The sequence below is a fragment of the Pseudonocardia sulfidoxydans NBRC 16205 genome (genome assembly GCF_007989085.1).
GTDB classification, from domain to species: domain Bacteria; phylum Actinomycetota; class Actinomycetes; order Mycobacteriales; family Pseudonocardiaceae; genus Pseudonocardia; species Pseudonocardia sulfidoxydans.
In genome coordinates, this window is the sequence record NZ_BJVJ01000015.1 from 1 (window position 1) to 97,617 (window position 97,617).

The 97,617-nt window shown below is 71.9% G+C and carries 102 protein-coding genes and 1 riboswitch; of the genes, 56 read left to right on the forward strand and 46 right to left on the reverse strand.

Annotated elements, in window-relative coordinates:
• The coding region (locus PSU4_RS09905) for a hypothetical protein (RefSeq protein WP_246115036.1) at positions 1 to 432 on the forward strand (432 nt) is incomplete at its 5' end.
• 105 nt (positions 433 to 537) lie between these two features.
• Complete coding sequence (locus tag PSU4_RS09910) at positions 538 to 1,458, forward strand: ferritin-like domain-containing protein (protein ID WP_147105355.1); 921 nt, start codon at positions 538 to 540, stop codon at positions 1,456 to 1,458.
• A 351-nt stretch (positions 1,459 to 1,809) separates the two neighbouring features.
• On the opposite strand, the gene PSU4_RS09915 is transcribed toward PSU4_RS09910, so the two are convergent.
• From PSU4_RS09915 to PSU4_RS09940, 6 genes are all read right to left on the reverse strand, one after another.
• Positions 1,810 to 2,268 carry an OsmC family protein gene (locus PSU4_RS09915; protein ID WP_147105358.1) on the reverse strand — a complete coding sequence of 153 codons (459 nt, stop codon included), beginning with the start codon at positions 2,266 to 2,268 and terminating at the stop codon, positions 1,810 to 1,812.
• Positions 2,269 to 2,369: 101 nt separating this feature from the next.
• Positions 2,370 to 2,999: a uracil-DNA glycosylase family protein gene (locus PSU4_RS09920; RefSeq protein WP_147105361.1), complete on the reverse strand. Its 630-nt coding sequence runs from the start codon at positions 2,997 to 2,999 to the stop codon at positions 2,370 to 2,372.
• A gap of 12 nt (positions 3,000 to 3,011) precedes the next feature.
• Positions 3,012 to 3,551: a peptide-methionine (S)-S-oxide reductase MsrA gene (gene msrA, locus PSU4_RS09925; protein ID WP_147105364.1), complete on the reverse strand. Its 540-nt coding sequence runs from the start codon at positions 3,549 to 3,551 to the stop codon at positions 3,012 to 3,014.
• Positions 3,552 to 3,565: 14 nt separating this feature from the next.
• The gene (locus PSU4_RS09930) at positions 3,566 to 4,009 is read right to left on the reverse strand and encodes a DUF5709 domain-containing protein (protein ID WP_147105367.1); all 444 of its coding nucleotides are present in this window, start codon (positions 4,007 to 4,009) and stop codon (positions 3,566 to 3,568) included.
• Positions 4,010 to 4,051: 42 nt separating this feature from the next.
• Entirely contained in the window at positions 4,052 to 4,774 is a 723-nt protein-coding gene (locus tag PSU4_RS09935; protein ID WP_147105369.1) for an FAD-binding oxidoreductase, read from the reverse strand.
• Positions 4,774 to 5,382: a sulfite oxidase-like oxidoreductase gene (locus tag PSU4_RS09940; protein ID WP_147105373.1), complete on the reverse strand. Its 609-nt coding sequence runs from the start codon at positions 5,380 to 5,382 to the stop codon at positions 4,774 to 4,776. The genes PSU4_RS09935 and PSU4_RS09940 overlap by 1 nt, the downstream gene beginning before the upstream one ends.
• 501 nt (positions 5,383 to 5,883) lie before the next feature.
• On the opposite strand from PSU4_RS09940, the gene PSU4_RS09945 reads away from it, so the two are divergent.
• Both PSU4_RS09945 and PSU4_RS09950 read left to right on the forward strand, forming a co-directional pair.
• Positions 5,884 to 6,801, forward strand: coding sequence for an NADP-dependent oxidoreductase (locus PSU4_RS09945; protein WP_147105376.1), 918 nt, complete (start codon positions 5,884 to 5,886; stop codon positions 6,799 to 6,801).
• Positions 6,802 to 6,859: 58 nt separating this feature from the next.
• Positions 6,860 to 7,798, forward strand: coding sequence for an NADP-dependent oxidoreductase (locus tag PSU4_RS09950; protein WP_147105380.1), 939 nt, complete (start codon positions 6,860 to 6,862; stop codon positions 7,796 to 7,798).
• Between the two features lie 55 nt (positions 7,799 to 7,853).
• On the opposite strand, the gene PSU4_RS09955 is transcribed toward PSU4_RS09950, so the two are convergent.
• Positions 7,854 to 8,078 carry a hypothetical protein gene (locus PSU4_RS09955; protein WP_147105383.1) on the reverse strand — a complete coding sequence of 75 codons (225 nt, stop codon included), beginning with the start codon at positions 8,076 to 8,078 and terminating at the stop codon, positions 7,854 to 7,856.
• Between the two features lie 170 nt (positions 8,079 to 8,248).
• On the opposite strand from PSU4_RS09955, the gene PSU4_RS32745 reads away from it, so the two are divergent.
• From PSU4_RS32745 to PSU4_RS09975, 5 genes are all read left to right on the forward strand, one after another.
• The gene (locus tag PSU4_RS32745; RefSeq protein WP_281290668.1) at positions 8,249 to 8,374 is read left to right on the forward strand and encodes a hypothetical protein; all 126 of its coding nucleotides are present in this window, start codon (positions 8,249 to 8,251) and stop codon (positions 8,372 to 8,374) included.
• Between the two features lie 218 nt (positions 8,375 to 8,592).
• Positions 8,593 to 9,312, forward strand: a complete 720-nt coding sequence (locus tag PSU4_RS09960; protein ID WP_147105386.1) for a response regulator — start codon at positions 8,593 to 8,595, stop codon at positions 9,310 to 9,312.
• The gene (locus tag PSU4_RS09965) at positions 9,309 to 10,703 is read left to right on the forward strand and encodes a sensor histidine kinase (protein ID WP_147105388.1); all 1,395 of its coding nucleotides are present in this window, start codon (positions 9,309 to 9,311) and stop codon (positions 10,701 to 10,703) included. The genes PSU4_RS09960 and PSU4_RS09965 overlap by 4 nt, the downstream gene beginning before the upstream one ends.
• Positions 10,700 to 10,963: a hypothetical protein gene (locus PSU4_RS09970; RefSeq protein WP_147105392.1), complete on the forward strand. Its 264-nt coding sequence runs from the start codon at positions 10,700 to 10,702 to the stop codon at positions 10,961 to 10,963. Before PSU4_RS09965 ends, PSU4_RS09970 begins: the two co-directional genes overlap by 4 nt.
• A gap of 444 nt (positions 10,964 to 11,407) precedes the next feature.
• Positions 11,408 to 11,641, forward strand: coding sequence for a hypothetical protein (locus tag PSU4_RS09975; protein WP_147105395.1), 234 nt, complete (start codon positions 11,408 to 11,410; stop codon positions 11,639 to 11,641).
• 70 nt (positions 11,642 to 11,711) lie between these two features.
• Here the strand turns inward: PSU4_RS09975 and PSU4_RS09980 are convergent, their stop codons facing one another.
• Complete coding sequence (locus PSU4_RS09980) at positions 11,712 to 12,392, reverse strand: hypothetical protein (RefSeq protein ID WP_147105397.1); 681 nt, start codon at positions 12,390 to 12,392, stop codon at positions 11,712 to 11,714.
• A gap of 346 nt (positions 12,393 to 12,738) precedes the next feature.
• Between PSU4_RS09980 and PSU4_RS09985 the strand changes: the two genes are divergently transcribed.
• From PSU4_RS09985 to PSU4_RS09995, 3 genes are all read left to right on the forward strand, one after another.
• On the forward strand, positions 12,739 to 14,790 hold the full coding sequence (locus PSU4_RS09985) for a sensor histidine kinase (protein WP_147105400.1): 2,052 nt from the start codon (positions 12,739 to 12,741) through the stop codon (positions 14,788 to 14,790).
• Positions 14,787 to 15,431, forward strand: a complete 645-nt coding sequence (locus tag PSU4_RS09990; protein WP_147105403.1) for a response regulator — start codon at positions 14,787 to 14,789, stop codon at positions 15,429 to 15,431. The genes PSU4_RS09985 and PSU4_RS09990 overlap by 4 nt, the downstream gene beginning before the upstream one ends.
• A gap of 120 nt (positions 15,432 to 15,551) precedes the next feature.
• Positions 15,552 to 16,376: an alpha/beta hydrolase family protein gene (locus PSU4_RS09995; protein WP_186816852.1), complete on the forward strand. Its 825-nt coding sequence runs from the start codon at positions 15,552 to 15,554 to the stop codon at positions 16,374 to 16,376.
• A 17-nt stretch (positions 16,377 to 16,393) separates the two neighbouring features.
• Here the strand turns inward: PSU4_RS09995 and PSU4_RS10000 are convergent, their stop codons facing one another.
• Positions 16,394 to 17,629 (reverse strand): DUF2254 family protein, encoded by a 1,236-nt coding sequence (locus PSU4_RS10000; RefSeq protein WP_222596220.1) that lies wholly within the window; start codon positions 17,627 to 17,629, stop codon positions 16,394 to 16,396.
• A gap of 367 nt (positions 17,630 to 17,996) precedes the next feature.
• Here PSU4_RS10000 and PSU4_RS10005 point away from each other — a divergent pair, with 367 nt between their 5' ends.
• A complete protein-coding gene (locus PSU4_RS10005) occupies positions 17,997 to 19,292 on the forward strand; it encodes a chloride channel protein (protein WP_186816853.1) in 1,296 nt (431 codons plus the stop codon).
• Here PSU4_RS10005 and PSU4_RS10010 read toward each other — a convergent pair.
• The 4 genes from PSU4_RS10010 to PSU4_RS10025 are packed head-to-tail and all read right to left on the reverse strand — an operon-like array spanning position 19,289 to position 22,146.
• A complete protein-coding gene (locus PSU4_RS10010; RefSeq protein ID WP_147105412.1) occupies positions 19,289 to 20,227 on the reverse strand; it encodes a DUF5996 family protein in 939 nt (312 codons plus the stop codon). The two genes, PSU4_RS10005 and PSU4_RS10010, sit on opposite strands and share 4 nt — an antisense overlap.
• A 52-nt stretch (positions 20,228 to 20,279) precedes the next feature.
• The gene (locus PSU4_RS10015; protein ID WP_147105415.1) at positions 20,280 to 20,771 is read right to left on the reverse strand and encodes a VOC family protein; all 492 of its coding nucleotides are present in this window, start codon (positions 20,769 to 20,771) and stop codon (positions 20,280 to 20,282) included.
• A 14-nt stretch (positions 20,772 to 20,785) separates the two neighbouring features.
• Positions 20,786 to 21,550, reverse strand: a complete 765-nt coding sequence (locus PSU4_RS10020) for a pirin family protein (RefSeq protein WP_147105417.1) — start codon at positions 21,548 to 21,550, stop codon at positions 20,786 to 20,788.
• 41 nt (positions 21,551 to 21,591) lie between these two features.
• Positions 21,592 to 22,146: a YceI family protein gene (locus PSU4_RS10025; protein ID WP_147105420.1), complete on the reverse strand. Its 555-nt coding sequence runs from the start codon at positions 22,144 to 22,146 to the stop codon at positions 21,592 to 21,594.
• Between the two features lie 89 nt (positions 22,147 to 22,235).
• Between PSU4_RS10025 and PSU4_RS10030 the strand changes: the two genes are divergently transcribed.
• The 3 genes from PSU4_RS10030 to PSU4_RS10040 all read left to right on the forward strand — a co-directional run bounded on the left by PSU4_RS10030 (position 22,236) and on the right by PSU4_RS10040 (position 24,348).
• Positions 22,236 to 22,691, forward strand: a complete 456-nt coding sequence (locus PSU4_RS10030) for a MarR family winged helix-turn-helix transcriptional regulator (protein ID WP_147105422.1) — start codon at positions 22,236 to 22,238, stop codon at positions 22,689 to 22,691.
• A 118-nt stretch (positions 22,692 to 22,809) separates the two neighbouring features.
• Positions 22,810 to 23,976: a Fic family protein gene (locus PSU4_RS10035; RefSeq protein ID WP_147105425.1), complete on the forward strand. Its 1,167-nt coding sequence runs from the start codon at positions 22,810 to 22,812 to the stop codon at positions 23,974 to 23,976.
• A gap of 105 nt (positions 23,977 to 24,081) precedes the next feature.
• The gene (locus tag PSU4_RS10040; RefSeq protein ID WP_246115037.1) at positions 24,082 to 24,348 is read left to right on the forward strand and encodes a DUF2399 domain-containing protein; all 267 of its coding nucleotides are present in this window, start codon (positions 24,082 to 24,084) and stop codon (positions 24,346 to 24,348) included.
• A gap of 12 nt (positions 24,349 to 24,360) precedes the next feature.
• On the opposite strand, the gene PSU4_RS10045 is transcribed toward PSU4_RS10040, so the two are convergent.
• Both PSU4_RS10045 and PSU4_RS10050 read right to left on the reverse strand, forming a co-directional pair.
• Positions 24,361 to 25,824, reverse strand: a complete 1,464-nt coding sequence (locus PSU4_RS10045; RefSeq protein ID WP_147105428.1) for an APC family permease — start codon at positions 25,822 to 25,824, stop codon at positions 24,361 to 24,363.
• A complete protein-coding gene (locus tag PSU4_RS10050; RefSeq protein WP_147105431.1) occupies positions 25,821 to 27,833 on the reverse strand; it encodes a primary-amine oxidase in 2,013 nt (670 codons plus the stop codon). Before PSU4_RS10050 ends, PSU4_RS10045 begins: the two co-directional genes overlap by 4 nt.
• Positions 27,834 to 28,007: 174 nt before the next feature.
• Between PSU4_RS10050 and PSU4_RS10055 the strand changes: the two genes are divergently transcribed.
• Positions 28,008 to 29,102 carry a plasmid pRiA4b ORF-3 family protein gene (locus PSU4_RS10055; RefSeq protein WP_147105433.1) on the forward strand — a complete coding sequence of 365 codons (1,095 nt, stop codon included), beginning with the start codon at positions 28,008 to 28,010 and terminating at the stop codon, positions 29,100 to 29,102.
• Between the two features lie 26 nt (positions 29,103 to 29,128).
• Here PSU4_RS10055 and PSU4_RS10060 read toward each other — a convergent pair whose 3' ends face one another.
• Genes PSU4_RS10060 through PSU4_RS10085 form a run of 6 tightly spaced genes read right to left on the reverse strand, consistent with a single transcriptional unit; the run spans position 29,129 to position 36,111 of the window.
• Positions 29,129 to 30,145, reverse strand: coding sequence for an acyl-CoA dehydrogenase family protein (locus tag PSU4_RS10060; protein ID WP_147105436.1), 1,017 nt, complete (start codon positions 30,143 to 30,145; stop codon positions 29,129 to 29,131).
• Position 30,146: 1 nt separating this feature from the next.
• Entirely contained in the window at positions 30,147 to 31,343 is a 1,197-nt protein-coding gene (locus PSU4_RS10065) for an acyl-CoA dehydrogenase family protein (RefSeq protein ID WP_147105439.1), read from the reverse strand.
• Positions 31,340 to 32,089 carry an ABC transporter ATP-binding protein gene (locus PSU4_RS10070; protein ID WP_147105442.1) on the reverse strand — a complete coding sequence of 250 codons (750 nt, stop codon included), beginning with the start codon at positions 32,087 to 32,089 and terminating at the stop codon, positions 31,340 to 31,342. The genes PSU4_RS10065 and PSU4_RS10070 overlap by 4 nt, the downstream gene beginning before the upstream one ends.
• Positions 32,082 to 32,843, reverse strand: coding sequence for an ABC transporter ATP-binding protein (locus tag PSU4_RS10075; protein WP_147105445.1), 762 nt, complete (start codon positions 32,841 to 32,843; stop codon positions 32,082 to 32,084). The genes PSU4_RS10070 and PSU4_RS10075 overlap by 8 nt, the downstream gene beginning before the upstream one ends.
• Positions 32,836 to 34,827, reverse strand: coding sequence for an ABC transporter permease (locus tag PSU4_RS10080; protein ID WP_147105448.1), 1,992 nt, complete (start codon positions 34,825 to 34,827; stop codon positions 32,836 to 32,838). The genes PSU4_RS10075 and PSU4_RS10080 overlap by 8 nt, the downstream gene beginning before the upstream one ends.
• A 45-nt stretch (positions 34,828 to 34,872) precedes the next feature.
• Positions 34,873 to 36,111 carry an ABC transporter substrate-binding protein gene (locus PSU4_RS10085; RefSeq protein WP_147105451.1) on the reverse strand — a complete coding sequence of 413 codons (1,239 nt, stop codon included), beginning with the start codon at positions 36,109 to 36,111 and terminating at the stop codon, positions 34,873 to 34,875.
• Positions 36,112 to 36,648: 537 nt separating this feature from the next.
• Between PSU4_RS10085 and PSU4_RS10090 the strand changes: the two genes are divergently transcribed.
• The 9 genes from PSU4_RS10090 to PSU4_RS10130 all read left to right on the forward strand — a co-directional run bounded on the left by PSU4_RS10090 (position 36,649) and on the right by PSU4_RS10130 (position 43,940).
• Positions 36,649 to 37,383, forward strand: a complete 735-nt coding sequence (locus tag PSU4_RS10090; RefSeq protein ID WP_147105455.1) for a TetR/AcrR family transcriptional regulator — start codon at positions 36,649 to 36,651, stop codon at positions 37,381 to 37,383.
• Positions 37,384 to 37,538: 155 nt separating this feature from the next.
• Entirely contained in the window at positions 37,539 to 38,654 is a 1,116-nt protein-coding gene (locus PSU4_RS10095) for an LLM class flavin-dependent oxidoreductase (RefSeq protein WP_147105457.1), read from the forward strand.
• Positions 38,654 to 39,394 (forward strand): acetoacetate decarboxylase family protein, encoded by a 741-nt coding sequence (locus PSU4_RS10100; protein ID WP_147105460.1) that lies wholly within the window; start codon positions 38,654 to 38,656, stop codon positions 39,392 to 39,394. Before PSU4_RS10095 ends, PSU4_RS10100 begins: the two co-directional genes overlap by 1 nt.
• Before the next feature lie 19 nt (positions 39,395 to 39,413).
• On the forward strand, positions 39,414 to 39,830 hold the full coding sequence (locus PSU4_RS10105) for an SCP2 sterol-binding domain-containing protein (RefSeq protein ID WP_147105463.1): 417 nt from the start codon (positions 39,414 to 39,416) through the stop codon (positions 39,828 to 39,830).
• Positions 39,831 to 39,876: 46 nt separating this feature from the next.
• Complete coding sequence (locus tag PSU4_RS10110) at positions 39,877 to 41,397, forward strand: class I adenylate-forming enzyme family protein (RefSeq protein ID WP_147105466.1); 1,521 nt, start codon at positions 39,877 to 39,879, stop codon at positions 41,395 to 41,397.
• Entirely contained in the window at positions 41,394 to 42,149 is a 756-nt protein-coding gene (locus PSU4_RS10115) for an enoyl-CoA hydratase/isomerase family protein (protein WP_186816854.1), read from the forward strand. Before PSU4_RS10110 ends, PSU4_RS10115 begins: the two co-directional genes overlap by 4 nt.
• 23 nt (positions 42,150 to 42,172) lie before the next feature.
• On the forward strand, positions 42,173 to 43,183 hold the full coding sequence (locus PSU4_RS10120; protein WP_147105472.1) for an amidohydrolase family protein: 1,011 nt from the start codon (positions 42,173 to 42,175) through the stop codon (positions 43,181 to 43,183).
• Entirely contained in the window at positions 43,183 to 43,497 is a 315-nt protein-coding gene (locus tag PSU4_RS10125; protein WP_147105473.1) for a NifU family protein, read from the forward strand. The genes PSU4_RS10120 and PSU4_RS10125 overlap by 1 nt, the downstream gene beginning before the upstream one ends.
• A gap of 5 nt (positions 43,498 to 43,502) precedes the next feature.
• Positions 43,503 to 43,940, forward strand: a complete 438-nt coding sequence (locus PSU4_RS10130) for a GlcG/HbpS family heme-binding protein (protein ID WP_147105476.1) — start codon at positions 43,503 to 43,505, stop codon at positions 43,938 to 43,940.
• A 6-nt stretch (positions 43,941 to 43,946) separates the two neighbouring features.
• On the opposite strand, the gene PSU4_RS10135 is transcribed toward PSU4_RS10130, so the two are convergent.
• Together PSU4_RS10135 and PSU4_RS10140 are read right to left on the reverse strand one after the other, a co-directional pair.
• Positions 43,947 to 44,981 (reverse strand): ABC transporter substrate-binding protein, encoded by a 1,035-nt coding sequence (locus PSU4_RS10135; RefSeq protein WP_147105478.1) that lies wholly within the window; start codon positions 44,979 to 44,981, stop codon positions 43,947 to 43,949.
• A gap of 29 nt (positions 44,982 to 45,010) precedes the next feature.
• Positions 45,011 to 46,426 carry an MDR family MFS transporter gene (locus PSU4_RS10140; RefSeq protein ID WP_147105481.1) on the reverse strand — a complete coding sequence of 472 codons (1,416 nt, stop codon included), beginning with the start codon at positions 46,424 to 46,426 and terminating at the stop codon, positions 45,011 to 45,013.
• Between the two features lie 185 nt (positions 46,427 to 46,611).
• On the opposite strand from PSU4_RS10140, the gene PSU4_RS10145 reads away from it, so the two are divergent.
• The 3 genes from PSU4_RS10145 to PSU4_RS10155 all read left to right on the forward strand — a co-directional run bounded on the left by PSU4_RS10145 (position 46,612) and on the right by PSU4_RS10155 (position 49,654).
• Positions 46,612 to 47,418, forward strand: coding sequence for a helix-turn-helix transcriptional regulator (locus PSU4_RS10145; RefSeq protein ID WP_222596221.1), 807 nt, complete (start codon positions 46,612 to 46,614; stop codon positions 47,416 to 47,418).
• 115 nt (positions 47,419 to 47,533) lie between these two features.
• Complete coding sequence (locus tag PSU4_RS10150) at positions 47,534 to 48,394, forward strand: LLM class F420-dependent oxidoreductase (protein WP_147105484.1); 861 nt, start codon at positions 47,534 to 47,536, stop codon at positions 48,392 to 48,394.
• Positions 48,395 to 48,406: 12 nt separating this feature from the next.
• Entirely contained in the window at positions 48,407 to 49,654 is a 1,248-nt protein-coding gene (locus PSU4_RS10155) for an MFS transporter (protein ID WP_147105487.1), read from the forward strand.
• Positions 49,655 to 49,747: 93 nt separating this feature from the next.
• Here PSU4_RS10155 and PSU4_RS10160 read toward each other — a convergent pair whose 3' ends face one another.
• Genes PSU4_RS10160 through PSU4_RS10170 form a run of 3 tightly spaced genes read right to left on the reverse strand, consistent with a single transcriptional unit; the run spans position 49,748 to position 52,475 of the window.
• On the reverse strand, positions 49,748 to 50,524 hold the full coding sequence (locus PSU4_RS10160; protein WP_147105490.1) for a crotonase/enoyl-CoA hydratase family protein: 777 nt from the start codon (positions 50,522 to 50,524) through the stop codon (positions 49,748 to 49,750).
• Positions 50,521 to 51,279 carry an SDR family NAD(P)-dependent oxidoreductase gene (locus PSU4_RS10165; protein WP_147105493.1) on the reverse strand — a complete coding sequence of 253 codons (759 nt, stop codon included), beginning with the start codon at positions 51,277 to 51,279 and terminating at the stop codon, positions 50,521 to 50,523. The genes PSU4_RS10160 and PSU4_RS10165 overlap by 4 nt, the downstream gene beginning before the upstream one ends.
• A gap of 14 nt (positions 51,280 to 51,293) precedes the next feature.
• Positions 51,294 to 52,475 (reverse strand): thiolase family protein, encoded by a 1,182-nt coding sequence (locus PSU4_RS10170; RefSeq protein WP_147105496.1) that lies wholly within the window; start codon positions 52,473 to 52,475, stop codon positions 51,294 to 51,296.
• Between the two features lie 106 nt (positions 52,476 to 52,581).
• Between PSU4_RS10170 and PSU4_RS10175 the strand changes: the two genes are divergently transcribed.
• The 8 genes from PSU4_RS10175 to PSU4_RS10210 all read left to right on the forward strand — a co-directional run bounded on the left by PSU4_RS10175 (position 52,582) and on the right by PSU4_RS10210 (position 60,099).
• Entirely contained in the window at positions 52,582 to 53,793 is a 1,212-nt protein-coding gene (locus PSU4_RS10175; protein WP_147105499.1) for an amidohydrolase family protein, read from the forward strand.
• Positions 53,794 to 53,863: 70 nt separating this feature from the next.
• Positions 53,864 to 54,937, forward strand: a complete 1,074-nt coding sequence (locus tag PSU4_RS10180; RefSeq protein ID WP_147105638.1) for an HpcH/HpaI aldolase/citrate lyase family protein — start codon at positions 53,864 to 53,866, stop codon at positions 54,935 to 54,937.
• A 22-nt stretch (positions 54,938 to 54,959) separates the two neighbouring features.
• Entirely contained in the window at positions 54,960 to 55,700 is a 741-nt protein-coding gene (locus tag PSU4_RS10185; RefSeq protein ID WP_186816855.1) for an ABC transporter ATP-binding protein, read from the forward strand.
• Complete coding sequence (locus PSU4_RS10190) at positions 55,697 to 56,398, forward strand: ABC transporter ATP-binding protein (RefSeq protein WP_147105505.1); 702 nt, start codon at positions 55,697 to 55,699, stop codon at positions 56,396 to 56,398. Before PSU4_RS10185 ends, PSU4_RS10190 begins: the two co-directional genes overlap by 4 nt.
• 43 nt (positions 56,399 to 56,441) lie before the next feature.
• Complete coding sequence (locus tag PSU4_RS10195) at positions 56,442 to 57,236, forward strand: FadR/GntR family transcriptional regulator (protein WP_186816856.1); 795 nt, start codon at positions 56,442 to 56,444, stop codon at positions 57,234 to 57,236.
• Positions 57,237 to 57,545: 309 nt separating this feature from the next.
• Positions 57,546 to 58,583, forward strand: coding sequence for an ABC transporter substrate-binding protein (locus PSU4_RS10200; protein WP_147105511.1), 1,038 nt, complete (start codon positions 57,546 to 57,548; stop codon positions 58,581 to 58,583).
• Positions 58,584 to 58,660: 77 nt separating this feature from the next.
• Entirely contained in the window at positions 58,661 to 59,347 is a 687-nt protein-coding gene (locus tag PSU4_RS10205; RefSeq protein WP_246115038.1) for an ABC transporter ATP-binding protein, read from the forward strand.
• A 14-nt stretch (positions 59,348 to 59,361) separates the two neighbouring features.
• Positions 59,362 to 60,099, forward strand: coding sequence for an ABC transporter permease (locus PSU4_RS10210; protein ID WP_186816857.1), 738 nt, complete (start codon positions 59,362 to 59,364; stop codon positions 60,097 to 60,099).
• Between the two features lie 3 nt (positions 60,100 to 60,102).
• Here the strand turns inward: PSU4_RS10210 and PSU4_RS10215 are convergent, their stop codons facing one another.
• Complete coding sequence (locus PSU4_RS10215; RefSeq protein ID WP_147105517.1) at positions 60,103 to 62,808, reverse strand: helix-turn-helix transcriptional regulator; 2,706 nt, start codon at positions 62,806 to 62,808, stop codon at positions 60,103 to 60,105.
• 202 nt (positions 62,809 to 63,010) lie between these two features.
• Positions 63,011 to 63,112, forward strand: a riboswitch (guanidine-I (ykkC/yxkD leader).
• Between the two features lie 56 nt (positions 63,113 to 63,168).
• Between PSU4_RS10215 and atpB the strand changes: the two genes are divergently transcribed.
• Positions 63,169 to 63,906: a F0F1 ATP synthase subunit A gene (atpB, locus tag PSU4_RS10220; RefSeq protein ID WP_147105520.1), complete on the forward strand. Its 738-nt coding sequence runs from the start codon at positions 63,169 to 63,171 to the stop codon at positions 63,904 to 63,906.
• A 42-nt stretch (positions 63,907 to 63,948) separates the two neighbouring features.
• On the opposite strand, the gene PSU4_RS10225 is transcribed toward atpB, so the two are convergent.
• From PSU4_RS10225 to PSU4_RS10275, 11 genes are all read right to left on the reverse strand, one after another.
• Positions 63,949 to 64,584 carry a TetR/AcrR family transcriptional regulator gene (locus PSU4_RS10225; protein ID WP_186816858.1) on the reverse strand — a complete coding sequence of 212 codons (636 nt, stop codon included), beginning with the start codon at positions 64,582 to 64,584 and terminating at the stop codon, positions 63,949 to 63,951.
• A 9-nt stretch (positions 64,585 to 64,593) separates the two neighbouring features.
• Complete coding sequence (locus PSU4_RS10230; RefSeq protein WP_147105524.1) at positions 64,594 to 66,153, reverse strand: ABC transporter ATP-binding protein; 1,560 nt, start codon at positions 66,151 to 66,153, stop codon at positions 64,594 to 64,596.
• Positions 66,150 to 66,959: an ABC transporter permease gene (locus tag PSU4_RS10235; RefSeq protein WP_147105527.1), complete on the reverse strand. Its 810-nt coding sequence runs from the start codon at positions 66,957 to 66,959 to the stop codon at positions 66,150 to 66,152. Before PSU4_RS10235 ends, PSU4_RS10230 begins: the two co-directional genes overlap by 4 nt.
• On the reverse strand, positions 66,956 to 67,924 hold the full coding sequence (locus tag PSU4_RS10240) for an ABC transporter permease (RefSeq protein WP_147105530.1): 969 nt from the start codon (positions 67,922 to 67,924) through the stop codon (positions 66,956 to 66,958). The genes PSU4_RS10235 and PSU4_RS10240 overlap by 4 nt, the downstream gene beginning before the upstream one ends.
• The gene (locus tag PSU4_RS10245) at positions 67,921 to 69,423 is read right to left on the reverse strand and encodes an ABC transporter substrate-binding protein (protein WP_147105533.1); all 1,503 of its coding nucleotides are present in this window, start codon (positions 69,421 to 69,423) and stop codon (positions 67,921 to 67,923) included. The genes PSU4_RS10240 and PSU4_RS10245 overlap by 4 nt, the downstream gene beginning before the upstream one ends.
• Positions 69,424 to 69,578: 155 nt before the next feature.
• Entirely contained in the window at positions 69,579 to 70,001 is a 423-nt protein-coding gene (locus PSU4_RS10250) for an ester cyclase (RefSeq protein ID WP_147105536.1), read from the reverse strand.
• A gap of 103 nt (positions 70,002 to 70,104) precedes the next feature.
• On the reverse strand, positions 70,105 to 70,902 hold the full coding sequence (locus PSU4_RS10255) for an ABC transporter permease (RefSeq protein ID WP_147105539.1): 798 nt from the start codon (positions 70,900 to 70,902) through the stop codon (positions 70,105 to 70,107).
• Positions 70,899 to 71,870 (reverse strand): ATP-binding cassette domain-containing protein, encoded by a 972-nt coding sequence (locus PSU4_RS10260; protein ID WP_147105542.1) that lies wholly within the window; start codon positions 71,868 to 71,870, stop codon positions 70,899 to 70,901. Before PSU4_RS10260 ends, PSU4_RS10255 begins: the two co-directional genes overlap by 4 nt.
• 30 nt (positions 71,871 to 71,900) lie before the next feature.
• On the reverse strand, positions 71,901 to 72,749 hold the full coding sequence (locus PSU4_RS10265; RefSeq protein WP_147105545.1) for a DUF4097 family beta strand repeat-containing protein: 849 nt from the start codon (positions 72,747 to 72,749) through the stop codon (positions 71,901 to 71,903).
• A 4-nt stretch (positions 72,750 to 72,753) separates the two neighbouring features.
• The gene (locus PSU4_RS10270) at positions 72,754 to 73,269 is read right to left on the reverse strand and encodes a type II toxin-antitoxin system HicB family antitoxin (protein ID WP_147105548.1); all 516 of its coding nucleotides are present in this window, start codon (positions 73,267 to 73,269) and stop codon (positions 72,754 to 72,756) included.
• A 60-nt stretch (positions 73,270 to 73,329) separates the two neighbouring features.
• Complete coding sequence (locus PSU4_RS10275) at positions 73,330 to 74,865, reverse strand: FAD-dependent monooxygenase (protein WP_147105551.1); 1,536 nt, start codon at positions 74,863 to 74,865, stop codon at positions 73,330 to 73,332.
• A gap of 705 nt (positions 74,866 to 75,570) precedes the next feature.
• On the opposite strand from PSU4_RS10275, the gene PSU4_RS10280 reads away from it, so the two are divergent.
• Positions 75,571 to 75,900, forward strand: coding sequence for a superantigen-like protein SSL4 (locus PSU4_RS10280; protein ID WP_147105554.1), 330 nt, complete (start codon positions 75,571 to 75,573; stop codon positions 75,898 to 75,900).
• A gap of 10 nt (positions 75,901 to 75,910) precedes the next feature.
• Here PSU4_RS10280 and PSU4_RS10285 read toward each other — a convergent pair whose 3' ends face one another.
• Entirely contained in the window at positions 75,911 to 76,450 is a 540-nt protein-coding gene (locus PSU4_RS10285; protein ID WP_147105557.1) for a hypothetical protein, read from the reverse strand.
• A 219-nt stretch (positions 76,451 to 76,669) separates the two neighbouring features.
• On the opposite strand from PSU4_RS10285, the gene PSU4_RS10290 reads away from it, so the two are divergent.
• Complete coding sequence (locus PSU4_RS10290; protein ID WP_186816859.1) at positions 76,670 to 77,683, forward strand: lysylphosphatidylglycerol synthase transmembrane domain-containing protein; 1,014 nt, start codon at positions 76,670 to 76,672, stop codon at positions 77,681 to 77,683.
• Positions 77,684 to 77,746: 63 nt separating this feature from the next.
• Here PSU4_RS10290 and msrA (PSU4_RS10295) read toward each other — a convergent pair whose 3' ends face one another.
• The 3 genes from msrA (PSU4_RS10295) to PSU4_RS10305 all read right to left on the reverse strand — a co-directional run bounded on the left by msrA (PSU4_RS10295) (position 77,747) and on the right by PSU4_RS10305 (position 79,312).
• The gene (gene msrA / locus PSU4_RS10295) at positions 77,747 to 78,265 is read right to left on the reverse strand and encodes a peptide-methionine (S)-S-oxide reductase MsrA (RefSeq protein ID WP_147105562.1); all 519 of its coding nucleotides are present in this window, start codon (positions 78,263 to 78,265) and stop codon (positions 77,747 to 77,749) included.
• A gap of 149 nt (positions 78,266 to 78,414) precedes the next feature.
• Complete coding sequence (locus tag PSU4_RS10300; RefSeq protein WP_147105565.1) at positions 78,415 to 78,843, reverse strand: VOC family protein; 429 nt, start codon at positions 78,841 to 78,843, stop codon at positions 78,415 to 78,417.
• 10 nt (positions 78,844 to 78,853) lie between these two features.
• Positions 78,854 to 79,312, reverse strand: a complete 459-nt coding sequence (locus tag PSU4_RS10305) for a helix-turn-helix transcriptional regulator (RefSeq protein WP_147105568.1) — start codon at positions 79,310 to 79,312, stop codon at positions 78,854 to 78,856.
• A 139-nt stretch (positions 79,313 to 79,451) separates the two neighbouring features.
• Between PSU4_RS10305 and PSU4_RS10310 the strand changes: the two genes are divergently transcribed.
• The 5 genes from PSU4_RS10310 (at position 79,452) to PSU4_RS31215 (ending at position 83,418) form a co-directional block, all read left to right on the forward strand.
• Complete coding sequence (locus PSU4_RS10310) at positions 79,452 to 79,745, forward strand: hypothetical protein (protein ID WP_147105571.1); 294 nt, start codon at positions 79,452 to 79,454, stop codon at positions 79,743 to 79,745.
• A gap of 237 nt (positions 79,746 to 79,982) precedes the next feature.
• Positions 79,983 to 80,210 carry an alpha/beta hydrolase gene (locus tag PSU4_RS10315; protein ID WP_147105574.1) on the forward strand — a complete coding sequence of 76 codons (228 nt, stop codon included), beginning with the start codon at positions 79,983 to 79,985 and terminating at the stop codon, positions 80,208 to 80,210.
• A gap of 131 nt (positions 80,211 to 80,341) precedes the next feature.
• Positions 80,342 to 81,196: a hypothetical protein gene (locus tag PSU4_RS10320; RefSeq protein ID WP_147105577.1), complete on the forward strand. Its 855-nt coding sequence runs from the start codon at positions 80,342 to 80,344 to the stop codon at positions 81,194 to 81,196.
• Positions 81,197 to 81,313: 117 nt separating this feature from the next.
• Positions 81,314 to 82,330, forward strand: a complete 1,017-nt coding sequence (locus PSU4_RS10325) for an isopenicillin N synthase family dioxygenase (RefSeq protein ID WP_147105580.1) — start codon at positions 81,314 to 81,316, stop codon at positions 82,328 to 82,330.
• Between the two features lie 161 nt (positions 82,331 to 82,491).
• Positions 82,492 to 83,418, forward strand: a complete 927-nt coding sequence (locus tag PSU4_RS31215) for an SCO6745 family protein (protein WP_186816860.1) — start codon at positions 82,492 to 82,494, stop codon at positions 83,416 to 83,418.
• 54 nt (positions 83,419 to 83,472) lie between these two features.
• Here PSU4_RS31215 and PSU4_RS10335 read toward each other — a convergent pair whose 3' ends face one another.
• Positions 83,473 to 83,967: an SRPBCC family protein gene (locus tag PSU4_RS10335; protein ID WP_147105583.1), complete on the reverse strand. Its 495-nt coding sequence runs from the start codon at positions 83,965 to 83,967 to the stop codon at positions 83,473 to 83,475.
• A complete protein-coding gene (locus PSU4_RS10340; RefSeq protein WP_147105586.1) occupies positions 83,915 to 84,301 on the reverse strand; it encodes an ArsR/SmtB family transcription factor in 387 nt (128 codons plus the stop codon). The genes PSU4_RS10335 and PSU4_RS10340 overlap by 53 nt, the downstream gene beginning before the upstream one ends.
• Positions 84,302 to 84,405: 104 nt before the next feature.
• Between PSU4_RS10340 and PSU4_RS10345 the strand changes: the two genes are divergently transcribed.
• On the forward strand, positions 84,406 to 86,214 hold the full coding sequence (locus PSU4_RS10345) for an NAD(P)/FAD-dependent oxidoreductase (protein WP_147105589.1): 1,809 nt from the start codon (positions 84,406 to 84,408) through the stop codon (positions 86,212 to 86,214).
• 65 nt (positions 86,215 to 86,279) lie between these two features.
• Positions 86,280 to 86,636 (forward strand): DNA polymerase ligase N-terminal domain-containing protein, encoded by a 357-nt coding sequence (locus tag PSU4_RS10350; RefSeq protein WP_147105594.1) that lies wholly within the window; start codon positions 86,280 to 86,282, stop codon positions 86,634 to 86,636.
• Here the strand turns inward: PSU4_RS10350 and PSU4_RS10355 are convergent.
• Positions 86,626 to 87,363: a mycothiol-dependent nitroreductase Rv2466c family protein gene (locus PSU4_RS10355; protein ID WP_147105597.1), complete on the reverse strand. Its 738-nt coding sequence runs from the start codon at positions 87,361 to 87,363 to the stop codon at positions 86,626 to 86,628. The genes PSU4_RS10350 and PSU4_RS10355 overlap by 11 nt on opposite strands.
• A 196-nt stretch (positions 87,364 to 87,559) precedes the next feature.
• On the opposite strand from PSU4_RS10355, the gene PSU4_RS10360 reads away from it, so the two are divergent.
• From PSU4_RS10360 to PSU4_RS10370, 3 genes are all read left to right on the forward strand, one after another.
• Entirely contained in the window at positions 87,560 to 88,303 is a 744-nt protein-coding gene (locus PSU4_RS10360; protein WP_147105600.1) for a dienelactone hydrolase family protein, read from the forward strand.
• Positions 88,304 to 88,383: 80 nt separating this feature from the next.
• On the forward strand, positions 88,384 to 89,475 hold the full coding sequence (locus tag PSU4_RS10365; protein WP_147105606.1) for an NYN domain-containing protein: 1,092 nt from the start codon (positions 88,384 to 88,386) through the stop codon (positions 89,473 to 89,475).
• Entirely contained in the window at positions 89,472 to 90,197 is a 726-nt protein-coding gene (locus PSU4_RS10370; RefSeq protein ID WP_147105609.1) for a PIG-L deacetylase family protein, read from the forward strand. Before PSU4_RS10365 ends, PSU4_RS10370 begins: the two co-directional genes overlap by 4 nt.
• A gap of 92 nt (positions 90,198 to 90,289) precedes the next feature.
• On the opposite strand, the gene PSU4_RS10375 is transcribed toward PSU4_RS10370, so the two are convergent.
• A complete protein-coding gene (locus PSU4_RS10375; protein ID WP_246115040.1) occupies positions 90,290 to 91,273 on the reverse strand; it encodes an alcohol dehydrogenase catalytic domain-containing protein in 984 nt (327 codons plus the stop codon).
• A gap of 388 nt (positions 91,274 to 91,661) precedes the next feature.
• On the opposite strand from PSU4_RS10375, the gene PSU4_RS10380 reads away from it, so the two are divergent.
• The 6 genes from PSU4_RS10380 (at position 91,662) to PSU4_RS10405 (ending at position 97,520) form a co-directional block, all read left to right on the forward strand.
• Entirely contained in the window at positions 91,662 to 92,903 is a 1,242-nt protein-coding gene (locus PSU4_RS10380) for an acyl-CoA dehydrogenase family protein (RefSeq protein WP_147105612.1), read from the forward strand.
• Positions 92,900 to 93,418: an adenylyltransferase/cytidyltransferase family protein gene (locus PSU4_RS10385; RefSeq protein ID WP_147105615.1), complete on the forward strand. Its 519-nt coding sequence runs from the start codon at positions 92,900 to 92,902 to the stop codon at positions 93,416 to 93,418. Before PSU4_RS10380 ends, PSU4_RS10385 begins: the two co-directional genes overlap by 4 nt.
• Positions 93,415 to 94,773 carry a BPG-independent phosphoglycerate mutase family protein gene (locus PSU4_RS10390; protein ID WP_147105618.1) on the forward strand — a complete coding sequence of 453 codons (1,359 nt, stop codon included), beginning with the start codon at positions 93,415 to 93,417 and terminating at the stop codon, positions 94,771 to 94,773. The genes PSU4_RS10385 and PSU4_RS10390 overlap by 4 nt, the downstream gene beginning before the upstream one ends.
• Before the next feature lie 61 nt (positions 94,774 to 94,834).
• Positions 94,835 to 95,620 (forward strand): phosphosulfolactate synthase, encoded by a 786-nt coding sequence (locus PSU4_RS10395; protein WP_222596222.1) that lies wholly within the window; start codon positions 94,835 to 94,837, stop codon positions 95,618 to 95,620.
• A gap of 302 nt (positions 95,621 to 95,922) precedes the next feature.
• The gene (locus tag PSU4_RS10400; protein WP_281290670.1) at positions 95,923 to 97,254 is read left to right on the forward strand and encodes an FAD-dependent oxidoreductase; all 1,332 of its coding nucleotides are present in this window, start codon (positions 95,923 to 95,925) and stop codon (positions 97,252 to 97,254) included.
• Between the two features lie 2 nt (positions 97,255 to 97,256).
• On the forward strand, positions 97,257 to 97,520 hold the full coding sequence (locus PSU4_RS10405) for a hypothetical protein (RefSeq protein ID WP_147105627.1): 264 nt from the start codon (positions 97,257 to 97,259) through the stop codon (positions 97,518 to 97,520).
• Positions 97,521 to 97,617: the final 97 nt, after the last annotated feature.

Below are 97,617 nucleotides of genomic sequence, written 5' to 3' on the forward strand. Positions count from 1 at the left end.
GGTCGCGCGCCTGCGCGAGGAGGCCCACAGCGCGACAGCGACGGCGCGGAGCCGACCCCTCACGGACACGCGACCACCGGCCATCATCAGGAGGGACGAGCAATGACCACGTTGAACGACATCGGTGCCGCGGACGGCGCCGTCGTCGCCACCGAGCACATTCGTACAGCCCTGCTCGCGGGGACCTTCCTCTTCGAGGACGGTTCCGTGCAGACCTTCGAGCCGTCCGGTGCAACGACGTACGTCGAACGCGGCCGGCCGACCGAGGGGAAATGGAGCATCGACGGCGACGGCCGTTTCTGCTCGTTCTGGCCTCCGGATTTTCGTGCCTGCTACGACCTTTCCTGGATCGTCGACGACGGCGAGGTCATCGGAATCCGGTTCGTCGGCGACGGCGGTGGTCACGGCTTCGTCGGCCGTTACCGGAAATGACGTCCGAGCCGGACCTGTTCTTCTTCCGGAACAACGCCCGCGGAGCGCGCCGGACCTGACCGTTCTCGGCGGCGCGACCATCGAAAAAAACAGACAGGAGTTGGGATGTCCGACAGTCAGTTCATCGACGGAGCCATCGAGCGGAGCGCAGAACAACCGGAGGATCGCGCGGAGCTCCGCAGGATGGTCGCCGAGGCCCGCGACGGCGAGTCGACCGGGGCCGAGACGGGGCCGAGCGACGGTTCGATCCTGAACTTCGCGCTCAATCTCGAATACCTCGAAGCGGAGTTCTACCTGCGTGGTGCCACGGGTCAGGGGCTGCCCGACGACATGGTCGGCGGGACCGGAACACCCGGCCAGGTGTCCGGTGGCCGGCAGGTCGAGTTCCGCAGCCCGTTGGTCAGGAACATCGCGCGCGAGATCGCCATGGACGAGCAGGCCCACGTCGCGTTCCTCCGCGCCGCACTCGGTGACGCAGCTGTCGCCCGCCCGCGGATCTCGCTCGACAACAGCTTCACCGCCGCCGCCACGGCGGCTGGCCTGATCGAGCCCGGCCAGACCTTCGACCCCTACGCGGACGACCGCAGCTTCCTCTTCGCGGCCTTCCTCTTCGAGGACGTCGGCGTCACCGCCTTCAAGGGGGCAGCGCCCTTCATCTCGAACAAGACCTATCTGGATGCGGCGGCGGGTCTGCTGGCCACCGAGGCGTACCACGCCGGGATCGTGCGAGCCACCCTCTTCAGCGAGGGGCTGGCGGACGACTCGGTCTTCGACGCGGTGCGCAAGATCTCCGCGGTGCGCAACGCCGTCAGCGGCCCGGCCGACGACGACCAGGACCTCGGCACGAGGGACGAGGCGAACCTGATCCCGACGGACGAGTACGGCCGTACGTTCGGCAGGAGCCCGGCGGAGATCCTCAACATCGTCTATCTGGACGCCGATGCCGGGGCGTCCGGCGGCTTCTACCCGAACGGGCTCAACGGAGCCCTCACGGAGGGAACAGGGGCCGCGAGCCGGACCTCGTAGCGATGGTCGGCCGGACGGCCACCGGAGACGAACATCGGTAGGCGGTCCGCCGGGCCGGTCCGTGCCGGCGGACCGGCCCGGACCGGCGTCGGGCCCCGAGGGCCGGTCGCCGGCCGAGCGGTCCACGTCGTCGGATCCGCGGTCGTGGCCCGGCGAGATCGTCCGGCGGGTGCGGGGCGGGCGGCTGCGTCCTCACCTCGGCAGCGTCCTCACCTCGGCAGGGTCGGCGCGCTCGACGCCGCAGCAGCCGTGGTCGTCCCGACGAACGCGGACGGGCAGCAACACAGAACCTCCTGCCCGGGGCCGGACCCGGACGACCTGTGTGTGGCGCCGCTGCGCGGTCGGCCCGGATCAGCCGGTCGCCGGAGTGGCTGCGGTCTCGGGAGGTCCGTTCGTGATCTCGGTCCGGACACTCCAGGCGAACTGGAGCAGCAGGGTGACCGGTGACTTCTCCGCGATGTTGATCATCGACTGGAAGTCCTGCTCGGGGACCTCCTCCGACAGCCGGATGGTGCGCTGGAGATAGCGGGAGGCTCCCACGGTCGTCGGCTCGTGATAGCTGACGTCCACGGTGATGTCGCCGGCGTAGTCGTACTTGCGGTCGGCATAGCTCCGCAGCGTGATGGCCGTGCACGAGGCGAGCGCCATCATCAGGTACTCGGTCGGGGTCGGTCCCGCCGCCGGGGTCCCGAACGCCGGGTCGTCGGCCACCCCCACGAAGTCCCCGGCCCGGATCTCGGTCTCGAGCCGGCTCGTGGCCGCCAGCGTCGCCCGTGCGGTCGCGACGATCCGTTCGTTCGGCGTGCTCATGGCTTGTCCTCTCGCGTCCTGCGACGGCCGTCCGATCGGGACGGCATGCTCGGTGCCCGCACCGCCTCGGACCGCCGACGACCCGCGCCCTCGGTCCGTCGTCATCGCCCGTCCGGGGCGGAGCACGACCCGAGCACTGCCTGCACACGAGCGCGCAGGGCCGGGACGGCCTCCTCGGCGAACCACGGGTTCCGGCTCTGCCAGCGGAAGTTCAACGGTGAGGGGTGGACGAGGGTCATGCGGTCGGGAAGCTGGTCGCGGAAGGCCCGGACCGCGTCGGTGAGGGTCGTTCCGGCGGTGCCGGGAAGGTAGTACTTCTGCGCATAGCGGCCGATGAGGACGGTGAGCCTGATGTGCGGCAGCTCCGCGAGAAGCCGCGGATGCCAGCGTGGAGCGAACTCGGGGCGTGGCGGCAGGTCACCGTGTGCCGCCTTGCCCGGGTAGTAGAAGTCCATCGGCAGGATCGCGAACAGTGTCGGGTCGTAGAACTGGTCGTCGGTGACCCCGAGCCAGCTCCGCAGCGTCACCCCGCTCGGGTCGTTCCAGGGGATCCCGCTGCGCTGCGCGCGTGTGCCCGGGGCCTGCCCGATCAGCACGATCCGGGCCGACGGGTGCGCCGTGTAGAGCGGGAGCAGGCCCGCGGCCGTCGCGGCCCGGTTGGCCGGGTCCGCGATGATCTCCTCCCGGATCCGCTCCAGCGCGGCGCTCGTCCCCGTCGCCGATCCGTCCACGGTGGGCGACCGTCAGGTCGACCGGGACGACGGCTGCGTCGCGACGTCCGAGCGGCGTGGCAGCACCCAGTCCGGCCGCGGGAAATGGCAGGTGTAGCCGCGCGGGTAGCGCAGCAGGTAGTCCTGGTGTTCGGGCTCGGCCTCCCAGAAGGGACCGGCCTGCGTGACCTCGGTGACGACCTTGCCCGGCCACAGCTCCGACGCGTCGACGTCGGCGATCGTGTCCTCGGCGACCCTGCGCTGGTCGTCGTCGAGGTAGAAGATCGCCGACCGGTAGGACGTGCCGCGGTCGTTGCCCTGCCGGTTCGGGGTGCTGGGATCGTGGATCTGGAAGAAGAACTCCAGGAGGTCGCGATAGGTCGTCGCGGCCGGGTCGTAGGTGATCTCGATGGCCTCGGCGTGGGAGCCGTGGTTGCGGTAGGTGGCGTTCGGGGTGTCGCCGCCGGTGTAGCCCACGCGGGTGGACAGCACGCCGGGGCGGGAGCGGATGAGGTCCTGCATCCCCCAGAAGCAGCCTCCGGCGAGGATCGCTCGTTGCGGCTGGGTCGTCATCTCGGTTTCCCTTCTCACGCGTCGTCGGGGTCGCGCACGATGTGGACGGCGGCTTCCTCGGCGCTGGCCGCTCCGCCGTCCCGTCCGACATCGACGGCGTTGAGGTAGGCGAAATCGTCCCACTCACCGGCGGGCTCGACGTCGACCAGACGCCCGGAGCGGGCGACACCGACCTCGTCGTCGTACAGCTCGCCGTCGGTGCCGGCGCTGTCGCCGAGCCCGTCGCCGTCGTCGGTGTCCCGGATGTCGGGCAGCTCCCGGGCCAGGCGGCCGGCGAGACTCTCGTGGTCGTGCGCCTCCCGCGCCGTGACGCCGTAGTGGTCCCGCTCCCACGGCCGTTCGGGCACCGTGTAGCCCTCGTCGAGGAGGTCGACTCCGCGTCCGTCGAGGGTGTCGTCGTCCTCGAGCAGGCCGTTGTCGATGTCGACCCCGTCGACGCCGTCGCTGTCGTCAGCCATGTCGTTCTCCTGTCAGCGCCGCCGTTCCTGCCGGCGTTGCGGTCATCCCGTGACCCCGAACCGCTCGACCCTGATCCGTTCGGTGGGCACCCCCGCCGCCACCGCGAGCCGGGTGGCGGCGTCACAGAAGGCGGTCGAGCCGCACACGTAGAGCTCGCGGTCGGTGTCCAGCGCCGCGGCAAGGTCGGGCGCGGTCAGCCGGCCGGGGGGACGGGCGTACCCGTCGGGCACGGTGCGGGTGAACACGATCGACGTCTGCGGGCCCCCGACCTCGGTGGCGTAGTACAGGTCCTCGGGGCCGCGTACCGAGGCGACGAGCCGGAACAGGTCCGGTTCGCCGAGGGCCCGGGCGCGGCGCAGCATCGACATCAGCGGCACGATGCCCGAGCCGCCGGCCACGCCGAGCGCGGGCCGCAGGTCCCAGGCGAAGTGCCCGCCGATCGGGCCGCGCACGTCGAGGACGTCGCCCACCTCGACGGCGTCGTGGAGGAAGCTCGAGACCTCCCCGTCGGGCAGGAGCTCGACCGTCAGATCGAGCTCGGCCGATTCCGACGGCGCGCTGGCGATCGAGTAGGACCGCTGCGCGCGGTAGCCGTCGGGCGCGGTGAGCCGCACGATCATGTGCTGACCGGGCCAGAACGCTCGTGGCTCGGACAAGGTCAGGGTGAAGGACTTCGCTGTCGGGGTCTCCCGGCGGATGCCGGTCACCCGTGCGGTCTGCCAGGGCCCGGGGTGGGGCGCCGTGCCGCGGTCGACGGCGGTCATCAGTCTCCCTGGTAGCGCTGCTCGAGCCAGGGATCGCCGTGGTCGTGATAACCGTTGCGTTCCCAGAACCCTGGACGGTCCTCGGCGAGCAGGGTGAGACCCGACACCCATTTCGCGCTCTTCCAGAAGTACAGGTGCGGAACGAGCAGCCGGGCGGGGCCGCCGTGGATGTCGTCGAGGGGTTTGCCGTCCACGTCCCACACGACCCACGCCTTGCCGCCGGTGAGGTCGTCCAGCGGCAGGTTCGTGGTGTAACCGGTGTGCGATCTCGCCACTGCGAACGCCGCGTCGGCGCCGACTCCGGCGATGTCGAGGAGGGTGTCGACCGAGACACCGTCGAAGCGCATCCCGAACTTCGACCAGGTGGTCACGCAGTGGATCGCGCCTTCGTACCGGGAGGCGGGCAGTGCCCGGATCTCGTCCCAGGTCCACCGAGCCGGTGAGTCGACCAGACCGTCCACCTCGAACGTCCATCGCGCAGTGTCGATGCTCGGGGTCGACTCGACGTGCAGCACGGGCCAGTTCGCGCCGGCGTCGTACTGGCCGGGAGGCAACCGGGTGTCGTGCGTGCCCCGGCTGCGCCCGCTGAATCCCCTCGTCAGGGCCATCTGGAGTATCGCTTTCCGTCGTCGGCGCGCCGCACCGAGGGCGCACCTCGGCGTCCGGTCATCAGGCCGGAGCGCGGCTGTCGGGCTGAATATGGACACGCAGATCCAAACTGTCAAGTCCAGTTCATTGTGACATTTTCAGTCTGAATGGATCCGCAGCTTCCTTCCCATCCGTATCATGCCTTGGGTGACATGATTCCTGTTGACGCTGTTCAGAGGGTCATCGCGATGCGGGCGAGAGGTGGGGTCGCCCGCCCGTGGTCGCAGCTTCCCGCCCGTGCGCCGCGGAGTGAGGATGGACCAGACCGTACAGTGCACGCGGAAGTCGAGTCATCGACGACACGTCGGGCCGATCATCTGCAGCACAGAGTGATCATTTGGCGCACCTCTGGTGCGCCCACTTCGTTCGGAGGCCTGTGGCCTGACTCCGATTGTGGACGGTATCGTCCACAATCCTTCGAGGTGTGCGGCGGACGCAGACCGACTGAGAGAGGTGGCCGGATGAAGGCGATCGTGGTGACGGACCAGGCCGCGGGAACGGCCGGGATGGCGCTGGTGGAGCGAGATGTGCCGGAGCCGGCAGGCAACGACGTGCTCGTCGAGGTGCACGCGTCGGGCTTCACCCCGGGCGAGCTCACATGGCCCTCGAACTGGACCGATCGCCTCGGCCGCGACCGGACCCCGTCGGTACCCGGGCATGAGCTGGCCGGCGTGGTCAGTGCTCTCGGCTACGGCACGAGGGGACTGTCGGTGGGCCAGCGGGTCTTCGGCCTCACCGACTGGACCCGCGACGGCACCCTCGCGGAGTACACCGCGGTGGAAGCGCGCAACCTCGCACCGCTGCCGGGCGACGTGGACTTCACGGTCGGCGCGAGCCTGCCCATCTCGGGCCTCACGGCCTGGCAGGGCCTGTTCGACCACGGCCGGCTGCAGGCCGGGCAGAGCCTTCTCGTGCACGGCGCGGCGGGCGGCGTCGGCTCGATGGTGACGCAGCTCGCGCGCGAGGCCGGCGCCTACATCGTCGGCACCGGACGTGCCGCCGACCGCGAGGCGGCGCTCGACTACGGAGCGCACGAGTTCGTCGACCTCGACGCCGACACCCTCGAGGCCGTCGGCCATGTCGACCTGGTATTCGACGTCATCGGCGGCGACGTCCAGAAGCGCTCCGCCGCCCTGGTGCGAGCCGGCGGCACGCTGGTGACCATCGCCGGCCCGCCCGAGGCGCGGCCCGCCGACGGCGTCGCGATCGACTTCGTCGTCGAGTCCGACCGTGCGCAGCTCGGTGAGATCGCCCGGCGGGTCCGCGACGGGCGGCTGCGGACGAACATCGGCACCGTGGCGACGCTCGACGACGCCGTCGCCGCCTTCAACCCGACCGAGCGGGCGACAGGGAAGACGATCATCCGGGTTCGTCCGTGACCGCGCCGCAGCGCAGGCGCCCGGCAGCCCGGAGATCGACGACGGAGAGGCGTGCGACGTGAAGGCGATCGTGGTGACGGACCGGGCCGCCGGAACGGGCGGGATGCGTCTGGTGGAGCGTCCCGACCCGGACACGACGATGCTCGCCGGCCTCGAGGGCGCCAGCTACGGCGACGTCGTCGTCGAGGTCCACGCGTCGGGCTACACCGGCGACGAGCTGCAGTGGCCCTCGACCTGGATCGATCGGCTCGGTCACGACCGCACCCCATCGATCCCGGGGCACGAGCTGGCCGGGGTGGTCACCGCCCTGAGCTACGGGACGACCGGTCTGTCGGTGGGCCAGCGGGTCTTCGGCCTCACCGACTGGACCCGCGACGGCACCCTCGCGGAGTACACGGTCGTCGAGGCGCGCAACCTCGCGCCGTTGCCGGGCGACGTCGACTTCACGACCGGAGCGGGCGTTGCGATGACCGGGCTGACCGCCTGGCAGGGCCTGTTCGACCACGGCCGGCTCCAGGCCGGGCAGCGCGTCCTCGTGCACGGCGCGGCCGGCGCGGTCGGGTCCATGGCGACCCAGCTCGCGGCGCAGGCGGGCGCCCACGTCATCGGCACCGGTCGCGCCGCCGGGCGTGGGGCCGCGCTCGACTACGGTGCGCACGAGTTCGTCGACCTCGACTCCGACACCCTCGAGGACGTCGGTGGCGTCGACCTGGTCTTCGACGTCATCGGCGGCGACGTGCTGAAGCGCTCCGCGGACCTCGTGCGGGCCGGCGGCACGCTGGTGACCGTCACCGGGCCACCGCCGGCGCGGCCCGCCGACGGTCTGGCGATCGACTTCGTCGTCGTGTCCGACCGTGCGCAGCTGGGCGAGATCGCCCGGCGGGTCCGCGACGGGCGGCTACGGACGAACATCGGCGCCGTCGCCACCCTCGACGACGCCGTCGCCGCGCTCAACGAGCGGGCCAAGGGAAAGACGGTCATCCGCGTTCGTCGCTGAGAGGGCCCCGACCGTCCGGGAGGACGGACGGGGGGCTCGCGCGGTGGGCCTGGCGTCATCGTTGTCGGAGGATGCGGAACACCGTCCGCAGGGGGTAGCCCGTCAGCGTCGCGATCTCGCGGGCGGTGAGGTCGTGCCTGCGTCTGACGGCCTCGACGATCCGTGCCACGTCCTGCGGCCGCAGACGGTAGTGGTCGCTACGAAGGTCGCTGGCTGCCATCAGGATCTCGGAGTCGGTGAGGTTGTCCGGATGGGTGAACCGCAGCCTCAGCAGGTTCATCGTCCCCCTTCGGTCCCGTCCCGGTCGTCCCGGTCGCGGCTCGACGCTATCCGGGGACGGGCAGGCACCGACCCGTCCGCGCCTGACGATCCCCTGACGATGCGCCCCTGACGATGGACCCCTGACGATGTGCATCACCACGCGGTCGCGGGGCGGGGCAGACTCGGACCATGGCGATCGATCCACCGTTCTCGGACATGGTGCGCGACCCCGACCACCAGGCGGGCACCCACCTGCGCACCAGGGCGCTCGTCGAGGCCGTCCTCCAGTCGCTCGCCGACACGAGTCCGGCCTGAGCAGACGGAGCCGTCGAGACGCGCGGCCGCTGCTGCACATATCGTCGTAGTGCAACGGTCCGTGCCGGTGGTCCCACCGGGTCGGCGACGGGTCGTCCTGCCGGGAACGCGGGGCCGGTCGATCCGGGGCCGGCGAAAGCTGACGATTGTTTGACGATGTGGCCGTTGGTGCGGCGTGGAGGGCCGGGACCGGTTTCGATCGCGGCGGAGGAGAACACATGATCGAGACCGTGGATGCGGGCGTCGCGGCGGAGCGGACGAGCGTGCTGCTCATCGACGACGACGCACGCATCCGGCAGGCGCTCGGGCTGGCCCTCGACGACGAGGGTTTCACCGTCGAGGCCGCCGCGTCCGGTGAGCAGGCCTTGACGATGTTGCGCGACAACGACGTCGACGTGGTGCTGCTCGATCTGACACTGCCGGGGGTGGACGGCCTGGTGGTGTGCCGGACCCTGCGTGCGCGGAGCGACCTGCCGATCATCATCGTGTCGGCGCGATCGGACTCCGGCGACATCATCGAGGGGCTCGAGGCCGGCGCGGACGACTACGTCACCAAGCCGCTCGATGCGGGTGAGCTCGCGGCGCGGATCAGGGCGTTGCTGCGGCGCCGCCGTCCCGCCGTCGGCGAGGCCGGCCGCCGGTTCGTGCTCGGTGACGTCGAGGTCGTGCCGGACGAGGGGGTCGTCCGCAAGGCGGGGGTCGAGATCCACCTGACCCGCACGGAGTTCCGGCTGCTGGTCGAGCTGCTGTCGGCCGGCGGCAGGGTGGTCACCCGCGAGGCGCTGCTCCAACACGTCTGGGGCTACGACTACCTGGGCGACACCCGGCTGCTCGACGTGCACGTCCGACGCCTGCGCCGCAAGGTCGAGACGGACCCGGACGAGCCGTGCCTGGTCCTGACCGTCCGGGGGGCCGGGTACAAGGTCGCCCGCGGATGACGGTGCGGCCGAGGCCGTGGCGTGGCGCCTGGGCGAAGCTGACGCTGCGCAGGCGGGTGGCGGTCGCGTTCGCACTGGTGTCGATGGTCGTGACGGGTCTGTTGGCGGCCGCGACGTGGAACCTGGCATCGAACTATCTCGTGGCGCAACGCGAGCAGAGCGCGACGCGTCAGGCGTCGGTCAACGTCCTGCTCGTCGAGGAGGCGTTGCGGAGCGGGACGACGGAGTCGCTGGACGATCTGCTGACCGGCCTGGCGGGCGGCCCCGACACGACGATCGCCCTGCGCCGGGCCGGGACATGGACGACCAGCGGACGCCAGGTCGACCTCGCCGCGCTGCCGACGCAGCTGCGGCACCTTGCCAAGCAGGGTGTGCCGGTCCGGCAGCGGACGGTGTCCGCGGGGATCCCGGTGCTCGTCGTGGCACTGCCCGTGTACGAGGACGGGGCGGTCTACCTGGAGATGTTCCCGTTGTCGGAGCTGGACCGCACTCTGCGGTTCCTGAGTGCGGTGCTGCTGGCCGGGGTCGCGGTGAGCGCGGTGCTCGGGTTCACGCTCGGCTCCTGGGCCGGACGCCGCGCGTTGCGTCCGCTCGGGGAGCTGACCGACGCGGCGGCCCGGGTCGCCGCGGGTGATCTGGCTGCGCGGCTGCCGCAGGTCGACGACGCGGAGCTCGGGCCCCTGGTGGAGACGTTCAACGACACCGCGGACGCGCTGCAGCGGCGCGTGCAGCGCGACGTCCAGTTCGCGGGGAACGTCAGCCACGAGCTGCGGTCACCGCTGACGACGATGATCAACGCGGTGGCGGTGCTGCGCAGGCGCAGCGCGGACATGCCGTCCGCGGCGTCGCAGGCGGTGGCGCTGCTGGACGCCGACGTGCACCGTTTCCGCAGAATGGTGATCGACCTGCTCGAGATCTCGCGCGCCGACCGCGAGATCGACGAGCGCGACCTGGAGCGCTGCGACGTCCAGGAGGTCGTCGCGCACTCGGTCGCCGAGCGGGAGAGCTGCCCGCCGGCGGAGGTGGTCGGCGTCCCGCCGCTGGTGCTGGCCGACCGCCGCCGCCTGGACCGCGTCGTGTGCAACCTCCTCGACAACGCCGGCAACCACGGTGGTGGCGTCACCCGCGTCGCCGTGATCGGGCGTGACCAGTGGGTGCGCCTCGAGGTCGACGACGGCGGCCCGGGCGTACCACCCGCGCAACGGGAACAGATCTTCGAGAGGTTCACCCGCGGCGACCTCGCGGGCAGTCGCGGTGAGGACACCGGCACCGGGCTCGGGCTCGCCCTCGTCGCCCAACACGTGGCACGCCATCATGGGCGGGTGTGGGTCGAGGACAGGCCCGGTGGGGGAGCGAGGTTCGTCGTCGAGCTGCCCGGTATCGGGTCATGAACCGCGTCGGTCGGCGGGCGGTGCTGTGCGCGGCGATCGTCACCGCCGGGCTCTGCCTCGCGGGCTGCGGTGTGACCACGCAGCGGGAGCCGGAGAGGCTGGAGTCCTCGGTCCTCGCCCCACCCCCGACCCCGACGGTGACGGTCGTGCCGGAGGTCCCCGTGGCCCCGCCCGCCGTCACGTCGACCGCTCCTCCGACCCCCGCACCGGCGACGCTCCCGCGGAGCGCGTTGCCGACCGCGTCGGCGCCCGCCGGTTGACAGGGCGTCGACGCGATCACGCGCGGGCGTGGGGTCCTGACGAGTACCTGACGATGGTGACCGAAGGGTGTCGCGGCGACCCGGAACTGCGTAGAACGGACGTCAGGTGGTCGACAGGGCCGAGAGCACGTCCTCCGGGAACGGGTTCAGCGGTCACCGGTCTGACAGCACGGACGGCTGGGGAGCACGTCCGTGGCAGCACGCAGGCGTCGTCCCACAACGACACCTGCCGCACCAGATCGAGGCATCGTCCGCGGGTCCGTCGACCACCTACGTCCCGTCGACGCGGCGCCGACCCGATCGGTCCACGCCGTGCCTGCGCCGCCGGCGGGGCCCGTCCGCGGCCACTCCTGACGAGTGCCTGACGATCGAGGCGGGTGGGAGACCGCATCCGGGTCCTTGCGGTACAACGGGTCTTGGTGACCCCGATCTGAGAGGACGTCGATGGCGATCGCACCCCCGGCGGTGACTGGCCTGCAGCGTCTCATCACCGACCTCGCCGACGAGTTCGACGGCCGCGTCACCCGCACCGGCGTTCGCGCCGAGGTGCTCGGGGCCGTCCAGGACCTCGAGGGCCAGACCGCCCCCGGCGCGGTCGAGGAGTTGGCGCACAGGCTCGCCAGGTACCGGCTGCAGACGCAGCTCGGCGGCGACGTCGATCTCGACGCCCGATCCTGAGCCGAGCAGTCCGGTCGACGAGCCTGGCGGGCGTGCGATTGCCGGCCTGACGCGCGCGGCAACTCACAGATCACTGCGAGCGCACTGACGCCTTCCGAGTCCCCGCCGAGGTGGACAGGTCCGCCGGGCGGACCGCCAAGCGGATGCCCAGGGCCGCCGCGCTCACGAGCAGCCACACGGCGCTGACGACGACCGAGTCCTCGGGGTCGAGCAGGAGCTGCGCCACGGTGGAGACCGGGAACCACAGCCCGCAGAGCAGCGGCTGCCAGCGCAGCAGCCCCCGCAGCCTGCCGACCACGGCGACCGTCACTCCGACGGCCAGCACCATCAGCTGGCCCAGCGGCCAGCAGATGTCGAGGATCTGCAGCGCCGTCGGGAGGTCCTCGTAGCGTGCGTAGCCCAGCGACAGGAGATTGAGCAGGAGCGCGCCCAGCAGCACGGGGATCGTGGCCTGCGGGAGGATGCGCCCGACGCGCCGACCGCCGGCCCCGACGCCTGCCAGCAGGTACATCAGGCAGGCGAGGCCCGCGACGTAGGCGGCGCCGGTGATCGTGTCGAGGGTCTGGATGCCGTGCTGGACCTGGTCCCCGACGAGCAGGAGGCCCACCGCCCACGCCACGGCGCCGGAGGCGAGCGCCAGCCCACCCAGCCGGACGGTGGTGGCGGTGACGCGGCGCCCGGTCTTCGTGGGGTCGGGTGCGTCGGGGCGTCGCAGCGTCGTCGGGTCGCTCGGATGGTGCGGGTGGGTCACGGGGTCCTCCGTCGTGGTGTGCCGTCGTGGTGCCTGGCCGATGCCCGGTGAGCCTGCGGCGCCCGCGTCCCGGGCGGCCAGGGAGCGGAGTCCGCGACCGGCCCGGGTTCGGTGTCCCCGCTGAAGCGGCCCCGTCCCGGGGAGCGAGACGCCGTGTCCCGTGTTGTCCCGGGCCGGTGTCCCGGACACCCGGGAACCCACCGGACCGCGGCCCCGTGACGGCGCCCGTCCGGCACGCGATCATCAGGGGGTGCCAACGCCGTCCACCCGTCCGCCGGCTGCGCTCGGGACGAGCGCGTATCCCGGCGTCGCGCGCCCGGGCGCCGGCCCCCCTGCCGACGGTGACGTGCCGTCGACCGCGGCCGTGCTCGCCCTCGTCGTGGCGGCGGCGTGCGTCGCCGGCACGGTTCTCGTCGCCACGGCCGAGATCGCGCTCGTCGACGTCCCCCGTCCGCCGCTGCTCGACGTCGCGGCGTGGGCGTCGGCCGCTCCCGGCACGGCGTTGGTGATCGCGGGAGCGGTGCTGACCCTGCGGGTTCCGCGGCACCCGATGACCTGGCTGCTGCTCCTGGGGGGCGCGCTCACCGCCGCCAGCGGGTTCGCCACCGGCTACGCGCTGTGGTCCGTGGTGCGCCACGGCGGCGGCTGGCCCGGCACCGGGCTCGCCACCCAGCTGGGCGCCCGCACCGGGCCGCTGCTCAACCTCATCCCGCCGCTGGTGCTGCTGTGGTTCCCCGACGGCAGGCTCCCCTACCGGCGGTGGCGCCCGCTGGTGGCGCTGTCGCTGACAGCGTCGGCGTTCGCCGTGCTGGTCCTCGCGCTGGCGCCGTGGCGGCTCCTGGGTGTCGCGGCGCCGGGTGTCGCGGACGCCCCGATCCCGCTGCCGCTCACTGACGAGGTGTGGGCCGCGTGCCTGGGTGTCGTGCCGTGGCTCGTCGCCACCAGCCCACTCGTCCCCGCCGCGGTGTTCCTGAGCCGGTTCCGCGCCGCGGACCGGCAACGCCAGGCCCAGCTGCGGTGGATGCTGCTGGCGGCGGTGCTGAACCTGTTGCTCATGGCCGTGCCGGCGCTGGTCGGCCCGGGCTGGGCGACCGACCTGGCGTTCGTCCTGTCCATGGTGGCGCTGGCCGCCGCGGTCCTCGTCGCCGTCACCCGGTTCCGCCTCTACGACATCGACCGGCTCCTCGGCCGCCTGCTCGTCTACGGCCTGCTCGCCGCCGCGATCGTCGGCCTCGACCTCGCGGTGTTCGTCGGGACCAGCGCCGCGCTGGGCGACCCGGTCGCGGCGGTCGTCGGCGCCGGGGCGGTCGCGGTCGCCTACGCGCCCTTGCGGTCCCGCATCGAACGGCTGCGGGCACGGCTGTTGCCCGGGCACGCCGAGCCGTACGCCGTGATCTCGGACCTCGCCGACCGGCTCGAGCGCGCCGGCGACCAGGGGACCCAGCTGGAGGAGGTCGCGCGGACGGTGGCGACGGCCGTCGGCAGCCCCTATGTCCGCGTCGAGCTCGGTCAGCAGCACGCGGTGACCGCGGTGGCCGAGCACGGCACTCCCGCTGCGTCGGTCGTCGTGCTGCCGTTCGCCTACCGCGACGACGTGATCGGCAGGCTGGTGCTGGTACCGCCGACCACGGCGCCCCCGCGGGCCCGGCAACAGCTGCTCGCCGACGTCGTACGGCAGGCGGCGGCCGCCGTCCGGCTCACCGCCGTCTCCCGGGAGCTGCAACGCAGCCGCGAGGAGCTGGTCACCCGGGTGGCGGAGGAGCGGCGCCGGCTGCGCCGCGACCTGCACGACGGGTTGGGTCCGACGCTGGCGGCCGCGGCGCTGAAGGTGCAGGCCGCCGGGAACCTCGCCGGGCGCGACCTGCCCGCCGCGCGGGCCGCGCTGACCGAGGTCGCGGGCGATTTGGCGGGCGTGCTCTCCGACGTGCGCGTCCTCGTGCACGACCTGCGCCCCCCGGCGCTCGACCGGTTGGGCCTCGACGGCGCGGTGCGCCGCCTCGCGGCCCGGTTCGGGGGCGGGCTGGAGATCGAGGTCCGGGCGGTGGGCATCCCGGCCGTGCTGCCCGCGGCGGTGGAGGAAGCCGCCTACCACGTCGTGGGCGAGGCGCTGGCCAACGCCTCCCGCCACGCGCGGGCGTCCCGGGTGTGCGTCACGCTGAGCCATGACGGGGCCGTCGGGCACCTGCGGGTGGAGGTGGGCGACGACGGCAGGGGGATTCCGGCAGACGCTGCGGAGGGCGTCGGGCTCGTCACGATGCGGGAGCGGGCGGAGGAGCTGGGAGGGCGGTGCACCGTGGGACCCGCACCGGATGGTGGCACGGTGGTGTCCGCTCTGCTGCCGCTGCGTCCCGCGCCCCGGCCGACCGGGGACCTCGTGGGCGGGGGAACCGCCCGATGACCCCCCGCGTGGTGCTCGCCGACGACCACCCCGTCTACCGCGACGGCCTGCGGATGCTGCTCGAGTCCACGGGTGAGGTCGACGTGGTCGGCACGGCGGCCGACGGCGTCGAGGCCGTGCGGCTCGCCACGGAGCTGCGGCCCGACGTCGTCGTGATGGACCTGCAGATGCCCGGCCTCGACGGGGTGGAGGCGACCCGACGCGTGCTCGCCGCGGTGCCGGAGGCCGGCGTGCTCGCGCTGACGATGCACGACGACGAGGAGAACGTCCTCGCGGCCGTCCTCGCCGGGGCCCGCGGCTACCTCGTCAAGGGCGCCGACCAGACGGCGATCCTGCGGGCGATCACCGCGGTCGCCGCCGGCGAGGTGATCTTCGGGCCGGCGCTGGCCGCCATGGTCACCACCTACTTCGCGGGCCTGGCGCGATCCGGCTCGCCGTCGAACGCGTTCCCCGAGCTCACCACCCGTGAGCGGGAGGTCCTGCAGCTGATCGCCGCGGGGCTGTCCAACGGGCAGATCGCCCAACGGCTCGTGCTCGCGCCGAAGACGGTGCGCAACAACGTGTCCGCCGTGTTCGCCAAGCTGCAGGTCGCTGACCGGGCCCAGGCGATCGTGCGGGCCCGTGAGGCCGGGCTCGGCTGAGGCGTGCAACGGCCGGCCCGGTGGTTCGCGGTCGGTGAACAACTCCGCCGCCGGCGAAACCGTGGCCGGCGGCAGGTCCGTGGTGCCTACGGTCACCGGAGACGAGACCGAGGAGGTTCCGTGGAGACGATCACCGGTGTCGCGGCAGGGGTGCCGTTCACCGCTCTTCCACCGGCCAACCCTGTCGACGGTGCGGCGCCGCTGGTCGTGACCTGGCACATGGTGGACGCACCGCGAACCGACGCGGCGTTCGCCGCCGCGTTGCCGATGGCTGGGGTCCCGGCGTGGAGGGTGCACCTGGGTTTGCCGATGTGCGGGGCGCGGATGGTCGACGGCGGCCTCGACGCCGTTGTCGCGCTCGCCCGCGAGGACGCTCTGCTCGCGTTCCTGGCCCCGTTCGTGCGGCAGGCCGCCGAGGAGTTCCCGGCCGCGCTCGCCGCGTTGCGAGAACAGCTGCCCGTCGACCACGCACCGCCAGGCATCCTCGGTGGCTCGCTGGGTGGAGCCGTTGCGTTGCAGGTACTGGTGGCGTCGGTGGTTCCCGTCGGTGCGGTCGCGCTGGTCAACGCGGCGGTGCGGGTGGGGTCCGCCGTCGAGCTCGTCGAGGGGCTCGCCGGGCACCCCTACGCGTGGACCGCCGAGGCCGAGCGGGCAGCGGCGGAGCTCGACTTCGTCGCCCGGGTCGCCGACCTCGCCTCCCAGCCCCCGTTGCTGCTGGTGAGCGGGGAGCACGACCACGCCAGGTTCCGCGCGGACGCGGTGGAGCTGGTCGACGCACTGCGCGCGCGGTACGTGCATCCCGACGACATCGAGCTGGTCGCCGTGCCGGGTCTGGCGCATCCGTTGGCCGACGAACCCGGCCTCGAGCCGGCAGCGCAGCGGCCGACGGCTCGGGCGGTCGACGCGATCCTCACGGACTGGTTCCGCGCCCGTCTCACGAGCTGACCAGCGGTCGACCTGCATCAGACCGTCGGAGGGGGCGTGTCCGTCTCCAGGCGCAGGGCCCGGAGGTGTGCGTGCAGCCGCTGCAGTCGGCCGGCGACCTCGGGGAGACGATCGGGTGGCACCTGGTCGGCGAGCCGGGTCACGGTCGGCACCGCTCGTTCCAGGACCATCGGGGAGTGCCTGGAGGCGGCCAGGAGCTCGTCGAGGCCCTCGTCGACGTAGTCGGCCCATCCCGGGAGATCCAGATGGATCCGCGTCGCCGAGCCCGGCGCGGTGATCGCGCCGACCGTGAGGTCGCGCTGCGCGAGGTCGAGGAGCAGACCCACCACGGCGTCCAGGACCTGGACCGCGGTGGCGGGGTCGTTGACCGCGGGCGACATGGCGCGGATGCCGATGTCGGCCAGCAACCGGAAGGCGAGGAGCGGGTCCTGGTCGAAGGTCCGGTCCACACCGGTCACGCACGACGCCACCACCACGTCGTCGTCGAGGTCGCCCGAGACCTCGGCCACGGCGGCGCCCGGCCACAGCGTCCGACCCACGCCGACGCGGAACACTACCTCCGCGTCGGTGCGCCCGCCCGCGCGGAGCAGACGACGCAGCTCCAGTTGCTGGAGTGTGGTCTGGGGGCCTCGCCACAGCACCGGCCGCCCGTTCGTCGGAGCCGGCGCCGGCGGTTCGGTCCGTGAGGTCTCCGGTACCGGCCGCCGGGGGTACAGACCCTCGATGACCTCCCGGCCGGCCGCCTGCAGCCGGTCCAGTGTGGAGTTCATCCGCAGGGAGTCGAATGCCTTGGCCTGGATGCTCCACATCAGACCGAGCACGACGAGTGCGACCGCGAACCCCAGCAGCGGCACCACCACGGTGACGTCGCTCGCGCCTGCCATCACCAGGAACGCGGTCGTCGAGAAGGCGAACAGTCCCAGGGCGAGGGCGTACGTCCGCCAGATCCACGGGTCGTCCTGGAAGAGGTCGAGGCGTGGGGTGAAGGTCGTGTTGGAGGACTGCACGACCAGGAACAGCAGCGAGTAGATGACGGTGACCAGGCCCAGGATGCCGAAGCCGAGCGCGCCGAGCACCTCGGCGGCCCGTGCCGTCGGCACCGTGGCGCCGGCGTCGATGCGGGGCAGCAGGATCCCCAGGGCGATGCCGACGGCGGCCATGAGCAGCACGAGCAGCCGAGCCCGCCGATGACGGCGGGCGCGCACGAACCGGATCCGTACGGTGCGACCGGACCCGACGCCGACTCTGCTCACCCGGACAGCCCGCCTCCCCGCCGCTGCGCATCGCCCGACGCAGGCTGACAGGGGGTGTGCCGCGCGGCATCACCCGCCGAGCATGGGCGCCGCCCTGCCCATCGCCGTGGCGCGGTCACCCTCGGACCGGCCGGCAGTGGGTGAGGCCGTTCTCCGTCGCGGCCGCGCGCGGTCTGTCACCCGGGACGGACGATGTGTCGCGCGGACCGCGGTCACACGGTGTCGGTGACGGGCGGGCTCCGGCCGGCCCGCGGGGACCTTCGTCGGCAGAGAGTGGGTGACGCATGAGCGGGCGTTGTCCGGAACTCCGGCCGGGGGTGGGCCGCCCCCGCCCGGGCTCGGGTCCGGCTGTGCCGAGGTCGACGTCGTGACCGCCGCGCCGCTGCCGGAGGCCTCACCGGCCCTCCGGACGCGGGAGTTCTGGGCCCTGATCGGGTACGCGGTGGTGCTCGGGGTGTTCGGCGCGGTCGTCGCGCTGGTCTTCGTCGGAGCGATCACCTTCGGGGGCAGGTGGTACGACGACGCCGACCCGGGATGGCTCGGTGGGCACTGGTGGTGGGTGGCGGTCGCCGCCGCCTCGGGCGTCGCGGTCGGTCTCGCGCGTCGACTGACCCGCCTGCCGTGGACGACCCCCGGCTTGTTCGACGACCTGCAGACCGGGCACGTCGACACGAAGCTGGTGCCCGGGATCGCGGCCGTCTCGCTGGTGTCGCTGATCGGTGGAGCCAGCCTCGGCCCGGAGAAGGCTCTGGGCTCGATGGGTGGTGGCGCGGGCACCTGGCTCGCGCGGCGGCGCACACTGTCGACGGCCGACGCCCGGGCGAACACCCTCGCCGGATTCGCCGGCGCCTACGGCGGGTTGTTCTCCAGCACCGTGATCGTCGTGATGCTGATCATGGAGGTCGCGCGCCCGGGCGGGCAGCGGTTCACCAAGGCCCTCGCCACACAGATCGTGGCGTCCAGCGTCTCGTTCGGCGTGTACTTCGCCATTGCCGGTGCGGTGTTCCTGGGCGAGTACACGCTGCCCGCGTACGGGTTCGAGGACTGGCATCTGCTCGCCGCGATCCCACTCGGCCTGGTCGCGGCGGTGCTGGTGACGGTGCTGGCGGGCTTCGTCCGCGGGGCGACGATGCTGTTCGACCGGATGCAGGTCCCGGACATCGTCAAGTCCGTGCTGGGCGGGGTGATCTTCGGGGTCGTGGGCGTGGTCCTGCCACTGACGATGTTCAGCGGCGCCGACCAGCTCAAGACGATGCTCGGCGGCGTCGGGCTCGGGTCGGGCCTGCTCGTCGCGGTACTCGTCGCGAAGATGCTCACCTTCGCCGTCAGCCAGGCCGGCGGCTTCGTGGGCGGCCCCATCTTCCCGGCGCTCTTCATCGGCGGGACGGCCGGGCTCGTCGTCCACCAGGTGATTCCCGGCGTGCCCCTCGGGCTGGCGTTCAGCTGTCTGCTCGCCGCGGTTCCGGGGGCGATGGCGACCGCGCCGTTCGCGATGGTGCTGATGACCGCGTTCCTCACCCAGGTGGGAGCCCTGCAGACCGCGCCCGTCCTCATCGCCGTCGTCACGGCGTTCCTCGCCATGGAGAGCGTGAAGTTCCTCCTGGCCCGCCGCAGGCAGGCCGGCGCCGCGGCGACACCGGCCGACCCGCCGGACCAGAACTAGCGGAACTCCTGCCAGTGCTGCGGGTCGTCCTCCAGCGACGCGCGGTCCCAGTTGCCGTGCTCGGCCGCGGCCTCGTAGGTGGAGTGCAGGAACTCGGCGACGAGCTTCTCCGGGTCGGCGGAGGTGCGGACGGCCTCGTAGGGCAGCAGGAACTGCTGGAACTGCTCGCTGAAGAACGCCTGCTCGGGGCGGACCGGGTGGTCGCGGAAGCCGTCGGGCTCGGGGTAGGCGTAGGCGTAGAACGCGCCCTCCTCGCCGCCGCCGGGCCAGAACCCGCAGCTGGAGAGCTCGCGGGAGTAGCCCTCGACCATCACCCAGTCCCCGCAGTTCGGGGCGCCGCCGGGGTGTGTCGGGGCGGGGCGGCCGGAGAAGCGGGTGCAGGCCAGGTCCATCGCGCCCCAGAAGAAGTGGACGGGACTGACCTTGCCGACGAAGTGCGACCGGAACTCACCGATGACCCGGTCGGCCGCGACGAGCTGGCGCCAGAACAGGTGCGCGGCGTCGGGGTCGTAGGAGGCGTGTTCGTGGTCCTCGGCGAACGGGATGGCGGGGTCGACCTCGTTGGGACCGGCCGAGATGGCGGCCTCGATCCCCAGCTCGCCCAGTGCTGTGAGGGTCCGGTCGTGGAACTCGGCCACCGACATCGGGGCCAGCGCGATGTCCCGGGCCCCGCCGTCGCTGCTGCGGATCCGCAGGCGGTGGTCGACGAAGTCGAACTCGATGTCGAACGACCCCGACCGGTAGGGGATCGACGACGTGGTCAGCCCGCGGGGCGTCACGTAGAGGGTGACCTGCCACCAGTGGTTGACCAGCGGCGCGTGGGCCAACCGGATCTTGCCGACGATCTGGGTCCACATGTGCAGGGTGTCGCGGGTCGCGGTCCAGTCGGCCACCTTGAGCGCGGGCCAGGCGGTGGCGGCATCGGGGTTCGTCATCGGATCGTCTCCTCGGGCGTCGGTGAGGCGATGGTGCCGGAAGCCCGGCAGGTCACAGAACGTGCTCGCCGTACATCTCCCCGAGCGGGTCGGAGATCAGCTCGATCCGCGCGCCGTCGGGGTCGCGGAAGTAGACGGACACGTCGCTGTGTACGACGTGTTCGACGCCGGCATCGGTGAGGCGCCCGACGAGCTCGTCCCACCGGTCGGGTTCGACGCTGATCGCGACGTGGTGCAGCCCGCCCAGCACCTCGGCGTAGGGGCCGACGTCGAGGCCCGGGAAGTCGAAGAACGCGAGCAGGTTGCCGTTGCCGATGTCGAAGAAGAAGTGCGAGGAGCCGGGGTAGTCGCGGTTCTCGATCAGCTCGGTCAGCGGGAAGCCGAGCACGTCCTGGTAGAAGCGGACGGTGCGTTCGACGTCGCCGGACACGAGCGCGGTGTGGTGCAGGCCGCGGGCGGTCGAGGCCGGGCGCTCCCCGGCGGGGCGCAGGTGCGCGGAGCGGATTCGGGTGCGTTCGGCCTCGTGCACGGAAGGGGCGGTCATCGCGTGGTCCTCTCTCAGGCGCCGAGGCCTGCGTGCATCTCCCACACCAGGATCTCGGCGGGTTCGGTCGCGGTCACCCGCTGGCCGCCGGTGGCGGTGAAGCGCACGGCGTCGCCGGTGGTCAGCGCGCCGGCGCCCTCGAGGGTGACGGCACCGCGCGGGACGAACAGGTGCAGGAACGGGGCCTCGGGCAGCTCGACGCCCTGGCCGGGCTGCAGCCGGGCGACGTGCAGGGCGGCGTAGCGGTTACGGATGCGGATCGCGGCGTCGCCGTGCTGCTCCATGCCGGAGGCGACGGGGACGAGTCCGCCGCCGAGCAGGGCGTCGTCGATCTCGAGCTGCTCGTAGCCGGGGGTGACGCCGCCCTCGTCGGGCACCACCCACATCTGGACGAAGTGCACGTCGTCGCGGTGCTCGTCGCCCTGCAGCCGCCAGGAGTCGTTCTTCTCGCTGTGCAGGATCCCGGTGCCGGCGCTCATCCGCTGGGCCAGGCCCGGGTAGATGACGCCGTTGTGCCCGGTGCTGTCCTGGTGGACCAGCGAGCCCTGCATGACCCAGGTGACGATCTCCATGTCGCGGTGCGGGTGGGTCTCGAACCCGCTCCCGGCCGTGACGACGTCGTCGTTGTTGACGAGCAGGAGCCCGTGGTGGGTGTTGTCCGGGTCGTGGTGGTGGCCGAAAGAGAAGGAGTGCTTGCTGTCCAGCCAGTCGATCCGGGTGGAGAACCGGTCGTCCGCACGCCGGACGTCGATCCGAGGGGTCAGGGTGGGGGTGCTCATGTCCGGTCCTCCACGGGTGTCGGTAGGTGAGTCGGGGCTGGTCAGGCCTGGCGGATGGCGGAGACCTCGAACTCCAGGACGATCTTCTCGCTGACGAGGACGCCGCCGGTCTCGAGCGCGGCGTTCCAGGTGAGCCCGTAGTCCTTGCGGTTGATGGTGGTGGCGCCCTCGAAGCCGATGCGCTCGTTGCCGAACGGGTCGGTGGCCTGGCCCTCGAAGGTGAAGGGCACGGTCACGGACCTGGTGACGCCCTTGATCGTGAGGTCGCCGGTGATGTCGACGCCCTCGTCGGTCGGGGTGACCTCGGTGGAGCGGAAGGTGATCTCGGGGTGCTCGTCGAGGGCGAGGAAGTCGTTGCTGCGCAGGTGCCCGTCGCGGTCGGCGTTGCGGGTGTCGATGCTGGCGACCTGGATGGTCAGCTCGACGTCGGAGCGGGCGAGGTCGTCGCCGTCGATGCGGGCGGTGCCGGCGAACTCGTTGAACCCGCCCCGGACCTTCGTGACCATGGCGTGCCGGGCGACGAACCCGATGCGGGTGTGGGTGGGGTCGATGGCGTAGGTGCCGGTCAGGGCGCTGAGGGCGGTCGCGGTGGTCATGTCGATCCTTTCGGGAACGTCTTGTTGATGTGTCATCTATCTTGCCCAACGATTGGTGACGTGTCAACTATTCCGGTAGAGTGACCCACGTGACCAGATGGCTGGACGCGCGGGAGCAGCGCGCATGGCGCGGCTACGTCGCGATGCAGGCTCAGCTGAACGCCGAGCTCCACCGGCGGCTGCAGGCGGAGTCCGGGTTGTCGCTCGCCGACTTCGACGTCCTCGTCGCGCTGACCGACCGCGCGACCGAGCGGATGCGCGTCCTCGAGCTGGCCGAGGCCCTGCAGTGGGAGAAGAGCAGGCTCTCCCACCACCTCTCCCGCATGCAGAAGCGGGGACTGATCGAGCGGGAGGACTGCCCCGACGACGCCCGGGGCGCGTTCGTGCTGCTCAGCGCCGAGGGGCGGCGGGCGATCGACGCCGCCGCGCCACCCCACGTCGAGGCCGTCCGTGAGCTCGTGTTCGACGGTCTCGACGACGCCGACGTCGACGCGCTCGCCCGGGTCGCCGAGGCCGTCCTGGCCCGGATCGCCGCGCCTCGCTGAAGCAGCGGAGCACATCCGGGCCTCAGTGATATTGATTGAAGTAATCAGCGTATTCCACTGATACTATCAGTGCATACCGTGATGGAATCGATGAATCGGTGGCGAGGCGGCGGTAGCCATGATCTATGAAGTTCCCGATGTGGGGTCCGGTGAGCAAGCTGCGCTGGAACGCATCGAGCGGCAGCGTCGGGCGCTGCGGTTCCGCACGGCAGAGCCGCGGCGCTGGCTCGGGACCGTTCGTCGAGTACTCGCAGCGCGGGCTGTGCAGGGGTCCAACAGCATCGAGGGCATCCACGTCTCCGTCGAGGACGCCATCGCCATCGCGGAGGGTGAGGAGTCCAGCGATCCCCACTCGGTCAACGCCAAGGCCGTCGCCGGCTATCAGCGCGCGATGACCTACGTCGTGAACCTGGCAGACGATCCACATTTCGGCTTCAGCGCGGACCTCTTGCGCAGCCTGCACTTCATGATGACCGACTACGAGCTCGATGCCTGGCCAGGTCGGTGGCGGCCCGGGCCCATCTGGGTCCGTGACGAGGCGAGCGGCGAGGAGGTCTATGCGGCCCCGGAGGCCCCGGAGATCCCGGCGCTCGTCGAAGAGTTGATCACCTCTCTTCGGGAGAAGACCGACACCCCGCCGCTCGTTCGTGCGGCCATGGCGCACCTCAACCTCGTGATGATCCATCCATTTCGTGACGGCAACGGCCGCATGTCCCGCTGCCTGCAGACGCTGGTCCTGGCCCGAGAGCGGATCCTGTCTCCGGAGCTGGCCAGTATCGAGGAGTACCTGGGACGTAACACCTCCCGCTACTACGCGGTCCTCTCGGAGGTAGGCCAGGGTTCGTGGCGGCCGCGGGGCGACGCACGGCCGTGGGTGCGCTTCTGCCTGCAGGCTCATTACGTGCAAGGCATGAGTGTGATCCGGAGGCTCGACGAGTCAGCGGCGATTTGGACGCAGGTGGACGCCCTGCGTGCAGCGGCAGGCTTGGGGGAGCGGACAACTGCGGCACTGTTCGATGCCGCGATCGGCTTGGAGGTCCGCAACGGTAGCTACCGCGCTCAGCTGCGCGGCTGGGACGAGGAAGTCTCCCAGCAGACCGCGACCACTGATCTGCGCGCGATGGTCACAGCAGGCTTGCTGACCCAACGGGGGAAGAATCGTGGCGCCTACTACGGGGCGGCCGAGTCGCTTCGCGCAGTTCGCAGGGACGTGCTTCGAGGCCGGACGCAGATCGATGCGTCGCGGCTGTTCGAGCCGCTCGACGAGTCCGCAGGCTCGGCCTGACGTCGTGTCGGGAACTGTCGGTCGGCCTCGCTATCGTCGGCGATCAACAGAGGACGAGGAGGCGCGGCCTCGTCCTCTGAGCGGTCGCCGTGCTCCCGTACCACGGTGACCTCGACGGTGACGGACTCCGAAATCGCTGCATACGTCGCCGCCAAGACCGGTGCAGTTCCGTGGCGGATGACCTCCTCCGAGTACGTGGCCGCAGTGCCGGAGCACGGCCCGCCGGCAGGGCGACTCACGTCAGTTCCGTGGGACCCCGAGCTGGTCGAGGCGATGAGAAGGCACAGCATCGCGGTGGTGGAGGAGCGCGTGAGCGATTCTCTGCTCGATGACTTGGCCGTCGCGGTCGACCGACGTCGGGGCCGTTCGTGAGAAGCCGGTCGGTCACCCGGGTCCGGGGCCTCCCTGCGGCCCGCGCCCGGGCGGGAGCGGGTCCTCCTCGAACGTGCCGGCCTGCTCGCCCAGCTGCGGCGACCGGGCCCGCATCGCCGCGTACCAGGCCAGCCCGATCACGACGAGCCCGAGGAAGATCCAGGGCATCAGGTTGAGCGGGTAGTCGGGCACGGGGATGACGTTCTTGTAGAAGACGTAGACGAGTGCCGCGACGACGACGACCGCGAGCACCACCGACAACGGGTTGAACTCCCCGCGCCTGCGCAGGAAGGCGGGCAGCGCGATGGCCATCAGCACGTAGGCCAGCATGTAGCCGAAGGTCCCGATGGTGCCGGTGTAGGTGAACACCTCGAGCGGTGAGAACCCGAGGATCACCAGGACGACCGGGACGACGAGCACGACCGGCGCGATGACGGCGATGGCCACGTGCGGGGTCTTGTGCGTCGGGTGCGCCCGGCCGAGCCTGCCGGGCAGGATGCCTTCCTCGCCCATCGTGTAGAGGATTCGTGAGGACGCGTTGATGCAGGCGATCGTCACCGCGAAGAAGGACGCGGTGATGCCCAGGTCGACGATCCAGGAGACACCGCCGAGGCCGTAGCGGGCGGCGAGGTCGCTGATCGGCGCGGAGCTCTGGCCGAGGGTGCCCGGGTCGCCGAAGCCGCGCACCATCGTGTAGGCCGCGAAGACGTACAGGATGCCGACGAGCACCGCGCTGCCGAGCACGGCGCGGGGGATGGCGCGGTGCGGGTTGCGCGCCTCCGCGCCGAGGCTCGCGGCGCTCTCGAACCCGACGAAACCGAGCACCCCCAGCACGATGCCGAACGCGACGCCGTCGAACGACAGACCGGAGAACGTGAACTGCGCGCTGTTGCCGCCCGTCGGGTTCCCGGCCAGCACGGCGATGAGGACGATGAGCACCGCAGCGACCGAGACGATCTCCAGGACCAGCCCGACCCGGGTCGAGATCTTGATCCCGATGATCGCGAACGCGGCGGCCCCGATCGCGGCGACCACCAGGATGATGCAGACGGCGAGCCGGCCGTCGGCCGGTAGACCCAGGCCGGTGAGGAAGGCGCCGAAGTAGAGACCGGCGCCGACGACCCCGATCATCGCGATGAACGCGTACCCGATGACCAGGCCCCAGCCGGCCGTGAACGCGCTGCCCGGCCCGAGGCCTCGCGCCACGTAGCTGTAGAGCGAGCCCGAGGAGGCGAAGCGGCGTCCGAACTGGGTCGCGACCAGCCCGACCAGGATGACGACGACGGTCGCGCACACGTAGGACAGCCACGCGCCGTTGCCGGCGTAGAGGGCGATCAGGGCCGGGGTGGTGGCCATCGCCGCGCTCGGGGCGATCCCGGCGACGGACTGTGCCAGCACGTTGATCTGGGTCATCGACCCGTGTGCCAGCCCGGTGTCGGCGTGGGTCGGGCGCTGGTTCGCTTCCTGTGCGCTCATCCGGTCACCTCCTGGTTCGGAACCGCACGACCGTTGCCGTTGTGGGCGTGTCCGTCGCCGTCGTGGCAGGCCGCGGTCGAGCGGGGCATGTCCAGGGCGGGGTTGCCGTCGAAGAACCCGACGGGCTTGAGCGTGAAACCGATGTAGGACGCCGGCATGACGGGCCAGTCCTCGGGCCGGACCACGTGGTGGGCGCCGAAGCTGTACCAGACGACGACGTCCTCGTTCTCCAGCGGCCGGTCGGCCTCCTGGTACTGCAGGAGCCCGCCGGGTGAGCCGTGCTGGTTCGGGTAGTCGCCCGCGGCGTAGCGCTCCTGCGGGTCGAACCGGGTCACCCACAGGTGCTTGTACGCGAACTGGGCGCGGGCGAACGCCTGCGACCCCTCCTGCTGCAGCGGCAGCACGTTGTCGCCGGGCATCAGCTTGTAGCCGGTCGGCTGCCCGAGCTCGGTGATCTCGTTCGGGTTGACCACGTACCAGACCCGCGCGATCAGCGGATCGATCAGCCGCCGGGCCTCGCTCTCGCGGACCAGCAACGTCTTCTGCGACACCCACGCGTTGCCGTACGGGTTGTCCGGGCCCAACGGCAACGCGGCCGCGTCGACCTCGTAGACCGAGTTGCGCTCCCCGTCGACCTGCATGTCGAGACGGACGTTGAAGAAGTGCTGGTGGTGGGGCCCGTAGAGCCCGGGCGCGACGACGACGCCGTGCCGCGGCTCCTCACCGTCGGCCAGCGCGCCGGTCGAGAGGACGCCGGTCAGCTTCACCTCGTACTGGATGCTGCCGTCGGTGTAGAGGTACCAGAAGAAGCCGTACTCGTAGTTGCCGACCGTCGCGATGCACGAGACGACCAGCCGGCGGGAACGGCGGACCTCGACCTTCTCGGTGCGGAAGTCGGTGTGCTTCCAGCTGATCCCGTAGTCCTCCTCGTGCATGCAGATCGCGTTGGGGATGGTGACCGGTCGACCCTCCTGGTCGTTCGCGGTCGCGTCGAAGTAGAAGATCTCGCCGAGACAGTCGCAGCCCAGGGTCAGCGGGTTGAGCAACATCCCGACGCCGTACTCGCCCTCGTCGAACACGTTCTTGATCCGGTGCGTGGGTGCCGGGTCCCCGTACGGGATGTACATCTCCGACAACGACGCCCGGTACAGCACCGGACGGAGCCGACCGCGGTCCTCGTACCCGACCTGGTGCAGGACGAGACCCTCCCGCGGGGTGTAGCCGATGCGCAGCCGCCAGTTCTGCCAGCTCACCGCGTGCCCGTCCACGGTGAAGCTCGGACCCTCCGGCTGCGTGACCTCCAGCGGCTTCACGTCGTCGCGCAGCTGCGTGAACGCGGGCCGGTTGTCGTCGTCGAACATCAGCTCGGGGACGTAGTTCCCGGACGTGGGCGGCAACGGCACCACACCATGGTCGCGGACGTCGATCACCTCCATCCGGTCCATGTCGAGCAGCACGATCAGCCCCTCGACCGGCCGGGCGTACCCGTTGTCGTCCGCACGCGAGCGGACGAACGTCAACGGCCGCAGCAGCCGTCGTCCCGCCGGGTCCTCGATGTCGTAACCGGCCGCCCACGGGTCGATCATCGCGAGCGAGAAATCGGTGACCCCCCGTTTGCGCATCGCCTCCTGCCACCGCGGGTCGGCCCGGGTGATCTCCTCCGCGCTGAAGAACTCCTCGAGCATCACGCTGGGCTGCACGTCCTCGACGACCCGCCAGGACGTCACGTCGCCGCTGGTGAGCGACACGACCGCCTCGACCGTCTGCTGGTGACGGCGGTCGTAGAGGACGACGAACGCGGCCCGGTCGGGAACCGGACCATCGTTGCGATCATGGTCGAGGACCTCACGCTTGTCGGGCTCGTGCAGCGACACGGTCACGAAGCGGACCTTCTCGTCGAGCTGCCGCTGCTCGCGCAGGATCTCCGCGGTCCGCCGAATCTCGGCGGGGTCGAGTGGTTGCAGCGGGTTCGTCGTGCCGGTGCGGACCTCGGGTGACTGGACGGACACGAGCCCTCCTCCGGGGGAGACACAGGGCTGACCAGCAGGCCAGAAGGCGACGGTAGCCCTGCGTAGCGGGCTCCAACAAGAACACGAGCCGTGGGTGGACGTCATGGAGTGAGCGCGTGCTCCGTCGTGCGGCGGTGTCCACGATGTCGACACCCGGGGCGGTACGGTCCGCGCATGGAGATGTTCCGACTGCGGATCCGTATGCGGGACGTCGAGCCGCCGGTCGTGCGGGTGATCGACGTGCCCGAGGTGGCGACGCTCGCGGAGCTGCATCTGCTGCTGCAGGCGGCCTTCGGCTGGACCGACGTCCACGTGCACCAGTTCACGGTCGCCGGTGTCGTGTACGCCGCCCCGGATCCCGACTGGGACCTGCCGGTCGAGGACGAGGCACGCGCCACGCTCAGGAGCATGCCGTCGACGTTCGAGTACCTCTACGACCTCGGCGACTGCTGGGACCACGAGATCGCGTTCGTCGGCCCCGCCAACGAGCTACCCGGGTGTGTCGACGGAACCGGTGGGCGGCCCCCGGAGGACTGCGGCGGCCCCCACGGCTACGCACGGCTGCTGCAGGTCCTGGCCGATCCGCAGCACGAGAGCCACGCGGACCTGAAGGACTGGGCCGGGGACCTGCCCACGTTCGACCGGGCGGCGACCGACGTCTACGTGCGGCAGACCGCCGGTGAGGTCCCCGAGAGCGTTCGCATCCTGCTGGACGTGGTGAGGGACGGAGTCACGCTCACACCGGCCGGCCGGCTCCCGCGGTCGGCTGTGCGCGCGGTCCAGGCGCATCGCCCCGGGTGGTCCGCCGACGGCAGGCCCGCGACGTTCGAGGAGCACCTGCACGCGCTGTTCGTCCTGCACGGCATCCTGCGGAAGGTCGGTCTGCTCCGGCTGTTCCGTGGAGTGCTGACACCGACGAAGGCGGCCGGTGACGACGCCGAGATCATCCGCCGGCTGCGCGCGTGGTTCGATGACGAGTTCCGCGACTACCTCAGCGCGATCGTCCTCGGCGTGCTGTCGGTCTCCGGGCCGCTGGCCACAAGAGACATGGTGGACCGCGTCGGGGCGCTGATGGGAGACGGTTGGCTCGACCAGGACGGGGTCGGCGCCGACTATCGCCACGAGATCGGGCTGCTGCGCGGCGAGCTGGAGGCGCTGGACCTCGTCTCGACCGACGCGACGACCTGGGAGGCAGGGCCGTCGGCGCGGACCCTGTTGCCGCGGGCCACGCGGCTCGCGCACATCTGGTCGAAGGAGCCGGCGTGGTGAGCGCGGGGACTGTCGTCGGCACGCGGTTACATGCCGATGAGCGCGGCTGCCCGTTCGCGGTGGAACCGGGGTGAGCCGAACAGCTCATAGCTCGACCGGGCCCGTCTGAGGTAGAGGTGCGCGGGGTGTTCCCAGGTGAAGCCGATGCCGCCGTGGATCTGAATGTTCTCGGTGGCGGCGTGGACGAACACCTCGGACGCCGACGCGGCGGCGGTCGCGGCGAGCAGGGGCAGGTCGGGGCCGTCGACGGAGGCGGTCCAGGCGGCGTGGAGCAGCGACGCCCAGGCGGCCTCGATCTCCAGGTGCAGGGTGGCGCACTTGTGTTTGATCGCCTGGAAGCTGCCGATCGGTCGGCCGAAGGCGTGCCGGGTCGTGGCGTGGTCGACCGCCATCCGAAGGCACGCGCGGGCGCCACCGATCTGTTCGGCGGCGAGGGCGAGAAGGCCGGTGTCGGCCGCTCGTGGCAGATCGGCGCCGGTGAGGGGCTCGGCGACCACGTCGGAGAACGACAGTGTGGCGAGTGCGCGGGTGCCGTCGAGAACGGGCAGCGGCGTCCGCACGAGGCCGGGACTGTCGGCCTGCGCCAGGTGGCGGCCGACGACGATCAGGTCGGCGGACGCGCCGTCGACGACCCACGAGGCCTCGCCGGTCAGGCGATCATCCTGCGCCGCAACAGAAGGAGCGACGGTCGCGATGCACGATCCGGCCGCGATGCGGGTGAGCCACTCCGACGCCACCGGGCCCTGGCACCGGCCCAGCACCTCGGCGGCGTACACGGTGCTCAGCACCGGTTCACCGGCCAGGACCCGTCCGAGCTCGGCCATGACGACGACGAGCTCGACCGGCCCGGCACCCTGCCCGCCCAGGTGTGCCGCGATCGTCAGCCCGGGTAGGCCGAGCTCGGCCATCCGGGCCCAGACACCGGGGCGCGCGCCGTTCTGGGGGGAGGAGGTGTGGACGCTCTCGAGGGGTGCGACGTCGTCGAGGAACTTCCGCACCGTCCTGCGGAGGTCCTCTTGCTCGTCCTTCAGTCCGAACTGCACGTCATGCCCCCTGTGACGAGGGCAGTCCGAGGATCCGCGTGGCGATCGTGTCGCGCTGGATCTCGCTGGAGCCGCCGTAGATGGTGCGTGCCCGGGCGTTGAGGTAGTCGTCGGTCCAGGCGGCGGCGGAGTCGGCGGGGGTGCCGAGCGGTTGCGGGCGGAGCCACTCGGCGGCGCGCGGGCCGGTCGGTGCCAGGACCGACGGGCCGAGGACGCGCATCGCGAGGTCGGTGACGGTCTGGTGGTGCTCGGCGGTGAGGAGCTTGACCAGCGAGGACTCGGGTCCGGGCGGGTCGCCGCGGAGTCCTGCGTCCAGCGCGGCGAGCGCGAGGCAGCGCAGCTGGTGGACGCGGGTCCAGCACTGCACGACCTCCTGCCGGACGACCGGGTCGTCGGCCAGGCCGCGGGCACGGATCAGCGTGATCAGCCGGTCCAGCTCGGTGCGGTGGCCCAGCGCCGCGGCGAGCCCGACGGCGCCGCGTTCGAAGCCGAGCAGGGCGAGCGCGACCCGGGCGCCGCCGCCGAGCCCGCCGACGACGTCGTCGATCCTCGCGCGGGCGCCGTCGAGGAAGACCTCGCTGAACTCGGTCTCGCCGGTGAGGGTGCGGATGCCGCGGACGTCGACGCCGGGCCGGCTGAGGTCGAGGAGCACGAACGACAGGCCTCGGGACCGGTGCGCGTCGGGGTCGGTCCTGACGAGGGTGAACATCCAGTTGGCGGACAGGCCCGCGGTCTGCCAGGTCTTCTGGCCGTGGAGGACGAGCTCGTCGCCGACCACCTCGGCGCGGGTGCGCAGGGCGAACAGGTCGGACCCGGCGTCGGGTTCGGAGTAGCCCTGCGCCCAGCGGATGTCGCCGTCGAGGGTCGGGCGGAGGAACCGGCGACGTTGGTCGTCGGTGCCGAGGTGCAGCAGCGTCGGGCCGATGAGGTTGAGGCCGAAGGTGTCGTTGGGGTGCGGGTGGGTGGGGACGCCCGCGCGGGCGAACTCTTCGGCGAGCACGGCCTGCTCGGCGAGCCCGAGCCCGGCACCGCCGTACTCCACCGGCCACGACACGCCGAGGAGTCCGTTGTCGCGCAGGGCGCGGCGCCAGTCGACGAGGAACGCGGCGCGCTCCTCCGGAGGCAGTGCCCCGTATCCCTGCCAGTCCGCGGGCAGCCGGTCGGCGAGGAAGGCCGCCACCCGTTCGGAGAAGGTCACGCCGTCCCGCCGACGGCCTCGTGGTCGGCGAACCGCCCGGCCCCGAAGTAGGCCTCCTCGACGAGGTCACGGTCGGCGAGCAGCGCGGCGGCGTCCTCGGCCAGGACGGCCCGCCCGTGGTTGACGACGACCCCGCGGTCGGCGACCTGCAGTGCCAGCTCGATGTGCTGCTCGACGAGGACGACGCCGATCCCGTCGGCGCGGGCCAGCCGGCCGATCATCGGTAGCAGGTCCTGCACGATCTTCGGGGCGAGCCCGAGGCTCATCTCGTCGACGATGAGCACCTTCGGCCGGGCGAGCAGCGCCTTGGCGATCGCCAGCATCTGCTGCTCCCCGCCGGAGAGCAGCCCGGCACGTCGTGAGCCGAGGTCGAGCAGGGCCGGGAAGCGCTCCAGGACCTCCTGCTCGCGTCGGGTGTCGCGGGTGCGGGCGGCGAGGCGCATGTGCTCGCGGATCGACAGCGACGGGAACAGTCCCCGGTCGTCGGGCACGAGCAACACGCCGTTGCGCGCCAACTGGTGTGGCCGGCGTCGGCCCAGCGGGGCGCCGAGCACGCGGACCTCGCCGCCGAGGAGGGGGACGAGCCCGACCATCGCGAGCAGCGACGTCGTCTTCCCGGCGCCGTTCGGACCGAGCAGGGCGACGACCTCGCCTGCCCGCACGTCGAGCGACAGGTCGCGGATGGCGGGGACGCCGTTGTACCCGGCGGTGAGGCCGTCGACGGACAGCAGTGGCGCGTCAGCCATGACCGACCTCCGTCGGCGTGCCGAGGTAGGCGGCGACGACGCGTGGGTCGGTCCGCGCCGCCGTGGGGTCGCCGGTGAAGATCTGTTTGCCGAACTCCAGCACGGTCACCCTGTCGCAGACGGTGAGGACCAGCGACATGTCGTGGTCGATGAGCAGGATCCCGGGTCCGGCGTCGGCGATCGCGCGCAGCCGCTGCGCCAGGGCCCGGCTCTCCATGGAGTCGAGGCCCGCGGCCGGTTCGTCGAGCAGCAGCACGGTGCAGCCGCCCGCGGCGGCGCGCGCGACCCCGACGAGCTTCTGCTGCCCGAGCGAGAGGTCGCGGGCGAGAGTGTCGGCGATGTCGGTCAGGCCGACCATCTCCAACGCGGCTCCGACGACGTCGCGCCCGTTGCGCCGCCGGCGTCCGAAGACGTCGCGGGCCAGTGACGTCCAGCCGGCGCTGCGGGCGGCGACGAGCAGGTTCTCCGTGGTGGACAGGTTGCCGAACAGCTCACCGGACTGCCACGTCCGGGACAGGCCGGCGGCCCGCCGCTCGTGCGGGGGCAGGTTCTCGATCCGAATGCCGTCGAGCTCGATCTCACCCGTCATCGGTGCGAAGCCGGTCAGGGCGTCGACGAACGTCGTCTTGCCGGCGCCGTTGGGCCCGATGAGCCCGACGATCTCGCCGGGCGCCACGTCGACCGACACCTCCGAGTTGGCGACGAGCCCGCCGTAGCGGACGGTCAGCTCGCGGGCGTGGAGGCCGTCAGACATGGCTGGCCTCTTCCTCGCGGCGCGGGGCGTCGATCGGTGGGGACGTGGCCGGCCGTCGCAGTTTCCTGCGGACGAACTCGACCTGGTGCCGCACCGCCCCGGCGATGCCGACGGGGTTGAGGATCGCGGTGAGGACGAGGGCGAGCCCGAGGACCAGCTCGTAGTACTCGCCGAGATCGAGCCAGGTCCGCATGAGCACGTAGCTGATCCCGAGCGGTCCGATGAGCCCGGCGACGAGGGAGCCGCCGATCGTCGTGATCCCGCCGAGGTAGGCGACGGCGAGCAGCTGCAGCCCGGCCATCACAGTGAACGACTCGGCGGAGAGCTGGCCGCGGCTGAACCCGATGAGGCAGCCCGCGATGCCGGCGATGAAGGCCGACAGTGCGAAGCCGATGACCTTGGTGCGCCGGACGTTGATCCCGCTCGACTCGGCAGCACGTTCGTTGGCGCGCACCGCGAGGAAGGCCCGGCCCATGTCGCCCGACGCGACCCGCACGAAGACCCAGACGATGATGGCGACGATGACGAGCACCATCAGGGAGAACGCGAGCCGGGAGAGGTCGCGGCCCTCACGCACGGCGAGGTCCATCCCGAACAGGCTCGCGTCGGCGATCGGGTTTCCCTCGGGCGGGCTGAGGCTGTAGTTGTTGAAGATGAACCGCTCGATCCCGAGCCCGGCGGCGAGCGTGACGATGGCCAGCTGGGCGCCGCGGATCCGGAAGGCGGGCAGTGCCACGAGCATGCCCAGCGCGGTGGCCAGCAACGCGCACAGGATCATCGAGATCGGGAACGGGATGCCCCAGTCGACCGACGCCTTCGACAGGACGAACCCCGCGGCTCCGGCGAAGGCGCTCTGCGCCAACGAGATCTGGCCCAGATACCCGGTGAGCACCACGTAGGACAGCGCGAGCAGCGACAGGATCAGTGACGTCGTCAACCCGAACCGGATGGTCCCCGTGGTGAACGCGAGCGCGAGCCCCGCGGCCACCACGAGCCCGATCGCGACGAGCGGCCGTATCCGGGGGATCGGGACGTCGGGCAGCCGGATCTGTTGCGTCGCACCGCGGGTGGGCAGCCGCTTGCCCGTCACGAACAGGATGACCATGACGACGGCGAACGGGATGACCTGGTCGAGCCCGGACTGGGCCCACACCGGCCACCACGGCTGCGTCACGAGCAGGCCGATCAGCGACTGGAACGCGCCCAGCCCGATCGCCGCGACGACCAGGACCGGGATGGACTCGAGCTTGGCCACGAGCAGTACGGCCAGCGCGGGCACGACGAGCAGCCCGAAATAGTCGGCGTTGAGGCCGGTCAGTGAGCTCGCGAGGATGACGGCGACGGTACCGACGAACGCCGCCCCCGCCTGCGCGATCGCTGCGAGCCAACTGGGCGAGAAGCCCATCAGCACCGCCGCGCGCTCGTTCTCCGACGCGGCGCGGGTGGCGATGCCCATGCGGGTGAACCGCAGGTAGCACCACACCAGCGCCGCGAGCACGACCATCACCAGCGCGATGAACAGCTCTCGCGTGGGGATCGCTGCGCCGAGCAGGGTCACGGTCCCACCCGGGACGAACGACTCGACGTCGATCTTGTTCGGTCCGAACCGCAGTACGACCAGTGCCTGGATGGTGATCAGGAGCGCCACGGAGACGACGACCTGGGCCAGCACCGAGTTCTGCTGCACCGGCCGGAAGGCGAGGTAGTGGACGGCGAAGCCCAGCGCGATCGCAGTGGCGAGCGCGATCACGAGGGCTGTCGCCGTCGACGGCGGCTCGCCGAGGTCGACGGACCCGACCGGGAACACGAGCGTCCCGGTGTTGCGCAGTTCGGCGAAGACGTAGGCGCCCCAGGTCGCGATCGCACCCTGTGCGAAGTTGATCATTCCCGTCGCGCGGTGGACGAGAAGCAGTCCGCTGCCGAGGCCGATGTAGACGGCCCCGAGTCCGAGTCCGAGGACGACGAACTGCAGGACGGTACCCACGTTGGCTCCTTCCGTTCCCCACCTTGCCGTTCGGAGACGGGCGCGTCAGGCGCTCTGCAGCGCCGCCGGGTCGAGCTCGATGAACCCGTCGGGGTTGATCGGGGCGAGGCTGCCGTCGGGCTGGACGTTGAAGAAGATGGCCTCCTTGCTGCACGCCGACGGGCGGCCCGGCCACTGCTGGCCGTCACAGGTGATGGCGGGCCCGGCGAAGCTCGGCATGTCCTTGACGGCCTTGAGCGCCGTGGTGACCGACGCCGGCGTGTAGTCGCCCTGCACCGTCTTCAGGACGTTGGCGAGGTTGATCATCCCGGCGAAGGAGTAGAGCGAGCGGGCGGACTGCTCGTTCTCGCGGTTCACCTCCTTCATCGAGGAGGCGAAGTCGTCGAGCTGCTGCTGGACGTCGGCGGGGGCGTGGGGTCGCGAGGCCGGGAGCCACAGGCGCGGCTGCAGGATGGCGCCGGCCGCCTGCTCCTTCATCGCCGCGATGAACTGCGAGCACGAGCCCGCGTAGAGGGTTCCGCTGTAGCCCTGCTGGCGCAGCGCCTGGAAGAACCCGGTGCAGCCGTCCTCGGTGAGCGACAGGTTGCCGGCGACGTCGGGCTTGCCCGACAGGGCGGTCGCGGCGAGGACCTGGAAGTTGACGCTGTTGGCCGGCGTGTAGATGGCCGACACGGAGACGCCGAGGTTCTTCGCCGCGGGCTGGACGAGCTTGTCGATGAACGCGTGGCTACCGGCGTTGTCGGACGCTGCGAGCGTGACGATGCGCTTGTCGAGGCGCTGGACCACGGTGACCAGGCCGAGCGCGCTCGTCTCGAGAGGCCCGGAGAAGTAGAACGCCTGGCCCCACGGGAGGGCGTCGGGGATGGCGGTGGCGCTCAGCTCGCCGACGATGGGGGTGCCGGCGCCCGTCAGCACGGGGACACCGGCCGACGACGACGGGTCGTTCGCGTCGAAGACGACCGGCACGTTCGACGTCACGAACTGGTTGGCGCAGTTGACGGCCGTCTCGGGGCTGCCGTCGCCCTGGCAGATCTCCAACTTGACGGGCCGACCGTTGATGCCGCCCATCGTGTTGTTGATGAACCATTCGGCGGCCTGGGCGCCGTACTCGCTCTGGGGGTACGCGGCGGTGGTGCCCTTGGAGGGCGCCTGCACGCCGATCACGATGGGCTCACCGGTGAGACCACCGGCGCCCTCGGACCCGCTGTCACCTCCCGAACTGCATCCCGCGAGCGTCAGCGCCATCGCTGCCACGCATGTGGTGAAGATCGTTCGCATCTTCATGGAGTGGATCCCTTTCGAAGGGGTGCCGGAATCCGCGAGATCACGGGATCGGCGGGGGAGGAGCGTGGGGACAGCAGGCGGGCGGTCGGTCGTAGGTCAGGAGCCGGCCGGGCTGGAGCGCGCCGAACAACTCGGACCTACTGCGCGACGCCCGGGCAGCACCCTCCTGGACCGCGTGCCAGGCGTGGGTCTCGGGACTTGATGGTCTCGCTGAGTTCTGACGATCCGGAGCGTGTCATCGGTGCGGTCGCGACGACGCGGACCGATCGACAACGGCCGGCTCCGGTTCGTTGACACGGCGTCACGCTCCTGGTCACCAAGGTGTCGAGCCCAGCCGCGCTACGCTGTGCGACATGAACCAAAGCGGCGAGCATCGAGAGAATCGCGCTTGACACCCTCTCATGTCAACCACTTCACGACGGCGGTCGAAGTCGTCCCGCCAGGGGGCCGTGGGGCGACCGCCGGTACCGTGCGGGGCCGTCCGGGTACGCTCCCCGCTCCCACCTTCACGCCACCAGCGCTCCGAGGAGGCGACTCATGACCAGGAACGATGATGGCCGGAAGGGGAACGACGCGCGGCCCGCCGACGGCGCAGCCGAGCCGCGGGGAGAGCTCAACCGGTACACGGCGACGCTCGGGCCGCGCGCGCTGAAGACGCGGCGGCGCCTGATCGACAGCGCCACCGAGCTGTTCCGCGAGAAGGGCTACGTGGCGACGACGGTCTCCGACATCGCGCGCAGCGCCGGGGTCAGCCTGGCGACCTTCTACGTGTACTTCGCCGAGCGGTCCGACGTCGTCATCGCGCTGCTCGACGAGGTCGTGGGCGACGTGATGCGCCAGGGCGTCGGGAAGTGGGATCCCCGCAGCGGGCGGGCGGGGTTGTCGCGCGTCGTGTCGTCGTACGTCGAGAGCTTCGCCAGGCACGCGGAGTTCTTCGCGATCCGCGAGTCGGTAATCCACGCCGAGGAGCGGATGCTCGAGCAGTACGTCCAGTACAACCGGCACTTCCAGGAGACGTTCGCCCGCTACCTGGAGGAGGGCGTCGCGCTCGGGCTGGTCCGCAGCGACCTCGATCCGTACGGGATGGCCCGGGCGATGACGTTGATGATGGAGCGCTACTGCTACGACGTGTTCGTGCTCGGCTCCTCGGGTGAGGCGCCGTCGGTGACCGACACCGCGCACCTGTTGGCGACGCTGTGGGCGGACGCGATCGACCTCGCCGAGAGCACTGTCAGACCGCGCGCCGCCGCCGCTGGACAGGCTCTCAAGTAGCTGGCGGCTCCGGTCAACCCAGATCATCGGCGCCTCCCTGGATACCTGCGGTCTTGACGCTACGTGTCCACCTAGCTAACTTGACGACCTGTCAGGTGAGGAGCTCTCAACGTCCTCCCCACGCATGAGTTGCGCCGACCGCCGCAGGGGGCCTCGTGAAGTTCGGCATCGTGTTCGAGATTTCGGTTCCACGCCCCTTCCGGCCGGGTGTGGAGAAGCAGGTGGTCGACAACTGCATCGAGCAGGCCGTCCTGGCCGACCAGCTCGGCTTCGACCAGGTCTGGGCGGTCGAGCACCACTTCCTCGAAGAGATCTCGCACTGCTCGGCTCCCGAGATGCTGCTCTCCGCGATCGCGATGCGTACCGAGCAGATCCGGTTGGGCTTCGGCATCGCGGTGTGCGTCCCGCAGTTCTCCCACCCCGCGCGGATCGCAGAGCGCGCCGCGATGCTCGACGTCCTCTCCGGCGGACGGGCCGAGATCGGCACCGGGCGGTCGGCGACCTGGACCGAGCTGGGCGGGTTCGCCGCCGACCCCGACGAGACCAAGAAGACCTGGGACGAGTACGTCCGTGCGATCCCCCGGATGTGGACCCAGCCCACCTACAGCCACCAGGGCCGCAGCTTCTCCATGCCGGAGCGGGCGATCGTCCCCAAGCCGCTGCAGGACCCGCACCCGCCACTGTGGGTCGCCGTCACCTCACCCGGCACGGAGGTCGACGCCGCCGACCGCGGACTCGGCTGCCTCGGTCTGGTCGTCGGGGGAATGAAGCGCCAGGAGAAGACGATCGACACCTACCGACGACGCATCCAGCTGTGCGACCCGGTCGGCAGCTTCGTCAACGAGCAGGTCAACACCGTCAACTTCATGTACTGCCACGAGGACCCGGCCCACGCGATGAAGCGGGGCGCGCAGCTCTCCGACCACTTCAACTACCTCGCTCCCCAGCAGCTCTTCGTGAAGGAGATCTACCCGACGCAGTCGTACGCCACCGACGGTCTCTTCTCCGCGCTCCGTCAGGAGTCGACGAGCTCGGGCGACCCGATGAGGATTCCTGACGGCATCGCCATCGGTGACCCCGACCGCGTCATCCGGTCACTGAAGCGGTGGGAGGCGATTGGTGTCGACCGCGTCGTGTTCATCCTGAACAGCGTCGAGACCATTCCGCAGGCCGAGGTTCTCGACAGCCTGCGGTTGTTCGCCCGTGAGGTCATGCCGGCCTTCGGGCACACTCCGGCCATCGGCTCGACGTCCGCGGGCGAGGTCGCCTGATGCCCGACTTCGGCACCCTCTCCGTCGCGGCGGCCGAGATCCCGGTCGTCGACCGGTTCGTCACCGAACCGGTCGAGATCACCGACGCCACGCTCCTGCAGGTCGTCTGCGAGATCGGCGTCGCCGGCCAGCTCGCCGTCCTGCCCCCGGCCCTGCACCCGACGAGCCCGCCGATCGCGATCTGGCAGCTCCTCGAGGTGGGCGAGAGCCCGTGGGGCGCATTCCGGCTGGCCAGCATCCGGGTCGGCGCCCGGGCCGCGACGAAGTCCCGGAGCTTCCTCGTGCACGCGTTCGTCGACAACCCCGACGCCGGTACCGCGCTGCGCGAGTCGTGGGGATTCCCGTGCGTCGACGCCGAGGTGGGGCTGCGAGTCGGCCACGACCGCATCGCGGGATGGGCGGACGTCGGGGGGAACTCCCCGTTCGACGTCGAGCTGGAGGACCCGGCCCCGATCGCGAGCGGTTCGGTCTACTACGCCCCCAGCATGAACCTCGCCGCGACGCCGCTCGGGACGCGGCTCCTGCAGGTCGATCCCGAGTACCTCGTCAAGTCGGTCGCCCGCGGCCGGCCGCAGGTCAGGCACCACCCGGGGATCGTCGACGACCGACTCGCGCCGACCTGGCCGATCTCCGCGACGGCCGCGACGGTCGACATCACCCTGCCCACGATCCGGTTCGTCTGCGACCCGGCCCTGCCTGCCGCGCAGGGCACCGAGACCATCACACCCGCGGCGTCCTGACATGTCCGAGAGGAGTCCGATGAGCGGGATCCCGTACCTCACCCAGGAATGGCTCGACATGTCGACCGCGGTCATGGAGCCGATGCCACCGTGCCCGGGTGCGACGTTCGTGATGCAGTGCGTCATGACGCAGGCGCCCGGCGGGGGCGACGTCGTGTTTCACCGCGTCTTCGACGACGGCCGGCTGCTGCGCTCGGTGCTCGCAGCCCACGAGGCGCCGGACGTCGTCCTCTGGTCGACCTACGACGACAGCATCCTGCACCTCACGGGCGGCCTCCCGGAGAAGGAGGCGTTCCGTTCCGGGCGCATCCGGCCCGAGGGCGACGTCGCTCTGCTGAGGACGCTCACACCGCTGAGCCGGTCGGCCGAATACCTTGCCGCCGTCGACGAGATCGCCCGTCGCACGGACTTCTCCGCGCCGTCGCAGCACGCATAGTGTTCGCCGGGAGGGCCGACGTCGCAGCGAGCCGCGGGAGACGACCTTGATCAGTTTCGTGGAGATGCTGGAACTGCCTCGACGACGGCCCGGGGCGGGGGCGGCCTTCATGACCCCGGGCGGCCCGGCCCGGGAGCTCGACGAGCTGTGGACCGACGTCCATCGCCTCGCCGACGCCTTGGTGGGCAAGGGCTTCCGCGCCGGGCACCGGGCGGCGGTCCTCGCGACCGACAGCTACGAGTACATGGTCGTGATCCTCGCGTGCATGCGCGTCGGGATCGTCTACGTGCCGCTGAACTACCGCCTCGCCGCGGCCGAGCTCGACACGATCCTCGCGCACGCCCGACCCGAGCTGATCTTCGTCGGTGACCGCTACGCCCCGGTCGTCGAGAGGTCGCAGGCCGGGCAGGACGCGGCGACGGTCGCGCTCGACCCCGACGGGCGTGGCCGACTGCAGTTCCGCGATCTCGTCGAGTCGGGGCGGGACCGCCCGCACGAGCATCGCACGAGCGACGAGGACGTCGTCGCGGTCTGCTACACGAGCGGCACCACGGGCAGGCCCAAGGGTGTCATGCAGTCCCAGCGCGCCATGAAGACCGAGATCTGGCGGCAGAGCCAGTTCCCCGGATCGCCGGGCGACGTCCGGTACTCCGCGTCGCCGATGTTCCACGTGGCGGGGCACCGCACGATCTTCACGCACCTGGCCCGTGGGTTCACGTCCGTCCTGCTGCCGCAGTTCGATGCCGTGGCACTGGCCGACCTGGTGCGGGCCACCGCGCTCGACGGGGCGTTCCTGGTCCCGACGATGCTGGACCTGCTGCTCGACGAGCTCGGCCCGGGCACGTTCCGGCTCCCGCAGCTGCACTACGGCGGGTCCACCATCTCGCCGCGCCTGCTCTCCCGCGCCATCGAGCATCTTGACGCCGAGATGTTCAACCTGTTCGGCAGCTCCGAGACCGGCCTCGTCACCGTCCTCGACGCCGCCGACCACCGCGCGGCGCACGCCGGTCGCCACGAGCTGCTCGGGTCGCTCGGCCGCGCCGCTCCCGGCGCCGACGTCCGCATCCTCGACCCGGACGGTGAGGAGGTCCAGGAGGGTGAGGTGGGTGAGATCGTCTGCCGCACCGACGGCGCCCTCAGCGGGTACCTCGAACAGCCCGAGGCCACCGCCGAGGTGCTGCGCGACGGCTGGGTGTGGACCGGCGACCTCGCCCGCCGCGATGCCGAGGGCTACCACTACTACATGGGCCGCAGCCGTGACCTCATCATCCGCGGCGGCGAGAACGTCTATCCCCAGGAGATCGAGAGCGTCCTGTCCGCCGTCCCGGGGGTGACCGACGTGGCCGTCCTCGGGGTCCCCGACGAGCGTTGGGGCGAGTCGGTGGTCGCCGTCCTGGAGTGCCGCGGTGAGCCACCCTCCGCCGACGACGTGCGGCGGCTCTGCCAGGAGCGGCTCGCGTCGTTCAAGGTCCCGGGCGAGTTCGTGTTCGTCGCCGACCTCCCGCGTACGGCAGCGGGCAAGATCGCCACGTACCGGTTGCGCGACCAGCTCGGCAGGCGGTCGTGAGCGAGCTGCACGCCGAGCACGAGGGCGACGTCCTGGTCCTCACGCTGAGCAGGGCCGACCGGCGGAACGCGCTCACGGTCGGCCTCGTCGCCGCGCTGGCCGAGACGATCGCGACCGCACCCGACGCCGGAGCGCGCGCCGTCGTCCTCACCGGGGCGCCGCCCGCCTTCTGTGCCGGCGGTGACCTCACCGAGCTGTCCGGGATCGCGGCCCTGGGCGCGATGGCGGTCGGCGAGACGATCTACACCCGGTTCCACGACCTGGTCCGCACGATCACCACCGTGCCCGTACCGGTGATCGCCGCGGTCGCCGGCCCGGCCCTCGGCGCCGGGCTGGACCTCGCGGCGGTCTGCGACCTGCGGATCGCCGGTGCAAGCGCGACGTTCGCCAGCTCGTGGATCGGTGTCGGCCTGGTCCCGGGGATGGGAGGGGCGTTGTGGCTCACCAGGTTACTCGGTGGCGCCCGTGCCGCCGAGCTGGTCCTCACCGGACGACGAATCGATGCGGGCACCGCCGAGCGATGGAACCTGGTCAACGAGGTCGTACCCGACGGTGCCGAACGCGTGCGCGCGACCGAGTGGGCGCGGGAGCTCGCGGTCCTCCCACCCGTGGCGCTCGCCCGCAGCAAACAGGCGCTGCGGCGTGCGCTCACCGACGGCGCCGACGCCGAGCTCGCGGCGCTCGGGTCGATCCAGGCGAGCCTGCTCACCGGTCCCGAGTTCGACGAACGGACAGCACGCTTCCGGAACTGACGACAAGAAGGAGTCCTCCCACCATGCGCGACGGAATGTTCGTGTTCGACAACGTCGTCCACATGTACGACAACAAGGCGAGCAACATCGGGCCGCGCGGCGAGCAGGTCGCGCGCAACCTCCACGGATTCGGCGTCGCCCTCTCCAACGAGCAGTACCCGGCCAACGACCATTTCCTCGGTGAGGAGCTGAGCGTCGAGGAGGCCGGCCGGATCCTGTTCGAGGAGTCCGAGACCGATATGGCGATGGCCCAGACGGTGCCGCTCTTCGGCTGGTGGAAGGACGGGTTCTCGCCGGCCCGGCGTCAGTATGCGCTGAAGGAGGCGTTCCCCGACCGCGTACTGTTCTGCGGGGGTGTCGACCCGCTGTTCCAGGGCGTCGAGGGCGCGTGCAACGAGATGACCCGTCAGGCCGAGGAGTGGGGCTCGGTCAGCTTCAAGTTCTACCAGGCCCACGACAACTCGCTGAGCTGGCGGATCGACGACCGGCAGATCGCGTACCCGATGTGGGAGAGGGCGCTCGAGCTCGGGATCACCAACGTGCAGTTCCACAAGGGGGTGCCGTTCGGGACCGAGCGCATGGAACACATGCACCCCACCGACATCCAGCAGGCCGCGATCGACTTCCCCGAGCTGACCTTCGTGATCCACCACCTCGGCGACCCCTACATCGACGAGTCGATCAGCGTCGCCGCGCGCAACCCGAACGTCTGGCTGGCGTTGTCGGCGTGGATCAACATCTACCCGATCATGCCCAGGGAGGCGCTCAAGCGGCTGGGCAAGGCGTTGATGAACGTAGGCCCCGACCGGCTGGTCTGGGGTTCCGAGGCATTCGTGTGGCCCAACGTCCAGGGCTACATCGACCTCTTCGCGACGATGGAGATGCCGGAGAATCTGCAGGAGGATTACGGCTATCCGCAGATCACCCGCGACACCAAGCGGAAGATCTTCGGCGAGAACTACGCCCGGCTGATGGGGATCGACGTCGGCCAGAAGCTCAAGACGATCCACGGCAGCGACGAACGGACCCCGTGATGACCGCGAACGGCGACCTCCAGCAGCGGGTCGACGCGGCCATCCGCGAGCACATCGCCCGGTTCCTCGACTCGCACGGCGGAGCGGTCGCGAGCGCGGCCGTGACCTCCGACGGCGACGTCACCCTGCAGTTCGACGGCGCCTGCCGGGCCTGCCCCGCGGTCGCCGCCACGTTCTTCAGCAAGGTCGCGCCGATCGTGCGTGCCGTGCCGGGGGTCCGCTCCGTGCACGCCCCCAACGTCAACGTCTCCGAAGCCGCCGTGACCCGAATCCTCGCCCTGTCCGCGCCCGTGCGCCGAACCCCGGAAAGGTGACCACCATGTCCGATCCCACCTTCGCCCCGCCGACGGTCAGTGCCTCCCTCACGAGGACGTTGCTCGACGCCGCTGTCGCGGCCTCGGAGTCGCACGGGCAGGCGAGCGCGATCGCCGTCGTCGACAACTCCGGTGTGCTCAAGGGCTTTCTCCGGATGGACGGCGCCGCGCTGCTCACCGTGCAGATCGCGCAGGACAAGGCCTATACCGCCGCGTCGTTCGGCCTGGCCACCCACGAATGGCACGACTTCATCAAGGACGACGCCCCGCTCGCCGACGGCATCGTCCACACCTCGCGCCTGGTCGTGTTCGGGGGCGGCTACCCGATCAAGGTCGGCGGAGCCGTCGTCGGCGGGATCGGGGTGTCGGGCGGGCACTACAGCGACGACATGAAGATCGCGACGGCGGCGCTCGCCGATGCGGGACACCCCGCATCGGCATAGGTGACGTCAGCTGCCTGCGGCCGGGGGCAGGAGCGGGCTCAGGGCCTGGTCGATCGCGTCCAGGGTCTTGCGGGCCCCGCCGTAGGTGGTTGCCTCGGTCAGCCGCACCGGGAAGGCGCGGCCGGCCTGGACGGCCGGCAGCTGCGCCCACAGCTGGGAGTCGAGGACCTGGCGGACCGCGTCGGGGACCGAGCCGTCGGGGTTGACCGAGTAGGTGATGGCGTCGGCCTCGCCGAGGCTCGTGACGATTTCCTCCAGGGACACGTTCTCGCTCACGGCCTTGGCGCCGGGGCCGGGCTCGCGCACCTGGCCGTAGTAGTTCACGCCGATGTCGTGGGCGATGTTGGTGCCGAACGAGTTGGTGAACTCGCGGGCGAAGGTGCCCTGGGAGACCTGCCCGTAGCTGCCGACGTGGCCGAACTCGAGGGCGGGCAGGACGCCCTGGTACTTCGTGCGGAGCTCGGCGGCGCGGGCGTCGTAGGCCGCGCGGGCGGCGTCGAACCCGGCCTCGGCCCCGGCGGCGGCCGCCTGGCGTTCGCTCAGGTCACGCCACTGCGAGGGGATCTCGGGCCCGATCGCGACGACGGGTGCGATGGCCGACAGTCGCTCGAGGTCGAAGCTCTCCAGCGCCGGCTTGGGCACGCCCAGGACGATGAGGTCGGGATCGAGGGCGGCGATCGCTTCCATGTTGACGTCGGTGTTGGTGTCACCGGCGATGTGGGGCAACGTGTCGTAGGTCCTGCGTTCGTCGGCGTCGAGGAAGGGCAGTGCCCGCGCGAACGCCGAGATCCCGACGAGCGGGGCGCCCGCGTCGAGGAGCGTCGGGACGGCGTAGCCGGTGGCCACGATGCGCTGGGGGCGTTCCGGCACGGTGATGTTCCCGTTGTCCGCCTGGACGACGCGGGTCGCGGTGCCCGCCTGGCCGGCGGGGGCGGTGTCGGTGCCACAGGCCGCGACGAGGCCGAGCAGGGCTGCGGCCGCGAGCGCGATCGTCGCTCGTCCCGGGACGCGGCGTCGGGTGGTGCGGGTCGTCGGGTGCATGGGTTCCCTCCAGGGGCGTCGGGGGCCGGTCACGAGTGGTCGGACGGGTCGGGGGTGGTGCGCCGCGCGGGCAGGCGTGTCGCGGCGAGGGCGGCGACGGCGCACAGCGCGAGGGCGTACCAGAACGTGTCGGCGTAGGGTCCTGGCCCGGGTGCGTCCAGGTGCAGCTGCAGGATCGTGGCGAGCACAGCGGTGCCGACGAGGCCGCCGATGGTGCTCGTCAGGTTCATCCCCGCGGCGGCGCGGGGCAGGTCGGCCGGCGACGTGCTGCGGTACACGGCGGTCAGCAGCGGGGCGCTGATCATCGGGATGCCCACCCCGCGGACCAGCAGCGACACCGCGATCAGCGCGTCGGCGGGCGCTGTCGGGAGCTGGGTGAAGACGGCCGTGCCCGTCGCGACCAGCCCGATGCCGGCGAGCACCAGGGCGCGCGGGCCGGTGCGGTCGATCACCCGGTTGACGACGAGCGTCCCGACGAGGGCGCCGACGCCCTGCGGCACGAGCAGGAAGCCCGTGGACAGGGCTGTCATCCCCTGGCCCGCCTGCAGGGCCAGCGGCAGCAGGAACAGGCCGCCGAACACCGATGCGCCGGCGATCGCGGTGGTGAGCGCGGCGGCGCCGAACGGGGGCCGGGTGAACAGCCTCGGGTCGATGAGCGGGGTCCGTGACGTCCGCAGGCCGTGCCGGAGGAACGCGACGAGCGCCGCTGCTGCGAGCAGGGTCGTGGCGATTGCCGTCGACGGGGCGACGTGGCCGGAAGCGGCGCCGGTGAGGCCGAAGGTGAGCAGGGCCAGGCCGGGGGAGAGCAGCAGCGCGCCGACGACGTCGAACCGGTTGTCCCGCACCGGTAGCGGATGCGTCGGCACGTAGCGCAGCGCGAGCCCGATGGCGACGAGCCCGATCGGGACGTTGACGAGAAAGAGCCACGGCCACCCGGCGACGCGCAGGAGCCAGCCGCCGACGGGAGGTCCGAGAACCGGTGAGACCGCGATGACGAGCTGCGCGATGCTGATCATGCGGCCGATCCGGTTCGGTCCGGCGGTCCGGGCGAGCAGTGCCTGCCCGGTGGCGGGGAGCAGGCCGCCGCCGAGGCCCTGCACGACGCGCGCGGCGACGAGCAGCGGCAGCGACGGTGCCAGTCCGCACAGGACGGATCCGGTGAGGAACACCGCCATGGCGGCGATCCACGTCGTCCGGGCGCCGAACCGGTCGGCGAGCCAGCCGGACGCAGGTACCGCGGCGACGACCGCCAGCAGGTAGGCGGTGGTGACCCACTGGATCTCGCCGACGGAGGCGTCGAGGTCGCGGCCGAGGGTGTCGAGCCCGATGGTGACGATCGCGATGTCCAGCGTCGCCATGAACGTGCCCAGTACGAGGATCAGCGCGGTGCGCACCAACGTCGCATCGATCCGCTGTCCGGTACCGGACTCGGGTCGGTCGGTCATCGACGAACGGGTCCCGGGTCGCCCACGAGGCAGGGGCGTGGCCTGGACGTCACGTCGGTGGTTCCTCTTCTTCCGCTGTGGTGGGGCGCCTCTGCGACGTCCACGGTTCGCGGTCAGGGTAGCCTCGCCAAACCATCGTCTCGTGTCGATGGATGGACACCGGCTGTCGACGGGAGGACACCGCGTTGGCCCGACCCATGCTCGCCCAGGGACTCGAACTCGCGGAGCCGGCGCACTACCACGAGTTCGCCTTCGGCATCGGCCGTCCCGACGGCATGTACATCCTGCGGTACCGCGTCGAGGACTTCCTCGACATGGGCAGCACCCGTCAGGACTTCCTGCACCAGCTCTACATCGCCCCCCACGGCATGCTGGCGGTCCGCCACGGCACCGACTTCGGCTTCGTCGGGCCGGGCGAGGCGTTCTGGGCCTCGCGCGCCGCCCGGCACGAGGTGTGGGCGTCGGGCCCGCAGACCGTCTACCGGGTGTGCCTGCGCGAGCCGCCGCCCGCCCTGCGTGATCTGCGCTGCGGCGCCACCGCGCTGAGCGCCGAGGCGGGCGAGGCCGTCGTCACCGTCTGTCGCGACGACGTCGCCCAGGACGACGGGCTGCAGGCCCGGGCCACGATCGTCGACGGCGTCGTGCCCCTTCCCGCGCGGGGCGACACGACGAACCGGTCGGACCGGGGGCCCGCGCTGCGGGTCGCCCGAGAGCTCGCGCGCAACCCGGCCGACCCCCGGTCGCTGCAGGAGTGGGCGGCCGAGCTGCACCTGAGTGGACGGACGCTGCAACGCGACTTCCACCGGGTGTTCGGCACGTCGTTCGCGCGCCGGCGCACCCAGTTCCGGTTGGAGGCGGCGAAGGTCCTGCTGCGGGTCGACTCCGTCGCGACCGTGGCCAGGCGCGTCGGCTACGCGAGTCCGTCCTCGTTCGTGGTCGCGTTCCGCACGGCGTTCGGCCAGACCCCCGGATCCTTCTCCCGCGACACGTGAGCCGGTAAGCCCGAATGGCCGGCGTCGACAACCCGGTCGAGCATGCGAACACCGCGGCGGCGAGGCCGTGCCCCGGCCGGAGGGACAGTGTCGCGGTGCCAACTACCGTGAGGGCATGCAGATCGGCCTGCACCTCCCGGACCTGACCTACCCCGACGGCCCCGCCGCCCTCGCCGACGACCTCACCCGGATCGTCGTCGCGGCCGAGGACGCCGGGTTCGCGCGCGTCAGCGTCATGGACCACGTCTGGCAGATCGCGGTCCACGGCCCACCCGAACACGACATGCTCGAGGCCTACACGACGCTCGGGTTCATCGCCGCCCGCACCAGCCGCGTCGAGCTGCTGTCGTGGGTGACCGCCGTCAGCTACCGGGCGCCGGGCATGCTCGCCAAGCTGGTCAGCACCCTCGACGTCCTCTCCGGCGGCCGGGCGTGGCTCGGCGTCGGCGCCGCCTGGAACGCCGAGGAGGCCGCCGGCCTCGGCCTCGACTTCCCGCCGTTGGCACAGCGGTTCGAGATGCTCGAGGAGACCGTGCAGATCTGCCGGCAGATGTGGGACCCCACCGACGACGGCCCCTACGACGGCACGCACTACCACCTCGGCCGCACCCTCAACGTGCCCGCGCCGCTGCACCAGCCCAAGATCCTCATCGGGGGAGGCGGGGAGAAGAAGACGCTGCGGCTCGTCGCCAAGTACGCCGACGCCTGCAACATCGTCGACGGCCCCGAACTCGAACACAAGCTCGCCGTGCTGCGCGGGCACTGCGAGACCGAGGGCCGCGACTACGGCGAGATCGAGAAGACCGTCCAGGTCACCCTCGACCTCGACGACGGCGTCGCCCCCTTCATCGCGACGCTCGAACGCCTCGCCGCACTGGGCGTCGACTCCATCCAGGGCAAGCTGCCCGGCGTCTGGGAGACCGAGCGCATCGAGCGGTTCGGCCGCGAGATCATCCCGGCGGCCGCCGAGCTCTGAGCGTCCCGGAAGATGGAGCAGATCGTCACCGAACCCCCGGCGCAGCGCCGCATCCTGCGGGTCCTGATCGCCGCCCAGGTCCTCAGCGGCGCCGGGCTCGCTGCTGGCATCACGGTCGGGGCGTTGCTGGCCCAGGACATGCTGGACACGACAGGGCTCGCCGGCCTGCCCGCCGCGCTGTTCACCGTCGGGTCCGCCGCGGCGGCGGCCGGGGTGGGGCGACTGTCCGACCGGGCAGGCCGCCGCGCGGGGCTGACCTGGGGGTACGCGCTCGGTGCGCTGGGATGCGCGGGCGTCGTGATCGCGGCCGTGATCGGGAACGTGCCGCTGCTGTTCACGTCGTTCTTCGTCTACGGCGCGGGCACCGCCACGAACCTGCAGGCCCGCTACGCCGGCGCCGACCTGGCCGACCCGGCACGCCGGGGCCGCGCGGTCAGCGCCGTCCTGGTGGCGACGACCCTCGGCGGGGTCCTGGGCCCCAACCTCGTCGCGCCGATGGGGGCGGTCGCGACGGCGTGGGGCATCCCGCCGCTCGCGGGACCGTTCCTGCTGGCAGGGGCCGCGTACGCCGTGGCGGCCCTGGTGCTGGGCGTGCTGCTGCGCCCCGACCCGCTGCTGCTGGCGCGCGAGCTCGCCGTCCCGGCGGGACCCGCCGCCTCCGGGGCCGGCGCACCGGAGGTGAGCACGAGCGGCGTCGTCCTCGGCGCGTCGATCATGATCCTCACCCAGCTGGTGATGGTCGCGATCATGACGATGACGCCGATCCACATGGCCGCGCACGGCCACGGCCTCGGCGCGGCCGGACTGGTGATCGCCATCCACGTCGCGGCCATGTTCCTGCCCTCGCCGATCACCGGCCGCCTCGTCGACCGCGCCGGGGCCGTCCCGGTGGCGGTCGCGTCCGGGGCGACGCTGCTGGTCGCCGGGGTCCTGGCCGCCGTCGCACCCGGCGAGTCGCTGGTCGTCCTCACGGTCGCGCTCGCGCTGCTGGGCCTCGGCTGGAACCTGGGCCTGGTCAGCGGCACCGCGATCATCACCGACGCCGTGCCCCTGGAACGCCGGGCGACGACCCAGGGCACCGTCGACGTCGGCATCGCGATCTCGGGGACCGGCGCCGGGCTGGCGTCCGGCCTGGTCGTCGCCGCGGCCGGCTTCCCGGCGCTCTCCCTCGCAGGTGCCGCCTTCGCGCTGGCGATCGTCCCGATCGTCGCACTCACCACCCGCGGGCGGCGACCCGCTCAGGTGCCGGACGGGTCCTGACGGTCACTGCCGCAACGCCTCCGGGTCGCGAGAGGACCGCCCACGTTCTCGCGCACGGTGCTGCCCGTCCCCGCACAGACCTCGACCGGATGTTCAACGACCCCGCCAGCGTGGTGGTCGCTTCTCGGTGAAGGCGCGGGCTCCCTCACGGGCGTCCTCGGAGACCCGGACGGGGGCTACGAGAGGCTCCTGTCGGTCGAACTGCTCGTCGGCGGTCCAGTGGGCACTCGCGGCCATCACCTCCTTGGACGCCTGCACGGCGAGCGGGGCGTTGGCGGCGATGTCGGCGGCGAGGGTGAGGGCCGCGTCCAGTGCGTCACCGTCCGGGACCACCGCGTTGACCAGGCCGAGCTCGGCGCATCGTGCGGCGGTGAGGGGGCGGCCGGTGAGGACGGCTTCGATCGCGATGTTGCGCGGGATCAGGCGGGGCAGCCGTAGCAGGCCGCCCCCGGACGCGACGAGACCGCGGGCGACCTCGGGGAGCCCGAACTGTGCACCGGCCCCGGCGACGATCATGTCGCAGGCGAGCGCGATCTCGAAGCCGCCACCGAGCGCCGGGCCCTCGACGGCGGCGACGATCGGGGTGCGGGGTGGCCGGCCGAGGATGCCGAAGCCGCCACGGCCCTCGACGACGGGCCGCTCCCCGGTCTCGGCGAACGCCTTGAGGTCCATGCCGGCGGAGAAGATCGTCGCGCTGCCGGTGAGGACGGCCACCCGGACGCCTGCGTCGGCGTCGATCTCGTCGAGGGCACTCGCGATCAGCCGGGCGGTGGCGAGGTCGATGGCGTTGCGCCGGTGCGGCCGGTCGAGGGTGAGGACGACGACGGAGCCGGTCCGCGAGAGCTGCAGCGTCGGCGCGACGGCGGTCATCGGGGTGCCATCCGGAGGCCCCCGTCGAGGCGGATGGTCTCGCCGTTGATCATCGGGTTCTCCAGGACGTGCATGGCGAGGGCGGCGAACTCGTCGGGATCGCCGAGCCGGCTGGGGTGGGGCACGCTCGTGCCGAGTGCGTCGCGGACGTCGTCGGAGAGCCGTGCGAGCAGCGGCGTGTCGAACAGGCCGGGGGCGATCGTCGCGACGCGGATGAGGCGCGCGGCGAGGTCGCGGGCGGCGACGAGTGTCATCCCCACGACGCCGGCCTTGGACGCGGCGTAGTTGACCTGGCCGATCTGCCCCTCCCAGGCGGCGACCGACGAGGTCAGGACGACGGCGCCGCGCTCGCCGTCGACGGGGTCGTTGGCGGACATGCGTGCCGCCGCGAGCCGCAGGACGTTGAAGGAACCGACGAGGTTGAGGGTGACGACGTCGGCGAAGTCGTCGAGCGAGCCGGGTGTCCCGTCCTTGCGCAGAACGCGCAGCTGCCTTCCCCGGCCGGCGCAGTGCACGACGGCGCGCAGCGGACCCTGCTCCTCGGCGGCGTCGAGCGCGGCGGCGACGCCGTCCTCGGTGACGACGTCCCCGGCGACGAACCGGGCGCCGAGGCCGGCGGCGGCTGCGGCTCCGCCGGACTCCTTCAGGTCGAGCAGGACGACGTGCGCGCCGCCCTCGACGAGCCGCCGCGCGGTGGCCAGGCCGAGCCCGGATGCGCCGCCGGTGACGACCGCCGAGATCTCAGTGGTGTCCATCGGATTCCCTCTCGTCAGATGCGTTCGAGCAGCAGGGCGTTCGCCATACCGCCTGCCTCGCACATGGTCTGCAGGCCGAACCGGCCGCCGGTGGCCTCGAGCGCGCCGAGCATCGTGGTGGTGAGCCGGACGCCGGAGGCGCCGAGCGGGTGGCCGAGCGCGATGGCGCCGCCGCGCGGGTTGAGCCGGCCGGGGTCGGTGTCGAACTCGGCCTGCCAGGCCAGCGGCACGCTGGCGAAGGCTTCGTTGATCTCGAGGTGGTCGATGTCGCCGATGCGGATCCCGGTGCGCTCCAACAGTTGACGGGTCGCGGGGATGGGTGCGGTGAGCATGGTGAGCGGGTCGTCGCCGCGGACGGCGAAGCCGCGGAACCGGGCGCGGGGACGCAGGTCGTGGGTGGCGGCGAATCGGTCGCTGACCAGCAGCATCGCGGCGGCACCATCGGTGATCTGGGACGAGTTGCCCGCGGTGACGGACCACCGGATCTCGGGGAACCGGCCGAGCATCGCGTCGTCGGTGAAGGCGGCGCGCAGGCCGGCGAGGGTCTCGGTGGTGGTGCCGCGGCGGATGCCCTCGTCGCGGTCGACGACCGTGCCGTCAGGGAGGGTGATCGGGGCGATCTCCTGGTCGAAGCCACCGGTGTCGGCGGTGGTCGCGGCGAGGTGGTGGGAACGGGCGGCGTACTCGTCGAGCTGGGTGCGGGTGAGCTTCCAGCGGGCGGCGACGAGCTCGGCAGCGATGCCCTGGGAGACGAGGCCCGGTGCGTAGCGGGCGGTGACGGATGGTCCGTGGGTGTCGGCGCCGATCCGGTTGGCGCCCATAGGGACCCGGCTCATCGACTCGACACCGGCGACGACGACCACGTCGTGGTGGCCCGCGGCGATGCTCGCAGCCGCGAAGTGGACGGCCTGCTGGCTCGACCCGCACTTGCGTTCGACGGTCACCGACGGCACGTGCTCCGGGAGGCCGGCGGCGAGCCAGGCTGTCCGGCCGACGTTGGCGGACTGTTCGCCGACCTGGTTCACACAGCCGGTGACGACGTCCTCGACCTGCGCGGGATCGATCCCGGTCCTGGTGAGGAGGGCGTCGAGGGTCTGGGCGAGCAGTTCGACTGGGTGCAGCGCGGAGAGGGCGCCTCCGGTCTTCCCGCGGCCGAGCGGGGACCGCACGGCGTCGATCACGACGGCGTCGTTCATGACCTACCTGCTTTCCATCGGGTCCGACAGAATCTTGACATTTGAGGTACCTGGATGTGAGCGTCTAGTCCATCACGCGGGCTCAACGTCGAGATGCAGGAGTGACATGGACGACAGCCTCACGATTCCCAAGGTCATCTCGGTGGACGACCATGCGGTCGAACCGCCGGACCTGTGGACCTCCGCCGCGCCGGCGGGCATCAAGGACCGGGTGCCGCGCGTCGAGCGGGCCAACGCCCGCTTCGGTTGGAGCGGTGGCAAGCACGTGGTCGAGCGCCGTCCCGACGGCGACCCCTGCGACTTCTGGCTCTACGAGGACTACGAGTGGCCGTTCTCCCAGACGTTCGCCTCCGTGGGCGTCGAGGAGGTCGACAACGTCCCCACCAACTACGACATCATCCGGCCGGGCGCCTGGATCCAGTCCGAGCGTCTGCGCGACATGGACGACGACGGTGTCGAGGCCGCGCTCTGCTTCCCGAACACGCTGCCCCGCTTCTGCGGCCAGACGTTCTCCGAGCGCACCGACAAGGACCTCTCGTTCTGGTGCCTCCAGACCTACAACGACTGGATCATCGACGAGTGGGGTGGCGGCGCCGGTCGCAACCGCCTGCTCCCCGCGGTGATCGTGCCGTTCTGGGACGTCGATCTCGCGGTGCGTGAGCTGAAGCGCTGCACCGACAAGGGCGCGGTCGCCCTGTCGTTCTCGGAGAACCCCGCGAACCTCGGTTTCCCCTCGCTGCACACCCGCCACTGGGACAAGCTCTTCGCCGCCTGCCAGGAGACGCAGTCGACTGTCGCCATGCACATCGGATCGGGGTCGCGCGTCTATGCGACCTCGGACGACTCCCCGTTCATCGTCTCCAGCTGCATGCTGTTCGTGAACCCGATGGGCTCGATCCTCGACTTCGTCTTCTCGGGCACGCTCGAGCGTTTTCCGCAGTTGAAGCTCATGTATCTCGAGGGCCAGGCGGGCTGGGTGCCCTACGTGTTCGAGCGGGCCGACAAACTGTGGGCCGAGCGGGGCAACAACGCCTTCGGATCCGATTTGAAGCGCAAGCCGTCGTCCTACATGGCGGAGAGCGTCTTCCACTGCATCTTCGACGACGACACGGGCTTGCGGATGCGCGACGTCGTCGGCATGGACCAGATCTGCTTCGAGACCGACTACCCGCACCCGGACGGCAGCTTCCCGAACACCCGCTCGACGATCGAGAAGATGTGCACGGCCAACGGCCTGAACCAGGCCGAGGTCGACAAGCTGACCCGTCTCAACGCGATCCGTGCGCTGAGCCTCGAACGGTTCGGCTTCACCAGCTGACCGACCAGGCCGCCGATCCGGACGCGGATGCTCCCGCGCCACGACGAGTGAGTAGTCAACGATGATCGAACTGCGCAACCCCCGCGCGTTCTTCGAACCGCTGTGCGTGGGCGCACCGCGTCCGGCCCCGGCCGTGTCGACGGAACCGTCCAGGATGATCCACTTCTTCGATCCAGGCAACGAGCGGATGCGCGCGAAGCTGCCGGACCTGGCCCGACGCGCCGATGTGCTGCTCGGGAATCTCGAGGACGCCGTGCCCACTGACCGCAAGAACGCCGCGCGCGCCGGACTCGTCGAGGCCTGCCGCTCCGGTGCGCTCGACGGTGCGCGGGTGTGGTGCCGCATCAACGCGCTCGACAGCCCCTGGGTGCTCGACGACGTCACCACCCTCGTCTCCGAGGTCGGGGCCCACCTCGAGGTCCTGATGGTCCCGAAGGTCGAGGGGCCGCGCGACGTCCACTTCCTGGACCGGCTGCTCGCCCACCTGGAGGCGCGGGCCGGGCTGACACACCAGATCGGGTTGCACGCCATCGTCGAGACCGCGCTGGGCGTCACCAACCTGGAGGCGATCGCCGCGTCCAGCCCACGCATGCAGGGGATGAGCTTCGGCCCGGCTGATCTCGCGGCGTCGCGACGGATGCGCACACTGCGCCCGGGCGGACCGCACCCCGGCTACCGCACAATGGACGACCGCACGGGCGACGCCGACAACGACGACGCCGCCGGGGCGCGGGTCAGCGTCGTGCAGGACCTGTGGCACGCGTCGATCGTGCGGATGGTCGACGCCTGCGCCGCCTTCGGGCTGCTGCCCTTCTACGGCCCCTTCGGCGACATCTCCGACCCGGAGGGCTGCGAGGTCCAGTTCCGCGCGGCCGCCGTTCTGGGCTGCGTCGGGGCGTGGTCGTTGCACCCCGGCCAGATCGACATCGCGCGCCGGGTGTTCACCCCGCCCGCCGACGAGGTCGCCGCCGCCCGCCGCGTCCTCGACGCCCTCCCGGACGGTTCGGGCGTCCGCATGATCGACGGCCGCATGACCGACGACGCGAGCTGGAAGCAGTGCCGCGCGATGGTCGACTTCGCCGACCGGGCCGCGGAGCGCGACGCGCGCATCGCCGGGGACCCCCTGGCCGGGGTGGCGACATGATGGACTGGAGTGCACGGACCTCGTGAAGCGGTTCGGCGGGGTCGCGGCCGTCGACGGCGTCGGCTTCGGACTTCGCGCCGGTGAGGTGGCGGCCCTGATCGGTCCGAACGGGGCCGGGAAGACAACGGTGTTCAACCTGCTCAGCGGCTTCCTGGCGGTCACGTCGGGGTCCATCACCTGGCGAGGACGCGACATCACGTCGGTGAAGGCGACGGCGCGGGCGAGGTCCGGGCTCGTCCGCACCTTCCAGCAGCCACGGGTGTTCGCGGCTCTGACCGTCCGCCAGAACCTGGTGACGGCGACGCACGCCGTCGTCCCGTCGCGGGTTCTCGCCGACCTGCTCGGGCTGCCGGCCGCGCGCCGCCGGGCCCGCGACCGCCGCGGGCTGGCCGACGAACTGCTCGAACGTTTCGACCTGGGCACCCACGCCGAGGCGAAGGCGGGCGACCTTCCCTACGGACTGCGCAAACGCCTGGGGCTGGTGCTCGGGGTCGCCGCGTCGCCGACCGTGCTGCTGATGGACGAGCCGGCGGCCGGCCTGAACGACGCCGAGGTCGAGCTGCTCAAGCAGGACCTGGCGACGATCCGCGGGTCCGGCGTGACGATCTGCATCGTCGAGCACCACATGGGACTGATCATGAGCGTGTCCGACCGCGTGATGGTCATGGAGTCGGGCCGGATGATCGCCGACGGCACCCCGGCCGAGATCGCGAACGACGAGCGCGTCGTCGCCGCATACCTGGGACAGGGGGCCACGGCGTGAGCTGGCTGAGCATCGACGGCATCCACGTCCGTCGCGGTCATTCGTCCGTTCTGCACGGTGTGAGCATCGACGTCGAACAGGGTGAGGTCGTCACCCTTCTCGGCTCCAACGGAATGGGGAAATCAACGACCCTCCGTACGATCTCGGGCCTTCACCGTCCACATCGTGGGAAAATCATGTTCGACGGTACGCGGATCGACCGTCGCCCTATGCATGAGATAGTGAAGGACGGCGTCGCGCACGTTCCCGAAGGTCGTCAGGTATTCCCGGCGATGACGGTGCGCGAGAACCTGGAGATGGGTGCGTTCGTGCGGCGCTCTGCGGGCGAGGGAATCGAGGAGGCGGTCCGGAGGTTCCCCGTCCTCGAGCGGTTCCTCGACGCACCGGCCGGGTCGCTCAGCGGTGGCCAGCAACAGATGCTCGCGGTCGCGCGGGGGCTCATGAGCAAGCCACGGCTGCTGTTGCTCGACGAGCCGACGCTGGGGCTCGCGCCACTCGTGGTCGCCGAGATCGGTGCCATCATCCGGTCGCTGCGGGAGGAGGGCGTGACGGTGCTGCTCGTCGAACAGAACACCGCACTCGCACTCGACGTCTCCGACCGCGCGTACGTTCTCGTCGAGGGTCGGGTGGAACTGTCGGGACCGTCCTCCGAACTGCTCGCCAGTGGGGAAATCAGAAAGGCGTACATGGGCATCTGAGGTCCGGTTCCTGATTTCTCCGACGATTCCAGGGGACACACACGTGGCAGAGGTTTCACAGCACGCGAGCAGGGACGGCGCGGTGACGCGCGCCGCCGCACTGCAGCGCCAGCACAAGCCGACGAAGACGGCGATGCTGCTCGCGCACTCGATCATCGAGGAGCTGGCCGAGGGCGACCACCCGGTCGGCAGCATCCTCGCGACCGAGAAGCAGTTGCTCGAGCGCTACAACGTCGGCCGCAACGTGCTCCGGGAGGCGCTGAGGTTCCTGGAGATCCAGGGTGTGCTCTGGACGAAGTCGGGTCCCCGAGGTGGGCTGGTCGTGGGCGCCCAGGACGGCTCGCACCTGGGCAGCATCATCACGATGCAGATGCAGGTGCTGCGGACGCCGTTGGCGTCGGTCATCGAGGTGCGCGAGGTCGTGGAACCCCGCGCCGCCGGCCTGGCCGCCGAGCGGGCCACGATGGACCAGCTGGTCAACCTCGAGGCGTCGGTCGAGGAGATGCGCAACACCATCGGCGCCGTCGACCCGTTCCTGCGCAGCAGCGCCGAGTTCCACGACCTCATCGCCTGGAGCGCCGGCAACGACCTGTTCCGGCTGCTCACCACGTCGCTGCACTGGATCACCGACCGCACCGCGCTCGGCATCGACTACTCCGAGCGCCGTCAGCGGGCCGTCCTCACCGCGCACGAGCAGATCTACGACGCGATCCGGAGCAACGACGCCGAGGCGGCCGAGAAGCTGATGCACAGCCACGTCGTCGACTTCCGGCGTTACCTGGAGAGCCGCTACCCCGAGACGTTGCAGGCGCCGCTGCGTTGGGAGCAGGCCCTTTGACCCATCGTGCTCACGCCGGAGCAGGAAGCCGACGACGTGCGGTGCGCTCGGGCGAGGACGACGTCGCGCTCATCGGGTCGGTCATGACGTGGTCGTCTGGGTTCTCGTGTGCGGGAGGGTCCGGGCCGCGATCACGGCTCCGGCGAGGGTGAGCAGGGCGGCGACGGGAACATTCGCCATCTCGCTCGGCCCGGCGTCGCTGCCGCCGGTGGGACGCGGCCGGACGCGGAGCGAAACGAATCGGACACCCGTAGCGAGCCAACCGGCAACGTCCGGATCTTCGAGGAGACCCATGTCCGAGGTGGTCCTGTGAGTGGCGACGGTCGTCGCGGCGGCAGGCGCCGCTCACGAGCTGTTGTCGTCGCTCTGCTGGGCGTGTTCGCCGCGGTCGTCGCCGCCTGTTCCGGCGGGCAGCAGCAGGCCCCGCTCGACCGCATCACCGTGGTGACGACGTCGCCCGTCGAGTCGATGACCTACGCCCCGGAGATGGTCGCCGCGGCCCGGGGCGACTTCGCCCGGCACGGCCTCGACGTCGACCTGCAGGCGCTGCAGGGGTCGCCCGCCGCGCTGCAGGCCGTGGTCGGGGGATCGGCGCAGGTCACCCGGCTCGGCGACATCGAGACCATGATCGCCGTCGGGGTCCGCGACGCGCCGCTGCGTGTCGTCGGTACCGAGATGGCCGTGGGCACGCTGCGGATCATCTCCGGTCCGGGCAAGCCGATCCGCACGCCCGCCGACCTGGCGGGCACGACCGTCGGCGTCCCGTCGCTCGGGGGCACGAGCGAGTCCACGCTGGACCTCGTGATCGCCCGCGGCGGCGTCGACCCGGCCTCGGTCCGCCGCGAGGTCACCGGTCTCGCCCCGGGCGTCTACGACCTCGTCGGGGCCGGGCACATCGACGCCTACATCGCGCCGATGGACACCGCCGTCGTGTTGCAGCGCACGCATCCCGACGCCGTGGTCCTCGACGCCGGGCAGCAGGTCACCGCGGGCGCGCAGGTGTACGTGAGCAGCGCCGACCAGCTCGCCGACCCGGCCGTGCAGGACCGCATCCGGCGCTTCCTGGCCGCCGTCCACGACGCGATGGACTTCATCGCCGCCGACGCTGCGAGCGGCTACGCGGAGACGGCGTCGCTGATCGCCTCGCGCTGGGACGTGCCGTCGATGTCGGACCCGGCCGTCGTGAAGGCGGGGATGGACGCCTACGTGACGACGTGGGGTTCGCTGCGCGGGACGCTGCCGCCCGACCGCTGGCACGGGGCGTATGCCGAGATCTCCGGGCTGGGGCTGGTCCCGGCCGGGCTCGACCCGGGCAGCTGGCTCCAGCAGCTCGGCCCGCAGCAGTGACCACGGTCGACCACGTACGGGCTCACGCGGTCCGCGTCGCCGGGGTCGGTCACGACCATCGACGTCGGCGCGGGCCGGTGACGACCGCGCTGGAGGGGGTGGACCTCACAGTCGCGGCGGGCGAGTTCGTCGCGGTGGTCGGCCGCTCGGGGTGCGGCAAGTCGACGTTGCTGCGGATCCTCGCGGGCCTGCTGGAGCCGACGCGCGGCACCGTCGACGTCACCGGCGGCAGCGATGGCGTCGGCATGGTGTTCCAGGAGCCGAACCTGTTCCCCTGGTACTCGGTGCGCGACAACGTCGCCCTGCCCCTGCGGCTGTCCGGTGTGGACAGTGCGGCGCGGCGCGCGCGGGCCGCCGAGCTGTGTCACGACGTCGGACTGGCCGGGTTCGAGGAGGCCGCGCCGCACGAGCTGTCGGGCGGGATGCGGCAGCGGGCGGCGCTGGCCCGGGCGCTGATCCGCGACCCCACGATCCTGCTGATGGACGAGCCCTTCGGCGCCCTCGACGCCCTCACCCGCGACGAGATGGTCGCCGACCTGGCCGACCTGCACGCGGCGTCGGGCGCGACCGTCGTGTTCGTGACGCACTCGATCCCGGAGGCCGTGCAGCTGGCCGAGCGGGTCGTGTTGCTGACGCCGCGCCCGGGCCGGGTGCACACGGTCGTCGACGTGCCGCTGCCGCACCCGCGTCGGGACACGACGGAGCCCGGCTTCCAGGACGTCGTCCGGCAGGTGCGCGACGCACTGGAGGCGGCGGACTCGTGAGGGGTGGGCCCGCCGTGGTCGGGGCGCTGGTGACGATCGTGGTCGTCGTCGGGGCCTGGACGGTTGCGACGGCCGCGGGCGTCTCCCCGCTGGTCCTGCCGCCGCTGGGGTCGGTCGCGTCGGCGTTCGCGACGCTGGTCCGGTCCCCGGTGACGTGGGGTCAGGTCGGGGTGACGGCGACCGAGATCGTGGCCGGTTTCGGGATCGCGCTCGTGGCCGGGATCGTCGTCGGGGTGGCGCTGGGCCGGCTGCGGTGGCTGGAGCAGGCGGCGCGGCCCGCGCTCGTGGCGTTCCAGGTGATCCCGAAGGTCGCGCTGGTACCGATCTTCGTGCTGTGGTTCGGGTTCGGGCCGACGTCGAAGATCGTGCTGGCGGCGCTGCTGGCGTTCCTGCCGATCACGATGAACGTGCTGCTGGGCGTGCGGTCGGTCGAGCCCGGGCACCGCGACGTGCTCGGTCAGCTGGGGGCGTCGCGGTGGCAGATGCTGCGCAGCCTCGACCTCCCGACGGCCGCGCCCTCGGTCCTCACCGGCGCCGAGACGGCCATCGTGTTCGCGGTGATCGGCGCGGTGATCGGGGAGTTCCTGGGCGGGAGCCAGGGGCTGGGGCATGTCGTGGTCGTCGCGATGAACTCGCTGGACACCCCGCGGATGTTCGCCGCGATCGTGCTGCTGGCGTTGCTGGGCATCACCTTGCACGGCCTGGTCGCGGGCGCGCGCAGGCTGCTGGTTCCGTGGCACACGTCCGCGTGAGCGTCAGCGGTGGCGGGCCACCGTCGTCGCCAGCTCGACGCGTGAGGACAGGCCGAGCTTGCGGAGGCTGTGCGAGATGTGGGTCTGCACGGTGCGCGGGGAGATGTAGAGCCGCGTCGCGATCTGCGGGCTCGTGAGGCCATGCCCGACCAGCTCGGCGACCTGCAGCTCCGTCGGGGTGAGGCTGTCCCACCCCGACGACGGCCGGCGCCGCCTGCCCGTGACGCCGAGGCGCACCTCGTGCTCGCGCAGCCGCGCGGTCAAGCGGCGTTCGACGGTCGTCGCCCCCAGCAGTGCGGCGACGTTCGTGCAGCGTGCCGCGCAGCTGCGGGCCCGGTCGGCGTCGCCGCGGGCCGCGGCCGCGACGGCCGCCTCCTCCCACGCGCCGAGCTCGCCGAGGACGTTGCCGCGCCCCGAGAACGCGGACGCCGCGGCCATGGCACGGTCCGGGTCCCGCTCGGCGATCGCGCGGACGAGGTCGGCGGCGGGGGCGAGGCCGGTGTTCTCGTCGAGGGGGACCGACGCGGTGTCCGACGCGACGCGCGCCAACAGCTCCTTGTCGCCGGCCACGGCGGCGACCCGCGCAGTGTCGGGGCCCGCGTGGAGCGCCCAGAGCAACCGGCCCGTGTCGAGGGTGCCGGTCCAGGTTCGGCGCGCCAGAGCCCCGGCGGCGTCGGTGTCACCCTGCGCCTCGGCCAGCAGCATCTCCGCGAGCGTCACGACGGGCAGCCCGTACTGCTCGGGGAGCGCGCGCAGCTTCCACCGGTCGAGCCCGGCGGCGACGACGTCGAGCTCGCCACGGCGGGTCCGGATGGCCAGGCTCAGCCCGACCGCGCGCGACAGCCACCCGGTCCCGGTGACGGCGGTGGCCTCGAGCCCCGAGTCGACCGCGGCGAGCGCGTCGTCCCAGCGCCCGGCGACGTAGTCGATGGTGCCGGCGACGAACAGGTGGTACGGCAGCTGCCAGCCGCGACCGTGCTGCTGGGCGTGCTGCCGCGTCCGCACCGACCGTTCCCGCGCTTGTTCGACACCGTCGGCGTGCAGTGCGAACCACGGCGGCAACACCGGCGTCGTCGGGCCGTCGGCCCAGTCGGGTGACCCGGCGTCGAGACGTGCCTGCACGGCCTGCTCGATCATCCGCAGCGCCTGCCGGCTTCGGCCGGAGAGGAAGAGGTCCATCGCGGCCGGGAGCAGGGCGGCGCCGCTGCGGCCCGTCGGGATGCCGTCACCGACCGGTTCGCGGCCCTCCAGCACGACCGCCCACCGGCGCAGCTGCGTCAGCGCCTCCCGCGCCTGCGGGGTGAGGTCGCTGTCGAGGCGACGGTCGATCTCGACGAGCGCACCGGGGATGTCGGCGGCGCTGACGGTGTTGTGCAGCCGTAGCCGGACCAGCTCCGAGCGGACGGCCGGGTCGTCGGTGCGTTCGAGGCCCTCGCTCGCCACCTGCAGCGCCTCGGCCATCCGGCCCGCCGCGGCCAGGACAGCGGTGCGGGCGACGGCGATGCGGTCCTCCAGCCGGGTCCGTTGCGGGCCCGGCGGCAGCGCGGTGGCCTGCCGGACGGCGGTGGCGAGCAGGTCGGCGGCCTGGGCGGGTGCGTGCGCGAGGTCGGTCCCGACCACGGCGAGCGCGCTCTCGGCCTCGGAGGCGTCGTCGGCGGCTGCGGCGGCACCCGACTGCTGCAGCACCTGCGACGGGATCCCGCCGACGGCCTGCAGCTCCGCCGCGCACGCCGCGTGCAGCATCCTGCGCAGCGGCGGGTCGAGATCGGAGTAGACGACGTCGCGGTACAGGTCGTGCTGGAACGCCAGGCGTTCGTCGTCGGTCCAGCGGGCGACACCGGAGGAGACGGCCGTCTGGATCGCGCCGAGCAGCGCCGCGGGTTTGCTGCCGGTGACGGCGGCGAGCTGCTCGGGGAACGCCGAGGCGCCCCAGACCGCCAGGACCTGCAGCAGGTCGCGGGTCGCCGGGTCGAGCAGCGCCAGGTGGGTGCGGGCACCGGCCTGGACGGACTCGGGCGCGTCGGTGGCGGCGGCCGTGGTGGCGAGCATGCCGTCCGCGGCGTCGAGCAGGCCACGTCGCTGCAGGTCGTCGAGCATGACGCGGGTGTGGAACGGGTTCCCGCCCGTCATCGCGAGCAGGCCCTGTACCGAGGGCCCGGGCGGCGCGCCGTAGCGGGCGGTGACGAGTGCGTCGAGCTCGTCGGGTGCGAGCCCGCCCAGCTCGACGACGTGCACGTCCGGCCGGGCGGCGAGCACCGTCAGGCTCTCCCGCAGGGGTAGCGGCCGCCGGGTCAGCAGCAGTGACAGCGGCAGGTCGCGGGTCATGTCGACGAGCCAGCCGAGCAGGTCGAGGGAGTCGGAGTCGGCCTGGTGCAGGTCGTCGGCGCACAACAGCACCGGGCCCTCGGCGCACAGTTTCTCCGCGGCCTCGACCATCCGGTCGGCCGTGTCGGGCCGGGGCGGGTACACGGCCTCGATTCCGATCAGCCCCGAGATCAGGCCGAACGGGCGGCTGCGGCTCATCTCGTCGGCCTCGACGCGCTGCACCACCGACCCCGACCGTGCCAGCCGCCCTGCCACCATGCCGACGGTCGTCGACTTTCCGATGCCCGGCAGACCGCTGACCAGGACCGTCCGGGTACCCCCCGCGAGGTTGTCCAGGATCTCCTCGACCGCCGACGCGTGGCGGCCGCCCGGATCCGAGGTCACCCTGCCAGGCTATTGAGGACCGCACCCCCTCGCGTGGCCCATGTGGATGACGTGTGGATCTCTGCGCGGGCGGTGTTGGCGCTGGTCCGAACGTCGGGAACCGGCCCGGTTCGCCGTGGGAGGTGCGTGTTCCCGGCAGGACCGCCGAGGGCATGAATCGGGTGATTCGGACGTAAGGTACGGTCGAGGAGACTCACCGAAGGTGAGGCGCGTCTAGGGTTCCGTCCCGCTGCGGCGGGGGTCTGGTCCGAGAGATGCAGGCGGCCGCGAGGCCGTCCCACGGCGGGGGAAAAGCCCGGGAGACAGCTGATCGGTGTCGGCTGCCCCCGGCGGGCGGCACCCCTCGACCTGGGGCCGCCCATGAATGCCGAACAGCCGTCTCCGCTCCTCGCCGCCGGTGGTGAGGTCACCCCCGGCGAGCACTGGACCGTCGAGGTCGCGGGCCTGGAGATCAACCTCGACACCGTGATCGGGACGCTCGTCGCCGCGATCGTCGTCTGCGGCCTCGGGCTCTGGGCGGCCCGCCGCGCCACCGCCGGCCGCCCCACCGCGCTGCAGCTGACGTTCGAAGCGCTCGTCGGCTGGGTCCAGGGCCAGGTCAAGGAGGGAATGGGCCGCCACGCCCCCGCCGGGCTCGTCGCGTTCGCGGTGACGCTGTTCGCGTTCATCCTGACGGCCAACTGGCTCGGCCTGCTGCCGACGCACGAGTGGGTCCCGTCCCCGACCGCCGACGTGAACCTCGTCTACGCCATGACGATCGTGGTGTTCGTGTGGCTCAACGTGTGGGCGATCCGTCGCTCGCCGAAGCACTACGTGAAGCACTGGGTGGAGCCCTACGCGTTCCTCGCCCCGATCGAGCTGGTCACCCTCTACGTCTCGCGGCCGCTGTCGTTGGCGCTGCGGCTGGTCGGCAACGTGCTGTCCGGCGGCATCATGATCTCGGTGATCGCGATGCTGCCGATCTACGTGTCGTGGCTGCCGATGGCGGGCTGGAAGCTGTTCGAGATGTTCGTCGGCGTCATCCAGGCGCTGATCTTCGCCCTGCTCACGATCATCTACTTCAGCGGCTACGTCTCGGAGAAGGAGAAGGCGTCCTGATCCCTCGTGAGCGGCGATGGTCGCTATCGCGACTATCGCCACTCACAGGGGGAGCAGAGCATCGACGAGGGTCGTGAGGTCCTCGGTGTAGCGCTCGGGCAGCGGCGTCCCCGGGGGCATCGCCGCGATCGCCCGGTGCAGGTGGGGGAAGCTCGCCGGGTCGCTCTCGCGCATCATCCGCTTGCTCCACGCGTCGTCACGATCGTGGTGGCGGGTGAACAGCTCGCCGTAGGTGAACTGCCACAACGTCTGGTGGGCCGACAGCGCCGCGACGCCGTCGAGACCGGCCCGCAGCAGCGCAGCCATCAACCGTTCGACGAGCGGCAGGATCCGCGGACTCGCCAGGCCGTCGACGACGAGCACCGTGACGACCCACGCCTCCTGCGACATCGTCCGGTGCGCGGCCGACATCAGCCCGACGACCTCGGCCCGGGGGTCGTCGACGGGGTCGGGCAGGACGATGCGCGCCGCGACGTCGTCGAGCATCTCGAGCAGCAGCTCCTCACGGTCGGCGACGTGCCGGTAGAGCGCCATGGGGGAGCAGCCCAGCTCCTGGGCGATGCGCCGCATCGTGACGGCCGCGATCCCGTGCTCGTGGGTGAGCCCGAGGGCGACGGTGACGATGTCGGCGCGGTCGAGCCTGCCGTGTCCCCGACGTCGTTCGTCTCGTGTCGCCATCGGCGACATTCAACCCGTCGGCGGGGAGTCGTCGCTCACCACGGTCGGCGCGGTGACCGCGGCCCGCCTGCTCGGCACCACGTTCACGGTTCCGCGGACGGTGGGATCGGCGACGTCGGGGCGCAGGAGCTCGACGAGGTGGGACGGCACCCCGCCGGGCAGGAGGTCGCCACCCAGGACGTCGGGGACCGGGCCGTCGGCGACGACGTGGCCCTCCGCCAGCACGACGACACGATCGGCCGTGGCGGCCACCTCGACGTCGTGGGTCACGAGGACGACACCGAGGCCGTCCTGCGCGCAGAGCCGCCCGAGCAGGCCGAGCACTGCGTCGCGGGTCCCGGGGTCGAGCGCGGACGTCACCTCGTCACACACCAGCACCCGCGGTCGCGCGGCGAGAGCCCGGGCGAGCGAGACCCGTTGGCGTTGGCCGCCGGACAGCTCGGCGGGCAGCAGGCCCGCCGTGTCGGCAGACAGCCCGACTACCTCCAGCAACGCGGCGGCCTCGGCGTCGGCGGCGGCCCCACGCAGGTTCCGCAGCAGCCGCAGCGGGCGGTGCAGTGCCGTCCGGACCGGCTGGCGCGGGTGCAACGCCTCCGACGGGCTCTGCGCCACGTACTGCAGGGCCGCGCGCTGGGGCCGGGTGCGGCGCCGCACGTCGGGGTGCAGGGTGGCGCCGTCGACGGTGACCGTATCGGCGGCAGCGGGGTGCAGCCCCGCGAGCACGCGGGCGAGCGTGGTCTTGCCGGTGCCCGACGCGCCGAGGACGGCGACGCGCTCGCCCGCGCCGACGTGCAGGTCCACGCCGTGCAGCACCCTGGTGGCGCCGTAGCCGCCGACGATCCCCGATGCCGCCAGCACGACCTCGGCCGGCGCCGCCTCGGACGTGAGGGTGAACCGGGCCGGCTCGGGTGGGCCCGACGCGACGACGCGCCCGTCGGCGACGGTCACGAGGCGGTCGACGTTGGCCGCCAACGTCTCCGCGTCGTGCCCGATCCACAGCAGCGCGACGCCCGCGGCCCGCAACGAGGCCAGTTCGCGGTGCACGTCGGCCCTGGCGAGGACGTCGAGCCCGGTCGTCGGCTCGTCGAGCACGAGCAGCCCCGGATCACGCGCCAGCGCGATCGCGAGCGCGACCCGCTGCTGCTGGCCGCCGGAGAGCTGGTGGGGGTAGCGGCGGGCGAGCCCGGCCGGGAGCCCCACGCGGCCGAGGAGCGCGTCGACCCCGGCCCGGTCGCGGCGCACCCCGCCCGCAGCGGTCAGGACGGCCCGGACCGTGCGGTACGGGTTGAGCGACGCGCCCGGGTCCTGACCCAGGTAGCCGACGCCGCGGGGCGGGCGGCCCGGCAGCACCGGCGCGCCCGCGACGTGCACCGTGCCCGCGACGTGGGTGATGCCGTCGCGCAGGTGCCCGAGCACGGCGAGCGCCGTCGTCGTCTTCCCGGAGCCCGACGCGCCGACGATCCCGACCGCCTCACCGGCGGCGACGTCGAGCCGGACACCGTCGAGCACGGTCCGCCCACCCGCACACAGCACGAGGTCACGGACCTCGACGAGCCCGGGCGCCGTCACGCCAGCACCGCCCGGCTGCGGCGGACGGCGTCGTCGGCGAGCACGGTCACCGAGACGGCGAGCAGCGCGACGAGCACCACCGGGACGGCGAGCAGCAGCGGGGCGAGCTCCACGCCCGGCAGCGCCTCGACGATCAGCGTGCCCCAGTCGGTCCCGCTCGGACCCACACCGAGGAACCCGGCGGCGGTGACGACGTAGATCGCCGCGACGAACCGGATGCCGAGGTCGGCCACGAGCGGGCCCGCGACCAGCGGCAACAGCTCCCTGCCGACGATCCACGCCGGTCCCTCGCCGCGCGCGACGGCCGCTTCGACGTGCGCCCGCGTCACGACGGGCGCTGCCGCGGCCCGCAGCACCCGCGCCGACAGCGGCACCCCCGTCAGCGCGACCGCGAGCACCAGCCCGGCGTGCCCGGTGAACGCCGTGAGGATCAGCAGCACCAGCAGCATCGGCGGCACGATCGCGAGCGTGTCGAGTGGCCGCAGAACAGCACCCTCCACCCAGCGGGAGCGGCCGCTGCGGCCGTCCCACCAGGCGGCGAGCAGGCCCGCGACCGTACCCAGCGCGCTGCCCGCGACGGCGCCCGCGAGTGCGGTGCCGAGCATCGGCAGGCCGCCGTCGAGGATGCGCGACAACAGGTCCCGGCCCAGCGCGTCGGTACCGAGGAGGGCCTGGGGGGTCGGCGGTTCGTAGGGCAGCCCGACCGGTGCGGCCGGGTCGTACGGCGCGACCAGTGGGCCGACGACGATGACGACCAGCAGCACCGCGAGCACCCCGGACGCGACACGCGTCCCCGGCCACCTCATCGAAACGCCACCGGAGCCGGCTGCTCGGCCGTGCGCAGCGTGGGTGTCGACAGCCGCACACCGACGTCGGCGGCGAGCAACGCCACCACCACCCCGGCGCCCAGCACCATGACCAGCGCCTGGGCGACGGGCAGGTCGCCGGTGCGGACCGCGGTGACCAGCACCTCCCCGATGCCGGGGTAGCCGAACACCCGCTCGACGAGCACGGTCCCGCCGACGAGCGCGGCCGCCGTCAGCAGCCACACCTGGAGCGCGACGGGCAGGACCGCCGGCAGTACCGCGTGCCGGACGACGTCTCGCGGCGGTTCGCCGTTGAGCCGCGCGAACTCGACGTGCGGCGCCCTGACCGTCGCCGCGATCGTCGCCCGGATCATCCGCACCGCGTACGAGGCGTGCAGCAGGAGCAGCGCCAGCACCGGCAGTACGAGCGCGGCGGGCCGGTCGAGCGGCCCCGCGCCCGGCGGGATCAGCGACACCGCGGGCAGCACGCCCAGCCCGATCGCGAACACCAGCACGAGCAGCCCGGCCGTCACGAACTCGGGTGCGGCGACGAACAGCAGCGACGCCACCGCGACCCCACGGTCGCGCCTGCTGCCGGGCCGCAGCCCCGCCCACATGCCGACGACCAGTGAGATCGGGACGAGCAGAATCGTGGTGAGTCCCGCGAGCAGCGCCGAGTTCGCGACGCGGCCACCGAGGATCGCACTGACCGGCGTCCCCGAGACCGACGTTCCGAGGTCGCCCCGGAGAAGGCCACCGGCCCAGTCGGCGTAGCGGACCAGCACCGGCCGGTCGAGGCCGAGCCGCTGCCGGGTCTCGGCCAGCCGTGCCGGTGTCGCCGACGCCCCCAACCGGGCGTTCGCCGCGTCGCCGGGGAGCAGGTCGACCCCGACGAACACGAGCAACGACAGCAGCACCAGCAGCGCCGCGCCCGTCGCCAACCGGCCGGCGACGAGCCGGATCACGCCAGCCCGGCCTTGCCCAGGTACGGGTACTTCGCGGAGTCACGGACCTCGATCCCGGCGACGTTGCGCCGGCTGATGGCCAACGTGTCGGCCAACCCCCACACGATCCAGTTGCCGCGGTCGGCCATGACCGCCTGCGCGGTCTTCCACGCCGCGGCCCGGGCCGCCTCGTCGGGTGTCGAGAACGCCGTCGCCACGGCGGTCTTCAGCTCCGCGTCGTTCAGTGCCAGCGTCGGGAACGCGGCCGAGCGGGCGTAGGTGACGTCGAGCGGGAACGGACCGAGCGGGAACGTCAGCAGGTGGGTGGCCGCAAGCGCGTCCGGCGCGAAGTACTCCTGGACACCCACGATCTCGGCGCGGGCGTCGAGGCCGGCTGCCTTGAGCTGCTCGACGAACAGCTCGGTCGAGCCGTTCATGCCCGCCTCGTACTCCGCGGAGCGGACGACCAGCGGCGCCCCGACCGCGCCCGCCTGCTCCAGCAGCGCCTTCGCGCCCGCGACGTCGGTCGCCGGAGCCTTCACGGTGTCGTCGAAGTAGCGGGCGCCGTGGCCGAACAGGTCGTTGCCGGTGACGCCGTACCCGAGCAGGACCCGGTCGACCAGGGCCTGCCGGTCGACCAGCATGCGCACCGCGCGCCGGGCCCGGGGGTCGTCGAACGGCCGGATCGTCGTGTTCATGACGAACCCGAGACTGGTGCGCTGCGTGTCACCCGCGCTGCGAACCTCGAGGTCGTCGCCACCGGCACCGGTGCGCGCGACGGTGAACGGGACGTCGGCGGCGTAGTCCGCCTCACCGGTCCGCACCGCGTTCACCCGCGCCGACGGATCGTCGAGACTGATGACGACGATCTCGTCGGCGAACGGTGCGCCGTCCCAGTGGGCGTCGTAGCGGGTGAGACGAGCCTGCCGCCCCGGCTCGAACGCGCCCAGGCGGTACGGGCCCGTCCCGACGGCCGTGCCGCCGGGGGCGAACGTCGCGCCGTCCTTGATCACGCGCATGCCCGCGCCGGCGAACAACATCGCGGGATCGCCGACCGGTTGCAGCGTCGGGATCGTGATCGTGCGCGGATCGCGGACCTGGACCTGCGCGGTGTCGAGGAACCCGGTGAGTTCGTGCGGGACCGGCCGCTCCGGGGACGCGAGGTAGCGCAGGGTGTAGGCGACGTCGTCCGCGACGAAGGGGCTGCCGTCGTGCCAGGTCACGCCGTCGCGCAGGCGCACGGTGAACGCACCGTCGCCCTGGTCGACGCCGACGGCGAGCCGGGGCAGGGGGTTGCCGTCGCTGATCGCGAAGAGCTCGTCGAAGACGGTCCAGTTGCGGGCGTAGTCCGACGGGGTGCCGCTGATGAACGGGTCGAGGGACTCCGCCGCCCCGCCGCCGCCCGAGCCGACGACGGTCGGGGCCGACGCGGGGCTCCCGCAGGCGGTGACGGCGGCCGCGAGGCCGGCCCCGACACCGGCGTAGCGCAGCAGCTGACGACGCGAGAGCGCGCGAGACATGTAGGTGCACCTCTATGAATGAGTACGATGTACGCAATGAGTGAGGTGACGCTAAAGGCACCCGCGACTCATTGTCAACGAGGGTCTGCTGCCCGTGGAGGCCGCACGCCCTGTGAGTGGCGATGGTCGCCATGGCGACCATCGCCACTCACGAGCTACGCGGGGGCGGGCATCGCGCCGATCTGGACGAGCACCGAGAGCAGGTCGGTGGAGGTCCAGCGCTCCAGACAGACCCCGTCGCGCATCCGCAGGATCGTGATGCCGTTCATCGCGATCGGGTTGCCCGTCGCCGGGACACCCATGAACTCGCCGTCGTGCGTGCCCGACAACGTGAACCGGGAGACGATCCGGTCGCCCGAACCGAACGTGTCGTGCAGCTCGATCCGGCTGCCGGGGAACGCCGCCGTCAGCGCCTCGTAGAACGCGCGCACACCGGCCTTGTCCAGTGGCTCCGGGCCGAACCCGTGCACCAGGACGTCGGCGTCGTAGATCCGCAGGTAGCCCTCCAGGTCGCCGGCGTTCCACCGGTCGATCGCCGTGCCGAGTGCCGCCTGGCTGGTCTCGAGGGTCGTCGTCATCGCGTCCGTCCTCCTTCTCCGTGGTCGCGGCGATCGTGGCCCGGTGCCCGGCCCGGCACACCGGTCGTTGGGCCCCTGATCGGTGTCGGGTCCTCACAGGGGCTCACGGTCCGGTGCGCTCGTACAGCCGGCGCGACCACAGGTAGCCGGCGCCCGCGATCACGACGCACCAGACGACCGCCACCAACCCCGTCGTCCCGACCGGCGTGCCCGACAGGAGTGCCCGCAGCGTCTCGATCACCGGGGTGAACGGCTGGTACTCGGCGAACCAACGAAGGGCCGTCGGCATCGAGTCGGTGGGCACGAAACCGCTGCTCAGGAACGGCAGCAGCAGCAGGATCATCGGGGTGTTGCTCGCGGTCTCGACGCTCTTCGCCTTCAATCCCAGCGCCACGGCGAGCCAGATCATCGCCAGCCCAGCGAGGATCAGCAGCCCGATCGCACCGAGCCAACCGCCGATGCCGGCATCGGGCCGGAAACCGACCGCCAGCGCCACCGCCGTGACGGTGACGAGCCCCACGAACACCTGGATCAGGCTGCCGATGACGTGCCCGGTCAGCACCGAGGCCCGGGAGATCGACATCGTCCGGAACCGGGCGACGATGCCCTCGGTCATGTCCATCGCGACCGAGATCGCCGTGCCCTGCACTGCGCCCGCGATCGTCATCAGCAGGATGCCGGGGACGACGTAGTTGGCGTAGGCGGCGCGCCCGGTCAGGCCGGCTGCCGGGCCGCCGAGGCCCGACCCGAGGGTCCCGCCGAAGACGAACACGAACAGCAGCAGGAACACCACCGGCATCCCGACCAGCATGACCGTCAGCGACGGGTACCGGAGCATGCGACGGACGTTGCGGCGCAACATGGTGCGCGAGTCGCGCAGCGGGTGGGTCATGGTCGTCATCGGACGGGCTCCTTCGCAGGGGCTTCGCTCGCCGCACGGGGGCGGCCGGTCAGGGACAGGAAGACGTCGTCGAGATCAGGGCTGTGGACGGTCAGCTCGTCGGGCTGGACGCGGACGGCGTCGAGGCCGTCGAGCACCGCGCGCAGCGAGCCGACGCCGCCGTCGGCGGGGATCTGCAGGGTCAGCGCCTCGTCGTCGCGCTGAGCGCGGGTGAAGACGCCGGCCGCAGCGTCGAGCGCGACCGGCGTGGCGAACCGGACGCTGATGTGCCCGCCGGGAATCATCCGCTTGAGTTCGGTGGCGGTCCCCTCGGCGACGATCCGACCCTGGTCGAGCAGCGCGATCCGGTCGGCCAGCTCGTCGGCCTCCTCCAGGTACTGCGTGGTCAGGAAGATCGTGACGCCGCTCGCCGCCAGCCCGCGGATGGCCTCCCACATCATGCGGCGGGTGCGCGGGTCGAGACCCGTCGTCGGTTCGTCGAGGAAGATCACCTGCGGGTCGCCGATCAGCGTCATCGCGAGGTCGAGCTTGCGGCGCATCCCGCCCGAGTAGCCGGCGGGGGCACGGTTCGCGGCATCGACGAGGTCGAACCGCTCCAGTAGCTCCGCGGCGCGGCGCCGGCCCTCGGCGCGGTCGAGGTGCAGCAGGTCGGCCATCAGGATCAGGTTCTCCTCGCCGGTCAGCAGGTTGTCGACCGCCGAGAACTGGCCCGTCACGCCGATGGCGCGGCGTGCCGCATCGGGTTCGTCGGCCAGGTCGTGACCGGCGATGGTGACCGTGCCGCCGTCGGCGGGAAGCAGCGTCGTGAGGATGTGGACGGTCGTGGTCTTGCCGGCGCCGTTGGGCCCGAGCAGGGCGAAGATCGAGCCGGCCGGGACCGCGAGGTCGATGCCGTCGAGGACGACCTCGGCCCCGAACGACTTGCGCAGCCCGATCACCGACACGGCATCGGAACGGATGGCGGACATGGGTTCTCCTCGTGAGGAAGTAGGGGCGCGTCAGGCACGGCGGACGACGACGTCGCCGCTGTCGGTGTGTGCGTGGATCTCGACGGTCTCGGTGAAGCCGTCGGGATTGTCGCGGGCGTCGAGGGAGTTGCGGACCTTGCCCGACGTCGAGCTCACGTCGAGCCACGCGGCCGTCCCGGCGCGGATGCCGACCTCGAGGACGCCGGACGTCGTCGTCAGCTCGACGGTGCCGCGGACGACCTCGTCGATGCGGACACCGCCGTACGCGGTCTTGGCCGACACACCGCCCTCCGCACGGCCGATCCGCACGTCCCCGTACAGGCCGGTGACCCGCAGGTCGCCCCCCGCGTGGCCGATGCGCGTGCCGCCGTAGTTGTTGCGGACGGTCCCCGCGGCGTCGAGCGTGCGGGCCTCGATGTCGCCGGAACCGGTGGAGAGCTCTGCGTCACCGAGGGCGTGCTCGACGTGGACCTCGCCGTAGGTCGTCTCCAGCGTCAGCGGGCCGCCCTCCTCGACGCGGATGTCGCCGTAGCGGGTGAACAGGCGGCACTCGCCGAGCGACCCGTCGCAGCGGTACTCGCCCATCGAGAGCGTCGCCGTCACGTGTGACCCGGCAGGCACCTCGATCTCGACGATCTCGGCGGCACTGCTGCGCAGCCAGTCGAGCGCCCAGCCGAAGCGACGCTGCGCCGGACCCGTGATGGCGAGCTCACCGTCGGTGAAGCTCACGCGGGTGGTGGTGGCAGTGTCGGCCGCGCCGTCGGGGGTGACGGTGACCCGGGTGTCGGTGCGGTCGCCGGCAATGATGCGGACGCTGCCGTGCGGGAGGTCGATGGTGACCCGGACCGGCCCGGCGGTGTCGAACAGGTGGGTGGTCATGGCCTCAGCCCACCCATCCGGTGAGCCGGCCGCCGTGCGAGCGTCCGGCGCTCCTGCGGTCGGGCTTCGGGTCGAGCGCCGACGTCGCGGCCCGGACGAGCCAGGCGTTGACCGACAGGCCCTCCTTGCCCGCCGCCTCCTCGATCCGGGCCTTCAGCGTCTCCGGCGGGCGGAAGTTGATCCGCGAGGTGGCGCCATCGGTGGCGTCAGGCTGGCTCGGCGGCGTGGCCGGACGGTCCTCGCCGTTCGACGTGGAGCTCGGCGCCGCGGGGCCGGTCGTCGGCACGGATACGACGAAGTCGGGCTCACGGCCCCGCAGCCGCAGGTGCACCGACCCCGGCGCCAGCTCGCGGGTGATCTCGTCGGTGGCGACCGACAGTGCATCCAGCAGGGTCAGCCGGGTCGCCGACTCCAGTGCGGGCACCAGCCGCTCGGCCAGTGCCCGCATGTCGTCGCCACCGGCCTCGGCTGCCACGATCAGCTCGCGGCGGAGGCTCTCGACGTACCCTCCGATGTCCATGGCGCCACTATGGCGCCATAATGGCGCCATGCGCAAGTGGGTTGGCGCCGGAACGTCGGATCAGGGTCGCGCGGTGACCTCGATCCTCTCGCCGCCGAAGTGCAGCGACGTGGCGAGATAGTCGCGCAGCACGTCGGGATGGGCGGAGTCCGCGACGAGGCCGAGGTAGCCGTCGGGCCGGATCAGGGCCATGCCGTCGATCGGCCAGCCGTACGCCTGGGCGAGGGCGTCGTCGGCGGCGACGACCGTGCCGAGATCGCCGAGCACCTCACGCAGCGCGGCCTCCTGCCCGGAACCCTGGACGACCAGCAGGAAGCCCGGCGTGGCCAGCAGGTCCTCGATCGCGACAGCCGTGCCCGCGGGGTCGGGGGCGTGGTCGCCCGCCTTGACCGCGGCGCGCCCGTGGTGCACCGACAGGGCGCTGTCGCGGTAGTTGATCGTCAGCTCGGCCATGGTCGAGGCGGCGACGTCACGGACCTTGTGGACGTGCCCGACCAGGAACATCGCGACGTTGCGCAGCACGGCCTCCGGCCCGGACGCGGTGCCGACCTCGGTCAGCGTCGTCGTCGTGCGGACCACCATGGCCCCGACGGGATGACGCTCGGCGTCGTAGCTGTCGAGCAGCGCGGCGTCGGCCCGGCCCTGCGCGACGAGGGCGAGCTTCCACGCGAGGTTCGCGGCGTCCTGGATCCCGGTGTTCATCCCCTGCGCCCCCGCGGGGCTGTGGATGTGCGCGGCGTCGCCGGCGAGGAACACGCGGCCGAACCGGTACCGCGGCACCTGCGCATGGTGGACCTCGAAGTAGGTCAGCCAGCGCGGCGTGTGCATCCTGACCGCCCCGCCCATCCGGACGTCGGCGAGCGCCTGCATCTCCGCGAGCGTCGGCGCGGTCGTCCCCTCGGGCGGCGGGTCGACGAGGAACATGATCCGGGCCCGGTCACCGGCCAGCGGGAACAGCATGCCCATCCCGTCGGGATGAGTGAACATCCGGATCGAGTCGGGTGCGTAGCTCGTGTCGACGTCCGCGTCGGCCATCGCGAAGTGCTGGCCGTGGAAGCCTCCTTCGAGCGTCGTGCCGACGAGGCGCCGCGTCGTGCTGTGCCCGCCGTCGGCGCCCAGCACCCAGCCGTACCGGGCGGCCGACTCGCCGCCGGCGCTGCGCAGCACGACGTCGACGCCGTCGTCGTCCTGGGTGAGCCCGGCCAGCGCGACACCCCGATCGACGACGACGCCCAGCTCGGCGGCCCGCTCCGCCAGCACGGCCTCGGTGTCGGGCTGCGCGACGTCGAGCACATAGGGGTGGCGGCTGGGCGCGTTGCCGAGGTCCATCCGGACGCGGGCCCTGCCGGTCCGGCCGTCGACGACGTCGAGCGCCGGGACCCGGCGGCCGAGCGACTCGAGCCGGTCCAGCGCCCCGAGCGACGCGAGCAGCTCCATGCTCCGGGCGTGCACGCCGACGGCGCGCGACTCGGTCGTCGGCTGTTCCAGGACCTCGACGACCCGGACGGCGACGCCGAGCCGGGCGAGCTGGACGGCGGCGGTGAGGCCGACCGGGCCGGCGCCCACGATCAGGACGGTGTCGTGGGTGGCGTTCATCGAATGGCTCCTGTCGGGTCCGTGGACCGGGTGTCGGCGGAGGACGCGCGGGTCAGCGCCTCCTCCTGGATCCGGGTGAGGGTGCCGACGAGCAGGTCGGTGGGCGTGTCCGCGAACAGCTCGCGGACCTCGTCGACCCCCCTCGCACCGTGGGTGAGCTCGTCGTCACGCTCCCGAATATGAACGAGACATGACCCAGATCACAATGTCCGAGCGGTCGCGACCCGCGACGCCTTCCTGCTCACGGCCGTCGTCGAAGAACCCTCCGCGTGGGCGATGAGTTCCGCCGGAGCCCGGCGTCTACCCGATGACACCCACACGCGCTCCACGGAGGACAGGACCCCCAGGACTGGCACTTCCCCTACTTCGACGACGAGGTCGGGGCCGTCGTCGGCTCGCCCGAGACCCGCTGAGCGTGCCGCGGGGGCGCGCTGGAGCGATCCGCACCCCGCTCCGCGGCACCCTGCCGGCGGATGCGCGGCGTCTGCCGGGCTGAGGCCGGCACGTGCCGCACACCTTCCGTACGCGCCGCACACGCTGCAGCCCGCGCGCCACGTACGGAAGGTGTGCGACGGCCGGCTGATCGGCCGACGCCGGTGTCGTCCCCCGGGCCCGTCGATCGACCGATCCCGGTGTGCGCCACGGAACGGGACCGTTCACCTACGCCCGGAGAGGCCGGGCGAACGGAACGGACGGAGCAGGACGATGATGAAGAAGACGCTGGTCACCGGCGGTGTGGCGGCGCTGCTGACACTGGGCGCGGTCGCGACGGCCGGGTCCGCGATGGCCGCCGAGACAGCGAGCCCGAACGGGGTGATCACCCGGGCGACGACGTCGTACTCCAGCCCGTCGAACCAGAGCGCACCGGTGTCGTCGCTGCCGAAGGACACGCAGCTGCAGGTGCAGTGCGTCGTCGAGGGCCAGACCCCGCCGGGCAGCAGCAACTTCTACTGGGTGCGGGTCAACGACGCGAACGGGTCGTCGTTCGTGCACCGCGACGCGATCACGGTCGCGCCGGGCCTGCGGCACTGCTGAGCCGCAGCGCTCAGCGCTTCTCGGTGTCCCCGATGGAGCACAACGGGCAGCGGCGCCCGGGTTCGGCGGTGAGGTCGGGCATGCCGGGCGTCGCGGTCTGCCCGCAGATCGTCCGGCGTGCCTGCCCCGAGATCACCCGGTGCAGCACGGTGTCCGACTCGATCCGGACCCAGCGTTGCCCGTGGTGTTCCGCCGGCGGCTTGGGCGCCTTCGGCGCTCGTGGCGCCTTGGGTGTGGAGGCGGCGGGGCGCGTGGCCGGCGCCGGGGGCGCGGCCGGGGGAGGCGCGGGGTTGAGCGAGCGCCGCAGCCGGGCGACGCGGCGTTCGAGCTTCTCCGCGTCGTCGACGACGCGTCGCCACCGTGCGTCGGTGCCGCTGGGGTCCTCGCTGCGCGCGGCGCGGTGGAGGTCGTCGAGTCGGTCGGTCAGCCCGTCGAGGTCGGCGTCGGCCGCGTTCCCGATGCCGCGCACCTCGATCCCGAGGGCGTCCAAGGACTTCATCGCAACGTCGAAATGGTCGAGCGGGCGGCGTTCGGCGTGTCCCGTGTCCACGTCGGGAAAGTCTAGGCCGACGTTTTCGCCGCCCTCCCCGTGGCGCCGTGCGCTACCGAACGAGCTGGAACGTGCTTGCGCACGGGCGCCCGCGGGGCGACCGTGGGGGGCACGGAACGCCACGACGACCGGTGAGGATGCGATGACCGCAGCCACGCGCCTCCGGTCGGTCCTGCGCCCGTCGCCACCCACGGCAAGTCGATCGCGCACTGGGCGCTCGTGCTCGCCGCGCTCGGCTACCTCGCCTGGCAGTCGCCCGACCTGCTCCGATCCGCCACCGAGGCAGGCGACGCGCTCGCCCGGCTCAGCTGGACCTGGACCGGTGTCTGCGCGCTGCTCGCACTGGCCGCCCTCGCCGTCTACGGGGAGCTGCACCGACGGCTGCTCGTCGTCGCCGGAGCGCCCGTCGGCGTCGTCCCGATGCAGGCCATCACGTTCGCGGAGAACGCCATCTCCAGCACCGTGCCCGTCGTCGGCGGGGCCGGGTCGATGGCCTACTCGATCGCCCGGCTGCGCCGCCGCGGCGTCGACCCCACCCTCGCGTCCTGGTCCGTCGTGCTCCCCGGAGCGTTGTCGACGATCGTGCTGCTCGTCCTCGCCATGATCGCCGCCGGAGCGGCGGGCTGGCTGCCGGTGTGGCTCGCCGTCGTCCTCGGCCTGGCCGTCGCGCTCGGGTCGGCGCTGCTCTGGGCCGTCGTCACCCGGCCCGCCGTGCTGCGCCGCGCCCTCACCGGTCTGCTCCACGTCGGCCGCCGCATCCCCTGGGTGTGCCACCACTGCCGCGGCGCCTGGGCCCTCGACCCCGACACCGTCTCCGACCGGCTCGCCGCCCGCATCGGCCTGCTCCGCCCCACCCCGCCGCAATGGGTCGTGCTCGTCGCGTTGGCCGTCGTCAGCTGGGGTTTCGACTTCCTCGCCCTCGCCGCCGCGGCCACCGCCGTCGGCATCCCCGTCGAATGGGCGCCGCTCGCCCTCGGGTTCCTCGCCGTCCAGGCCAGCATCGCCCTGCAGATCCTCCCCGGCGGCGCCGGCCTGGCCGAGGCCGGGCTCCTCGGCACCCTCGTCGCCGCCGGCGTCGGCGCCGGACCCGCCGCCGCCACCGTCCTCGTCTACCGCGTCATCACCTGGCTCGGCCTGTCCGTGATCGGCTGGATCGTCTACGCGATCCAGATCCACGCAGGCCCCACCCACCGCCACCGGCACGCCCCGGAGCTCGCTCCGCACGCGGCCTGACCGGCCCGTCCCACGAACACGGCCCGCCCCACGGGTGCGGGACGGGCCGTGGACGGTCGTTCGTCAGGCGTTGGCGCTCGCGTCGCGGCGCGGCAGCACCCAGTCGGGCCTCGGGAAATGGCAGGTGTAGCCGTTGGGGATGCGCTCCAGGTAGTCCTGGTGCTCGGGCTCCGCCTCCCAGAACGGGCCCGCCGGCTCCACCTCGGTGACGACCTTGCCGGGCCACAGCCCCGACGCGTTCACGTCGGCGATCGTGTCCTGCGCGACATCACGCTGGTCGTCGTTCACGTAGTAGATCGCCGACCGGTACGACATGCCGATGTCGTTGCCCTGCCGGTTCTTCGTCGTCGGATCGTGGATCTGGAAGAAGAACTCCAGAATCTCGCGGTAGCTGGTCTCGGCCGGGTCGAAGACGATCTCGATGGCCTCGGCATGCGTGCCGTGGTTGCGGTAGGTGGCATTGGTGACGTCCCCGCCGGTGTAACCGACGCGCGTCGTGACGACGCCGGGACGGCGCCGGATCAGATCCTCCATACCCCAGAAGCACCCCCCGGCGAGGATGGCCTTCTCGGTCTGGCTCATGTCGGGTTCCTTCCGTCGTGGGCCTGCCACCACGGTCAACACGTGGAAGGGGATCACCCATCCCGGGAAGGCGCTCGCACTTGCGGTGGTGGCGGTCACCCCAGCATGCCCCCCGGGACGCCTCGGCGACAGAGGCAGCCGACGGTCGATCAGCCGAAGTCGGCGGGGCCGAACTCGCGCGGCTCGACCAGAACCATCCAGTTCCCGGAGTTGTCGCGGGCCACGGCCTCGATCCCGTACGGACGCTCCTCCGGCGGGTTGATGAACTGCACACCCTTGGACAGCAGGTCCTCGTAGGTCTTGCGGCAGTCGTCGACGTTCATCCCCAGCCCGTTCATACCGCCGCCGTCCTGCGCACGCCTGATCGCCTCGATCATCTCCGGCGAGAACGGCGGCCCCGGAACCGTCAGATGCACCTGCAGCTCGGGCTGGTTCGGGTGCCTCACCGTGCACCAGCGGTAGCCGTCGCCGATCGTGATGTCGGTGTGCTCCTCGAAGCCGAGGACGTCGATGTAGAAGGCCTTGGACTCGTCGACGTCCTTGACGAAGACGCTGGTGATGCTGATGTTCGTGATCATGCGGGAAAGGCTAGGAGCCGTCGCGGTCCGCGGGCTTCTCCTGGATTGCGGAGTCGCGCTTCTCCGCCAGCCCCCACATGAACACCCAACATCCCGGGATGCGCGGCGCCCCCGCCTCCGACCACCGCCGCTGGAACTCCTTCGGCGTCTCCCCGACGATCTCCCGGAACCGGCTGCTGAACGAGCCGAGGCTGGAGAACCCGACCGAGTGGCAGACCTCGGTGACCGTGAGGTTGGTGGCGCGCAACAGGTCCTGCGCCCGCTCGACCCGCCGCTGCGACAGGTGCGCCGCCGGGGAGAGGCCGTACGCCGCGGTGAACAGGCGCTGGAAGTGGAACTTGCTGATCCCCGCGACCGCCGCCACGGCCCCGAGGTCGAGCTGCTCGGTGTAGTGGCTGTCGATGTGGTCGCGCGCCCGGCGCAGGTGGACCAGCACGTCCCCCGGCACCCGGACCTGCGGTTCCCCCACTCCACGAAGTCTAGGACCCGTGGATTCGACATGAGGGTCGAGACGGCGCCCGGATCGAACCCTCACGTCGAACTCGCCGTCGGGACCGAGGGCGTTCTGAGGCTTGAGGGGCCGCGAGACCCAGGAGCACACTCCACGCATGGGTAAGCGTGACGGATCGACGCTCTCGATCGGCAGCACCGGCTCCATCCTGTCCATCGGGAGCAGCGGTTCGATCCTGTCGGTCGGCTCCACGGGCTCGATCCTGTCGATCGGGTCGGTCGGGTCGTTCCTGTCGGTGTGGTCGGTCGGGTCCTTCGGCTGCATCGCGTCGATCTTCAGCGCGCTCTCGGAGCGCTCGATCCTCTCGTGGCGGTCGCGCCGCGCGCTCCTGGCGTCCGGGGTCGACAACCGCGCCGGGGTGACGCCGATCAGGCCGTCACGTACCGGGTGAGCCGGTGAGCGCCGCGCCGGCCCCGCAGCAGGTGCGGTTCTGCCGTTCCCGCGACGGCGCCCGCATCGCGTTCCCGAGCGTGTCGACCGGCTGAATCCTGTCGAGTTGGAGCCCGGCGACGATCGTCGACGAGCAGGACGCCGAGATGGAGGGGGCGGGCGCGGCCGGAGAGCGAGTTCCGCCGCGTCTTCACCAGCCTGATGATCCCCGGCGCGACGCCCGAGCAGATGGCGTGGGGTGGACGACCTGCTCGAGATGGCCACGTCGGCCGACAACTGTATCGCCGCACGTCGCGGGCGTCACGACGTCCACGTCCGTCCGCTGCCGCCCGAGCTGGACGTGCCGACGCTGGTGATCCAGTCCCGCGGCGACAGGCTCACCGACTTCGACGAGGCCCGCGAGCTCGCCGCGAGCATCCCGGGGCCCGGCTGGATCGAGCCGCAAACCCCCTGTGAGCGGCAATAGTCGCTATAGCGACTATTGCCGCTCACAGGGGGTTTGCCCTCCGACAGCGGGGGAGCGCCCGATCGATCCGCGCCGCGAGCCGCGCCAGTGTGGAGCGAACGCGACCACGGCGACGAAACGGACGGTGCCCGATGCTGCACGCCGAACCGGAGACCGACACCGGGACCGACCCGGCCGAGCTCCACGCCCTCGTACGGCAGCACGGGACCGGCACCCTGCCCGCCGAGCTGCTCACCCGGCTCCACGAGGAACGGACCGCCACCCGCGACCCGTTCCTCATCGACTACCTCGACGGCGTCCTCTCCGCCTCGGGCGCGCAGCTGGGCATGCTCCTGCTGGAGCGGGTCCGGACGGCCGCCGCGCTGTCGGCGGAGGAGATGGCGACACTGCTGGTCGCCGACGTCGTCGCCCACGAACGCACCGGCGACGAGCACCGCCGGCGGGTCCGGCACGCGCTCCGCTTCGTCGCCGTCGCCACCGGGACCCCGCTGGCCGACATCGACCCGCCCGCGTTCCCGGACGGTCCGGCCGAGCCGTGGTTCGAACGCACCGTCACCGCGGCGGACGGCGACGAGTTCGCCCTGGTCCGCGTCCTGCAGGCCCGGGAGATGCTGTTCACCGTCCTCGCCGACGACGTCCGCGCCGCCACCCTCGCGGTCCGCGACGGCCGGCCCGACGAGGCGGCCGAGCTGATCGCCCATGCGACGACGATGTTCGACCGCGCCACGATGCTGTCGCGCGTGGTCGCAATCCCGCTCGCCGGCGACGTCCGGTCGGAGCGCTACGAGCGGTTCGCCGCGGCGTGCGGCCCGCTGGGCACGCGGCTGGGCGAGGCCCGCCCGGACACCCTCGCCGGCTCCGTCGCCGCCGACCCGGAGTCCGAGCTCGTCCCCGCCCTCGACCTCCTCGACGAGGCCCGGCGCCGATGGGCGGGCCGGCTCGCCGCGGACGCGGCCCGGGTCCCGGCAGCCGTGGCCGCCGCCTGATGGGCTGTCCCGACGACCGGGTCGGTTCGGCAGCGGACGTCGTCCGGCTGGGCGCGGTGCCGCGGGCGGCGGCTGCGGGCCTGGTCGTGGCCACGGGCCCGACCTAGTGTCGACGGCATGGACATCCCGGTGCTGGCCTTCGACCGGGCGCGTGGCGCCGACGGCACGTTCGACCCGCAGTTCCTCGACGCCCTGCGCGCCGCGCTGCACGAGGTGGGCTTCCTGCAGCTGACCGACTTCGGCGCCGCCCCCGGCCAGGTCGCGGAGTTCACCGAGGTCGTCGGCCGGTTCTTCGCCCTTCCGCTGCAGGACCGGCTCGCTCTCGACAACCGGCTGTCGCCGCACTTCCGCGGCTACACCCGGCTCGGCCACGAGATCACCGCGGGCCGCCCCGACGCCCGCGAGCAGCTCGACTACGGCCCCGAGCTGCCGGTCCGGCCGCGTGCGGAGTGGGACGCGTCGTTCCGGCTGCTGGAGGGCCCCAACCAGTGGCCCGACGCCGCGCTGCCGGAACTGCGCACCATCGTCCTGGCCTGGGCCGACCTGATGTGCCGGGTCGCCGACGAGCTGACCCGCGCGGTCGCGGCGTCGCTGGGGCTGCCCGAGGACCAGTTCGCCGACGCCTTCTCCGGGGAACCGCACTGGTTCGGCAAGCTGATCCGCTACGTCGGCGCCGACTCCGACGGCGCCGAGGCCCAGGGCGTCGGCCCGCACGCCGACTGGGGCTTCCTCACCCTGCTGCTGCAGGACGGCACCGGTGGCCTGCAGGCCCGCCCGCCGCGGGCGACCGAGTGGGTCGACGTCCCGCCCGTCGACGGGGCGTTGGTGATCAACGTCGGCGAGATGCTGGAGGTGGCGACGCACGGCTACCTGGTGTCGACGGTCCACCGCGTGCTGCCGTGCGCGCCGGGGACGACGCGGCAGTCGGCCGGGTTCTTCTGGTCGCCGCGCCTCGACGCCACGCTCGACGCCGTCCCGCTGACGCCCGAGCTGGCCGCGAAGGCGCCGGGCGTCACCGAGACCGCGCACAACTCGCTGCTGCCGCGGTTCGGTGACAACGCGTTGAAGGGCTGGTTCCGGTCGCACCCCGAGGTGGCGCAGCGCCATCACCCCGACCTGACCGCCCCCCTGTGAGTGGCAATAGTCGCTATAGCGACTATTGCCACTCACGACCGCGCGAGCGCGGTCGTCGTCCGGCTCCGCGCCCTGCACGTCGACAGGACTGCGCACCGGAACGAGGCGGGCAGGTCACACGACCGGTGGCGGCCACGCGAGATCCACGGGACGATCCGGACGTGGACTACGCGACGATGCGTGACCTGTTCTTCGCCGCCCCCTCGCAGGAGCGCCCGCAGGCGCGCGCGGCCACCGGGGCGAGCCCCGCCCGCGCGCTGCGCGACGCCTTCGAACCTCTTGCGTCGCAGGCGATCTGGTCGGCCGAGAGCGCCGACGGCTACCGCGAGCTGGGGCTCGACGACTTCTTCGTCGCCTACGTCCGGCAACGCACCGCGCCGCTGGGCGAGCCCGCCGCGCCGGTCGCGGTGACCGCGATGGGCGTGTTCGCCTACGACCTCATCGCGCCCCAGTACGAGGCCGGGATCGCCGCGATCAGCCGGGCCGACGCCGTCCGTGTCCGCACCAACGCCCCGGGCCCGACGTTGCGTCGTGTACTGGCCGGCGAACCGGATCTCGACGCCCGCGCCGCCGCCGTCCTCGCCGCGCTGCGCCGGGGCCTCGACGCCGCCGACGCCACCTCCCGGCCCCTGTTCACCGGGCTGCGGGCCGAGCCGTGGCCCGCCGACGTCCTCGCCGCCCTCGTCCACGCCTGCAACCAGCTGCGTGAGCACCGCGGTGACTCCCACCTCGCGGTGTGCGCGGTCGCGGGGCTCGATCCCGTCGAGATGAACATCCTCACCGAGCTGTACTGCGGCTACCCGATCCTGGAGTACACCGCGACGCGCGGGTGGAGCCCCGAGCAGATGGAGGCCGCCGTGGGCAGGCTCCGGGCCCGGGGACTCGTCGACGGGTCCGGCGCGATGACCGCCGCCGGCGTCGACTTCCGGCACGGGCTGGAGGAGCAGACCGACGCGATGCAGCAGTCGATCGTCGACGCGATCGGCGACGACATCGGTGTCGTCACCGCGGAGCTGAACCGCTGGTCGGACGCCCTGGTGGCCGGGGGTGCGGCGCCGGTCGACCCCGCGAAACGCCTCGCCGGGTAGGTCGTGAGTGGCGATGGTCGCTATAGCGACCATCGCCACTCACAGGGTTGTCGCTCATGCCGCCAGGGAGATCGCGACCTGTTCCAGGCGGTCCATCGCCTCCTGCATGCCGCCCTCCATGCCCGACCCGATGTGGGCGTCGCGGTGCTCCGGGACGGGGTGCTGCACCAGCATCGTCAACGTCGTGCGACCGTCGGCCTCGGTGAACGTGACCGTGTCGAGCGCCTCGCCGTCGGGCATGCCCTCGAACACCTCGGTCATGACGAGCTTCTCGTGCGTGTCGATCTCGCGGTACTCGCCGTGGAAGCCCACCTCGAAGCCGCCGTCGGCAACGAGGACGTAGCGCCACGCGCCGCCGACGCGCAGGTCGACCTCCGCGAGCGTGACCACGCCGCGCTCGCCCGCCCACCAGCGCTTGATCAGCTCGGGCGTGGTGTACGCCTTCCACACCAGGTGTTTCGGGGCCGCGAACTCCCTGGTGATGACGATCTCGCGGTCACCCTGCAGCGTCACCGTCGCGCTGTGGGTCGTGGTCGTGTTTCCGCTCATCGTTCTCCGCCTCCATCAGTTCCTCGAGTACGACGTCCATCCGGTCGAACCGCTCGGACCAGAGCTGCTCGAAGCCGCGCACCCATTCGTGGATCGGCTTGAGCGGCACGGGGTCGAGCCGGTACAGCCGGCGGCGTCCGTCGTCGCGGACGTCCACGAGGCCGACCTCCCGCAGCACCTTCAAGTGCTTCGAGACCAGGGGCTGTGCGACGCCCATCCGCTCGACGATCTCGTTCACCGCGAGTTCGCCGCGTGCGAGGAGGTCGAGGATCTGTCGCCGCCTCGGCTCGGCCACCGCGTTGAACGCGTCGGTGGTGGTCGCCGCCCGTGCCATGACCGAAGCGTATATCCATATGGGAATACGTCAAGGGGTGCCTCTTCCGGCCTTCACGTTGTTGAATGTCGACGAGGACGTCCCTGTGGCAAGGAGGCCATCGAGTGACCCAGTCCGTCGAGACCGCGAGCGCAGCAGCGACCGCCACCGAGCAATGGCTCACCGCGTTCCAGAACGCGTTGACCGCACGCGACGTCGACGCCGCCGCGGCGCTGTTCGCCGACGAGAGCTACTGGCGCGACATCGTCTCGTTCACCTGGAACATCACGACCGTCGAAGGGCCCGCAGGCGTCGCCGACCTGTTGCGCGCCACCCTCGACGACGTCGAACCCGCCGGTTTCCGCGCCACCGAGGAACCCGCCGAGGCCGACGGTGTGATCACCGCGTGGATCGCGTTCGAGACCAAGGTCGGCCGCGGATCGGGCCTGCTCAGACTCGTCGACGGCAAGGCATTCACCCTGCTCACCACGCTGGACGAGCTGAAGGGCCACGAGGAGCCCGCACGCGACCGACGCGCCCAGGGCGTCCGCCACGGTGCCCACCGCGACCGCGTCACCTGGGCCGAGAGCCGTGAGCAGGAGGCCGCCGAGCTCGGCTACACCGTCCAGCCCGAGGTCGTCATCGTCGGCGGCGGCCAGGGCGGCATCGCGCTCGGCGCGCGGCTGCGCCAGCTGGGCGTCCCCGCGATCATCATCGAGCGCAACGCCCGCCCCGGCGACTCCTGGCGCAAGCGCTACAAGTCCCTCGCCCTCCACGACCCGGTCTGGTACGACCACCTGCCGTACATCCCGTTCCCGGAGAACTGGCCGGTCTTCTCGCCGAAGGACAAGATCGGCGACTGGCTCGAGATGTACACGAAGGTCATGGAGCTCAACTACTGGGGCTCGACGACGGCGAAGAGCGCGTCCTACGACGAGTCCTCAAAGACCTGGACCGTCGTCGTCGACCGCGACGGCGAAGAGGTCACCCTCCAGCCCAAGCAGCTCGTGCTCGCACTCGGCGCGTCCGGCCTGCCTGTCGTCCCCGAGATACCCGGAGCCGAGAAGTTCCGCGGCGACCAGCACCACTCCTCGGCCCACCCCGGACCCGACGAGTACAAGGGCAAGAGGGCCGTCGTCATCGGCTCGAACAACTCCGCCCACGACATCTGCGCCGCGCTCTGGGAGGCCGGCGCCGACGTCACCATGGTGCAGCGCAGCTCCACCCACATCGTCCGGTCCGACACCCTCATGGACCTCGGCGTCGGCGACCTCTACTCCGAGCGCGCCCTCACCGCCGGCGTCACGACGTTCAAGGGCGACACGATCTTCGCGTCGCTGCCGTTCCGCATCCTGCACACGTTCCAGATCCCGGTGTACGCGGCGATCAAGGAGCGCGACCAGGAGTTCTACGACCGGTTGGAGAAGGCCGGCTTCGACATCGACTGGGGCGTCGACGACTCCGGCCTCTTCCTCAAGTACCTGCGCCGCGGCTCGGGCTACTACATCGACGTCGGCGCCTCCGAGCTCGTCGCGAACGGCGACGTCAAGCTCGCCAAGGGGCAGGTCACCGAGCTGACCGAGGACGAGGTCGTGCTGGAGGACGGCACCCGGCTGCCCGCCGACCTCGTCGTCTACGCCACCGGCTACGGCTCCATGAACCAGCTGGCCTCCGACATCATCGGCCAGGACGTGGCCGACAAGGTCGGCAAGGTCTGGGGCCTCGGCTCGGGCACGCCCAAGGACCCGGGCCCCTGGGAGGGCGAGCTGCGCAACATGTGGAAGCCCACCGCCCAGGAGGGTCTGTGGATCCACGGCGGCAACCTCGCCCTGTCCCGCTACTACTCGCTCTACCTGGCCCTGCAGCTCAAGGCGCGCCAGGAGGGCATCCCGACACCCGTCTACAACCAGGCGGAGGTGCACCACACCGAGTGACCCCTGTGAGCGGCAATAGTCGCTACAGCGACTATTGCCGCTCACGACCTGGGGTAGGCCCGCGTATGGCGCGACCGGCTTTCGTCCTGCACGAGCACCGACGACCGCGGCACCACTTCGACCTCCGGCTGGAGGAGAACGGGGTGCTGCGGTCGTGGGCCGTGCCGCGCGGCCTGCCCGACGACCCACGCCGCAACCGGCTCGCCGTCCCGGTCCCCGACCACGCGATGGACCACCTCGGCTACACCGACGCCGACAAGGACATCGCCGACACCGGCTGGTGGGAGGAGCACGACCGCGACGACCGGCGGATCGTCTTCACCCTCCACGGACGCGCCGGCGCCCGTCGCTACGCGCTCATCCACACCGGCGACGACTGGCTGCTCCACCTCACCAAGGAGCAGCCCGACGTCACTTCTTGAGCCGCCGGCTCCCGGCGTGCCAGTCCTCGACCTTCCCCGACTCCTGCGCGCGGACGCCCATCGACGGCAGCTGCGGACGTTCCCGCAGGCTGCGCTTGAGCTCGGCGAACCCGGGGAACCGGGCCAGGCCGACGACGTGGTCCCACAGCTGCGCGGCCTGCTCCTCGTCGGGCAGGCGGCTGATCACCGGGCCGAAGAACGCCACGCCCTCCGGCGGCTCGAAGTGCAGGATCGGGGTACCGACGTCCTTGCCCGTCAACGACAGTGCCTCGTCGGACTCGGCCTGGATCCCGATGTCGAAGGACTCGTCGTCGAGCCGGTCCGCGAACGACGTCGGCAGCCCCGCCTCCGCGAGCGCCCCGGCCGCCAGCTCCGGGGTGCCCTGCCAGCCGAAGTCACGGCTCTTGTCCGGGTCCGTCTCGAAGATCCGGGCGCCGAAAGCGGCGTAGAGCGGGCCCATCGCGTCGCGGCCGTGCTCCTCGCGCACCGCCGACGCCACGCGCAGCAGCCGCAGGCCCGCGGTGTGCTGGGCGTCGTAGCCCTCGGGGAAGTGGCTGTCGTAGTCGAGGTGTGAGTTGATCAGTCGTAGCGAGATGAACCGCCAGTCGACGGCGTAGTCGCGCTGCGACTGGACGATCCGGATCCACTTGCTCGTCATCCAGGCGAACGGGCAGATAGGGTCGAAATAGAAGTTGATGTCTGCTTTTCCTGCTGCATCCACACCCACGTGTCCGAGCCTAGAACGCGCCCGGCAGTACCCGGGGCCCCGACGGCACCTTTCGGTCCCTGTCCCGATCTCGGCGTCGCGGGAGTCGCCGAGGAGGTCGACCGGGACGTCGCCGGACCGACCAGCTGCGGCCCCCGGCCCCACCGGATGGAGTAGAACTGGTCGCAGTCGACGACGACACACTGGGAGACAACACATGCCGCGCCTGGACGTCACCATTCCCGCTCCCGACGGCGATGCCGCCGCGACCCTGCACGTCCCCGACGGCGACGGCCCCTGGCCGGGGGTGCTGATGTTCCCCGACGCGGGCGGCGCCCGGGAGACGTTCTCGAACATGGGCGACCGGATGGCGTCGATGGGCTACGTGACGCTCGTGCCCGACGTCTACTACCGCAACCCCGGCTACGCGCCCTTCGACTTCGCGACCGTCTTCTCCGACCCCGACGAGCGCGCACGCCTCGGGGAGCTCATGGGCTCGCTCACCAACGACCGGCTGATCGCGGACGCGAACGCCTACCTCGACTTCCTTCTCGCCCGCCCCGAGGTCACGGGTACCGGGGCGGGGACGACCGGCTACTGCATGGGTGGTCGCGCGTCGATGCTGGTGGCGGGCGGCGTGCCGGACAAGGTCGCGGCGGCGGCGTCGTTCCACGGCGGCCGGCTCGCCCCCGCCGACGACCCCACCAGCCCGCACCTGCTCGCCGGGGCGGTGAAGGCGAAGGTCTACGTGGCCGGGGCGGCCGACGACGCGTCGTTCCCGCGGGAGCAGTTCGATACCCTCGACGCCGCGCTGACCGACGCGGGCGTCGAGCACACCATCGAGACCTACCCGGCCGCCCACGGGTTCGCCGTGCCCGACAACCCCACCTACGACAAGGACGCCGAGGAACGGCACTGGGCGGCCCTCGGCGACCTCTACGGGTCGGCGCTCAGCCACTGACGGGCGTCTCCCGGCCCGTCCACCGGCGCGTTCCCGGCCGGGGCAATAGGCTCGGCGATCCACACTCCTGGGGGCCGCCCGTGATCAACGACGACGAGCGCATCGCGCTCTTCCTCGACTACGAGAACCTCGCGATCGGTGCGCGGGAAGGGCTCGGGGTGTCGCCGTTCGACTTCGGCCCGATCGCCGACGCGTTGGCCGAGCGGGGCCGGGTGGTGTCGCGGCGGGCGTACGCCGACTGGTCCTACTTCGACGAGGACCGCCGGCTGCTGGCGCGGGCGCAGGTCGAACTGATCGAGATCCCGCAGCGCCTCGGCGGCTCGCGCAAGAACGCGGCCGACATCAAGCTGGCCGTCGACGCCATCGAGCTGGCCTACGAGCGCGGCTTCGTGACGACGTTCGCGATCGGGACCGGCGACTCGGACTTCACCCCGCTGGTCCACAAGCTGCGGGAGATGGACAAGCGGGTGATCGGGATCGGGGTGCAGTCGTCGACGTCGGCGCTGCTCCCGCCGGCGTGCGACGAGTTCCTGTTCTACGACCGCCTTCCGGGTGTCGACGCGCACCCGCCGGTGCGCAGGAGCCGCCGCCGCGAGCCGGTCGCGGCGACCCGTGCGCCGGACCCGGTCGTCGTGGTGACGGAGCCCGACCCTCCACCCGAGCCGGTGCTCGACGAGCCCGTGGCGACGACGGACGGCGACGTCGGCCGGCTGGTCGCGAGCACGCTCGCCGGGCTGCAGCGCCACGCCGACGGCCCGGTGCCGGCGTCGCGGCTGAAGCGGGCGATCCTGCGCAAGGACCCGACGTTCGACGAGGGCGACCACGGTTTCCGCGGTTTCGGGGAGCTGCTGCGCCATCTGGAGGCAGAACGCGTCGTGGAGCTGCGGCAGGGCAGTGCGCAGGGCGATCCGGAGGTGGCGTTCCCGCAGGACGGTTCGGCCGACGACGACGCGTTCGCGCTGCTCGTCGACGTGGTGCGCGGTCTGGCGGGTCGCGACGGTGTGCAGCTGTCGGGGTTGAAGGACCAGATGCGCAAGCGGGTGCCCGACTTCAGCGAGAAGCGCCACGGCTTCAACAGCTTCCTGTCGTTCGCGAAGGCGGCGCGGGCTCGCGGGCTGGTCGCGATGGAATGGGACGATGACCTCGCCGACCACCGGTTGAGCCTGCGGTGAGCGCGCCGCCGCTGGAGCCGATGCCCGAGGACTGGACCCGCGGGCTCGCGGTCGTCGCCCATCCCGACGATCTGGAGTACGGGGCCTCGTCGGCGATCGCGCGCTGGACCGCGGAGGGCCGTGACGTCGCCTACCTGCTGGCCTGCCGCGGCGAGGCCGGGATCGACACCCTTCCGCCCGCGGAGTGCGGACCGCTGCGCGAGGCCGAGCAACGTGCGGCGGCGGCCGAGGTCGGCGTCTCGGTCGTCGAGTTCCTCGACGACCACCCCGACGGCCTGATCGAGTACGGGATCCCGCTGCGCCGCGACATCGCCGCCGCGATCCGCCGGCACCGGCCCGAGCTCGTCGTCACCGGGAACTTCCACGAGACCTGGTTCGGTGGCGGTGGCCGCAACATGGCCGACCACGTCGCCGTCGGCCGTGCCTGTGTCGACGCGGTGCGCGACGCCGCGAACCGGTGGCTGTTCCCCGAGCTGGGTGAGCCGTGGGCCGGGGTGCGGTGGGTGGCCGTGGCCGGTTCGCCGCTCTCCGGCCACGGCGTCGCCGTCGACGACCACATCGACCGCGGGATCGCCTCGCTCGCCGCGCACCGCGCGTACCTGGCGGCGCTCTCGGGCGACATGGCCGACCCCGGGGCGTTCCTCCGCTCGCATGCCGGGCGGGCGGCGCAGCGGCTCCCGGGCGCCCGGTTCGCGACGACGTTCGAGCTCATCCCGGTGTGAGTCCCGGTGTGAGTCCCGGTGCGACTCCCGGTGTGGGACGAGACCGGCCGGCGCCGCGGCCCGGGGTGTCCACGGCGGCGCCGGCCCGGGAGTCAGGCGGCCAGCGTCCCGTGCGGGTCGATCACGTATTTGCGTGCCGCTCCCTTGTCGAACTCCTGGTAGCCGCGCGGGGCGTCGTCGAGGGAGATGACGGTGGCGTTGACGGCCTTCGCGATCTGCACGCGGTCGTGCAGGATCGCCTTCATCAGCCCGAGGTTGTAGCGCATGACGGGGCACTGGCCCGTCGTGAACGACAGCGACTTCGCCCAGCCGGTGCCCAGCGACAGCGACAGGGCGCCGATCTTGGCGGCCTCGTCGATGCCACCGGGGTCGCCGGTGACGTAGAGCCCCGGGATGCCCAGCGCGCCACCGGCGGCGGTGATCTCCATGAGCGAGTTCAGGACGGTCGCGGGTGCCTCGGACGACGACCCGTCGCCGTGCCCGCGTGCCTCGAACCCGACGGCGTCGATGCCGGCGTCGACCTCGGGGACGCCGAGCAGCTGTTCGATCTGGTCCTTCGGGTCGCCCTTGGAGACGTCGACGGTTTCGCAGCCGAACGACCGCGCCTGCGCGAGCCGGTCCTCCTGGAGGTCTCCGACGATCACGACGGCCGCCCCCAGCAGCTGCGCCCCGGCCGCGGCGGCGAGCCCGACCGGCCCGGCGCCCGCGACGTACACGGTCGACCCCGGCTTCACGCCCGCGGTGACCGCGCCGTGGAAGCCGGTCGGGAAGATGTCGGAGAGCATCGTCAGGTCGCGGACCTTCTCCATGGCCTGGTCGCGGTCCGGGAAGACCAGCAGGTTGAAGTCGGCGTACGGGACCATCACGTACTCGGGCTGGCCGCCGACCCAGCCGCCCATGTCGACGTAGCCGTACGCCGAACCCGGCCGGTCCGGGTTGACGTTGAGGCAGATCCCGGTCTTGCCCTCCTTGCAGTTGCGGCAGCGTCCGCACGCGATGTTGAACGGCACCGACGCGAGGTCGCCGACCTTGGTGAACTCGACGTCCGGCCCGGCCTCGACGACCTCGCCGAGGATTTCGTGGCCTAAGGACCAGGCCTGCCGGGGCGGTCGTGCGTCCGCGGACCATGTGCTGGTCGCTGCCGCAGATGTTGGTGCTGACGACCTTGAGGATCACCCCGTGGTTGCACTTGCGGCCGACGTTGGCGGGGTTGACCCCGGGGCCGTCCTTGAGCTCGAGCGTCGGGTAGGGGATGTCGTGCACCTCGACCTTCCCCGGTCCCACGTAGGCGACTGCCCTGTTCCCCGACATGTGCGCTCCCTTCTCGTGACGAATGGCCTCCTTCCCGGCGTACCCCGATGCGGCCGTGACGAGAACCGCTGAACGGCCCGCGTCGCTGAACCGGAGGAGGCACTCACCACCCCCGGGTTGCCCACGACCGTCCGGTCGGTCGACGATGCGGACGTGCCGACGACCGCCACCCGCGACATCTCCCCGTCCGACCGCGTCCGCGACTACACGTCCCGCTTCCGGACGTTCCTCGACACCGAGGTGGCGCCGCTCGAGAACGAGCTGGACACCGCGGGCGCCGGAACCCCGTGGAACCCACGCGTCGACGACAAGGGCCGCATGCACCCGCTCGTCTGGGAGGCCCGCCGCGAGGTGCAGCGCCGCGCGGCCAAGGCCGGGCTCTACAACCCGCACATCCCCGCCGAGCTGGGCGGCGGCGGGTTCGGGCGGGTCGAGATGCACCACGTCGAGGAGTACGTCTACCGCGAGTCGGGCCTCGGCCTGGGGCTCGCCGCGCTCGCCTGGACCGAGGGCGCCAACCCCGCGATCACCCACGTCTCCGACACCGCCCGCGGCCGCTACCTCGACCCGCTGCTCGCCGGCGAGGTGACGACGGCGTTCGCCAACACCGAGCGCGACGTCGGGACCGACGTGCTCGCCATGGGCACCCGCGCCCGCCGCGACGGCACCGACTGGATCCTCGACGGCACCAAGGCGTGGATCACCAACGCGCACTTCGCGGACTTCGTGCAGGTCGTGGCCGTCACCGAGCCCGGCGCGGGCACCCGGTCGCTGTCGATGTTCCTCGTCGACGCCGACGCCCCCGGTTTCCGACGGGGCCGCGACATCCCGACGATGCTCAACGACGGGCTGACCGGCGAGCTGCATCTCGACGGGGTGCGGGTACCGGCGGAGAACGTCGTCGGGGAGGTCGGCGACGGGTTCGCGCTGGCCATGTCGTGGATCAACTGGCGACGGATGTGCCGCGGCGGGATGTGCGCCGGCTGGGGTTCGTGGCTGCTCGACCGGGCGACGGAACGGGCGCGCACCCGCGAGTCGGGCGGGCGCCCGATCGGCGACCTGCAGGCGATCCAGCACCTGCTGGCCGACATGGACGCCGACGTCTACGCCGCCCGCTCGACGTCGCTGGTCGCGCAGGCCGACCTCGACGAGCTGGGCGCCTTCGACATCCCCGCGCACGGCGACGTGCCCCGCCTCGTCTCCCTGATCAAGATCGTCAACGACGAGGCGTTCTTCCGGGTCACCGACCGGGCCGTCCAGATCCACGGCGGCACCGGGTTGCTGCTCGGCTCGGCCGAGGAGAAGCTGTTCCGGATCGCCCGCAACCTGCGGATCCCGGCGGGGACCGTCGAGATCCAGCGCAACGCCATCGCGCGCGGGCTGCTGCGTCCGTGAGGCTGCTCGGCTGCGTCACCGGCCGTTTCCAGCCCGTCCACGACCAGCACCTGGAGCTGTTCGAGCTGGTCGCGGCGGAGTGCGAGCACCTCGTCGTCGCCGTCACCAACCCCGACAGCGGTGCCCGTCGCGAGGAGCCGACGTCGGCGCACCGGCACACGCCCGAGGCCAACCCGTTCACCTACTTCGAGCGGGCCCGGCTGCTGACGGTCGCGCTGGAGGCCGCGGGCCTCGGTGGTCGAATGACGATCGTGCCCTTCGACCTGACGCGTCCCGAGGTGTGGACGCAGTACGTGCCGCGCCACGCCCACCAGTACGTCCGCGCGTTCTCGGCGTGGGAGCGCGACAAGGCCGGCCGGCTCGCGGCGGCGGGCTACGAGGTGACGGTGATCGACGGCGACCCGGCGACGAAACTGCACGCGGCCGACGTCCGCGCCTGTCTCCGGGACGGTGGCGACTGGGCGTCGGCAGTGCCGGCCGCCACCGTCCCGGTGCTGAAGGCGCTGCAGCCGTGAGGGCGCCCGGGTACGGCGAGGGCCAGCCGCGCCTCGACGACGACCGGATGCCCGTCGTGCTCGTCGTGCTCGACGGGCTGGGCGACCGGCCTGTCCCCGAGCTGGGCGGCCGCACACCGGCCGAGGCCGCGCACACCCCTGTTCTCGACGAGCTGGCCCGCCGCGGCGCGTCGGGTTGGCACGTGCCGTTCGGCTGGGGCCGGGCGCCCGCGTCGGAGCTGGCGCACTGGGCGATGTTCGGGTTCGCCGACGTGCCGTTCCCGGGCCGCGCGGTCGTCGAGGCTCTGGGCGCGGGTCTCGACGTGCCCTACGGCGTCGCCGCCACCCACGCCGCGCTGCGGACGTCGGTCGCCGATCGGGGCCTGGTGTGGCTCACCGGCCGCGCCGCTCGCTCCGACGCCGACGACGCCCTCGCCCTGTTGGAGGGTCTCGCCCCGGTCCTGGAGGACCACGCCGCGACGCTGCAGCCGATCGGTGCACGCGGCGAGGCGTTGCTGCTGCTCGACGGCCATCCCGAGGGCGCGGTGACGGACTCCGACGCCTTCTTCGAGGACCGGCACCCGTGGTTGCGGCCGCTGCCGACGCGCCCCGTCGACACCCCGGCAGCGCTCGTCCTCACCGACCTGCTCCTCGACGCCCGCGAGCTGCTCCTCGCCCACCCCGTGAACGCCGCCCGCCGCGACCGCGGCCTGCCCGCCCTCGACGTGCTCACGACGAAGTGGTCCGGCACCCGCGAGCTGATCCCGAGCTTCACCGCCAACGCGGGCGTCGCCGGGGGCATGGTCACCAGCACCCGGCTCTACCGCGGCCTGGCCGAGGTACTGGAGATGACGGACCTGCACCTCCCGCCGGTCCCGGACGTCGCCGCCGACCTCGCCGCCCGCGTCGACGCCGCGGGGGCGCTGATCGCCGAAGGGGCGCGGTTCGTCCACGTCCACACCAAGGCCACCGACGAGGCCGGCCACACCAAGCAGCCCCTCGCCAAGCGCGACGTGATCGAGGCCGCCGACGCCGGTCTGGCCGCCCTGCACGATCTCGCCGACCGGGCCGTCGTGTGCGTGACCGGTGATCACGCCACCCCGTCGACGGGCGGGGTGCTGCACACCGCCGACCCGACCCCGCTCGTCGTCGCCGGCCCCGACGTCCGCCCCGATGCCGTCAGCGCGTTCGGCGAGAGCCACGCCCACGGCGGCTGGTACGGCACGGTGCGTGCGGCGGAGCTGTTGCCGCTGCTGTTCGGACACGCCAACCGTCCCGTGTTCCTCGGTCACCGGGCGACGCCCGCGCCGACCCTGGCGCTGCCCGACCACCCCGAGCCGATGCCCCCGCGTGCCTCGACAGGGCTCGTGCCCTGAGAGGCTCGACACGGTTTCCGATAGTGGATGCTCGCACACTATGAGAAGTAAAGTCGGTCCGGTGACACTTCCTGCGTTCCTCGACCTTCCGCCGCGCTCGGTGAAACCGCGGACGGTCGGCGTCACTCACGTCATCGACCAGGGGGCCGGTACCGCGGCCACGGCCGACCTCCTGGCGTCGGCGGCAGGGCACATCGACATCTGGAAGGTCGGCTGGGGCACCGCCTACGTCGACTCCGCGCTGCCGGCCAAGCTCGCGCTGCTCGAGGCGCACGACGTCGCGGCCTGCCTCGGCGGCACGATGCTCGAGATCGCGTGGGCCCAGGGCGCGGCCGAGGCCTGCCTGGAATGGGCGGGCGAGGTCGGCTTCCGGCTGATCGAGGTCTCGCGCGGCACCGTCGCGATGTCGATGCAGGAGAAGCGTGAGCTGATCCGCCGCGCGTCGCGCGACTTCACCGTCCTCGCCGAGACCGGCGCCAAGTCGCCGGGCGAGCGCAACCCGGCGCGGCACTGGCCGGCCGAGTGCCTGTCCGATCTCGACGCGGGCGCGAGGTTCGTCGTCACCGAGGGCCGGCAGAGCGGCAACGTCGGCACGTTCGACGAGTCCGGCCGGGTCCGTCCCGACGTCGTCGAGGCGGTCGTGGCCGCCACCGGCGTCGAGCGGGTGATCTTCGAGGCGCCGCGCGCGGCCCAGCAGGCCTGGTTCGTCCGACGTTTCGGTCCCGACGTGAACCTGGGCAACGTCGCGCTCGCCGACGTGCTGTCGGTGGAGACGCTGCGGCTCGGGCTGCGGTCGGACACCGCCGCCGTCGTGCGCCGCGAGCACCAGGAGGCGGAGCTCGCCTGACTGTCGTCCGCACTCAGGCGGGGCCGGCCGTCCGGCGTCTTCCGCACCCGGGGAGCACGTTGCCCGACGACTGGGGCACGATGGGGCGCGACAGTCCTTCTCGACGGCGCACCCCGGCCGCTGGTCACGGTCGCGCGCTGCTCCTGACCTGGAGTGACGGTGATTCGCACCGGTCTCCCCTGTCGGGGGGCGTTGACACAGAACGGCCGTTGAGTATGGTAAAAATCCTGAATCGCATAGTGAACGACTGGCGAACCTCAGCGTAGACGGCGGAAGGCGGGCGCAACGTGCCGCGGAAGACAGTGATCATCGGTGGCGGTCCCGCCGGGACCGGCGCCGCAGGTGGCGTGAAAGCCGTGGACCCCTCCGCTGAGGTGGTGCTCTACACGCAGTTCGAGGACATCGCCTACAGCCCGTGCGGCATTCCGTACGTCCACGGTGGCGAGATCGACAGCTTCGACCGGCTGATCCTGGCCGGCAAGCAGGCGTACGTGGACGCGGGCATCGACGTCCACTACGAGACGACCGTCAAGTCGATCAACACCGCGAAGAAGACCATCATGGTCGAGGGCGAGGGTGAGGTCTCCTACGACAGCCTCATCATCGGCACCGGCTTCGCCTACGCCGACCCGGGCGTCCCCGGCACCGAGCTCGGCGGCCTGTACTACGTCAAGAACATCCGGGCCGCCCAGGAGTGGGACAAGGTCATCGCCAACTCCAAGCGTGCGGTCGTCGTCGAGGCGTCCCCGCTGGCCATGGAGATGGTCTCGGCGCTGGCACACCGCGGTATCGAGACGCACCTGGTCGACGCCAACCCGTACGCCCTGTCCAACATGGCGGACCCGGACATCATGGCGCCGGTCGAGGAGTCGTTCCGCGAGCTCGGTATTCACCTGCACTACAACACCACCCTCGAGGCCTTCCTGGGCGACTCCGAGGGCAAGCTGCGCGCGATCAGGACGTCGGCGGGCGAGATCCCGGTCGACCTCGCGGTCGTCGCGACGCACAAGACCCCGAACAACGCCCTCGCGGCGGCGGCGGGCATCAAGATCGGCTCGACCGGCGGCCTCATCGTCGACGAGAACATGAAGACGTCGGCCCCCGACGTGTGGGCCGCGGGCGACGCCTGCGAGATCCCGCACGGCCTCGCGGGTACGCCGCTGCAGGGCCTCACCGGCTCGCACGCCTACGCGCAGGGCAAGGCCGCCGGCCAGAACGCCGCCGGCGGCTCGAAGGCCTACCGCACCGTCTTCATCCCGTGGGGCACGCCCGCCGGCAAGTGGGTCATCGGCGGGGCCTCGTTCGGTGAGGCCACCGCCACCGCACTCGGCATCCCCTACATCGTCGGTGTCGCCGAGGGTGTCTCGCGCTCGCGCTACTACTCGGGCGTGAAGAAGACCAAGCTGAAGATCCTGGCCGACCCGAAGTCGCACAAGATTCTCGGCGCCCAGATGGTCGGCGGCGGCGACGGCATCAAGGAGCGGGCCGACTTCCTGGCCCAGGCCATCCGCTTCGGCATGACCCTCGAGGACCTCGCCACCATGGACACGGTCTTCGCGCCGGCCATCGGCGCGCTCACCGAGCCGATCGTCGCCGCGGCCAACAACGGCCTCGCGGCCGCGAAGAAGGGCTGATCGTGGCAGGCGGGTTCTCCGGCTGGCTCCGTCACAACGCCGAGCACTACCTGCTTGTCGACGCCCAGCGCAAGCTGTCGATCAAGCTCGGGACGGCCGCCCCGCGGCCGCCCAAGGGTGCCAAGGAGATCTTCTGGCTGAAGATCTTCGCACCGGTCTACAGCGTGCTGCCGTGGCCGCTGCGTCACTCGATCATGCGCGCCATGCCGGGAAGTCACCGCAAGACGTGGGCCTCGCCGCCACCCCTGCAGGGGCCGGCGGTCTGACCCTCGAAGCACCACCCATCCAACAAGAAGGAGTGCACTGTGGCTCAGATCGTCGGTGAGCGGGCTCAGGCGGGCGACGCGATTGTCGACTACGACC

Excerpts from the sequence above, each read along its gene's own strand:
- PSU4_RS09910 (WP_147105355.1), top strand. The coding sequence starts at position 538 with ATGTCCGACAGTCAGTTCATCGACGGAGCCATCGAGCGGAGCGCAGAA.
- PSU4_RS09915 (WP_147105358.1), bottom strand. The coding sequence starts at position 2,268 with ATGAGCACGCCGAACGAACGGATCGTCGCGACCGCACGGGCGACGCTG.
- msrA (WP_147105364.1), bottom strand. The coding sequence starts at position 3,551 with ATGACGACCCAGCCGCAACGAGCGATCCTCGCCGGAGGCTGCTTCTGG.
- PSU4_RS09930 (WP_147105367.1), bottom strand. The coding sequence starts at position 4,009 with ATGGCTGACGACAGCGACGGCGTCGACGGGGTCGACATCGACAACGGC.
- PSU4_RS09935 (WP_147105369.1), bottom strand. The coding sequence starts at position 4,774 with ATGACCGCCGTCGACCGCGGCACGGCGCCCCACCCCGGGCCCTGGCAG.
- PSU4_RS09940 (WP_147105373.1), bottom strand. The coding sequence starts at position 5,382 with ATGGCCCTGACGAGGGGATTCAGCGGGCGCAGCCGGGGCACGCACGAC.
- PSU4_RS09945 (WP_147105376.1), top strand. The coding sequence starts at position 5,884 with ATGAAGGCGATCGTGGTGACGGACCAGGCCGCGGGAACGGCCGGGATG.
- PSU4_RS09955 (WP_147105383.1), bottom strand. The coding sequence starts at position 8,078 with ATGAACCTGCTGAGGCTGCGGTTCACCCATCCGGACAACCTCACCGAC.
- PSU4_RS32745 (WP_281290668.1), top strand. The coding sequence starts at position 8,249 with ATGGCGATCGATCCACCGTTCTCGGACATGGTGCGCGACCCCGACCAC.
- PSU4_RS09960 (WP_147105386.1), top strand. The coding sequence starts at position 8,593 with ATGATCGAGACCGTGGATGCGGGCGTCGCGGCGGAGCGGACGAGCGTG.
- PSU4_RS09965 (WP_147105388.1), top strand. The coding sequence starts at position 9,309 with ATGACGGTGCGGCCGAGGCCGTGGCGTGGCGCCTGGGCGAAGCTGACG.
- PSU4_RS09970 (WP_147105392.1), top strand. The coding sequence starts at position 10,700 with ATGAACCGCGTCGGTCGGCGGGCGGTGCTGTGCGCGGCGATCGTCACC.
- PSU4_RS09975 (WP_147105395.1), top strand. The coding sequence starts at position 11,408 with ATGGCGATCGCACCCCCGGCGGTGACTGGCCTGCAGCGTCTCATCACC.
- PSU4_RS09990 (WP_147105403.1), top strand. The coding sequence starts at position 14,787 with ATGACCCCCCGCGTGGTGCTCGCCGACGACCACCCCGTCTACCGCGAC.
- PSU4_RS10010 (WP_147105412.1), bottom strand. The coding sequence starts at position 20,227 with ATGACGAACCCCGATGCCGCCACCGCCTGGCCCGCGCTCAAGGTGGCC.
- PSU4_RS10015 (WP_147105415.1), bottom strand. The coding sequence starts at position 20,771 with ATGACCGCCCCTTCCGTGCACGAGGCCGAACGCACCCGAATCCGCTCC.
- PSU4_RS10020 (WP_147105417.1), bottom strand. The coding sequence starts at position 21,550 with ATGAGCACCCCCACCCTGACCCCTCGGATCGACGTCCGGCGTGCGGAC.
- PSU4_RS10025 (WP_147105420.1), bottom strand. The coding sequence starts at position 22,146 with ATGACCACCGCGACCGCCCTCAGCGCCCTGACCGGCACCTACGCCATC.
- PSU4_RS10035 (WP_147105425.1), top strand. The coding sequence starts at position 22,810 with ATGATCTATGAAGTTCCCGATGTGGGGTCCGGTGAGCAAGCTGCGCTG.
- PSU4_RS10045 (WP_147105428.1), bottom strand. The coding sequence starts at position 25,824 with ATGAGCGCACAGGAAGCGAACCAGCGCCCGACCCACGCCGACACCGGG.
- PSU4_RS10055 (WP_147105433.1), top strand. The coding sequence starts at position 28,008 with ATGGAGATGTTCCGACTGCGGATCCGTATGCGGGACGTCGAGCCGCCG.
- PSU4_RS10070 (WP_147105442.1), bottom strand. The coding sequence starts at position 32,089 with ATGGCTGACGCGCCACTGCTGTCCGTCGACGGCCTCACCGCCGGGTAC.
- PSU4_RS10075 (WP_147105445.1), bottom strand. The coding sequence starts at position 32,843 with ATGTCTGACGGCCTCCACGCCCGCGAGCTGACCGTCCGCTACGGCGGG.
- PSU4_RS10085 (WP_147105451.1), bottom strand. The coding sequence starts at position 36,111 with ATGAAGATGCGAACGATCTTCACCACATGCGTGGCAGCGATGGCGCTG.
- PSU4_RS10090 (WP_147105455.1), top strand. The coding sequence starts at position 36,649 with ATGACCAGGAACGATGATGGCCGGAAGGGGAACGACGCGCGGCCCGCC.
- PSU4_RS10100 (WP_147105460.1), top strand. The coding sequence starts at position 38,654 with ATGCCCGACTTCGGCACCCTCTCCGTCGCGGCGGCCGAGATCCCGGTC.
- PSU4_RS10105 (WP_147105463.1), top strand. The coding sequence starts at position 39,414 with ATGAGCGGGATCCCGTACCTCACCCAGGAATGGCTCGACATGTCGACC.
- PSU4_RS10120 (WP_147105472.1), top strand. The coding sequence starts at position 42,173 with ATGCGCGACGGAATGTTCGTGTTCGACAACGTCGTCCACATGTACGAC.
- PSU4_RS10125 (WP_147105473.1), top strand. The coding sequence starts at position 43,183 with ATGACCGCGAACGGCGACCTCCAGCAGCGGGTCGACGCGGCCATCCGC.
- PSU4_RS10130 (WP_147105476.1), top strand. The coding sequence starts at position 43,503 with ATGTCCGATCCCACCTTCGCCCCGCCGACGGTCAGTGCCTCCCTCACG.
- PSU4_RS10135 (WP_147105478.1), bottom strand. The coding sequence starts at position 44,981 with ATGCACCCGACGACCCGCACCACCCGACGCCGCGTCCCGGGACGAGCG.
- PSU4_RS10140 (WP_147105481.1), bottom strand. The coding sequence starts at position 46,426 with ATGACCGACCGACCCGAGTCCGGTACCGGACAGCGGATCGATGCGACG.
- PSU4_RS10150 (WP_147105484.1), top strand. The coding sequence starts at position 47,534 with ATGCAGATCGGCCTGCACCTCCCGGACCTGACCTACCCCGACGGCCCC.
- PSU4_RS10155 (WP_147105487.1), top strand. The coding sequence starts at position 48,407 with ATGGAGCAGATCGTCACCGAACCCCCGGCGCAGCGCCGCATCCTGCGG.
- PSU4_RS10160 (WP_147105490.1), bottom strand. The coding sequence starts at position 50,524 with ATGACCGCCGTCGCGCCGACGCTGCAGCTCTCGCGGACCGGCTCCGTC.
- PSU4_RS10165 (WP_147105493.1), bottom strand. The coding sequence starts at position 51,279 with ATGGACACCACTGAGATCTCGGCGGTCGTCACCGGCGGCGCATCCGGG.
- PSU4_RS10170 (WP_147105496.1), bottom strand. The coding sequence starts at position 52,475 with ATGAACGACGCCGTCGTGATCGACGCCGTGCGGTCCCCGCTCGGCCGC.
- PSU4_RS10175 (WP_147105499.1), top strand. The coding sequence starts at position 52,582 with ATGGACGACAGCCTCACGATTCCCAAGGTCATCTCGGTGGACGACCAT.
- atpB (WP_147105520.1), top strand. The coding sequence starts at position 63,169 with ATGAATGCCGAACAGCCGTCTCCGCTCCTCGCCGCCGGTGGTGAGGTC.
- PSU4_RS10225 (WP_186816858.1), bottom strand. The coding sequence starts at position 64,584 with ATGGCGACACGAGACGAACGACGTCGGGGACACGGCAGGCTCGACCGC.
- PSU4_RS10235 (WP_147105527.1), bottom strand. The coding sequence starts at position 66,959 with ATGAGGTGGCCGGGGACGCGTGTCGCGTCCGGGGTGCTCGCGGTGCTG.
- PSU4_RS10245 (WP_147105533.1), bottom strand. The coding sequence starts at position 69,423 with ATGTCTCGCGCGCTCTCGCGTCGTCAGCTGCTGCGCTACGCCGGTGTC.
- PSU4_RS10250 (WP_147105536.1), bottom strand. The coding sequence starts at position 70,001 with ATGACGACGACCCTCGAGACCAGCCAGGCGGCACTCGGCACGGCGATC.
- PSU4_RS10255 (WP_147105539.1), bottom strand. The coding sequence starts at position 70,902 with ATGACGACCATGACCCACCCGCTGCGCGACTCGCGCACCATGTTGCGC.
- PSU4_RS10260 (WP_147105542.1), bottom strand. The coding sequence starts at position 71,870 with ATGTCCGCCATCCGTTCCGATGCCGTGTCGGTGATCGGGCTGCGCAAG.
- PSU4_RS10265 (WP_147105545.1), bottom strand. The coding sequence starts at position 72,749 with ATGACCACCCACCTGTTCGACACCGCCGGGCCGGTCCGGGTCACCATC.
- PSU4_RS10270 (WP_147105548.1), bottom strand. The coding sequence starts at position 73,269 with ATGGACATCGGAGGGTACGTCGAGAGCCTCCGCCGCGAGCTGATCGTG.
- PSU4_RS10275 (WP_147105551.1), bottom strand. The coding sequence starts at position 74,865 with ATGAACGCCACCCACGACACCGTCCTGATCGTGGGCGCCGGCCCGGTC.
- PSU4_RS10280 (WP_147105554.1), top strand. The coding sequence starts at position 75,571 with ATGATGAAGAAGACGCTGGTCACCGGCGGTGTGGCGGCGCTGCTGACA.
- msrA (WP_147105562.1), bottom strand. The coding sequence starts at position 78,265 with ATGAGCCAGACCGAGAAGGCCATCCTCGCCGGGGGGTGCTTCTGGGGT.
- PSU4_RS10300 (WP_147105565.1), bottom strand. The coding sequence starts at position 78,843 with ATGATCACGAACATCAGCATCACCAGCGTCTTCGTCAAGGACGTCGAC.
- PSU4_RS10310 (WP_147105571.1), top strand. The coding sequence starts at position 79,452 with ATGGGTAAGCGTGACGGATCGACGCTCTCGATCGGCAGCACCGGCTCC.
- PSU4_RS10320 (WP_147105577.1), top strand. The coding sequence starts at position 80,342 with ATGCTGCACGCCGAACCGGAGACCGACACCGGGACCGACCCGGCCGAG.
- PSU4_RS10325 (WP_147105580.1), top strand. The coding sequence starts at position 81,314 with ATGGACATCCCGGTGCTGGCCTTCGACCGGGCGCGTGGCGCCGACGGC.
- PSU4_RS10335 (WP_147105583.1), bottom strand. The coding sequence starts at position 83,967 with ATGAGCGGAAACACGACCACGACCCACAGCGCGACGGTGACGCTGCAG.
- PSU4_RS10340 (WP_147105586.1), bottom strand. The coding sequence starts at position 84,301 with ATGGCACGGGCGGCGACCACCACCGACGCGTTCAACGCGGTGGCCGAG.
- PSU4_RS10350 (WP_147105594.1), top strand. The coding sequence starts at position 86,280 with ATGGCGCGACCGGCTTTCGTCCTGCACGAGCACCGACGACCGCGGCAC.
- PSU4_RS10360 (WP_147105600.1), top strand. The coding sequence starts at position 87,560 with ATGCCGCGCCTGGACGTCACCATTCCCGCTCCCGACGGCGATGCCGCC.